Below are 110,987 nucleotides of genomic sequence, written 5' to 3'. Positions count from 1 at the left end.
AGCGGCTTAGTCCCCGCAGGTTTCAGGATCATGCCGCGAAACCAGCCAATGCCGACACGGCGTCCATCCGGCAAATGCCGGGTATTGTGCGGGCTGGCGGTAAAATCCGGCGACGGCGCCACCGCAACAAGCCGGCACCCACGCGGCATCTTCTGGATACATGTACGGAGATAATCCGCCCTCCTTCGGAAGCAGACGCGCGAAAGCAGTTTACCCCCGGAACGATGCACAAGGAGCGGCAATGGACTGGTATTCTCTCTTCAAATTCCTGCATGTCATGGCAGCGATCCTCTGGCTCGGCGGCGGTTTCGCAATGCTGCTGGTTTCGATACTCGCCGATCGCGACGGCGACGACGAGACGCTGATGGTCATGCTGAGAACGACGGACAAACTCGGCTTGCGTCTGTTCGTGCCGGCGTCTATCGCGACCCTGGCTTCTGGTCTGGTGCTGACTTCGCTATGGACCGGCTTCTCCGACCTTTGGGTCGTCATCGGCCTTTGCGGCTACGCCGCCGCGTTTCTGACCGGTATCCTCGTGCTGAAGCCTTCGTTCGAAAAGCTTGCCACAATGCTTGCCGCGGACCGCATGACCCCGGCTGCCATATCGTTTGGGCGCCGCATGATACGGATCGTCAAGTTCGATTTCGTCATCATGATCGTCGTCGTCGCCGACATGGTGCTGAAGCCGACCGCGCACGACATCGCCACTCTCGGCGCCATGGCGGTCGTGGTCGTTGGTGGTGCATCGCTGACCTTTGCGAGCGCCCCGCGAACCAAACCGGCAGCCGCCTGAGCGGGATTTAGAGCAGGCCGGCGATCCCGTCCCAAAGCAGCTTGACCGCGACCACGGCCACGGTCGCGTAGGTGAAGGGATAAAAAATCTCCGGCCGCATGCGCCGCACCAGCCAGGCGCCGGCGATGGTGGCCAGCGGCGCCAGCGGCATCAGCACGGCCGACGCCGTCAGGTTGGCGGTGTCGAACTGGCCAAGCGCGAAGTAGGGGATCAGCTTCAGCGCGTTGGTGGCGGCAAAGAAGATCGCCGATGTCCCCGACAGCACCTTCGGATCGAGCCGGATCGGCAGCGCATAGACCTGGAAGGGGGGCCCGCCGACATGGGCGACGAAGCTGGTGAAGCCGGCGACGGTGCCCCAGAAGGCGGCGGCGATGCGGTTGGGCGCCGCCGCATGGTCGGAACCGTGGCGGAACTGGAGATAGAGCCAGCGCAGCACGAAGATCAGCGCGACAGCGCCGACGATCAGCCGCACCATCTCTTCGGTTACGAGCGCTGCCGTCAGCCAGCCGAGCCCAATGCCGATCACCGCGCCCGGCATCATGTCGACCAGCATCTTTCTGTCGTAGACGCCCCACCACGTCCACACCGAAACGATGTCCATCAGGCACAGGATCGGCAGCAGGATGGCCGCCGCCTGCACCGGCGGCATGGCCAGCGCCATCAAAGGCACGCCAACGAAGCCGACAGCGCCGCCGAAGCCGCCTTTCGACAGCCCGACAAGTATTACCGCCGGAATGGCGGCGGCATAAAACCACGGATCGGCGAGCAGACCTGACATGAACTGGAAAAGCTGGAGGGAAGACGGTTGCCCTGCAATAGCCCAGAAACCCTTGCGCCGCGACCGGGAAAATGCCGGCCGTGTCGATCAACTGTGCGTAAAGCGACGGTTCCGGATTTACGGCAAGATCGCCGCCGATGCATAAGGGCGCCGTCCGATGCATCAGGTTTTGGCCCCAGGTTTTGACCCCAGGTTTTTGACAATGAGCGAACCCCACATCCGCCGCGCCGAAGCGGCCGACCTGCCTGCCATCGTAGCCATGCTCGCCGACGATCCGCTTGGCCTCAGCCGCGAGGATGCGACCGAGCCACTCGCCAAGGCCTATCGCGACGCCTTTGCCGCCATCGACGCCGACCCCAACCAGTTTCTTGCCGTGATGACGGATAGCGGCCGCGTCATCGGCACGTTGCAGATCAGCTATCTCGCCGGGCTGTCGCTGCAGGGCGCCTTGCGCGGCCAGATCGAGGCTGTGCGCGTCGTCGCAGACCGCCGCGGCGAACGGCTGGGACAGCGTCTGCTGGAATGGGCGATCGAACAGTGCCGTGAACGCGGCTGCAAGATTATCCAGCTGACCACCAACAAGAGCCGCCAGGACGCGCATCGCTTCTATGACCGGCTCGGCTTCAAGGCCAGCCACATCGGTTACAAATTGGAGCTTTAGTTCAGTGGCGGCGGACGGCGCCGGATCGGCTGCGCCTTGATGATGGCGGTGCTGGTCTCCGCCTTGTCGGCGATGCGGTCGAGAAGCTTGTCGAGCTCGCCGATGGAGCGCACGTAGAGCCGGGCCACGAAACAGTCGTCGCCGGTGACCTTGTCGCATTCGCCGAATTCCGGGATCTCCTCGATCAGCTTCTGCACGATGTGCAGCTTGCCCGGCAGTGGCCGCACCCGCACGATCGCCTGCAGCGGAAACCCCAGCGCCTCCGGCTCGATCTCGATGGTGAAGGCGCGGATGACGCCGCGTTCCTCGAGCCGCCGCAGCCGTTCCGAGACGCTCGGCGACGACAGCCCGACCTGCTGCGCCAGATCCTTCAACGAAGTCCGCGAATCCAGGATCAGGATGTCGAGAAGCTTTCTGTCCAACTCGTCCAGCATTTTCATCTCCTAGCAAAAGGGCAGCGCGCGCCTTATTAAATAAGGTGTTGTGCGCTTATCACCTTTCATAAGGCATATAAACCCTCAAGGCGGCATGAGATTATGGCCTCAACAGATAGAGGTATTGTCATGGACAACACGGTACGCGGCACGATCGAGATGACGGCGGCGATGACGATCGTCGGCACGATCGGCTGGTTTGTCGTCATGTCGGGCCAGCCCGTCATGGACGTGGTGTTCTGGCGCTGCGCTTTCGGAGCGGTGGCGCTGCTGATCACCTGCGCGGCACTCGGGCTGCTGCGCGGCAGGCTGACGCTGCGCATTGTTGCCATCGCCGCTCTTGGCGGCGCGGCCATTGTCATCAACTGGCTGTTGCTGTTCAGCGCCTTCTCCCGCGCCTCGATCTCGATTGCCACGGCGGTCTACAACACGCAGCCCTTCATGCTGGTCGGCTTCGGCGCGCTGTTCTTCGGCGAGCGGCTGACCCTGGCCAAGCTGACCTGGCTCGGCATCGCCTTCGCCGGCATGCTGCTGATCGTGCAGACAGGGCCCGATGCGGGTGTCGGTTCCGGCATAACCGGCACAGATTATGTCATCGGCATCGTCATGGCGCTCGGAGCGGCCTTCTTCTGGGCTGTCGCGGCAATCGTCGCCAAGAAGCTCAAGGGCACCCCGCCGCATCTGATCGCGCTGATCCAGGTCTGCGTCGGCGTCGTCATGCTGGCGCCCTTCGCCAACCTCTCGCATTTGCCCGCAGATGCCTGGAGCTGGGCCATGCTGGCCACGCTTGGCGTCGTTCACACGGGCCTGGTGTACATATTGATGTACGCCGCCATCCAGAAACTGCCGACGCATCTGCAGGGGTCGCTGTCCTTCATCTATCCTGTCGTGGCGATCCTGGTCGATGTCATGGCTTTCGGCCACCGGCTGCATCCGGCCCAGCTCGTCGGCGCCGCCGCGATCCTGGTCGCCGCCGCCGGCATGAACCTCGGCTGGACTTTGTGGAAAGCCAAACCAACGGTCGAAAGCCCGCAAGCCGTCAAATGAGCGGCAGAGCGTCTTCTTGCGGGCTATCGTAAACCAAAGCCATCTCATCGATCCCCGCCCGCCTGTTCAAGGCGGGCGCTTTGTTCTATGCCGCAATGCAACCATCTTCGCCCGGCATAGGCGAAACCCGGGATCGAAAGCCATGAACGACGCAACACCCCCCAACCGCTGCCGCATCGTGCTGATCGCACCCAAGGACGCTCCGGCGCAGCGCATTGCGGCTGCCTTCGACGGCGGTGATATCGCTTCCCTGATCCTGCCTGAGAACGGCATGGACGAGGCTGCCTTCCAGGCCTTCGCAGAACAGATCGTACCGGCCGCGCAAGCGGCCGGCATCGCCGTCGTCATCGCCGGCGATACCCGCATTGCCGGCCGTGTCCAGGCCGACGGCATTCATGTCGAGGTTTCCAAGGACGCGCTCGCCGAGACCATCGAACACTTCCAGGGCAAGATGATGGTCGGCGCCGGCGGCGCCAAGACGCGCGACGACGCGCTGGAACTCGGCGAAACCAGGCCCGACTACATCTTCTTCGGCCGCTTCGGCTACGACAACAAGCCGGAACCGCATCCGCGCAACCTGTCGCTCGGGCAATGGTGGGCGGACGTGATTGAGATCCCTTGCGTCGTCATGGCCGGTTCCGCCATCGCTTCGGTAGAAGCGGTGGCCGCCACTGGCGCCGAGTTCGTGGCGCTGTCCAGCGCCGTCTTGGCCGAAGGCGCCGATCCGAAGGCGGCGATTGCCGCCGCCAATGCGCTGCTCGACCAAACCGCGCCGCGCTTCGAGGGCTGACGTGCGCCGACCTGGACTTCCTCTCGCGGTTCTCGTTGCGGCCTTGATGAGCGGGGCAGCGATCGCGGCGGAAACCGTTCCGCTGCCGCAGCCGAGGCCGGACACCAGCGCGCCCGCCCTCAGCGTGCCGGATGCGGTCGCCCCCGATACGGGTGCCCCGAAAGCCGGTGCCACGGATTCCGGCGTCCATATCGAAAAGCCGATCGACACCCCGCTGCCGCAGCCCGCGACAACCGCGCCGCTGCCGTCGGCCGACGCGATCAACCCAGAGCGTTTCGGCGCCAAGCCGGCGGACCCCGCCTATGGCGCTTTCCAGCGCGGTCTTTACAAGACCGCCTACAATCTGGCGCTGGTGCGGGCCAAGAATGGCGACCCGGCGGCGCAAACGCTGGTGGCCGAGATCCTGTCGCGCGGGTTGGGCGTGCCGCTCAACCCAGCGGAAGCCGCCAAATGGTATGCGCAGGCCGCCGAGCAGGGGATTCCTGAATCGCAGTTCCAGTATGCGCTGATGCTGCTCGACGGCCGCTACGTCAAGAAGGACGAGAAGGGAGCTTATGCGTTGATGCAGGCCGCCGCCGAGGCCGGCAACCGGCTGGCGCAGTTCAACTTCGCGCAATTGCTCGTGCAGCAGGATCCGGGCGATGCCGGCATCGCCAGGGCTGTGCCTTATTATGAGCGTGCCGCGGCGACAGGGCTTGCCGACGCCCAGTATGCGATGGCGCAGGTTTATGCCAATGGCGTCGGCGGCAAAACCCGCGACGATGCAAAGGCCCGCAGCTTGCTGGCACAGGCTGCCAGGCAGAACTACGACACCGCGCAGATCGATCTTGCCGCCTGGATGATCGAGGGCCGGGGCGGTGTTCGCGACCTGAAATCCGGCTTCAACTGGATGAAGCAGGCAGCTGAAGGCGGCAATGTCGCTGCCCAGAACCGGTTGGCAAAGCTCTATATGGGCGGCATCGGAACCGACCCCGACCTGATCCTGGCCGGGGCCTGGTATGTGGTCGCCCGCCGCGCCGGCCTTATCGATCCGGAGATGGACGATTTCCTGCAAGGGCTGACCGACGATCAGACAAAGCAAGCCTTGCAGAAGGCCAACCGCCTGCCCTGACACGCAACGTCACTGTGTATGATCCAGCACGACCTTGCCGAAGGGAGAGCCGTGTTCGAGATGGCGAAAGGCCTGCGCTGCCTCTGCCCATGGGAAGACCCGGTCGATCACCGGCCGCAGCCGATTGACGGCGAGCGCCCGGTTCATCGCTTCGAAGGACTCGCGCGAGCCGACCGGTATGCCGCGTGCTTTCACCTGGCGTCGGAAGATGTCGAGCGGATTGATCACCCCTTCGCTGCCGCCGAGATAGCCGATGACGTTGATCTGGGCGCCGCGCGCCGACGCCTTGAGCGACTGCGCGAAACTCTGGGGACCACCGACTTCGATGATGTGGTCCGCGCCGCGGCCATCGGTCAGCGCCAGCACGGCCGACGACCAGTCCGGATTGTCGCGGTAGTTGATGCCGTGATGCGCGCCAAGCCCCTTCGCCCGGGCAAGCTTCTCATCGCTGCTCGACGTAACAATGACGCGCGCGCCGGCCGCCCTTGCCAACTGCACGGCAAACAGCGACACGCCGCCGGTGCCGAGGCTGAGCACGGTTTCGCCTGGCTTGAGCTTGCCCTCGGTGAACAACGCATGCCAGGCAGTGACCGCGGCGCAAGGCAACGTCGCCGCCTCGACATCGCTGAGCTGCGCCGGGGCGATGACCGCCGCCTGTTCGTCCAGCCGGGCGAATTCGCTTAGCAGCCCATCGATGGGGCCACCGCGCTGGTATGAGGGTTCGGCCATGGCGAAGCTGCCGCCGACCCATCGCTGCCAGAACGTGCCGCAGACCCGGTCGCCGACCTTGAAGCGGCTGACCTCGGAGCCAACCGCAACGACCTCGCCGACGCCGTCGGAAAGCGGCACCAGCGGCAAGGGGAATGTCGTGTGATAGCTGCCGCGCGCGATCTCGACATCGCGGTAGTTGAGCGCCGTCGCCTTGACGCGGACGATCATCTCCTGACGGCCGGGTTCCGGCGTTGGCCGTTCGACCATCATGAGATTGTCGATGCCGCCTGGGCTCTGCAGTTCGATTGCCTTCATTGTCATTGTCCTTCCGTTTGAAAGGAAAATCGCTTGCCAGGCGGTGGATTTCAAATTCATAATGTTCAGAATGATTATGCTTGCAAAACATCGTTCTGACTATGCTTGAGGAATTGCGCACGCTCGCCCTGTTTGCCGAGGAGGGCTCGATCCAGAAGGTCGCCCGGCGCCTGCCGCTGACGCAGCCGGCTGTGACCCGGCAAATCCAGCGGCTGGAGGACATGCTTGGCACGACGCTGCTCGACCGCCGGCAAAAGCCGCCGCGACTGACGCCGACGGGGCTGGGAGTGCTGGCGCGCGGACGCGATATCATCGCTTCCGTAGAAGCGCTGAAATCCTTCGCCGGAAAGACCGAGCCGGAAGGTCTGTTCCGCCTTGGCCTCGCTCATGGCCTCTCGGACCGCGACATCGCCGGGGCCATCGCCAACGCCGCGGCGGCGTTCCCGAAAGTGTCGCTACGGCTCAAGACCGGCTGGAGCGCCGAACTGATCGATCAATTCGAACGCGGCGAGCTCGATGTGACGATTGTTCTGCGATCGTCGGACAAGCCAGGTCCGGAAGCGCTTGGCACTGAACGTCTTGGCGTCATAGCTGCGTCCACCGTCGCCGATCCGGAAGACGGTGGCCGGACACCCATGCCGTGGGTGCTTAGTCCGGCACCTTGCGACGCGCGCCAGAAGCTCACGTCCGTTCTGGTCGGCGGAAGGCGTTATTTCGAGATCGCGGCGGAGATACAGGATCCGGCCTTGCAGATGGAATGGGTCCGTCGGGGGCACGGCCTTGGGCTAGTGCCGTTGCGTCTTGCAAGGCGCGGACTTCCCGACGGCCTCATGCTGGTCAACACGGAAGATGTCGACCTTTCCTTGCAGGTCGCCGCACTTCGTTCGCCTCATCTCAACCGGCAGACTGAGGCTGCGGACGCCATCGTCGAGGCCGTCGGCAAAGTCATTGCGGCCCAGGTTTGAGGCTACCAGCCCTTGTCGGGCGATCTGGCATCCCTTGCCTCTCCTGCCGATTTGTGGTCTTGGGAGCCCGAAATCGCTTATCCAGCGACCATCCTCATATCAACGGCCAAGCCGTTGCTAGCATCCCGGATCAATCTCATCATGGCCAAGATCAATGGCAACGAAATCCGTCCCGGCTATGTCATCGAGCACGATGGCGGCCTTTGGGTGGCGGTCAGGACCAACACCGTCAAGCCCGGCAAAGGCGGCGCCTACAACCAGGTCGAACTTAAGAACCTGATCAACGGCACCAAGCTCAACGAGCGCTTCCGCTCAGCGGAGACCGTCGAGCAGATCCGGCTCGATCTGAAGGATTTTTCCTTCCTCTACGCCCAGGACGACGCGCTGGTGTTCATGGACACGCAGAGCTACGAGCAGCTCGAGCTGGCGAAGGATTTCGTCGGCGACCGCGCCGCCTTCCTGCAGGACGGCATGATGGTGACGGTCCAGCTCTATGAGGACAGGCCGATCGGCATTTCGCTGCCCGACCAGGTGACGCTGACCATCACCGAGGCCGACCCGGTGGTGAAGGGCCAGACGGCCGCGTCCTCGTACAAGCCGGCGGTGCTGGAAAACGGCATCCGCGTGCTGGTGCCGCCATTCATCGGCGCCGGCGAACGCATCGTCGTCGACACCAACGAACTCACCTACATGCGCCGCGCAGACTGACGCGTAGGCAGGAACAGATACGATGGCACGCTCCGCACTTCTCAATGTCATGGTCCAGGCCGCCATGAAGGCCGGCCGCTCGCTGTCGCGCGACTTCGGCGAGGTGCAGAACCTGCAGGTGTCGATGAAGGGACCGGGCGACTATGTCAGCCAAGCCGACCGCAAGGCCGAGGACATCCTGTTTGCCGAACTGTCGAAGGCGCGGCCGGGCTATGCCTTCCTGATGGAAGAGCGCGGCATGATCGCAGGGGACGACGACCAGCACCGTTGGATCGTCGACCCGCTCGACGGCACCACCAATTTCCTGCACGGCATTCCGATCTTTTCCATCTCGATCGCGCTGGAGCGACAGGGCCAGTTGGTCGCCGCCGTCATCTACAATCCGGCAATGGATGAGCTCTACACCGCCGAGCGCGGCGGCGGCGCCTTCATGAACGATCGCCGGCTGCGCGTTGCCGGCCGCAGCAAGCTCACCGACTGCGTCATCGGCTGCGGCGTGCCGCATCTCGGCCGCGGCCAGCACGGCAATTTCCTCGTCGAGTTGCGCAATGTGATGGCCGAGGTCTCGGGCGTGCGCCGCCTGGGTTCCGCGGCGCTCGATCTCGCTTATGTCGCGGCCGGCCGCATGGACGGCTTTTGGGAAACCGGCCTGTCGGCCTGGGACATTGCCGCCGGCCTGCTGCTGATCCGCGAGGCCGGTGGCTTCGTCTCCGACATGGATGGAGGCCAGGATATGCTCGAGGCGGGTTCGCTCGTCGCCGGCAACGAGGTCATCCAGCGCGCGCTGCTCAAGGCGGTGAAGAAGCCGCTTTCGGCGCGCTGATCACTTGGCATGCCGGCGCGGCGTGCTGAAGCGCCGCGGTCGCAAAACCGCAATCAAAGCTTGAAATACTGCCCGGCGGCCGCCCAGATAAGGGTGACGCAGGATTTTTTATGACGAGCATACCTTCACTATCCTCGCGAGAAGCGCAGCCAGACCAGCCAGTTGAAATCCCTTATGTCGGGCGTTGGCACTACTCGCGTGCGGAGATGATCGCCGATGGCATCGTCCATGCGGTCGGCATCGTGCTGGCGATAGCAGCCGGCTCGGCCTTGCTGGCACTGGCCGCCTTCCATGCCGGTCCCGGCGAATACATCGCCGCCGCCTTCTTTGTGGTGTCGCTGCTGACTGTGCTGTCGATTTCGCTGACCTACAATCTGTGGCCGGTGACGTCGCCGGCGAAGTGGATCTTGCGGCGCTTCGATCATGCGGCGATCTACCTCCTGATCGCCGCGACCTACACGCCCTTTCTGGCCCAGCTCGACGGCTCGCCGCTGGCGCTGCCGATGATTGTCCTTGTCTGGACCGCTGCTTTGACCGGCATTGCCATGAAAGTGTTCCTGCCCGGCCGCTTCGACCGTCTGGCCATTGTCTTCTATCTCGCCATCGGCTGGAGCGGCGTCGTCCTGGTCAAGCCGCTGGTGGCGACGTTGCCGACGACTTCGATCGCGCTGATTGTCGCCGGCGGCATCGTGTACTCCTGCGGCGTCATCTTCTTCGCCTGGAAACGCCTGCGCTTTCACAATGCCCTCTGGCACGGCTTTGTCGTCACCGGCGCCGGGCTGCATCTTGCCGCCATGGTCGACTGCCTGGTCGTCAACCGCCTCTGAACGGCGTGGTGCGGCCCGACAGTCGGGCAATATTGCCAAGCGCCATTCAATTTGGTCACAATTCCGTTTAGAGTCGCGAATTACGTGATCGGCGGCAATGGAGCGGTTCCAGGGAAGTATGAGCGGCTTCCCGTTCGGAATTGCGTCAAGGCAAATAGAGCATCGGAAACGGGGCACGAATGGCTTTTCTCAGATCCTTCGGCGTGGGCAGGCGTTCTGATGTCCTGATGTACGATCCGCACAAACTGTCGAGCCCGCAGGTCTTCCTCCTGACCATGGTCATCTTCCTGGTCATCGTCGCCTTCATCGCCGCCATCCTCACCCGCCAGATCTCGACCGCTTTCGGGAGCAATCCCGGCCTCAATGGCCTCATCGTCGGCGTCCTTGTGGTCGGCATCCTGCTTGCCTTCGCCCAGGTCGGACGACTGTTTCGCGAAGTGCGCTGGGTCAATTCCTTCCGCGCCGGTTCCGAAACCACCGAGCCGGTGCTGCTGGCGCCGATGAAGGCGATGATCGGCCGCTCCTCGACGGTCGCCTTCTCGACGTCTTCGATGCGCACCATGCTGGATTCGATCGCCACCCGCCTCGACGAAAGCCGCGACACCTCGCGCTATCTCGTCGGGTTGCTGGTGTTCCTCGGTCTGCTCGGCACCTTCTGGGGCCTGCTCAACACCATCGGCTCGATCCGCGAAACCATCGAATCGCTCGATCCCGGCACCGGCGACGCCGCCGCGGTGCTCGATTCGCTGAAGCAGGGGCTGTCGGCGCCGCTGGCCGGCATGGGTACGGCCTTTTCGTCCTCGCTGTTCGGCCTTTCCGGGTCGCTGGTGCTAGGCTTCCTCGACCTGCAGGCCGGCCGCGCGCAGACCCGCTTCTATACCGAGCTTGAAAACTGGCTGTCCTCGGTCACCGATCTCTCCTCCGACATCGCCGTCGCCGACCCGGCCAAGACTGAATCCTCCGACGAGATCCGGGTCCTGTCGGAACGGCTGCGCAGCATGCAGGAAAGCGGCGGCGGCTCCAATCCGCGCGTCGCCACCGCCATGGCCAATCTCGCCGACGGCATTTCCGGACTGGTCAAGAACATGCGCTCCGAGCAGCAGATCATGCGCGACTGGGTCGAGGCCCAATCGGACGAGCAGAAGGCGATGCGCAACACGCTGGAAAAGATCGCCGACGCGCTGAAGAAACCCGGGGTCCACTAGCATGGCTCTCGCCAGGGGCCGGCGCACCGATCGCCGGATCGACTATTGGCCGGGCTTCGTCGACGCGCTGTCGACGCTGCTGCTCGCCATCATGTTCCTGCTCACCGTTTTCGTGCTGGCGCAGTTCCTGCTCGGACGCGAACTCTCCGGCAAAGATACGGCGCTCACGCGCCTCAACTCGCAGATCAACGAACTGACGCAGTTGCTGGCGCTGGAGCGCTCGAGCGCGCAGGACAAGGACGATTCGCTGGCCAATCTGCAGGCGTCGCTGTCGGCCGCCGAAGCTGAGAAGAGCCGGCTCGAGCAGCTGCTGGCACAAGGTGCCGGCGCCGGCGACGCCGCCACCCAGCGCGCCGCGGAACTCGGCGGCGAACTCGACAGCCAGCGCCAGATCAGCCAGCAGGCGCTGAGCCAGGTCGAGATCCTGAACCAGCAGATCGCGGCACTGCGCAAGCAGATCGGCGCGCTCGAGGACGCCCTCAACGTGTCCGAAACGCGCGACCGCGATTCCAACACCAAGATCGCCGATCTCGGCCGTCGGCTCAACGTCGCGCTGGCGCAGCGCGTGCAGGAACTGAACCGGTACCGCTCCGACTTCTTCGGCCGCCTGCGCGAAATCCTCGCCGATCGCGAGAACATCCGCATCGTCGGCGACCGCTTCGTCTTCCAGTCGGAAGTTCTGTTCCCGACCGGCTCCGAAGTGATCAACGATGCCGGCAAGGTCGAGATGAAGAAGCTCGCCGACGCCATCATCGAGTTGCAAAAGGAAATCCCGCCCGAGATCAACTGGGTGCTGCGCGTCGACGGCCACACCGACAACAAGCCGCTGTCCGGCGCCGGCCGCTATCGCGACAATTGGGAATTGTCGACGGCGCGTTCGACCTCGGTGGTCAAGTTCCTGATCGAGAACGGCGTGCCCGCCAACCGGCTGGTTGCGGCCGGCTTCGGCGAATTCCAGCCGCTCGACCCCGCCGACACCGAAGACGCCCGCAACAAGAACCGACGCATTGAACTGAAACTCACCGAACGGTGATTTTCAGTCACGCGAAATTGTTTGCCAGCTCAACTCTAGGGCGAAACGCCAGGCCGGCAAGGCCTGAAAACATTATCTTTCTTTAATTACACTTCGCGTTTCCGGGCTCCTACTTTGACGCGCAGGGCCGAGAACCGCCGGCGATGCCTCCCATCGCGACGCGACGGAACCGGACGGCCCGCTTCCGGAAGGCGGAGCGAAAGCGCTTGCCCCTTCCATAGCAGGAGGAGACGCACATCATGCGCTCTTTGAAGACTCTCAGGACCGCAACCCTCACGACACTTCTGATCACTGTTCCACTCGCCGGCGCCTATGCCGCCGGACATCACAAGGGCGCCCTCGACGCCAGCGACCCGACCGACATGACCGGTCCGCGTGTGACCGGCCTGATCGAGCAGGTGCGGGGCGTCGAACAGGGCATCGCGGATGCGCGCGAAACCAAGGGCATCTCGACCTCGGAAGCGCAGTGGCTGCATCTGCGTGCGGCGCATATCGGCCAGGCCGCCGAACGGGTCGCCGCTTCGGACCATGGCCGGATCCCGGCCGCGCAATATCACGATCTGCTGCGCCGCCTCGACAATGTCGATCAGAGGCTGATGTCCGACACCGGCAGCGGCTTCATGATCGGTGATGGCTCCGACGGCGGGAATTATCCGAACGGCTGAGATCCGCTCTGATATCTCCAGGAATGAGGAAGGGACTGTCTGACGCCCCCGGATCTGGCTCCGAGGGCGTCTTTTTTGTCACCAGCCCAGCCACAGCGCAGCGAGGGCCAGCACCGCCGGCACGGTCTGAATATAGAGGATCTTCCGGCTGGCAGTCGCCGCGCCATAGAGGCCGGCGACGGCGATGCAAAGCAGGAAGAACACCTTGATCTGGAATCCCGCCGCGCCGAGATAGAGGCCCCAGATCAGCCCGGCGGCAAGGAAGCCGTTGTAGAGCCCCTGATTGGCGGCGAGCACCTTCGATGCGCTGGCGAAGTCCGGCTTGAGGTTGAACGCCCTGTGCCCGCGCGGTGTGTCCCACGCCACCATCTCCAGATAGACGATAAAGAGGTGGATCAGGGCCACCAGCCCGACCAGGATATTGCCGATCATCTTAGTCTCCCCTCCATGGCGGTGTTCCACCGTCAGCCAGCATTCCACGCACCAGCTCACCGGCGCAAGCTGCATAGCCACCTTTGAGGGTTGCCAATCCTGGCGCGTTGGTATCTTTTCCCGCGGTCCAAAACGCGGAACCTGTCATGTCTTTTCAGAAGCTCGATGATCTCGGCCACAAGCTCGAAGCGCTGGAACATGCGCTCGCTATCCTCGGCGCCGACGAGGCGACCCACATGGCCGTCGGCGGCGGCGAGAAGCGCGCCGAAGCCATGTCGTCCCTGGCCGGGATGCTGCATATCAGGGCAACGGCGCCGGAGATCGCCGACTGGCTCGCCGCCGCCGAACAGGAGGCGCTGAACGAGGAGCAGCAGGCGGCGGTCCGCGAACTGCGTCGCCAATACACCAACCTGACCTGCCTGCCGGTCGAATTCGTCGAGCGCCAGACGGTGGCGCGTATGCGCTCCGAGCAGCTCTGGCGCGACCTGCGCGGCAAGAATGACTGGGCCGGATTCCTGCCGGCGCTCGAAGGTGTCATCGCGCTGGTGCGCGAGGAAGCCGCCCTGCGCGCCGACGCGCTCGGCCTCGATCCCTACGACGCACTGATGGAGCAATACGATCCTGGCAACCGCGCCGCCGACATCACGCCGGTCTTCACCGAGCTGAAGACATTCCTGAAGGGCTTCGTGCCGGAAGCGCTGGCCGTACAGGAAGCGCGACTGGCCAAGCGCCCGCTGAAGCCGCTCTCCGGCAGCTATGCGATCGACAAACAGCGCGAGCTTGGTCTCGCCATGATGGCTTCGGTCGGCTTCGACCTCACCCATGGTTCTCTGTCGGTATCGCACCATCCCTTCTGCGGCGGGGTGCCGAGCGACGTTCGCATCACCACCCGCTACAAAACGTCCGATTTCCTGTCGGCTTTGATGGGCGTGCTGCACGAGACCGGCCATGCGCTCTACGAGCAGAACCTACCGAAGGCCTGGGCGCACTGGCCGCTCGGCAAGGCGCGCGGCATGGCGGTGCATGAAAGCCAGAGCCTGTTCGTCGAAAAGCAGATCGGCCGCAACCCCGAATTCTGGCGCTGGGCGCTGCCGGTGGTGGAAAAGCATCTCGGCGAGGCCTGGTCGCTGGACGACATCCTGCCGCATGTGCACCGGGTCGAGCGCGGCCTGATCCGCGTCGACGCCGACGAGGTCACCTACCCGCTGCATGTCATCCTGCGCTACGAGTTGGAGCAGGAGCTGGTCTCGGGGCGGCTGCAGGCGGCCGACCTGCCCGAAGCCTGGGACGCCAAGATGCGGGAGTATCTTGGCCTTTCGACCATCGACAACCCAGCCGACGGACCGATGCAGGACGTGCATTGGCCGGGCGCCGCCTTCGGCTATTTCCCGTCCTATACGCTGGGCGCCATGATGGCGGCGCAGCAATGGGCTGCGCTGACGCGCGACCATCCTTCAGCCGACAGCGATCTCGCCAGGGGCAATTTCGCCGCCATCAATGACTGGCGCCGCGACAAGATCTGGTCGCAGGGATCGCGCTGGTCGACGCCCGAACTGCTTGAGCGCGCCACCGGCGAGAAACTGAATGCCGCGCATTTCACCGAGCATCTCCGCAAGCGGTATGGTCCCGCCTGATTGCGGGTTGCTACTCCGCGGCACCCCTGAAGGCGCTTGCTCCGGTTTCGAACTGCAGCTTGGCCAGCCTTGCATAGATTCCGCCCTTGGCGACCAGGCTCTGGTGCGTGCCTTCCTCGACGATGCGGCCGCCATCCATGACCAGGATGCGGTCGGCCTTCAGCACGGTCGCCAGCCGGTGGGCGATGACGATGGTGGTGCGGCCCTGCATCAGCCGTTCCAGCGCCGTCTGCACCAGCGTTTCGCTTTCGGCGTCGAGCGCCGACGTGGCCTCGTCGAGCAGCAGGATCGGCGCGTCGCGCAGGATGGCGCGGGCGATCGCCACGCGCTGGCGCTGGCCGCCGGACAAGGTGACGCCGCGCTCGCCGACCTGGCTGTCGTAGCCCTTGTCGAGCCTGAGGATGAACTCGTCGGCCAGCGCGTCCCTGGCGGCGGCCTCGATCTCGGCATTCGTCGCGCCCGGCCGGCCAAAGCCGATATTGTCGCGCGCGCTTGCCGCAAAGATGGTGACGTCCTGCGGCACGATCGCAATGCGCTCCCGCACTTCAGCCGGATCGGCTTCGCGCACGTCGACGCCGTCAATGGCGATGCGGCCGGTTTCTGGATCGTAGAAGCGCAGGATCAGCGAAAAGACGGTGCTCTTTCCGGCGCCCGACGGGCCGACGATCGCCACCGTCTCGCCGGGCTTGACCTGAAAACTCAAGCCGTGGACGGCGGCACGGTCCGGCCTTGCCGGGTAGGAGAAGGAGACGTCGTCGAAACTGATCGCGCCTGTCGCCTTGGCGGGCAGCGGCAGCGGATTGGCCGGCGGTTGAATCGCCGGCGTCTCGTCGAGTATCTCGGTCAGCCTTTCGGCCGCACCCGCCGCCTGGGCAAGCTCGCCCCAGACTTCCGACAGTGCGCCCAGCGCGCCTGCGGCAAACACGGAGTAAAGCAGGAACTGGCCGAGCGTGCCGGGCGACATCGTGCCGGCAAGCACGTCACGCGAGCCGAACCACAACACCGCCACGACCGAGGAAAAGATCATGAAGATGGCAAAGAAGGTGAGCAGCGAGCGGGAGAAGATCGACGAGCGCGCCGCCTGGAAGGCGGCTTCCACCGCGGCCGAGAACCGCCCGGTGACCAGCGTCTCGTTGGTGAACGCCTGCAGCGTGCGCACCGCGCCGATCTGCTCGCTGGCATAGGCGGTCGCTTGCGCCAGCGTGTCCTGCGCCTGCCGTGACCGGCGCCTCACCGAACGGCCGAACGCGACCAGCGGCAGCACGATGAGCGGAATGGCCGCGATCACCAGGCCCGACAGTTTCGGGCTGGTGACGACCATCATCGCCACCGCGCCAAGGCCGAGGATGACGTTGCGCAACGCCACGGAGGCGGTGGCGCCGACCGCGGATTTCACCTGCGTGGTGTCGGCGGCAAGCCGCGAGACGATCTCGCCCGATTGCGCGGTGTCGAAGAAGGACGGCGAAAGCGTCGTGACATGCGAAAACACGTCGCTGCGGATGTCGGCGACGACCCGCTCGCCGAGCGTGATGACGAAGTAGTAGCGTCCGGCCGACGCCGCCGCCAGAATGGCTGCCATCGCCACCAAAGCGGCGAAATATTCGGCGATGAAGACGGTGCCGGAAGCACTGAAACCGTGGTCGATCATGCGCCGCACGGCCAGCGGCAGCGCCAGCGTCGTCGCCGCGGCGATGGCGAGCGAAATGAGGGCGCCTATGACCAGTTTGCGGTAGCGGAATATATAGGGATACAGGCGCCTGAGCGGCCCGAGCGAGCGCCTGCGCCCGTCTTGCTCGCCGCTGATGTCCGCCATGACCGTTTCCTCTGGCCGCTTCCAGGTGGGCGCGTTCAATATGCGCCTGCCGTGGCCTTGTGATTCAATTCCGGCTGATGTATAGGCTCGCCGACCGTTTTAGAAGCCGTGGCTTTTCAATAGCTGCGGCTTCGAGTTTTAAAAAGGGGCGCATCGACGCAGGCCGCGGGCCAGTCTGTAGCGCCACAAGCCAGGAAGCACGACAATGAAGGCCGATATCCATCCCGACTACCACACCATCAAGGTCGTCATGACCGATGGCACCGAATACTCGACCCGTTCGACCTGGGGCAAGGAAGGCGATACGATGAACCTCGATATCGACCCGACCACGCACCCGGCCTGGACCGGCGGCCAGCAGACCCTGCTCGACCGCGGCGGCCGCCTGTCGAAGTTCAAGAAGCGCTTCGAAGGGTTCGGCCTTTAAAGTTTACCTGTATCGCTGAATCAAGAACCCGCCTTTGTGGCGGGTTTTTTGTTGCCGCCAAAGTCAGTCGCTTCAAGCTTACGCGCCGATACCGCCCGCTTGTGGGGAGGTCGGCCCAAGGGTCGGGTGCGGTCCGACGCCTCCACCCTGCTGCTTCGAAGCGACCCTTCCCAGAGTGGTGCGAGCCTACCCCTCCACCAATTCCCGCAGCGCCATGCGCTTGTAGGCGGCGACCAGCCTGTCGCCCTCCTGCCGGTCGACCGAGATCGCCAGCCGCACGGCAGCCTCGCCCATCTGCCAGACCAGAAACGCTGTGGTCTCCAGCGCCACCGGATCGGCGCCGGGATGCAGCCGCTTCAGCACCATGGTCAGGAATTCGGCATTTGCCCGGCTGTCGGCGAGTTCGAGCTGGCGCAGCGCCTTGTCGGCCTGCGTGCCCGACCAGATGTCGCGCATCACCGGCTCGGCCAGGAACAGCTGATAGTAGATATCCACCAGCTCCGAAAACGCCTGCCGCAGGCCCTCGGCGTCGACGACATCCTTGAGCGCCGAGGAGATGCAGGCCTGGCTTTCGGCGGTGTAGCGCTCGGCCAGCGCCCAGACGATCGCCCGCTTGTCGGGAAAGAACTGGTAGAGCGAGCCGATCGACACCGCGGCCCGTTCCGCCACCTCGCCCATGCGCATGGCGTCGCTGCCTTGCTCGGCAATCAGCGCCGAGGCTGCGGCCAGCATGCGCTCGACCCGCTCGCGGCTGCGCTGCTGGGTGGGCGCCCGTCGCGGCGATGCGACCTGCTCCTGGGCAGATGCGGGCGTTGCTGTGTCTTCCATGACGGCCTCCGGTCTCGACAAAATCTGCCAACAGACGGCTTGACTCCCAAAATACGAGGGTTTATCACGTTTTGCAAATGTGAGGATTACTCATATTTGTAAACAGAGGAAAACCACAATGACCGACACCAAACCAGTCCTGATCCTCGGTGGCACTGGCAAGACCGGCCGTCGCCTCGCCGGGCGGCTGACCTCACAGGGCATTCCCGTGCGCATCGGCTCGCGTTCCGGCAGCCCTCGCTTCGACTGGGAGGTTCCGGCGACCTGGGAGCCTGCCATGCAGGGCGTGGGCGCCGTCTACATCAGTTACTATCCCGACATCGCCGTGCCGGGCGCCGCCGAGACCGTCGGCGCCTTCGCCAGGCTTGCGGTGGCAAATGGCGTCACCCGCATGGTGCTGCTCTCCGGCCGCGGCGAGACCGAAGCCCAGCGCGCCGAAGAGATGGTCAAAGCCTCGGGCGCTGACTGGACCATCCTGCGTTGCGCTTGGTTTTCGCAGAATTTCAGTGAAGGTTTTCTCGTCGAGTCCTTGCGGCAAGGCGAAGTGGCTTTGCCTGTCGGCCCTGTTGGCGAGCCCTTCGTCGATGTCGACGACATCGCCGATGCTGCCTTCGTTGCGCTGACCGAACCGGGTCATGTCGGCCAGCTCTATGAGTTGACCGGGCCGCGGCTGCTAAGCTTCGCCGACGCGGTTGCCGAGATCGCCAAGGCGACCGGCCGCGACATCCGCTATATCAAGATCTCGCATGACGAATTCACCGCCGCGACGGCGGCATACGAACTGCCGCCCGAAATCGCCTGGCTGCTCAACGAGCTGTTCACCGAAGTGCTTGACGGCCGCAACGAGACGCTGACCGACGGCGTCCAGCGTGTGCTCGGCCGCGCGCCGAAAGACTTTTCCGCCTACGCAAATGAAACCGCTGCAACCGGCATCTGGAGCAACTGAGATGATCAAGCTTCTTCCCACCCTCACCATCATCGCCGCCATCGGCTCGGGCGTCGTCGGCGGCGTGTTCTTCGCCTTTTCCAACTTTATCATGGCGGCGCTTGCCCGGCTGCCGGTCCCCCAAGGCATCGCAGCGATGAATTCGATCAACATCACGGTGATCACGCCCACCTTCATGACGGCGCTGTTCGGCACCGGCCTGCTCTGTCTGGTGCTTATCGCCGCCGTTCTCATGGGGTGGCGCCAGTCCGGCTCATACTGGCTGCTTGCCGGCGCCGTGATCTATTTGATCGGCAACCCGATCGTGACCATGGTCTTCAATGTGCCGCTCAACGATGCGCTCGCCGCCGTCGACCCGGCCAGCGCCAATGGCGCAGCCGTGTGGGCGAACCATCTGAATCAATGGGTGATGTGGAACCACGTCCGCACCATCACCGCCATCGTGTCGATGGCCTGCTTCATGTTCGCATTGCTCTGAAAAATGACACTTCGCAAACGCAAGGACCTCGCCTCAAGCGGGGTCCTTTTGCGAGTGACCCTTGCGGTCGGAATGACCGAGATCGCGGCCCGGATCGATGACGTCGCGCACCAGCTGCTTGAGCTTGGCGGCATCGGGAAAGCCGCCGTCGCGCTTGCGGTCCCAGACCAGCACATCGTTGCAGGAAACGGTGAAGATGCCGCCTGTGCCCGGCACCAGCGTCACTTCACCAAGATCCGTGCCGAAGGTGGAGAGCAGTTCCTGCGCCATCCAGCCGGCCCGCAACAGCCACTGGCACTGCGTGCAATAGGTGATGACCACGCGGGGCCTCTCCGGCACACTCATGTCTGGGCCTCCTGTATGCGCACCGTGGTATTTGCGAATCGATCGTGTATCGGGTCGTCGCCCAGAGCTATGGATATCGCAATCCAGACCGGCCAGATCAGCACCAAAACGAGGGCAGCGGATGCAACCACTATTTCCAGGCTGGAGTAATCCTGCACGCCACCGGGAGCGGTGCCCCAAGCCTGAAAAGCATACCAGCTTCCCGTCAGGACGATCGGTAATGCGCCGAGAAACTTGATAAGTTGCCGCCGAACAGCCTTTCTCGCCGGCAGGCCGGCCCTATGTCTGTCGTCCTCATCATGTACAGTGAGCTCCGTGAGCCGCTTGCCGATTGATTGGCCGGACTTCAACTCCATAATGAGGAGATAAGACGCCAGAGCGATCAGCTCGAGGAAACCCAGGTCCAATGCTGCAGGCCTGAAATTCCCTTGCGAATCCAGATCGATCGAGATGGAGGAGGTTTCTCCAGGCTTTGAGCCCGGCGCCGTACCCACGCTCCATATGGCGACCGGCAAACCGAGTACTGATGTTCTACACACCTGCCAATCATAACGGGCAAGTGTCGGGGCACCGTGAACCGTACCCTCCTGGCATAGTTTCCAGTTCAGCCAAAAGCTGCCTTTTACGCCACCGTTGGTCAGCAGAAATAGAGCCCCTACGAGCAAATAGAGGGCGATCAGGATTACAAGGTAGTCGATGAGTGCAGCGAGAAACCGTCGCCATATGCCGGGCCGGCGAGGCCAGGCCACCGCATCGGCAAAACTTGCCTCTTTATAGTCGGTCATCGGCCCCCCCTGATAACTGACTAATCTATAGGCAGGCCGCCGTCATACAGCAATATTCGCATCCGACTGTATTGCACGGACCTACGCCGCGCTGAGCTTGGCCATGGTCTCGTCGTCGACCTCGAAATTGGCGTAGACGCTCTGCACGTCGTCATCGTCCTCGAGCGTTGCCACCAGTTTCATCAGCGATTGCGCCCGCTCTTCGTCGACCGGGACATTGTTCTGCGGCTGCCAGATCGGCTTCACCGATTCGGCCTCGCCAAGCGAGGCTTCCAGCGCCTTAGACACTTCGCCCATACTCTCGAACGCACAGTAGATGGTGTGGCCTTCCTCGTCGGACTCGACGTCATCGGCGCCGGCCTCGATCGCCGCGTCCATCACCTTGTCGGCGCTGCCGGCGGAGGCCGGATAGTAAATCTCGCCGGCGCGGTTCCACATGAACGACACCGAGCCGGTTTCACCAAGCGCACCGCCGGCTTTGGTGAAGGCGGCGCGCACATTCGAGGCCGAGCGGTTGCGGTTGTCGGTCAGCGCCTCGACGATCAGCGCCACGCCGCCCGGCCCATAGCCTTCATAGCGCACCGCTTCGTAATTCTCGGCATCGCCCATCGACGCCTTGTTAATGGCGCGCTGGATGTTGTCCTTCGGCATCGACACCGCCTTGGCGTTCTGAATGGCCAGGCGCAAACGCGGGTTCATCGACGGATCCGGTGTTCCGCTCTTGGCGGCGACGGTGATTTCGCGCGCCAGCTTGGAAAACATTTTCGACCGCACCGCATCCTGGCGGCCCTTGCGGTGCATGATGTTCTTGAACTGTGAATGGCCAGCCATGGCACCCCTGTCGTCTTAGGCTAAGAGCATCCCGAAACGAGGTGATCTCACCTCGTCTTCCGCGATACTCGAACTCAAATTTTCAGAGCCGTCCAAGGTGCAACGCGATGGATGCACGGCGTTCTCTGTCGGAATGGCCGGCTTATAGATAAATCGGCTCAATTCGTCCAGCCGCGCCGGTTCAGCCCTCCAGATCGGACTTCAGCCGGTCGATAATGCTGAGCGCATGGCCGGCATACTGGCTGATCCAGCGGTCGTGGATGTGCTTGATCGGCAGCGCGTTGAGATGGTTCCAGCGCTCGCGCCCTTGGCGCTTTGCCACCACCAGTTCGGCTTCTTCCAGCACCTTGAGATGCAGCATGACGGTGCAGCGATCGATGTCGGGAAACGCCTCGCACAACATGCCGGTCGTCTGCGGCGCATCCTTCAGCTGATCCAGCAATTCGCGACGGCGCGGATGCGCCAACGCCTTGAAAACGTGATCGTCCGCGGTTTGGCTTGACATGTTATGTTTATATAACATGTCGTCGAGCCAATCAAGGAAGGAGCTGTGGATATGTCTCTTGGATTCAGAGTTTCCGGACGCATCGGCAAACCGGTCGCAGAAGTCTTCGACGCAGTCGTCAATCCGGAGAAGCTCAGCGGCTATTTCACCACCATCGGCGGCGCCAGCGCGCCGCTGAAGGCCGGCACCGGGGTGGTCTGGTGGGGCAAGGTGCCCGTCGAAGTCGATGAGGTGATCAAGGACCGCCATATCGTGCTGCGCTGGGATGCCACCGATGCCGAAGGCAAGCCCGCCTACAAGACACGCATCGAGATGAACTTCGAGCCGCTGGACGATGGCGGCACCCTTGTGACCATTGCTGAATCCGGCTGGCCGGAAGGCGTGGTCGGCCTGCAGAAATCCTACCTCAATTGCGAGGGCTGGTCGCAGATGCTGGCCTGCATGAAGGCCTATGTCGAATACGGCATCAATCTGCGCGACGGCTACTACCGCGGCGAGATGAGGGGCGAGCCGGCCAACGAGACAAACAGATGAACCGCGCAACGGAGCCCGCAATGACCGCGAAGATCACCGGTGGCATCAACATCGCCATGAAGGTGCCGCCGCACCAGTACGAGGCGACGATCGCCTTCTATCGTGATGTCGTCGGCTTGAAGCCAGTCACCGCCAAGACGCCGGCCATCGGCTTCGAGCTTGGCCCAAACCGTCTGTGGATCGACGAGGCGCCGATGCTGAGCCAGGCCGAAGTCTGGCTTGAGCTTTTCACCGACGATTCTGCAGCCATTGCGGATCATCTCGCCAAGGCCGGCGTCGTCCGTTGCGACGCGGTCGAGCCCCTGGGCGAAGGCTTTCGCGGCTTCTGGATCGCCAACCCGGCCAGCATCGTTCACACGGTGCGCGAGCCTGACGCCTGGTGAGCGCAAACCGGACAAGAAGGAGCATCGATGGAAATTCACAAAACGCCGACTGCCGAAGCCGGCATGCTGATTAAGCGGCCGGTCGACGAGGTCTTCGAGGCGATCGTCAACCCGGCCATCACCACGAAATTCTGGTTTACCCACAGTAGCGGCCGGCTGGATAGCGGCAAAGAGGTTCGCTGGGAGTGGCGCATGTACGGCGCCTCGGCGATGGTCAATGTCAGCGAGATCGTCGAGAACAAGAAGATCGTCATGCAATGGAGCGATCCGCCGACCACTGTGGTGTGGACATTCACGGAGATGCCCGGCGCCGAAACGCCTGACGGTGCGACCTTTCTTGAGGTCAGCAATTTCGGCTTCGCCGGCACCGCCGACGAGCAGGTCAAGCAGGCGGTCGGCTCGACCGACGGCTTCGCACTGGTTCTTGCCGGCGCAAAGGCATGGCTGGAACAGGGCCTGTCGCTTGGCCTGATCGGCGACCGCTACCCAAACGGCATGCCGGGGCGCTAGGGCCGCCCCTGCGGCGCCAGCCTCAATGCCCGCCGCCGGATTTTTTGCGCCGCCGCGCCAGCATGTTCAGGCCCTCGACCAGGGCGGAAAAACCCATGGCGGCGTAGATGTAGCCCTTCGGCACATGATAGCTCATGCCGTCGGCGATCAGCGTCATGCCGATCATCAGCAGGAAGCCCAGCGCCAGCATGACGATGCTCGGGTTCTTGGCGATGAAGTTGGCCAGCGGCCCGGCCGCCAGCATCATCACGCTCACCGCCACGATCACGGCGATGTACATGATGGCAATCTCGTCGGTCATGCCGACGGCGGTGATGATCGAATCGATCGAAAAGACGAGATCGAGCAGCAGGATCTGGAAGATGGCGCCGGCAAGCGAGATCTGCAGCGTCTCGCCCATCATCGTATCCTTGTGGTCGTCGGGATCGACGGCGTGGTGGATTTCCTTGGTCGCCTTCCAGACCAGGAACAGGCCGCCGGCAATCAGGATCAGGTCGCGCCAGGAAAAGCCATGGCCGAACGCTGTGAACACCGGCGTCGTCAGCTGCACGATGATGGAGATGGTTGCGAGCAGCACCAGCCGCATGATCAGCGCCGCCGAGATGCCGAGACGGCGGGCGCGGGCGCGCTGCGCCTCAGGCAATTTGTTGGTCAGGATCGAGATGAAGATCAGATTGTCGATGCCGAGCACGACCTCGAGGACGATCAGCGTCAGCAACGCGACCCACGCGGTGGGGTCGGAAACAAATTGAAAATGCGGCGCCAGGAATTCAACGAGCTGCATGGAGGTCGTCCCCTCTACGATCTAGAGCAGTTTCGTCGCCAGTTAGGTACTATATTCCACCATATCAATGTCACGACCAGAAGGATGGCGCGGTTTCTTCAAGCCGCGGCCCGCGACGAAACGGCGCGATCTTTTCGGCCAGGCCCGTCCGGTCGGAAATGTCGACGCCGACGCCGCACAATGTCGCCGGTCCGGTGGCCGCCTCGAAGCGGCCTTTCGGAACTTTCGACAGGAAGCGGTTGAGCGGCTCTTCCTTGTCCATGCCGAGCGAGGAATCATAGTCTCCGCACATGCCGGCATCGGACATGTAGCCGGTGCCGCCATTGAGGATCTGGTGGTCCGCCGTCGGCTGGTGCGTATGGGTGCCGATGACGAGGCTGGCGCGGCCGTCGACGAAATGCGCGAAGCACATTTTCTCCGACGTCGCTTCGGCATGGAAGTCGATCACCACGGCATCGGCCTGCTCGCCCAGCGGACAGGCGGCAAGCTCGCGCTCGCCGGCCTGGAACGGATCGTCGAGCTCGGGATGCATGAACACCCGGCCCATGATGTTGGCGACCAGCACGCGCGCACCGTTTTTGGCGATATAGACGCCGGAACCGCGCCCCGGCGTGCCCTTGGGGAAGTTGGACGGGCGCAAGAAGCGCTCCTCGCGCGGCGCGAAGACCAGTGCGTCGCGCTGGTCCCAGACATGGTTGCCGGTGGTGACGACATCCGCACCGGCGGCGATGGTGTCGCGAAAAATGTCTTCGGTGATGCCGAAGCCGCCGGCGGCGTTCTCGCCATTGACGATGACGAAGTCGAGTTTGAAATCCGAGATCAGGCCGGGCAGTTGTTCCCACACCGCCGTACGTCCCGATTTGCCCACCATGTCGCCGAGGAAGAGAAGTCTCATGCCCACTTCTATCCAGAGGCACGGACGCTAGGCAAGCGCTACCCGGGCGATTGGCGCTAACGCCGGCCGAAAGTACCACGCTGCTGTTGAGGCGGCTTGGCGCTCGCGCCCGCAACGCGAACTGCCGAAGGCATCATCGGTGACGCCGGCGGTGCGGTGCGTCCGCGCAGCCAGAAGAACCACACGTAAAAAACAGTGAACCCACCAGTAGCGGCCAGGAGCAACAGCCCGCCGCGCCAGCCCTTCATCGCCGCGGTATCGAGGATCGATGGATTGGCAGGGTTGTAATACAACTTCACCGCGTCGCCTTTGGACGCCTTGTAGAGGCCGATGTCCTTTCCCTTGCCGGACCACGTCATCGGTGCATCGTTCGCGACATAGGTGACAGCGACGTTGATGCCTTTCGTGGTGAGGCCATTACCCTGGGCTTCGCTGTAGGAACTGACATCCGTCACTGTGGCAACCGTCTGATGCCAGGCGAACTGGTGGTGCAGGGCCGTTCCGGAAATGTGCAATGCCATCGCGAACAGCGTCACTGCTATGAGGACGAACGGCATCAGCAGGAAGCGTGCGAAGACAAACATGATGGCCGCCATCGGCTCGGACTGTGTTGCCGGAATACTATCCGGCACGTCTTGGAAACGCGTTAAGCGGGATCGCGGTCTTTTAAGCGATGTCGAAGCGGCGCAAACCGCTCTCGGTCAGTATTTCCGGGATGATGACGTCGTGCGCCTCATCCGGCACGAGACCCACCTCCTGGCAATCGAAAGCGATGCCGATCAGTCGTGGCGGCTGGCCCTTGTCGATCAGCCTGGCGATGGCGCGGTCGTAATAGCCGGCGCCATACCCGATGCGATGACCGCGGCTGTCGAAGGCCGCGAGCGGCACCAGCATCACCGCGGGATCGAGAACCTCGGCCTCCGCATGCGGACCGACCGTGCCAAAACCCATCTCGACCATCGGCGCGCCGCGCACCAGTTCGCGAAAGACGATGGTGGTCTTGTCGAGGATGGCCGGCAGGCAAAGCCTGGCCCCCTTCTCGCGCAAGGCGAACATCAGCGGCCTGATGTCGACTTCCGATCGCATCGGCCAGAAAGCTGAAACGATCTGACCCGGCTCGATGGCGAGGTGGTCGCGCGCCGTCTCGGCCATCTCAAGCGCGATCTCCACCCGCCACAGCGGATCGAGCGCATCGCGGCGGCCGAGTGCCTCGAGGCGCAGCTGCTTTTTCAGGGCTTTGGGAGATGTCATGCGCGGACGATAGAAAAGGTCGGATCTGGGTGACGTTTCATGAGCGACGTTTTCTACCACATCATCCGCCAAACTGGGCGGATACAGGTAAGTGACGATCCACACAACCGGTGGAGAGAGCGATCCCGGGAACCTACAAAGTAGGTGGGCGCCGTATGAGAAAACCCACGGGTCTTCCCAGGGACAGCTCCCTAAGGATCGTTAAGGCCCCGGGGAAAATGTTCTCCTGCCGGGAAGCGCAGACCGCCAAGCCCAATATAGGCGGCTGGTCGGTCAAGCGCTAGTGACATGAGCCGATGTTTCCATTTCGATCTCACACCCTTGCGTCGCAGCCGGCTCGCCCTTGCACAGGTCAAGCAGCGTCCTTATGGTCGCGCTCACCAACCGAGGAGCAAGTATGCGTTTCGAAGGCACGGCGGCCTATGTCGCCGACAAGGATCTGATGGTGGCGGTGAACGCCGCGATCGCGCTGGAGCGGCCATTGCTGGTCAAGGGCGAGCCGGGCACCGGCAAGACCGAGCTTGCCCGCCAGGTGGCATCGGCGCTCGGCCTCGACCTGATCGAATGGCACGTCAAGTCGACCACCCGTGCGCAGCAGGGACTGTATGAATATGATGCTGTCTCGCGGCTGCGCGACAGCCAGCTCGGCGATGCCAGGTTCAACGACATCAAAAACTACATCAAGCGCGGCAAGCTCTGGGACGCCTTCGCGGCCGGTAAGAAGGTCGTGCTGTTGATCGACGAGATCGACAAGGCCGATATCGAATTCCCCAACGACCTGCTGCAGGAACTCGATCGGATGGAGTTCTTCGTCTACGAAACCGGCGAAACGATCCGCGCCGCTGTGCGCCCCATCGTCATCATCACTTCCAACAATGAGAAGGAACTGCCCGACGCCTTCCTGCGCCGGTGCTTCTTCCACTACATCCGCTTTCCCGATGTCGACACGCTGCACAAAATCGTCGACGTGCACTATCCCGGCATAAAGCAGAATTTGGTGCGTGCTGCCCTGACCCAGTTCTACGAAATCCGCGACGTGCAGGGGTTGAAGAAGAAGCCGTCGACCTCCGAGGTGCTCGACTGGATCCGCCTGCTGGTCGCCGACGACATCGCACCCGAGGATCTGCGCGCCGACCCCAGGAACGCGCTGCCGAAACTGCACGGCGCGCTGCTGAAGAACGAGCAGGACGTGCATCTGTTTGAGCGCCTTGCTTTCATGGCCAGGCGGCAGGGATAAGGATCGGCGGGCGGGCTGAGCGCTATGAGCGGGCTTCGGCCGATCACTCGGCCGCCGCAAGCCCTGTCTCCTGCGGCGCGACGCGCTTCGGCCCGAAGATGACGAAGCCGATGACCGACAGGGCGAGAACGCCTACTCCCGCAATAGAGCATGACCCAGCCGAAACCGTTGACCAGGGCGGCATACACGATGGCGCCGGACGGGTCGAGGGCTGCGAGCTTCGGCGTCCCCTGCGCAAGGCCGTCCAGATTGCCGGTGGCGATCCTTTCCGCCAGCGCCCGCAACTCATCCGGCTCCAAAGCCGCGCCGAGTGTGGTCCGCAGGTAGGAAACGATACCTTGCGTCAGCAGCAGGCCGAGCACCGCGATGTTGATAGCGAGCGTGATCAGGCGTGCGCTGATGTCGATGCCGGACGCCATGCCGGCGCGATCCGGCGATACCGCGCCGGTCGTGGTGTTTGTGGTCGGCGAATTGGTGAGACCGATGCCGATGCCAGCAATCAGGGTGCCCGGCAGCATGGTCAGCCAGGTGGCGCCCTCGAGCCTGGAGCCGATCCACATGGCGATGAAACCGATCGCTAGCGTCAGCAGACCGAGCGGGATGGCAATTCGCGCCTGATAGCGCGCGCGAATGCGCTCGGCGATCGGCGGCATCACCATGAACGGCAGCGTGTAGACGAGCAACAGCAGGCCGGTCGTCGTGCTGTCGTAGCCGAGAACGCCGGAATAATAGATCGGCAGATAGATGATGAACGGCCAGTAGCTGAAATTCATGCCGATGGCGCCCATGATCGCGCCGGAAAACTGGCGGATGCGGAACACGGAGAAATCGAACATCGGATAGGGATTGACCCTCTCGGCGACAAGGAAAGCGATGAACGCAGCCACGGAGGCTGATATCACGCCGATGCGGGCGCTGGTCCCGAGATCCGCACCCTGCGTGATCAGATAGGAGAAGCCGAACACAGAAGCCGACAGCGTCAGCATGCCGGCCCAGTCGAGTTTCTGGGCATTGTGATCGCGCGATTGCGTGACGCCGGCGCCGATAAAGGCGAGCGCCAGGAGCGCCAGCGGCACGTGGATGAGGAACACCCACTGCCAGTTCGACAGCGCCACGATCAGGCCGCCAATGGCGGGACCGAAACCAAGCCCGATGCCTGAGACGACGCTCCAGGCAACAAAAGCCTTGCCGCGTTCGCGGCCATCCTGGAACTGATGCGACAGCACGGCGACGCTGCAGGTCAGCATCGCGCCGCCGGCGAGACCTTGCAGGAAGCGGGCGGCGATCAGCAGCGCCGCACTCGGCGCCAGACCGCACAGCAGCGAGGAGAGGCCGAAGGCGACGGTGGTGATCACCATCACGCTCTTGCGGCCGAAACGGTCGGCCAATGTCCCTGTCGCCATCAGCACCGTGGTGCAGGCAATGGTGTAGGCGTTCATGATCCATTGCAGGTCTTTGAAATCGGCGGCGAGCACGCTTTCCAGTTTCGGCAGGATCACCGGCACGCTGGAGATTTCGAGCCCGAACAAGAGCGACGCCAAGCACACGCCGGTGAGCGCGATGGTGTTTCGTTGAATTGGCATATCGATCTCTTTCCATCGGAACATGCGGCGCTCTTCAAACCGCGACCAGTTTGACATAGAGGAGACTTGACCATGAAAAAAGACTATGCTCGGCTATATCAGAAATGACAAAATCGAATGGTTGGCCAATGGAGTGCTGCGATGACCAGTCTTGATGTGGACGCCGTACGAACCTTTGTGATGGTGGCCGATCTGCAGAGCTTCACCCAGGCGGCCACGGCGCTGGGCAGCACGCAGGCGACGATCAGCGTCAAGCTGCGCCGCCTTGAGGAGAAGCTGGGCGCGCGATTGATTGAAAGAACGCCGCGCCGCGTCAGCCTGTCGGCACGAGGCGCCGTCTTCCTCCCCGCCGCGCGCGACTTCCTTGCCGCGCACGAGCGCGCCATGGCGGAGTTTGCGTCAGCACCGTGCCGGCTTGCGCTCGGCTTTGTCGATCATGCCGCCGGTCCGGCGCTGTCCATTCTGATTGCCCAGCTCCATGCGCACGATCCATCGCTGACGCTCAGTTTGAGGATCGATACCAGCACGGTGCTCAAGGAAGCTTTCGATCACGGCGAGCTCGACGCGGTTATCGTGCACCGCGAAGGCGACAGCCGTCCTGGCCGGACCTTGTCGCGCAACCACTATGGCTGGTTCGCCGCACCTTCCTTCGAGTGGCAGCGCGGAACGCCGTTGCGCCTCGCGCTCTTAAGCACCGTGTGCAACTGTCCGGATCGTGTGCGGGCGGTCGAGGCGCTGGACAAAGCAGGCATCGCCTGGGAGGAGGCCTTCGTCGGCGGCGGCGGCGCGGCCGTCAACATTGCGATATCGGCGGGCTTTGCCGTTTCGGCGCTGGCTCACTGCGTCGCTCCGCCCGGCCTGATCGAGGTTGGCCGCAAACTTGGTCTTCCATCGCTTGACCCTTCCGAAGTGGTGCTGCATTCGCACAATCTGGCGCCGCGCGCGCGTGACGCGCTGCAGATGCTGGCAACCGCATTTCGCGAGTACAATTCGCCGGTGGATTAGGCGATGGTGTTTCCGATCTGATTCCGCCGGAATCCGATAAGGCTTTGGAGGAACCGAAATGACCGAGATCACCGTCCGCCCGCTGGCGCTGGCCGACCATGCCGACTGGCGGCGGCTGTGGACTGCCTACCTCACCTTCTACGAGACCAAGCTGCCGGACGAGGTCTACGACATCACCTGGAAACGACTGTTCACGGAAGGTGAATTCGAACCGAAGGGGTTTATCGCCACGCTCGACGGCAAGGCGGTCGGCCTGACCCATTATCTCTATCACCGCTCCGGCTGGTCGGAGAAAAACAACTGCTACCTGCAGGACCTGTTCGCCGACCCTGATGTGCGCGGCAAGGGCATCGGTGCGGCCCTCATTGAAGCGGTCAAGCAGGAAGCCGACAAGATCGGCGTCAAGAACGTCTATTGGATGACCCACGAAACCAACGCCACAGCGCGCAAGCTCTACGACCATGTCGCGCGGCGGACAGGTTTTATCGAGTATGATCTGCTATGATGCGAGCGCGATCGAAATAACGCGGAAGGAGCCGAATGATCCGCTATGTCGGAATCCTGGATGGCAGTGACGGCGTTTGGGGAGTGCGGATGCCCGATCTCGCCGGCTGCCACGGGGCCGGCGCAAACCCGGCGGAAGCGATAGCCGATGCCGCCTCGGCTATGCGCGAATGGGCGGAAGCCCGCATCGCAAAGCACTTGCCCATGCCCAACCCACGTACTGTGGCAAATCTTCTGCAATCCGGCGAAATCGACAGTGCCCGTGGCGACTCAGCCGTGACCGTTCGGCATAGATAACGGCCAACCATGTTCCTCCCCTTCTTTCTCGAACTAAAGGCCGCGCGCGTTCCCGTTTCGCTCAGGGAATATCTGTCGCTGCTGGAAGGGCTGGAGGCCGGGCTGGTCGACTATGACGTCGAGGGTTTTTACTACCTCGCCCGCGCCGCGCTTGTGAAGGACGAACGCCATATCGACCGCTTCGACCAGGTGTTTGCGCATGTCTTCAAGGGGATCGAGGCGCTCACCGGCCCCGATGCCGTCGGTGTCGCCAACATCCCTGAGGAATGGCTGCGCCGGCTCGCCGAAAAGCACCTGACCGAGGAAGAGAAGAAACTGATCGAGGCGCTCGGCGGTTTCGACAAGCTGATGGAGACACTGAAGGAGCGGCTGGAGGAACAGAAAGGCCGCCACCAGGGCGGCTCGAAATGGATCGGCACCGGCGGCACTTCGCCTTTCGGCGCCTATGGCTACAATCCCGAAGGCGTGCGCATCGGCCAGCATGAAAGCCGCAATCGCCGTGCGGTGAAAGTCTGGGACAAGCGCGAGTTCAAAAATTTCGACGACGCCGTCGAGCTCGGCACCCGCAACATCAAGGTGGCGCTGAAGCGCCTGCGTCGCTGGGTGCGCGAGGGTGCGGAGGAAGAGTTCGACCTGCCCGGCACCATCCATGCCACCGCCGAGCACGGCTATCTCGATGTGCAGACGCGCCCCGAACGGCGCAACGCCGTGAAGCTCTTGATGTTCTTCGATGTCGGCGGCTCGATGGACGACCACATCAAAAGCGTCGAGGAGCTGTTTTCGGCCGCCCGCGCCGAATTCCGCCGGCTCGAATATTTTTACTTCCACAACTGCCTTTACGAGGGCGTCTGGAAGGCCAACCGGCGCAGGCATGCCGAGGCCATCCCGACCTTCGATCTGCTTCACAAATACGGCCCCGACTACAAGGTGATCGTCGTCGGCGATGCCTCGATGAGCCCTTACGAGATCGCGCATCCCGGCGGTTCGGTCGAGCATTGGAACCCGGAAGCCGGCAGTGTCTGGCTTGGCCGCCTCATCCAGCAATGGCCGAATGCGGTCTGGCTGAACCCCGAAAACCAGAAAAACTGGGGCTTCACCCATTCGATCGCGATGATCCGCGATCTCTTCGGCGGCCGCATGTTCCCACTGACGCTGGCCGGGTTGGAAGCCGCGACGAAGCAGCTCTCACGCAAGCATTGATATGAGAGGAAAACCGATGACCTGCTTTCTTTGCCCGCAATGCGGCGTCCAGTTCGCGGCAACGCAGACCCCTCCAGAAAATTGCCCGATCTGCGAGGACGAGCGGCAATATGTGCGCTGGGAAGGCCAGGCCTGGACCACTGGGGAAGAACTCTCTGCCGGGCATAGGCTTGTGATGAAGGACGATGCCGGCGTTCTCGCTTTCGGCATCGAGCCGCGCTTTGCTATCGGCCAGCGGGCGCTGCTGGCGCAGACGCCGCACGGCAATGTGCTGTGGGATTGCATCTCGATGGTGAGCGACGAGGCGGTAGCCGAAATCAACCGTCGCGGCGGCCTGGCCGCGATCGCCATTTCGCACTGCCACTATTATTCGGTGATGGTCGAGTGGTGCGAGGCGTTTGGCGGCGTGCCGATCTATCTCCATGCCGACGACCGCCAGTGGATCATGCGGCCGCACAACGCCATCGTCAGCTGGGCGGGCGAGACGCTGGCCATAAACCCGTCGCTGACACTCGTGCGTTGCGGTGGCCATTTTGCCGGCGGCCAGGTGCTGCATTGGAAACGCGATGGCGGTAACGCCCTGCTGTCCGGCGACATATTGCAGGTGACGCCGACGCGTCGCCATGTCAGCTTCATGTACAGCTATCCGAACTACATTCCGCTCAATGCGCCGGCCGTGCGACGCATCGCGGCGGCACTTGAGCCTTTCGAATTCGACGACATCTACGGCGCGTGGTGGCAGCAGAACATCATCGGCGGCGCAAGAACGGCATTTCATGCGTCGATCGCCCGCTATCTTCAGGCGATTGGGTAGGAGCTCGGCTGAAAATGCGAGCAAAACACGTAACAAACGCCTATCTCTAAGCGAATATAGCTTGCAACCAACAACAAGCCGCCAAGGCTGAGGAGATCAAATGGACACCCACACCTACCCTATCACCCGCACCGACGCCGAATGGCGCGCCCGCCTGACGCCCGAGCAATATGCGGTCATGCGCGGCCATGGCACCGAACGGCCCGGAAGCTGCGCGCTGCTCTACGAAAAGCGCGCCGGCACCTTTTCCTGCGTCGGCTGCGACCAGCCGCTGTTCGAATCCAAGCTCAAGTTCGAGAGCGGCACCGGCTGGCCGAGCTTCAATGATCCGGTGCCCGGTTCGGTCGAAAACACCGTCGACCGCAGCTACGGCATGGTCCGCACCGAATGCCACTGCGCCCGCTGCGGCAGCCATCTCGGCCATGTCTTCGAGGACGGCCCGCCGCCGACCGGCCTGCGCTATTGCATCAACGGCGTGGCGCTGAAATTCGAGCCGGCGGCTTAAGCCGCGGCTTGACCACCATCTTCAAAGGGCGGCTTCGGCCGCCCTTTTTCGTGTCAATCTTCTCAGACAACCACCACCAGGATCAGCCAAAGCGTAGCCCCGAGCGTCATCAACGAAGCCTTGGCGCCACTGGATTTTTCCGTGGTTCGCCAGACGGCAAAGGTCAGAAAGATGTTGTAGGGCACGGGCGCGAAATGCACCGCCAGGACGACGGCGAGCGGCAGCTTCAAGCCGAGCAGAATGAGCGCGGCCACCGACGAGGTGATGTTGATCGCCGTGCCGACAAGGACTAGATCGCGCCAGAACAACCGCTCGACCGGAACCGCGCCTTGCCAGCGCGAGCCGAAGAAGGATCCGATGCTTTGCACCAACACCTGATAGCTATCCCTCTCTCAGCACGTCGGTGACGGCGCGCTCGAAGCGCGAGCATTCCGTCACCAGCCAGTCGGCCATGGCCGGCCAGTTGTCCTCGGCATAGCAGTTCACCCGCCACATCGAATTGATGCCGAGGGCCTCGCAGCTCTGCTCCGGCCTGAGCTTCAGCCTGTCTTCGATTGCCGGTTGGAACGGCTTCAGCCGCGACCAGACCCCGGTCGCGCCGAACATCTCGTTACGGCCGAAAAAGACGCCAACTTGGCTTTGCGCCGGCGCGACATACATGGACAGGACCAGAGCGAAGTCAGGCAGCCCGCGCTGCCAGAACCAGGGTCCGCGCCGCGCCATGGAAGCGCGTTCCTCCGGATGCCGTTCGGCGAACAGCGCCCAGAAGCTGCGTTGGCGGAATTCAGAGGCGCGGCGGGCGCCGAAGTCGAATTCGCTCATGGTTCGATGCCCGTTCCAGCATCATTCCTTGGCCCGAGACTGTTTCGAAATTCGCTCCGGCGATATCAGCCGGAGTAGAATTTCCAGACAGCCTTACACCATGCCGAGCGCGGCCTTGTAGAGATCGAGGATGGTTTCCTCTTCCTGGCGCTCGGCCTGGTCCTTCTTGCGCAGCCGGATGATCGACCGCATCGCCTTGGTGTCGAAGCCGGTGCCCTTGGCCTCGGCGAACACTTCCTTGATGTCGTCGGCGATGGTCTTCTTTTCTTCCTCGAGCCGCTCGATGCGCTCGATGAAGGCGCGCAACTGGCCGGCGGCAACAGTCTGGCTGGTATCTGTGATGTCGTCGGCCATGTTTTTTCTCCGCTACTTTTTAAGCACCGCGATTCTGGCGCGGTAAATTGGGAGCGGGTTCGATGCCCGAGCAGGCGCGGCGGGTCAAGCCATTATCGGCGCTTCGTGAACGGCTGCTGCCAGCCGTCCCCAGTGTGATGGATCCGCGCGTCAGCCAAACGCGATCAACAGATCCTTCGCATCGATCTGATCGCCGGCCTTGACCAGCACTTCGGCCACGGTGCCGTCGCGCTCGGCATGCAGGGCCGTCTCCATCTTCATGGCTTCGATCGACAACAGCACGTCGCCGGCCTTGACCGCTTGGCCGGCGGCAACCGAAAGGGCGGAGACCACGCCCGGCATCGGCGCGCCGACATGCGCCTCGTTGCCGGGCTCGGCCTTGCGCCGAGCCTTGGCCGCCGAGGCACCATGCGCCCTGTCAGGCACCCGGACACGGCGCGGCTGGCCGTTGAGCTCGAAGAACACGGTGACCATGCCCTTCTCATCGACGTCGCCGATCGCAAGGCAGCGCACTACAAGCGTCTTGCCTTTTTCGATGTCCAGGAAGATCTCGTCTTCGGACTTCATGCCGTAGAAATAGGTCGGCGTCGGCAGCACACTGACCGGCCCGTAGGTTTCCTGCGCGGCGGCGAAGTCGGTGAACACCTTCGGATACATCAGCCAGGACGCGAATTCGTACTCCGAAAGCTTGCGCTCCAGCTTCGCCTCGATCTCCTTGCGGCTGGCCTTGAGGTCGGCCGGTTTGAGCAGCGAGCCCGGCCGCACGGTGATCGGCTTGTTTTCCTTCAGCGCCTTCTTCTGCAGCTTCTCAGGCCAGCCGCCGGGCGACTGGCCGAGATCGCCGCGCAGCATCGAGACGACCGAGTCCGGGAAGGCGATGTCCTTGGCCGGGTTTTCGACGTCGGCAACGGTCAGATCCTGGCTCACCATCATCAGCGCCATGTCGCCGACCACCTTGGACGACGGCGTCACCTTGACGATGTCACCGAACATCAAATTGACGTCGTGATAGGCTTGTGCCACCTCGTGCCAACGCGTTTCCAGCCCCAGCGAACGCGCCTGTTCCTTGAGGTTGGTGAACTGGCCGCCCGGCATTTCGTGCAGATAGACTTCCGAGGCTGGCCCCTTGAGGTCGCTTTCGAAGGCCGCATACTGGTTGCGCACCGCTTCCCAGTAGAAGGAGATGTTGCGGATCCATTGCGGATCGAGGCCGGGATCGCGCTCGGTTCCCTTCAGCGCCTCGACGATCGAGCCCAGGCAAGGCTGCGAGGTGTTGCCGGAGAAGGAATCCATCGCCGCGTCGATGGCGTCGACGCCACTTTCCACGCCCGCCAGCACCGTCGCCGCCGATAGGCCTGACGTGTCGTGGGTATGGAAATGGATCGGCAGGTCGGTGGCTTCGCGCAGCGCCTTGAACAGCACGCGGGCGGCGGCAGGCTTCAAAAGCCCGGCCATGTCCTTGACGGCGATGATATGGGCGCCGGCTGCCTGCAATTCTTTCGCCAACCCGACATAGTATTTGAGATCGTATTTGGCGCGCGCCGGATCGAGGATGTCGCCGGTGTAGCAGATCGCCGCTTCGACCAGCTTGCCCTCGGCGCCCACCGCGTCCATGGCGACGCGCATATTCTCGACCCAGTTCAGGCAGTCGAAGACGCGGAACAGGTCGACGCCGCCGGCCGCTGCCTGGCTGACGAAATGTTGCACGACATTGTCGGGATAGTTGGTGTAGCCGACGCCATTGGCGCCGCGCAGAAGCATCTGCAGCAAAAGGTTGGGGGCCGCTTCGCGCACTTTGCTCAGCCGCTCCCACGGATCCTCGGTGAGGAAGCGCATGGCGACATCGAAAGTGGCGCCGCCCCAGCATTCCAGCGACAGCAGCCGCGGCAGCGCCCGCGCATAGGTGCCGGCAATGCCGGCAATGTCATGCGTGCGCATGCGGGTGGCGAGCAGCGACTGGTGACCGTCGCGCATCGTCGTGTCGGTGACAAGCACCTCTTTTTGCTCACGCATCCAGGCAGCGAATTTCTCCGGCCCCAACGCGTCTAGCTTCTGCTTGCTGCCATCAGGCACATTGCCGTTGAGATAGGGCACGACAGGCGCTGCCGCATCGGTCTTGGGCATCGGTCGGCCGCGGGTTTCGGGATGGCCGTTGACGCTGACGTCGGCCAGATAGTTGAGCAGCTTGGTGGCGCGGTCCTGCCGCTTCACCTGCGCGAACAGCTCCGGCGTCGTGTCGATGAACCTGGTCGTGTAGGAATTGTCGGCGAAGCGCGGGTGGTTGATGATTGCCTCGAGGAAGGTGAGGTTGGTGGCCACGCCGCGGATGCGGAACTCGCGCAGGGCCCGATTCATGCGGGCGATCGCCTCGGCCGGTGTCGGGGCCCAGGCAGTCACCTTCTCCAGCAGCGGATCGTAGAAGCGGGTGATGACCGCGCCCGAATAGGCGGTGCCGCCGTCGAGGCGGATGCCGAAACCGGCGGCTTCGCGATAAGCGGTGATGCGGCCGTAGTCCGGAATGAAACTATGCTCCGGATCCTCGGTCGTGATGCGGCACTGCAGCGCGTGACCGTTCAGCCTGATGTCGGCCTGCGCCGGCACGCCCGACTCTTTCGTGCCGACGGCAAAGCCGTCCAGTATGTGGATCTGCGCCTTGACGATGTCGATGCCGGTCACCTGCTCGGTGACGGTGTGCTCGACCTGGATGCGCGGATTGACCTCGATGAAGTAGAATTTGCCGGTGTCGGCGTCCTGCAGGAATTCCACCGTACCGGCGCCGATATAGCTGGTCTCGCGCGCGATCTTGAGCGCATAGCCGCAAAGCTCCTGGCGCAATGCCTCGCTGAGATAGGGCGCCGGCGCCCGTTCGACGACCTTCTGGTTGCGGCGCTGGATCGAGCAGTCGCGCTCGAACAGATGTACAGCGTTGCCATGCGTGTCGCCGAGCACCTGGACCTCGACATGGCGAGCGCGCTCGATCAGCTTTTCGAGATAGACCTCGTCCTTGCCGAAGGCGGCCTTGGCCTCGCGCTTGCCTTCCATCACCTCGCGGGCGAGGTCGGCTTCCGCGCGGATGGCGCGCATGCCGCGCCCGCCGCCGCCCCATGATGCCTTGAGCATCACCGGATAGCCGACTGTCTTGGCGAGCTGCTTGACTGCTTCCATGTCGTCCGGCAGCGGTTTGGTTGCCGGCACCACCGGCACGCCGACCTCGATGGCCAGATTGCGCGCGGCGACCTTGTTGCCGAGCCGGCGCATCGTGTCGGGCTTCGGCCCTATGAAAGTGATGCCGGCCTCGGCGCAGGCATCTGCGAATTCAGGGCTTTCCGACAGGAGGCCATAGCCCGGGTGGATGGCGTCGGCGCCGGACAGTCTGGCGACCCGGATCACTTCCTCGATCGACAGATAGCTTTCGATCGGCCCCATGTCCCTGGCCAGATGCGGCCCGCGCCCGACCTGGTAGCTTTCATCGGCCTTGAACCGATGAAGCGAATATTTGTCCTCCTCGGCCCAGATCGCCACGGTTTTGAGGCCGAGCTCGTTGGCCGCGCGAAAGACGCGGATGGCAATTTCGGACCTGTTGGCGACGAGGATCTTCGTGATGGCCAAGGAAGGAGGCTCCGGACAGGGAGGGATGGGGGCAGAGGCATGATTAACGCGAAAATGCTGCAGTGCAACCGAAATCGGGGAGAGATTAAACCGATTTAAATGGGATTCTAGCACCTCTGCTCGAAAAGCTGCGTGCGATTGGCGTCGCGAGGTGACGCTAATTGTCGTGCCCGCACAAATTCGACCCCGGCTAGCGGCTTATCCAGCCACCCTCGCTGCGCCCTGTCACCAAAGAAAAATGCCCGGCGCGAGCGCCGGGCATTCCATAGAGCTGTGTCCCGAATTACGACTTCGGGAACCAGGAGATCTTGCCGTCCGGACCCTTCTTCCATTCGTACATGATGTAGCCCGGGAGCTTCGGATCGCCCTTCGCGTCATAGGCGAGATCGCCCAGAACGGTCTTGAACGGACCCTTCTCGTGCAGCGCCTTGGCCACTTCCACGGGGTCGTTCGACTTGGCCACGGCAGCGGCCTCGGCGATCACCTGCATGGCGGCGTAGGAGTAGAGAGTGTAGGCTTCCGGCTCGAAGCCCTGGGCGCGGAACTTCTCGACCAGTGCCTTGTTCTCGGGGATCAGACGCGGATCTGGACCGAACGTGTTGAGCGTACCGATAACCGCATCGCCGGCGATCGCAGCCAGCTCGTCGGTCACGATGCCGTCGCCCGACATCAAGGTAGCCTTGAGGCCCTGGTCAGCCGACTGGCGGATGATCAGGCCGGCTTCGGTGTGCAGGCCGCCCCAATAGATCAGGGTGACGCCGGCGTCCTTCATCTTGGCGATCAGCGCCGAGAAGTCCTTGTCGCCGACATTGACGCCTTCATACATGACTTCGGTCAGACCGGCTGCGTTCATCGCCTTCTTGGTCTCGTCGGCAAGGCCCTGACCATAGGGGGTCTTGTCGTGGATGACGGCAACCTTGGCGTCCTTGAAGTTGGTCGCGATATAGCCGCCGGCGATGCCGCCCTGCTGGTCATCGCGTCCGCAGGTGCGGAACACGTTCCACAGGCCGCGCTCGGTGAATTTCGGGTTGGTCGCCGCAGGCGTCACTTCGACGATGTTGTTGTCGACGTAGACTTCCTGCGAAACCGGGATCGAGACGCCCGAGTTGAAGTGGCCGATCACGAATTTCACGCCGTCGCCGACGAACTTGTTGCCGACCGAAATGCCCTGCTTCGGATCCGAGACGTCGTCGCCGACTTCGAGCTTGATCTGCTCGCCGTTCATGCCGCCTGCTGCGTTGATGTCGGCAACGGCCGCTTCCGCACCCTTCTGCAGCTGCGCACCGAAGGCCGCATTCGGACCGGTGATCGGACCTGCGACGCCGACGATAACGTCAGCCCATGCATTGCCACCGAACGCGACAAGCGCGGTCAGGGCAACGGCGGACAAAAGTGATTTCTTCATTTAAACGCTCCCATTTACGAGGTGGGCGTGGATGAAACTTTCATGCGATGCCCACCCTTATCGCAGAAAGCGTACTTTGCCGATTTTCAGGCCCTTGTCACGCCGATTCATCCCCGGAACGGCGTTAATGATGAACGTCAACCTTTCGGTTTCCAGCTTAAGATCGAAGCCCGTTCGTAAAGCCAATTATACTGCGTCACCATCTGGTTCGTACGCGTGTATTGATAGCCGACAAATCCCAATATCATGAGCACGATTGTGTCCACGACATAGTATTGCAGCGAAAACATCGTGCCGCCGAACAAGGCATGATGGATGAACCTGATGCCTATGCCGAGACCCAGCAGATAGGCGAACAGCGCCGGCAGGCTGCGCCATGTCTGGGCGCTGGCCTTGCCGGTCATCCATGCCGCCCAGCCGCCGAGCAGACAGGTGACGAAGAAGAACTGCCAGATGGAAGGTTCCTCGTGAAGAATGCCTTGCATGATGAAGACTCCCTAGCATGATCCCGAAAAGTTGCAGACTTTTCGGACAAAGGTCATGCGACAAACAAACAAGTTGGAGCGGAATACCGTATGCATACATTCCGCTCCAAAATCAGTGATGGCCGCCTTCGAGATAGGCCGCCCGCACTTCCGGATTGGCGAGCAATTCCTTGCCTGTGCCGCTCATGGTCACGTTGCCGTTGACCATGACATAGCCGCGCGTGGCGAGTTTGAGCGCGCCGAAGGCGTTCTGCTCGACCAGGAACACGGTCAGCCCTTGCGTGCGGTTCAGCTCGCGGATGGCATCGAAGATCTGCTTGACGATCAGCGGCGCCAGACCCAGCGACGGCTCGTCGAGCAACAGCAGCTTAGGCCGCGCCATCAGCGCACGTCCGATCGACAGCATCTGCTGCTCACCGCCCGACAGCGTGCCGCCGCGCTGGGCAATGCGCTCCTTGAGGCGCGGGAACAGCGCGAACACCTTCTCGGCATCTTCGTCATAGTGCTTGAGATTGTCGAGACCGGCGCCCATCTGCAGGTTTTCCATCACCGTCATGCGCGGGAAAATGCGCCTGCCTTCCGGCGACTGCGCAATGCGCATGCGGGCGATCTCGTGCGTCGGCATCTGGGTGATGTCGGTGCCGGCGAAAGTGATTGAGCCGGCACGAGCGCGCGGCGCACCGAAGATGGTCATCATCAGCGTCGACTTGCCGGCGCCGTTGGCGCCGATCAGCGCGACGATCTCGCCCTGGTTGACGTGGACATCGACGCCGTTCAGCGCCTTGATGTTGCCGTAGTAGGTCTCGACGCCCTTGATGTCGAGCAGCGTTGTCTCGGCCATCACTTACGCCCTCCGCGCGGCTTGCCTGTCGGGGATTTGGTGGCCGCCGGCTTGGACTTGGCCGTTAGACGCTCGGACGGTGCTCTTGGCGCGGAGTTGGCTCTTGTATCGTATTGGGTGGCCTTTGAAGCTCCCTTCGACACTGTGACCCGCTCGCCCTGGCTGTGGCCGATCGTGTCGCTTACCGGGCCGGCGAGATAGGAAGACGATGTGCCTGGTCCGTGAGCCGAATCCGGCCCGATGTCCAGCTGCTCGATGACGTCTTCATCGCCGACCTCGGTCAGCACCGTCTCGACCTCCTCGTCGTCGACGCCGAGATAGGCGGCGATGACGCGCGGGTCGGTACGCACCGATTGCGGGCTGCCGTCGGAAATCTTGCGGCCATATTCAAGCACCACGACATGGTCGGAAATCTGCATGACCACCGACATGTCATGTTCGATCAGCAGGATCGAGGTACTGCTCTTGATGTCCATCAGCAGCGAATTCAGCGCAGCCGACTCCTTCGGATTGAGACCGGCCGCAGGCTCGTCGAGGCACAGAAGTTCGGGCCCTGTGCACATGGCGCGCGCAATCTCGAGGCGCCGCTGCGCGCCATAGGGCAGGTCGCCGGCCGGATCGTCGGCGCGATCGACAAGATCGGCCTTCTCCAGCCAGTGCTTGGCAAGCTCCACCGATTCAGCCGAGGCCCTGCGGTAGCCGCCGATCCCGAACAGGCCCAGGATCGTATAGCCGGATGCCTTCATCAGCTTGTTGTGCTGGGCAACCAGCAGATTCTCCAGCAGCGTCATGCCCGAGAACAGGCGGATGTTCTGGAAGGTGCGCGCCACCTTGGCGCGCGCCGGGATCTCATGATTGGGCAGCCGTTCGAGCAGGAAGCTCGAGCCGTCGGCCCGGTTGAGCGTAATCATGCCTTCCGACGGCTTGTAGAAGCCGGTGATGCAATTGAAGACGGTGGTCTTGCCGGCGCCATTGGGTCCGATCAGAGCGGTGATCTCGCCGCGCTTGGCCTGGAACGACAGATCGCCGATGGCGATCAGGCCGCCGAACTTCATCGAAAGATGCTCGACCTGGAGGATGGCGTCTTTCATACCCGGATTGGTCTTCTGAATGGAGGTCGCGCTCATCAGCCGTGCCCTTCCTTGGTGAAGGAGGAGGAGACCGCTTTTCGTTCACTGAGGAAGGCCGTCGGTTCACGGCTGCCGACAAAGCCGCGCGGCTTCCACAGCATGACGATGACCATCGCCATGCCGAACAAAAGCATGCGGTAAAGCTCCGGCGTGAAATCTTTTCCGAAGACACTTTTCAGGAAATCGAGTTCGCGCAGTGCCTCGGTGCCGCCGATCATCACCAGCGCGGCGACCGCGATGCCGACCAGCGAGCCCATGCCGCCGAGCACCACGATGGCCAGGATGATCGCCGATTCCAGGAAGACGAAGGATTCAGGGCTGACGAAGCCTTGCCGTGCGGCGAAGAAGGCGCCGGCAAAACCGCCGAACATGGCGCCGGTGGCAAAGGCGGTGAGCTTGGTGGTGGTGGTGTTGATGCCAAGCGAGCGGCAGGCAATCTCGTCCTCGCGCAGCGCCTCCCAGGCGCGGCCGACAGGCATGCGCCTGAGCCTGATGGTGACGAAGGCGGTCAGCAGCGCCAGCCCGAGAATCAGATAGTAGAGGAAGATCTTGTAGTAGGCGCTCGACTGGGCAATGTGCAGCACCTTGCCGATGTAGTTCGGGTCGGTCGAATTGAACGTCATCAGGCCGAAGAAGGTGACCTTCGGGATGCCGGAGATGCCGGCCGAGCCGTTGGTGACTTCACGCCAGTTGATCAGCACCAGGCGGATGATCTCGCCGAAGGCCAGGGTCACGATCGCCAGGTAATCGCCACGAAGCCTGAGCACCGGAAAGCCGAGCATAACGCCCCAGAAGGCGGCCATGGCGCCGGCGGCCGGCAGCAGGATCCAGAACGACAGGCCGTATTGCGATCCCAGCAACGCATAGGCATAGGCGCCGACCGCGTAAAAGGCGACGTAGCCGAGATCGAGCAGGCCGGCGAGGCCGACGACGATGTTCAGCCCCCAGGCCAGCATCACATAGATCAGGATCTGGATGCCGAAATTGTCGACCCACTTCAACGAGCCCTGCAGGCCGCCGGTTATCGACCACGCGTAGATCGACAGCACAACGACGACGAGGATCGGGTATAGCACCAGCGCCGCAATGCCGAGCTTGGTGAAATTGGCGTGGATGAAGGAGCGGAAATAGAAGATCACGCAAGCGAGCGCGTAAATGACGGCCAATGCGCGCAGGAACTGAAGGTAGCCGGCCAGATCGGGCCCCACCAACGCCGGCAGGGCGCTGCCAGACGCAACCAGGACAACCGCCAACACGACGGCGACGATGAAGGCCGGAAGCAGGAAGAAGCGCGACGCGACGCTCGCCGGCAACAGGCCGGTGGCGACATTGGTGATCTTCTGATTGGCCATGAACGGCTGGCCATAGGCAATGTAGAAGAAGCGGCCAAGCATGGTCAGCACGACCACGGTGATGAGCAGCAACCAGCGCTGCACCAGGATCAACTGGTTGCTGATGTTCTGGTCGGTCTTCAGGCCGATGAAGAGAATGAACAACCCCAGCGAGATGGCGCCGGCATAGAACGCTTCGCGCAATGCACGCTGCACGGGGGACGCGACGGTGTCGCGCTCCGAGGATACGGAAACCGCCATTGTCTCAGACCTTTTCGACTTCTGGCCGGCCCAAAATGCCGGAAGGCAGGAAGATCAGCACGATCGCCAGGATCGAGAACGCCGCGACGTCCTTGTAGTCGATCGAGAAATACGCCGACCACATGCTCTCGATGAAGCCGATCAAAAGCCCGCCAAGCACCGCGCCCGGCAGAGACCCGATGCCGCCGAGAACGGCCGCGGTGAAGGCCTTGACCCCCGGCACAAAGCCGTCGGAAAAGGCGATGACGCCGTAATACATCAGGAACAACGTGCCCGCGACGGCCGCAAGCGCTGCACCCATGATGAAGGTGATCGAGATCGTACGGTCGACATCGACGCCGAGCAGCGCCGCCATCTTGCGGTCCTGCTCGCACGCCCTTTGCGCCCGGCCGAGGGAAGTCCTGTTGACCAGGTACCAGAACAGCGCCAGCAGCAGGGCGGTGACGACGACGATGATGATCTGCTTCAGCGACACGCTGATGCCGTTGATGTTGTAGACTTGGCTGACCATCGGCGGGATCGGCTTGTTGCGCGGGCCTTGCGTCACCTGGATGAAGTTCGACAGCGCGATCGACATGCCGATGGCGGTGATCAGCGGCGCCAGCCGGAACGAACCGCGCAGCGGCCGGTACGCCACCTTCTCGATCGTCCAGTTGTAGAGGCTGGTGAGCAGCATCGCCACGATCATCATGATCAGCAGCGCCAGGACGACCGGCACCGAATAGAACAAGGAGCCGAGGATGAGGAAGACGACGAGGGCGGCGAATGCCCCGACCATGAAAATGTCGCCGTGGGCGAAGTTGATCATGCCGATGATGCCGTAGACCATCGTGTAGCCGATTGCGATCAGCCCATAGATCGATCCCAGCGTCAGCCCATTGATAAGCTGCTGGACAAAGTACTGCATGTGTACATGGCTCCCCTGGAATGTCGCCCATGCAGACGCATTCCTTTTCGTATTTCCCCTAGTCGTAAAGTTTCGAGCCCGGATTGCAACGTGATTTTTCAAACGTCGAGCGTGTTTTGCCGGCACGCCTTCCGATTGCCCGTTTTTTTGCTCCCGACCCCTGGACTATCGCGGACCCTATCATTGGCATAACGCAATGTCTTTGACGATTCCGCCGGACCAGCGACCTCATTTCGAAGAAATCCCGGCCAAAATTAGGTGATGAGACGAATCTTTGCGTTGTTGGCGGGCTTCGTTTTTTAGCCACATTCCGTACTGACCAGCTGCAACATGGGTTACTTCCGACTATGGCGGTGGATGCCTCGCCCAACGCGCTAACCTTTCGCTGACTGGTTTCGCCAAGAGGTCCCGCCCTGGGTCCAAGTCCTGGTCTCGGTGGATGATCGGCAGCCTACCGTATCACTTAACCACAAAACCGTGCGCGAACGGATCGCGGTCGTCGATGAAGATGGTGTTCAGGCCAGTCATCCGGGCCCAGCCGCCGATCGAGGGAATGATGGCCGGCTTGCCGGCGACAGTGACGTCCTTCTCGACCTTGCCCTTGAACAGCGAGCCGATGATCGATTCGTGGACAAAACTGTCGCCGGCCTTGAGCTTGCCCTTGGCGTGGAGCTGCGCCATGCGCGCCGAGGTGCCGGTGCCGCAAGGTGAGCGGTCGATCGCCTTGTCGCCATAGAAGACCGCGTTGCGCGCATCCGCGCCCGCCATTGTCGGCTCGCCCGTCCACAGCATGTGGGACAGCCGGTTGATGCCGGGGTTTTCCGGATGCACGAACGAGTACTTCTCGTTAAGCCGCTGCCGCACCACAGGGCTCCAGGCGATGAAATCGCCGGCGGAATAATCAGCCATGTCGCGAAAATTCGCCTGCGGCTCGACGATTGCGTAGAAATTGCCGCCATAGGCGACATCGACAGTGATCTCGCCAAGCTGCGGGCAGTCGACCGTCAGTCCCTCGGCATAAAGGAAGGACGGTACATTGGTGATGCGCACCTCCTCGACATAGTCGCCGACTTGCTTGTATTCGGCGATAACCAGCCCGGCCGGTGTGTCGAGCCGGAGCACGCCGGGTGTCTTCGGCTTGATCAGCCCATGTTCAATGGCCATCGTCACCGTGCCGATCGTGCCGTGGCCGCACATCGGCAGGCAGCCCGACGTCTCGATGAACAGGATGGCTATGTCGCAATCCTCGCGCGTCGGCGGATAGAGGATCGAGCCCGACATGACATCGTGGCCGCGCGGCTCGAACATCAGCCCGGTGCGGATCCAGTCATACTCCGCCAGGAAATGCGCCCGCCGCTCCATCATCGTCGACCCCTGAAGCAAAGGGCCGCCGCCGGCGACCAGCCGCACCGGATTGCCGCAGGTATGGCCGTCGATGCAAAAGAAGGATTTTCTGGCCATGATTTCCTCGAACTCAAAACCGTTGCGGGCTGAAGGGAGCAAGATCGATCGGCGAAGTCTGCCCGAGAACAAGATCGCGGATCAAGCGGCCGGTGGCCGCCGCCTGGGTCAGGCCGAGATGGCCATTGCCGAAGGCGTAGACAACGTTGGGCGCGGTTCGCGCCGTGCCGATCACCGGCAGCGAATCCGGCAGCGACGGGCGATAGCCCATCCACTCGCGGCCGCCTGACGCGTCCAGCCCCGGAAGGAACTGTCTGGCTTTTTCCAGCATGGCCTTCGAGCGCGCAAAATTCGGCGGCCGGTCGAGACCGCCCAACTCGACGGCGCCGCCGACGCGCAAGCCCGTGTCGAGTGGCGTGATGACGAAGCCATGGCCGGAAAAGATCAGCATTCGCTGCACGTCGAAAGCGGTCTTCGGCAGTGTGGTGTTGTAGCCGCGCTCGGTTTCGAGCGGGATGGTGTCGCCGAGCGCCTTCGCCAGCCGATGCGACCATGCCCCGGCGGCCACGACAAGATGTCTTGCCTGCCTGGTCGTGCCGTCGGTCAGCGTCAGCGTCGCGCCATCAGGATTGGCGGCGACGTGCTCTATGCGCGCCTTTTCGAAACGCGCGCCCAGCCTTTCGGCATAGGCCCACACCGCCTTGCCGAGCAGTTTCGGATCGGCGACGGTCTTCCAGCCCGGCACGAAGGTGCCCTTGATGAAGCGCGGCGACAGTCCCGGCTGCAGTCGCGCCAGTTCGTCGCCTTCGACATGGCGAAAGTCGATGCCGAAGCGCTGGCGCGCCGCCCAGCCCGGCAGGCCGGCCTGAAATTCGCCTTGGCTTTCATAGAGCTCCAGCGAGCCGTCTTCGCGCAACATCGGCCGCGTGCCTGAACGGTCGAGCAGTCCCATCCATTCAGCCTCGGCGAGCTTCATCATGCCTGCCTGAGCAGCAAGGCCCGCCTCATATTTTTCTGGTGCTCCGGCGCGCCAGAAGCGCAACAGCCAAGGCAACAGCTTCGGCAGATAGGCTGGCGGGATGCTGAGTGGTCCGAGCGGATCGGCAAGCCATTTCGGCAAGTGCCGCATCATGCCCTTATGCGCCAGCGGCAGCACGTCGGAGAAGGCGAAGGCGGCGGCATTGCCGGAGCTCGTCTCCTCGCAGATGCCGGTGCGGTCGAAGACCGTGACGCTGCGCCCGGCCTCGGCCAGCATGGCCGCCGCGCAGATGCCGACAATGCCGCCACCGACAATGGCGATATCTACCCCTTCTCCCCGTTCACGGGGAGAAGGGGCCCGAAGGGCGGATGAGGGGCGGCGGCCCTCCTCTGTGTCCCTGGAATTTCCTTGCACGTCGGCGCTGCCCCTCATCTGGCTGCCGCCATCTTCTCCCCGTGCACGTGCACGGGGAGAAGAAAGCCTTCAGAACTGCGGCAGCTTCGGCCGTACCGCCAGCGCGTCCTTGACGATCTTCTCGACCGCTTTGCGGCGCTCGCCCGACAGCGGCTGGCGCGGCATGCGCACGCGGTCATTTGTGTCGATCGCGAGCACTTCGGCAAGCTTGATGTTTTGGACCAGATAGGTCGAGACATCGAGATCGAGCAGCGGCCGGAACCAGCGGTAGATCGAAAGCGCCTCCTCGCGGCGGCCCTGCATCATCAGTTGGTAGATGGCGACTGTCTCGCGCGGGAAGGCGACGACCAGACCCGCCACCCAGCCGATGGCGCCGACCGACAGCGCCTCGAAGGCGAGATTGTCGACGCCGGTGAACAGATCGTAGCGGTCCCCGAAGCGGTTGATGATCTCTGTCGAGCGGCGGATGTCGTCGGAGGACTCCTTGATGGCGACGAAGCGCTTGTCGGCGGCCAGCTCCTCCATCTGGTCGACGGTGACGTCGACGCGGTAGGCGAGGCGGTTGGAGTAGATCATCACCGGCAGGTCGCCGGCCTGAGCGACGGCGCGCAAGGCGGCGACCGTCTCTTCCGGGTTGGTGTGATAGATCGGGCTCGGTACCACCATCAGCCCGTTGGCGCCTTCCCGGCTCGCGCGCTTTGCGATGCTCGCCGCCTCGCGGGTGCCTGCCTCGTTGACCGTCAGCAGAACCGGCTTGCTGCCGGCAACTTTCTGGGCAGTCTTCAGCACTTCGATTTTCTCGTCATGCGACAGCATCGGGCCTTCGCCGAGCGAACCGCAGACGATGATGCCGTCGCAACCGGCCTCCATCTGCAAAGCAAAGCAGCGCTCCATCTCGGCATGGTCGAGGCGGTCGTCATCAGTAAACTTGGTCGTGACGGCGGGGAAAACTCCGGTCCACATGATCGTCTCTCCATCTGATATATCAGCCGTATATCTGTTGGAAAACCGGCTGTCAATGAGGAATCCGTTGTGATATATGGAAGATATATCAGGAGCCCACCTTTGATATCCAGTGAGACAGCATACCCCGAGCCGGCCGCCGCCAAGGCCTACCATGTACTCGAGCATATGATCGTGACGCTGGAACTGGCGCCGGCGAGCTTCGTGACGGAAGGCGCGCTCATCGAGAAGCTGGCGCTAGGACGCACGCCGGTGCGCGAAGCGATCCAGCGCCTCGCCTGGGAAGGACTGCTGGATGTCAGGCCACGCGCCGGCATCGCCATTGCCCCGCTTCATCCCGGCGACTGGCTGCGCGTGCTGGATGCCAGGCGCGGCGTCGAGGTGGTGCTGGCGCGCTCGGCCGCCCGCTTCGTCACCCGCGAGGCCGCCGACCTGTTTCATGAGGCAGCCCTTGCCATGCAGAAGGCCGTCATCTCGGGCAATGTGCTGGCCTTCATCCAGGCCGACAAGGCGCTCGACGAGGCCTTGGCGATGGCCGCCGACAACCCGTTTGCGGCCCGTCTGGCCGCGCCCCTGCAGACCCACAGCCGCCGCTTCTGGTTCCGCTACAAGGCCGACACAGGACTGGCCGAATCGGCTGAGCACCACGTCGCGCTAATCCGCTCGATCCTGGCTGGTGACGAAGAGGCTGCCGCCAAGGACGCCAAACGCCTTATGGCACTGCTGCGCGGCCATGCCGAAGTGGCCGCCACACGCTGAACTCCGTCTTTGCTCCAGACTTCCGACCGGTCTTTTATCAGGTGCCCGGCAAGACTGCTGCCATAGCCGCCCCGTCCCAGCCTTCGCCAGCCGTGATGATGCAGCTTTGGCCGCGTGTGTCGGTGGCCAGGATGGTCCAGGTGCCCTGGTCGGAGACGAAGATCTCAAGCACCACATTCGGGTTCACCAGGCCACGTGCGGCTTGGCTTTCGTGGAACTTCTCGCCGAGCGCCTTGACCAGGTCGGTCCGCGCGGCGCATTGATCGGCTTTGGCCTGGGCGATGCCGGACATCGCGAACACCGCAAAGAACATCGCCGCCACAAGACGTCGTGTCATCTGACACCTCCTTGCGCCAGACGAGAACCCCGGCTGCAACCGGCGCTATTTTGATGGCCTGCACCACGGCAGGAATGCAATTTAAGGCAGATGACAGGCTCTTGGTTCCATCGCTTTAACGTGATGGCCAATGTCGGTTTCGTACAAAGAAAGGCCCAGGACGTTGAACCCAGGCCTTCTTGCCGATCTTCGAAATCGTCCGGTCAGTTCATCGTCGGGATGACGAACTCGGCACCGTCCTTGACGCCGGAGGGCCAGCGCGAGGTCACCGTCTTGGTCTTGGTGTAGAAGCGGAACGCGTCCGGGCCGTGCTGGTTGAGGTCGCCGAAGGACGACGCCTTCCAGCCGCCGAACGTGTAGTAAGCGATCGGAACCGGGATCGGCACGTTGATGCCGACCATGCCGACCTGGACGCGCGAAGCAAAATCACGAGCAGCATCACCGTCACGGGTGAAGATGGCGACGCCATTGCCCATCTCATGATCGTTGGCGAGCTTGATGGCGCTCTCATAGGTCGGCGCACGCACCACCGACAGCACCGGGCCAAAAATCTCTTCCTTGTAGATGCGCATGTCGGCGGTCACATTGTCGAACAGGCAGCCGCCCATATAGTAGCCATCCTCGTAGCCCTGCATGGAGAAGCCGCGGCCATCGACGACCAGCTTGGCGCCTTCCTTGACGCCGGTGTCGACATAACCCTTGACGCGTTCCAATGCCTGCGCCGTGATCAGCGGGCCGAAATCGGCGGACGAATCCGTCGACGGGCCGACTTTGAGGCTTTCGACACGCGGGATCAGCTTTTCCAGCAGCCGGTTAGCGGTGTCGTTGCCGACGGGAACGGCAACCGAGATCGCCATGCAGCGCTCGCCGGCCGAGCCGTAGCCCGCGCCGATCAGCGCATCGACGGTCTGGTCCATGTCGGCATCGGGCATGATGATCATGTGGTTCTTGGCGCCGCCGAAGCACTGCACGCGTTTTCCCGCGGCCGTGCCGCGCGAATAGATGTAATGCGCGATCGGCGTCGAGCCGACAAAGCCGATAGCCTTGATATCAGGATCGTCGAGGATGGCGTCGACGACATCCTTGTCGCCATTGACGACGTTGAGAACGCCAGCCGGCAGGCCAGCCTCGAGGAACAGTTCGGCGATGCGCATCGGCACGCCAGGGTCACGCTCGGAAGGCTTCAGGATAAAGGCGTTGCCGCAGGCCAGCGCCGGGGCAATCTTCCACAGAGGGATCATCGCCGGGAAATTGAACGGGGTGATGCCGGCAACGACGCCAAGCGGCTGGCGCATCGAATAGACATCGATGCCGGGGCCGGCGCCGTCGGTGAACTCGCCCTTCATCATGTGCGGCGCACCGATGCAGACTTCGACCACTTCGAGGCCGCGCTGGATGTCGCCCTTGGCGTCGGCGATGGTCTTGCCGTGCTCGCGCGCCAGGAGATCGGCCAGTTCGTCATAGTCGCGGGCAACCAGTTCAAGAAACTTCATCAGCACGCGCACACGCCGCTGCGGGTTGGTCGCAGCCCATTTGATCTGTGCTTCCTTGGCATTCAGGACAGCCGCACGCAGTTCCGCCGGCGAAGCCAGCGCCACCGTGCCGCGCACCGAGCCGTCCATGGGCTGCATGACGTCCTGCTTGCGCCCGCTGGTCCCGGCGACATGCTTGCCGCCGATGAAATGACCGTATTCGATCATGGTTTCTCTCCCTGAGTTTGTGATGGCGCATTCAACCCCTTTGCAGGCGCGAAGGCAACGCGAGGGGAAACGCAACCGTTGTGCAAGAAATAGACAACGAAGGACGAGTGTGCATTAATTGCCGCAAATTACAGATTGCTGAAAGGCCCGAAGGTTGCGCTCCGTCACACCCCCCTCTGTCCTGCCGGACATCTCCCCCGCAAGGGGGGATATCAGATGTGGTTGTTGCCTTCGCAAATCTTCAACGCTGCAAAAAAGGTGCCGTCGGCGGAGCTGCCAATCTCCCTCCTTGCGGGGGAGATGGCCGGCAGGCCAGAGGGGGGTGGGCGGGAACGCCGCGTTCGCCGCTAGCCCGGACCACCCCAATGAACTGGGATGACGTCCGCATCTTCCTCGCCGTGGCCCGCGCCGGGCAGATCCTTGGCGCCGCCAAGCGGCTGGAACTCAATCACGCCACCGTCTCGCGCCGCATCGCAGCGCTTGAGGATGCGTTACGGACAAAACTGTTTCGCCGGCTTACCACCGGCAGCGAGCTGACGCCGGCCGGCCAGCGCTTTCTCGACATTGCCGAGCGCATGGAAGCCGACATGATCGCCGCGCGCTCCGCCGTGTCGGGCGAAGGCGACGATATCTCAGGCACGGTGCGCATCGGCGCGCCCGACGGGTTTGGCGTTGCATTCCTCGCCACGCGTCTTGGCGCGCTGACCGCGCTGCACCGCGAACTCACCATCCAGCTGGTGCCGGTGCCGCGTTCCTTCTCGCTGTCGCGGCGCGAGGCCGACATCGCCATCACCGTCGAGCGGCCGAGCGAAGGCAGGCTGGTGGCGGGAAAGCTGGTCGACTACACCCTCGGCCTGTTTGCCTCGCGGGACTATGCGCAGGCGCACGGCTTACCCGAGACCGCTGCCGAACTCGGCCAGCATACGCTGATCGGCTATGTCCCAGACCTGATCGTCAGCCCGTCGCTCGACTATGCGGCGGAGTTCAGCCCGGACTGGCGCACCAGCTTCGCCATCTCCTCAGCGCTGGGCCAGGCCGAAGCGGTGCGGTCGGGCGCCGGCATCGGCATCTTGCACACCTTTGTCGCCCGCTCGATGCCGGAGCTGATCCCCGTTAACATCGTGACGCCGATCCGCCGCGCCTACTGGCTGGTCTATCATGAATCGGTCCGGCCACTGCGCCGCGTGCAGATCGTCGCCAACTTCATCACCAAGGCAGTCGAGAGAGAGCGCGGGCTGTTTGTCTGATGGCCGCGCCGCCTTGCCCTCGCCACAAAATCGGCCAGTGTGGCAACAAGCGCGATGTCGCCTATCATTAAGGATTGGCTGCGCCGGGTGGGACACTTTTTTGCAAAGCTGGTGCGGATCAAAATGCGAGCGGTGCTCGCCATCTTGCCGCTTGTCGCGCTTTCCGCCTGCGCCAATCCATGGACCGTAGTTCCGGAAGCCGAACTGCCCAAGCCGGTCCGTATCGCAATGGCCCGCCCGTCGCCTTTCGTCTTCGGCAATTACTGCGGTCCCGGCACCCGCACCGGCGACCTCTCGGCTCGCCCTGTCAATCGCCTCGACAGCGCCTGCCAAATCCATGACGCCTGCTACATCGCGCGCCATAATCATTGCGACTGCGACGGCGCGCTCGTCGCCTCGGCAAAGGCGATCCGTGATGACAAGACAGCGCCGAAAAAGATGCGCGGCGAGGCCGAGTTTTTGATCGCCACTTTCGCGCTTCCCGTCTGCAAGGTGTTTCCGCAAGGCTTCCTGCCGCCGCGCGATCCGGCTGAACTGAAGACGATGAACGGTGCGACCGGATGAACCGCGCCATCTGCCTGGCCTTGGCCGGGCTGGGGCTGGCGGCCCTTGCCGGTTGCGCCGCCCCGATCCGGCACAGCTGCGATTTCTTTCCCGATGCGAAGGATTGCGGCCGGCCGTCGCTATCGGCCGACACGCCGGGACCGCAGACTGCAGCAGCAGCGTTTTTCGGCGATGCCGGTGCCAGCGACTATGAAAGGCAGTTTCTGGCGCTGCTCGCCCACAACCAGATCGGCGCCATCGACAGGGCGAACGGCACCGGTCCGTTCGGACATGACCGCCACGCCATCGCCAACCGCGATTTCCAGGCCACCTACCGGACGCTGGAACGGCTGGCGAAGCCGGTTACCGCCGAACAGATGCCGGCAGTGAGCGGCACAGCCGGCGAAGGCCATTTCGACGGCCGCTGGCGGGTGTCGCGGCAGACGCTCTATGTCGACGCCGCCGCGCGGCCCTCCGCGCCAAAGACGTTCAGCTTTTCCGGCCTGCAGGCGCGCTCGGTCGAGATCGTGATGCGCCAGGCGGGAAAGCAGCCGGTTGAGATATCGGGCGTCTGCGACGGTGCGCTGGCGATTCGCGCCGGCGGTAGCTCGCGTGGCGTAACGAGCGGCGCCGCCTTCGGGCTCCGCCTGTCGGCCGGGCAAACCGCCAGCCTGTTAACCAGCGATGGTTTGAACCGCTGCAGCCTCAAGCTCAGTTCCAGCCTCGCACCGGCAGGCGCCCCGCTCACCATCCTGCGCGAAGAGGTTGCCTATCCGGCGATAGCCGCGCTCGACAGCCGCTACGAGCGTTGTCCAGCGCCCGATCCATCCGGCATGGATAAGCTTGCCAGCGTCTTCTACGCCGGCCGCTGGCTGTCGCAGACCTGTTCGCTGCCGCTCGGGTCACCGCGCCTGTTGCGCAAGTCGCGCGACGGCTTCAACGCCAAGGTCGAAGCGCTGCTCGGCGCGCCTTTACCCGACAGCGCCTTCGACAAGGCCGACCCCGAACTGCCGCTAGATTTCGCGCGCGCGCCGAAACTCAAGCTGGTCTATCTGTCGTCGCTGGAGTTCAAGGCCGATTTTTCCGGCCGCGTCATCGAGCGGCTGATCCGCCATCACGCAGGCCTCGGTACCAAAGTGCGCATCATGGTCACAGACGTGCTGGAGCGCGACAAGGACGACGCGCTGCTGCACCGGCTGGCGGCCGATTATCCCAATGTCGAGTTGCAGGAATATCGTTGGCGGGCCGACCACGGCGCGCCGGTCGACGAGCAGCTGTCACAGCTGCACAAGACCCATCACGTCAAGATGCTGGCGACACTTGCCGAGGATCCCGCCCGCTCGCGCGTCATCATCGGCGGCCGCAACATTCATGACGGCTTCCTGTTCCACAGGCCGATCGACCTGTCGCGCTATCCGAACCTCGAGCAATACGGCAAGACCGACGGCCTCTCGCTCAACTACTATTCGAACTGGAGCGATTTCGACATCGAGTTTGCCGACCCGGCCACGGTCGAGACGCTGGCCGCGCATCTCTCGACATTGTGGCTGCGCGACGCCGACACCAACATCGCTAGACCCTTCTCCATTCCGGTGCGCTCCGACAGCCGGCGCCCGCCGGGCACGGTGCGCCATTTCATTTCCGTGCCCTACGAGGACAACCATGCGCTAGAGACCTATTTCGTCGAGCTGATCGACACTGCCCGGCACCATATCGAGATCGTCAATCCCTACCTTAATCTGACGCCGAAGCTCAGCCTGGCCATCGAGCGGGCGCTGGCGCGCGGCGTCAGGATCGACATTGTCGGCCGCATCGACCTCAAGGGCGATATTGGCGGCAAGCTGCTGACCGCGCTCAACAAGCTGTTCGTCGAGAGATATGGCGACCGCATCAACATCCGCGAATTCAAGGCGCCCGATGTCGTGCTGCACTCCAAGATCATGATGATCGACGAAAGGCTGGTGACGATCTCGTCGGTCAATCTCAACAACCGCAGTTTCTTCCACGATCTGGAGAACGGCATGACGGTGCTCGACCCTGCCTTCTACGCCAGGATGCAGCCGGTCTATGACGACTATGTCGCCCATTCGAACCCGGTATCGACCAAGGTGACGATACCGTGGGCCTACCGATGGCTGTTCTCGAAGGGTTGGGTGAAGGAGGCGTTTTGAGGGGCTGGCGAGGCTGAAGGAATGCCGTTCTGTAGCGATCCTTTACACCCCCTCTGTCCGGTAGGACAGAGGGGGTGCTGGCCCGCGAGCTTTAAAAAGCACCCCTACCTCAAATACCGCTCCGGCCCCAGCTCCCGCACATCGATATCAGGCACCTTGCTGGAGATGATGTCGGACAGCACCTTGGCCGAGCCGCAGGCCATGGTCCAGCCAAGCGTGCCGTGCCCGGTGTTGAGATAGAGGTTGGAGAACTCGGTGCGGCCGACCAACGGCGGCCCGTCCGGCGTCATCGGCCGCAGTCCGCACCAGAAGGACGCTGCCTTGAGGTCGCCGCCATCCGGGAACAGATCGCCGACCGAATGTTCGAGGGTGCGCCGGCGCGATTCGTGCAGCCTGAGATCGAAGCCGGAAATCTCCGCCGTGCCGCCGACGCGGATGCGGTCGCCGAGCCTGGTGATCGCCACCTTGTAGGTCTCGTCCATTACCGTCGACACCGGGGCGGCGACCGCGTCCTTGATAGGAACGGTGATCGAATAGCCCTTGACCGGATAGACCGGGATCGGGCGCCTGAGCAGGCGCATGAAGCGCGCCGAATAGCTGCCCAGCGCCAGCACATAAGCGTCAGCCGCGCGCGAGCGCTGGTCGGTGCCGACGCTGACGATGCGATTGCGGTTCTTGGAGAAGCGCCGGATCTGCGTGCCGTACTCGAACGTGACGCCGCGCGCCACGCAGAGTTCGGCCAGCCGATCGGTGAACATCTTGCAGTCGCCAGTTTCGTCGCCGGGCAATCTCAGCCCACCGACAAACTTTTCCCGCACGCCGGCCAGCGCCGGCTCGGCCCCAATGCAGCCTTCGGGATCGAGCAACTCGTAGGGAACGCCATATTTCTTCAGCACTTCGACATCGCCGCCGGTGCCGTCGAGCTGCTTTTGCGTGCGAAACAGCTGCAGCGTGCCCTTGGTCCGCTCATCATAAGCGATGCCGGTCGCCTCGCGCAGCGCCTTCAGCGTGTCGCGGCTGTATTCGGCGAGCGGCACCATGCGCGCCTTGTTGATGGCATAGCGATCCGCCGTGCAGTTGCGCAGCATCTTGATGAGCCATGTCCACATATACGGATCGAAGGCCGGCCGCACCACCAGCGGGCCATGCTTCATCAACAGCCACTTGATTGCCTTCAGCGGAATGCCGGGGCCGGCCCAGGGCGAGGCATACCCTGGCGAGATCTCGCCGGCATTGGCGAAGCTGGTTTCCAGCGCCGGCCCTTTCTGGCGGTCGAACACCGTCACCTCGTGGCCGGCCTCAGCGAGATAATAGGCAGTGGTGACCCCGATAACGCCGCCGCCCAACACGAAGATCTTCATCGCATCACTCTCCACGACGACTTCCGTCAGAGGGCCGCCGCCTCCTGTCTGCCGGATTCTGCGGCGTCCGCCAAGGGGCGGCGTGTCGCGGCTCTATTCGTTGATATAGCGGCGGTGGAAGCGGGGGCCGAGACTGGTCAGGATTTCATAACCGATCGTGCCGGCATGACCGGCGGCGTCATCGACGCTCTGCGAGGGGCCCAGGAGTTCGACAAGGTCGCCCTCGCGCAGCCGGCCGGCCGGCAGGGCCGAGATGTCGAGTATGATCGAATCCATCGACACCCGCCCGACAAAGGGCAGTCGCACGCCGTCGAGCCAGGCAGCCGAAGCCGCGCGCCGGTGCCAGCCATCGGCATAGCCGAGCGAGATCGTGGCCGCGCGCAAGGGACCGCTGGCCAGAAACGCATGTCCGTAGCCGACGCCCGCGCCCTTATCGATGCCGCGTGTCTGGATGATCTTTGCCTCGAGCCGCACCACCGGCAGCATCGGGTTCGCCTCATCAGGCGTCGGATTGATGCCGTAGAGCGCAGCGCCCGGACGCGCGAGGTCGTACTGATAGCGCGGCCCAAGAAAGATGCCGGAGGAATTGTCGAGCGACGCCGGCGCCTTGGGCAGCATTTTGCGCAGCCGTTCGAACTCCCTGAGTTGCGCGTCATTGGCCGCATTGGTCGGTTCGTCCGCACGGGCCAGATGGCTCATGACGAGGACGACATCGACGCCGGCGAAAGCATCGGCCGTAAGCGCCTCGACCTCTGCCGGCGCCATGCCCAGCCGCGACATGCCGCTGTCGACCTGGATGGCGGCCTTGAGCTTGCGGCCGGCCTTTTGGCCTGCCTCGCTCCACGCCTTCAGTTGCCCGGTGCTGTTGATGACGGGAACAAGGTCGGCGGCCACCGCTTCGGGTTCCGAGCCCGGCGGCAGGCCGTTCAGCACATGGATTTCCAGCTTCGGTCCGAGTGCGTCGCGCAGCGCGACACCCTCGGTGAGATGAGCGACAAAGAAGCTGTCGCAGCCTTCGGCAACCAGTGCCGCCGCCACTTGCCGCGCGCCGAGCCCGTAACCGTCGGCCTTGACGACGCCGGCGCAGCGCACGCCGCCGAGCTTTGCCTTGAGCCGCCGGTAATTCTCCCTGACCGCGCCGAGATCGATGGTGAGAATGGCGCCGGCCGCCGCTTCGCTGATCGTATCTTTGGCTTTATGCATCGCAGATCCGACGAAGTCGGCGCTGCCCCTCATTGTCCTGCCGGACATTTCTCCCCGTCCCAATACGGGGAGTTGAAGAGCGGTCCGCGTAAGGCGGACGAAAAGCCACCTGCTTGGCTTTTCGAGTGACGAAAGCCGGCAGGCAGGTGAGGGGCAGCCCATACGCTGCGCTAAGAGGCCATTGCCCGGCGTCGTTCATATGGGTCTCGTGGCTGCGGGTGTCCCGATCAATAAAGCACGAATCAGGTGCCGTGCGAACCGTCACATCCAGCTAGGCAAGATGACGGAACGTCGCCACCACATCCTCATAGACCTTGCGTTTGAACGGCACTATCAGATCGGGCAGGTCCTGCATCGGCCGCCATGCCCATTCATCGAATTCGGCGGTGTGGCCGCCCGGCGGCGGATTGATCTGGATCTCTCTGGTCTCGCCGTGAAAGCGGTAGGCGAACCATTTCTGCGTCTGGCCGCGATAGCGGCCCTTGAGGGCGATGCCGACCAGATCGGGCGGCAGGTCGTAGTTGATCCAGTGCGGCGCCTCGGCCAGCAGCGTGACCGAGCGCATGCCGGTCTCTTCATAGAGCTCGCGCCCGGCCGCCTGCAGCGGCTCCTCGCCCTCGTCGATGCCGCCTTGCGGCATCTGCCAGAGCTGCGTGGTCCCGGCAAATTCGCTGTCCGGTTCGGCGATGCGGTGCCCGACCCAGACCAGCCCGTCGCCATTGAGGATCATCAGTCCTACGCAAGGGCGGTAAGGCAGCGTCTCGGGGTCGACAGGTTTCTTCGTCATGATCAGCCTTTTTCCGGGTCGATGGCCACCGCCGAGATCGGCACGATCTCGATACCGCGCTTTTTCGCTTCGACCGCCCAGGACGCCACGGTATCGACGGTGAGGTCGAAGGCCGAGCCGATGCCGACGGCGGAGCCTTTGGCGCGCGCGGTCGCTTCCAGCGCGTCGAGCTTTTTCAGGATGGCGCCGCGGTCCTGCACGGCGTCGATTGCCGTATCGCCGGCGACGAACGGCACACCGTCCTTCAAGGCGAGATCGGACGCCAGGCTCCGTGCGGACGAGCCGTCATCGACATAGGCAAGGCCGCGCTTGCCGAGTTCGGCCATGAACGGCCCCATCGCCGTCGCGTCGGCCGAAAAGCGAGCCCCCATATAGTTCATGACGCCGGTATAGTTGGTGGTCCGCGACAGCGCCCAGCGCAGATTCTTCAGATTCTCGTCCGGGCTTGCCGCCACTGTCAGCGTATTGCGGCCAGGATTGACATTGGGATAGTCGAACGGTTCGAGCGGCACCTGCATGACCACTTCATGCCCGCTCTGCCGTGCCGCCTGCATCCACCGGCCAATGCTGTTGCCTTGCGGCGCAAAAGCCAGCGTCACTTCGGCCGGCAGCTTGGCGATCGCCGCCTGCGTGCCGGTCTGCGACACGGCAAGCCCGCCGATGACGATTGCCACTCGAGCGCCACGCGAACCCGACCACGGCCGCGCATAGACATCGAACGGCCGCCGGCCGTCAGCGGCGCGAACCGGCAGCGGGCCGGTGTCGCTGGCCTCGATCAGCGCCCTGTCGGGGATATGCGCGATCTTCAGGTTCTGGCCGATCGTCGACGGGTCATGGATGACAATGGCTGCATTGGGCGGGCCGTCACCCTCCTGGGTTTGCACATGGATGATCTGCGGGCCGCTGGCTTTGGGCGTTTCCGCCTTCGGCGCTGCCGCCGTGGCTTGAGCAGTGGGCGCTGCGGCCGCGGGTTCGGCCGCCGCCGTCACCTTCGGCGTCGAGACCGCGATTGCTTCCGGTTTGCGGAACGGCTTCTCGCGCAGCGCGATCGCGCCGGAGATGCCGACCGCGGCCAGCACGACCAGCGTCGCCGCGACGGCGCCAGCGCTGATCCCGCGCGACGCGGCACGCGGTCGGACGGTCTGTCCGAGCGGGCGTTCGATGTCCTTGCCGACGTCAGCCAAGCCGCATCCCCCGGCGCGTGATCAGCGAAATCTTTTCGCCATGCGCAGATCCAAAACTGACGGCGCGTCCCCTGCGCCTTTTGAGGCACAGCGCCCAGCTGCCCCCGAATCAAACTGCCGGAACCTCACGGTCCCGGCAGCATTGCATCGCTTCGATTGGGCAGCCAGAGCTACCAGTCGATTTTACTGGTTAAGCACTGCCTTCTCCGGATTCGGCGGGAATGCCGGATCGGTCTTCTGGCCGCGCAGCAGCTGTTCGGCATAGATCAGCTGCAGATCGTCCTTCGGATCCGGCGGCACATAGGCAGCCGAGCCCGAGCCGGTATCGCTCTCGTCGGCCCCCTTGATGTGGCCCTTGAGGTCAGATTCACCGCGCGTCAGGTCCCTGCCCTGCAGTTCGGGCGGCAGCGGCTGGTCGACCTTGATGTCGGGCGTGATGCCCTTGCCCTGGATCGACTTGCCGGACGGCGTGTAATAGAGCGCCGTCGTCAGGCGCAGCGCGCCGTTCTCGCCAAGCGGGATGATGGTCTGCACCGAGCCCTTGCCGAATGACTGCGTGCCGACCACTGTGGCGCGGCGCAGGTCCTGCAGCGCGCCGGCGACGATCTCGGAGGCGCTGGCCGAACCGCCATTGACGAGCACGATCAGCGGCTTGGCGCCGATGTCGTCGCCTGCCTTGGCGTCGAAGCGTGTGACGTCCTTCGGGTCGCGGCCGCGGGTCGAGACGATCTCGCCACGGTCGAGGAAGGCGTCGGACACGCTCACCGCCTGGTCGAGCAGGCCGCCCGGGTTGAGCCTGAGATCGAGCACATAGCCCTTGAGCTTGTCGTTCGGCACCTGCTTCTTGATGGTGTCGATGGCGTTCTCGAGGTCGTCATAGGTCTTTTCGGTGAAGGAGGTGATCTTCATGTAGCCGATGTCGTTCTCGACCCGGAACTTGACCGCCTTGACCTTGATGATGTCGCGCACCACCGTCAACTCGATCGGCTTGTCGGCGCCTTGGCGCAGGATGGTCAGCTTGATCGGCGTGTTGACCAGGCCGCGCATCTTTTCGACCGCATCGTTGAGCGTCAGGCCGCGAACCTCTTGGCCGTCGATCTTGGCGATATAGTCGCCGGCCAGCACGCCTGCCTTGGCAGCCGGGGTGTCGTCGATCGGCGTGATCACCTTGACCAGGTCGTTCTCCATGGTGACCTCGATGCCGAGGCCGCCGAACTCACCCTTGGTCTGCACGCGCATGTCCTGCGCCTGCTCGGCATTCATGTAGGAGGAGTGCGGATCGAGCGAGGTGAGCATGCCGTTGATGGCGTTTTCGACCAGCGACTTGTCGTCCGGCGGCGTCACATACTGCGCCCGCACGCGCTCGAAGATGTCGCCGAAGATCGCCAGTTGCTTGTAGGTCTCGGAGCCTGCAGCGTTCGCCGTCGAGCCGGGCGCGCCATAGACCAGGCTCATCGCTGACGCGCCCATCAGCGCACCGGCAATAAGAAGCGACAGTTTCCGCATCATTTCACGTCCTTCCAGAGAAGCGGTCCGCCCACCATGGGGTCGGATCGACGGGTTTTCCATCCTTGCGGAACTCGACATAGAGTTCCGGCGTGGCATTTCCATTCTTCGAGGCCGAGGTGCTTGCCACCCGGGCCTCTCCCATCGCGCCGACCGGCTCTCCTGCGAGCACCGACTGGCCAGACGCGACGCTGATTCTGCTCATCCCCGCCAGGACGACATGATAGCCGTCTCCCGCATTGAGGATCAAGAGTTGACCATAGGAGCGAAAAGGCCCCGCATAAAGCACATTTCCGTCCGCCGGTGCCGTGACGATGGCTCCCGATTGTGTCGCAACCATGTCGCCAAGCATCACCGCGCCGTTACCGTCATCGGCCCCGAAACGCAGCTTGATCTTGCCGGTGACCGGCAGCGAGACTTGTCCCTGAAGTGCCGAAAACGGCGCGGCGGCGGTGAGGCGGTTGCCTTCCGGCACGGGCAGCGAAGCCAGCTCCGTCGACGCGGTTGTGCCTGCATCGGCGTTATCGGCGTCCGGCTTATCGCTGTCGGCCGCTTTCTGTTCGCCTGCCTTGACGGCATCCGCCGCCTTGCGGCTCTTGTCGGCTTCAAGCGAAGCGATCAGCTCTTTCAGGCTGCCGGCCTTGGCCGCAAGCGCCTGGGACCGCTGCTTTTCAGCGGCCATCGCCGTCCAGGTGTCCGCCTCGAGCTTCTGCTTGGCTTCGAGCAGCATGGAGAGGCGTTTCTTTTCCGCCGTCTGCTCGCCGACCGCCGCCGTCAGCCGCGTCCGCTCGGCCTCGATCGAGGCCGTCACCCGGGTCTGTTCCCTGAGGTCGGCCAGCAATTTGTCGGTCTGCTGGCGCAGTTCCGGCACCACTGCGCCGAGCAGGATGGCGCTGCGCACCGACGACAGCGCGTCTTCCGGCTTGACCAGGATCGCCGGCGGCGGATTGAGCCCCATGCGCTGCAGCGCCCCCAGCACCTCGGCCAGCACGTCGCGCCGCGCCGCCAGCGAGACACGGATCTTCTGTTCCTCGCCCTTCAGTCCTTCGAGCCTGGCGCCGATATCCTCGATGTCCTGGCCGAGCTTCTGCTCGGTCATAGCCGACTGGATAAGCGCCGCGGTGATCGAGGCATGGTCCTTCTTGACCGAAGCAATGTCGGCGGCGAGCTTGGCCAGCCGTCCGGACGACAGCGTGATCTCGGCCGACACCTTCTCATATTCGGCACGGCTCAGATCGGGGTCGGGCGCCACGTCCAGCGTATTTTCGGCCCGTGCAAGCCCGAGCGACAGCAAAACCACCGCCGCAGCGATGCCGCAGCGCGCGTGCCGGAAGCCCGTTCGTGATTTCCCGTTGTCAGCCATGAAGCCCGACTCTATGCGTGGCTTCGTTAACGAACCATCAACCATGATCGAACCGAAGCCTAGCACAAAACAGCCGCGCATTGGGGCGGAAATCCGGACGATTGACCCTCGACCCACTGATTTACGAACGGTGGTAGGGATGTCCCGAAAGAATCGTTGCCGCCCGATAGAGCTGCTCGCCCAGCATGACACGCACCAGTTGGTGCGGCCAGGTCGCCGCGCCGAACGAGACCATCAGCTCAGCCTGATCGCGAACCGACTGGTCGTGCCCGTCGGCGCCGCCAATGGCGATGACCAACGCCTTGCGTCCGCCATCGCGCAGCTGGCCGATACGGCTGGCGAAATCGTCTGAGGACAGGTTTTTGCCGCGTTCGTCGAGCAGGAACAGCGCCGTGCCCGGCTGCAGCTGTGCCTGCAGCTTCTGGCCTTCCTCGCGGCGGCGCTCATTAGCGTTCTGGGCTCGTCCCTCGGCGATCTCGGCGACACCAGAGAATTCGAACCCGATCGCCGGGCCGCTCTTGGCGAAACGCTCGAAATAGCGGTCGGCGAGCTCTCTCTCGGGGCCGGCCTTCATCCGGCCCACGGCATGAACTGCTATCTTCATCCCTGCCTCGGCGAGCTTTCAATCCATGTCGCACCCAGGATGGTTACGACATGAGACGAAGCTCAGTGCAAGGTCTCTTCCTCGAGGTCCGGCGCCTGCCACATCTTTTCAAGATTGTAGAACTCGCGGACTTCTGGGCGGAAGACATGGACGATGATGTCGCCTGAATCGATCAGGACCCAGTCGGCGCCGGACAGCCCCTCGACGCGCGCCGTGCCGAGACCGGCATCCTTGAGCGCCTTGAGGAGGTGGTCGGCGACAGCCGAGACATGACGGTGCGACCGGCCCGACGCGATGACCATATAGTCGCCGAGGCTCGATTTCCGCTGAATGTCGATTGAGACAATATTTTCGGCCTTGGAGTCTTCCAGACTGGCAAGGACTGTCTTGATGGCACGGGACACGGCGTCATCTACGCTGATCCTGGCCGGCGAAGGCATGATGTCAGCCTTCTTCCGCAATGCTGTTCTCAGTGTATTTCCTTTCGCAGCAAGAACAACCAAATCACCCACGAAATCAGGTGACACCCTATAGATAGGCAGAGTTCCCTTGCAGTTTCAAGACGGGAGGCCCTGCCACCGCGAACGCAGTGCAAGACTTCCGGTTCCGGAGCCTTGAGAAAAATCGGAACCCATGGCCGCGGCAGGGGTTATCGACACACCCCCCAAACGGATTTTCCTGATGCCAATCGACCCCCAGAACACGCTGCTCACCGTGCAGGCTGGCCTTGCGCAACTCAGCACACTGATCGTTTCCTATTCCTTCTCCGCCATCGGCGCCATCATCCTGCTGGTCGTCGGCTATCTCGTCGCCGGGCTCGCAGAACGATCGATCTCAGCCGGCCTCGGCCATATCCATGGTTTCGACGCGACGCTGCGCCATTTCTTCTCGAAGATCGTGCGCTACGCCATCCTGATCCTGGTGGTCATCATGGTGCTCGGCCAGTTCGGCGTTCAGACGGCCTCGATCATCGCCGCCATCGGCGCCATCGGGCTGGCAATCGGCCTGGCGCTGCAAGGCACGCTGCAGAACATCGCCGCAGGCATCATGCTTCTGGCGCTCAGGCCATTCCGCATCGGCGAATATGTCGAGGTCGGCGCCATTTCCGGCACCGTCGAGGAAGTCGGCCTGTTCGCCACCAAGCTCCGCACGACAGACGGCGTCTATGTGCTGGCGCCCAATTCGACGCTATGGAACCAGCCGGTGCGCAATTTTACCCGCAACGGCGTGCGCCGCGGCGATATCACGCTGAGCATCGGCTCCTGGAACGACATCGACTTGGCGCAGAAAACCATGCTGGGCGTTGCCGGCAGCGAGCGCCGCGTCAAGCGAGAGCCGGCGCCGATCGCCTTCGTTGCCACCGTGGGCGATGCCAGCGTCGCCATCACCTTGCGCTATTGGACCACGGCGGCGGATTTCTTCGCCACCCAGATCGATCTCACCAAACGCGTCAAGCAGGCCTTCGACGCCGAAGCCATTTCGGTTCCCGCACCTCCGCCGGAGGCCCGACAGGAAACTGCCGCCACCAGGCAGTAGGAGCTGTGAAACCGTTCAGCGCTGATCTTCCGGGGCGTAGGCGAGCTCCACCGGCAATGGCGCCTGCGCCGACATCGGCGCGAAACTGCCGGTCGCCGTGGCGGGAACGGCCTGCGTCGTCGCCACTCGCCACAGCACGAACAGGCAGAACACGGTGGCGATGATGATCGCCACATAGATGAAGGCCTGCGTTCCATAGACGGCCGACAGGGCCGTCACGATACCTGGTACGATGAAACCCGACAGCGACCAGGCAAACAGGAGCGAACTCGACAGCGCCACCATGTCGTCCTTGCCGGCGCGATCGGCGGCGTGTGCGCTGGCGAGCGAATAGATCGATTCCGAGGCGCCGTCCCAGATCACATAGATCACCACCAGCACCGCCAGAGCGCCACCGTCAAAGCCGATAGCCAGAATACCGGCAACGATGGCCAGTGCCGCAGCGCCGGCCAGCACGTAACGGCGATCGGTACGGTCGGAAATCCAGCCGAGCGGGATCTGCAGGATCAGCGTGCCGACGGGCATGGCCGACAAAAGCAGCGCCACATCGGCCTGGCTGTAGCCTTTGGCCGTGGCGTGGATCGGCGCAAAGCCGGCGATCGCCATCGACAGACCGCCAACGGCGAGCATGCCGGCCACTCCGACCGGCGAAATCCGCCAGGCGCGACCGAGCGCCACGGAGGCTGCGCGAGGTGGCGGCGGTTGAGCCAACCGCGTCATGCCGACCGGCAGGATCGACACCGCGGTGAAGGCAATGCCGATCAGCGGCGCCTGCGCCGTCGCGATGTCGACCGCCGCCAGCAGGGCATAGCCGACGCCAAGTCCGGCGACATAGGCGACGTAAAACACCGCCATCACCCGGCCGCGAATGGCGTTTGCGACGGCATCGTTGAGCCAGCTCTGGGCGACGATGAACAGGCCGCATATTGCAAAACCGTAAAGCGCGCGCGCCGCGATCCACAGCAATGGATAGGTGCCGGCGCCGATGGCGGCATTGGACAGCGCTATCAGCGCCGACAGCACCATGAAGGCGCGGGCGTGCCCGACGCGGCGCACCAGCGGCCCGGTCAGGATACAGCCGGCAAGCCCGCCGGCCGACAGGCCGGTGATGATCAGCCCGGCCCAGGTCGGATCGAAGCGCTCGACGCCAAGCCGGACCGGGATATAGGCGAACATCAACCCGTTGCCGACCGCGATCAGCGCCATCGACATGATTACGCTGGCAATGGCGATCACGGGCGCCGGCGGGGCGCCATGATTGTGGTCGATGTCGGTCTGGTTCACTGAATTGGCCATATCCAGCGCAGCATCGCCCAGCGGATCGCGAAAGGCCGCCGTAAAAGCGACATCGGCGATCTGGCCTTACGAGTTACCCCTTGGCTTGCTTGCGAATAGCACTCGATGACAGCGACGAACGCGGGCCGTGAATAAAAGTCCAGGCCGGCGCCTTCATGCGGGCGAGCCGGGGCGCGTCACCCTCGTCGACGCGGGCATAGTCGAAGGTCTTGGCCACGACCGAGGACAGGAAGGACAGCGTCGCGCCCGGGCGGTCGATGACCGCGATGGGGAAGGTCATGACGATCTGGCGCCAGCGCTGCCAACGGTGGAAATCGCGGAGTGAGTCGGCGCCCATGATCCAGACGAAGTCGACGCCGGGATTGCGTGCCTTGACCAGCGCCAGCGTGTCGGCGGTGAAGCGAATATGATGCGCCGCCTCGAAGGCGGTGACCTTGATCTTCGGGTTCTTGGCGATCTGCTCCGACTGCAGCAGCCGGTCGCTCAGCGGCGCCAATTCCCTGGTGCTCTTCAGCGGATTGCCTGGCGTCACCATCCACCAGAGCTGGTCGAGCGCCAGCCGCCTGAGCGCGATTTCCGCCACCAGCGCATGGCCGGCATGCGGCGGGTTGAACGAGCCGCCGAACAGACCGACGGCAAGGCCTTTCTCGGCATGCGGCATGCGGAGGTAGTGCGAGGGGATGGCGGGCTGAAGGGACGGCAGCATGGTGCTAGGCACCCCCCTCTGCCCTACCGGGCATCTCCCCCGCAAGGGGGGAGATCAGCAGCTTCGGCAAAGGCACTTTTCTTGCAACGTTAGTGATTGGCGAAAGCGGAAGAAAAAGCTGATCTCCCCCCTTGCGGGGGAGATGTCCGGCAGGACAGAGGGGGGTGTCTGGGCTCAATGCCTCAAGCCCTGACGCGAATGATTCAAGGCCTCACCTGTCCCGACCCGCGCACGCGGTATTTGAACGAGGTCAGCTGTTCGACGCCAACCGGTCCGCGCGCATGCATCTTGCCGGTGGCGATGCCGATCTCGGCGCCCATGCCGAATTCGCCGCCATCGGCGAACTGCGTCGAGGCATTGTGCAAAAGGATCGCCGAGTCGATCTCGTTGAAGAACCGCTCGACCGCTTTGGTATCCTCGGCGATGATCGCCTCGGTGTGGTGTGAGGAGAACGTCTCGATATGGTCGATGGCACCGGCAATTCCGTCTACCAGCTTTACCGCGATGATGGCCTCGAGATATTCGGTCACCCAGTCGGCATCGGTCGCCGGCTTGGCGTCGAAGAACAGCTTCATCACTTCCTGATCGGCATGGATCTCGCAGCCGGCGGCGCGTAGCGCGTCGAGGATCGGCACCAGATGCGTGGAGGCCACCGCGCGGTCGACCAGCAAAGTCTCTGCAGCGCCACAGACACCGGTGCGCCGCATCTTGGCGTTGACGGCGATCCTGACCGCCATGTCGAGATCGGCCGAGCGGTCGATGTAGAGATGGCAGATGCCTTCAAGATGGGCAAAGACCGGCACCCGCGCCTCGCTCTGGACGCGCCCGACCAGGCTCTTGCCGCCCCGCGGAATGATGACGTCGAGATTGCCGGAAAGCCCTTTCAGCATCTCACCGACGGCGGCGCGGTCAGTGGTCGGCACCAACTGGATGGCGTCTTCGGGCAGGCCGGCGGCCTTCAACCCCTCGACCAGGCAGGCATGGATGGCGGCGGACGAATTGAGCGAGTCCGAGCCGCCGCGCAGGATCACCGGATTGCCGGCCTTGAGGCAGAGTGCGCCGGCATCCGCCGTCACATTCGGCCGGCTTTCATAAATGACGCCGACAACGCCGAGCGGCGTGCGCACGCGCTCGATCTGCAGGCCGTTGGGGCGATCCCAGGCCGCGATCACATCGCCGACCGGGTTCCTGAGCTCGGCGATTTCACGTATGCCATCCGCCATGGCACGGGTGCGCGCCGGATCGAGCTTCAACCGGTCCATGAAGGAGCCGGACAAGCCCGATTCGTGTCCGTTAGAGACATCGATGGCGTTGGCATCGAGAATCTGCTGCTGGCGCGCGATGATCGCGTCGGCCATGGCGAGAAGTGCGGCATCCTTGGCGGCGGCGGTCGCAATCGCCAACGCTCGGGCGGCCGCGCGGGCGCGGCGGCCGATATCAGCCATCAGCGCGACGGTGTCATCCCCGGATTGTTCATGCAACTTCAGCATGTCTCATCCTCCGCTTACCTCGCCCCCGGCCCATAGCTGGCCGGCAGGCCGTATCTGGTCACCCGGATCGCTCACCACCAGATCGTCCCTGTGAATCATCGCCGAGCGCGCCTCGTAGCCGAGCACGGTTTCGATCTCGGCGGTCTTCAGGCCTGCGATCCTTACGGCATCGGCGGCATCATAGGCAACCAGCCCGCGCGCGATCTCGCGCCCGTCGGGCGACAGGATCGCCACCGTGTCGCCACGCGAGAAATTGCCGCTGACCAGCCTGACGCCCGCCGGCAGCAGCGATTTGCCGGACAGCAGCGCACCGATGGCGCCGGCGTCGACGGTGAGCCGCCCGGCCGGTTCGAGCTGGCCGGCGATCCAGGTCTTGTAGCCTTTCACCGGATTGGCGCTCGGCCTGAAGAAGGTGGCGCGCTCGCCACGCTCAATCGCCATCAGTGGCGACAGCCTGGTGCCCGAGGTGATGATCATGGCGGTGCCGGCGGCGGTGGCGATCTTGCCGGCATCGAGCTTGGTGCGCATGCCGCCGCGCGACAGTTCGGAAGCGGCCGCCCCCGCCATTGCTTCGATATCGGGTGTAATGCGGTCGACCACCGGAATGAATTTCGCAGCGGGATCGCGCGCCGGCGGCGCCGTATAGAGCCCGTCAATGTCGGAGAGCAGCACCAGCAGGTCGGCGCCCATCATGGTCGCCACCCGGGCCGCCAGCCGGTCATTGTCGCCATAGCGGATTTCGGAGGTCGCCACCGTGTCGTTCTCATTGATGACCGGCACCGCCTTCATCTTGAGCAGCGTCGAGATCGTCGCGCGGGCATTCAGATAGCGACGGCGCTCCTCGGTGTCGCCGAGCGTCAGCAGGATCTGGCCCGATTTCAGCGAGCCCTTGCCCAGCGCATCCGACCACGCGCCGGCCAGCGCGATCTGGCCGACGGCCGCAGCCGCCTGGCTTTCTTCCAGCTTCAATGCCCGTTTGCCGAGACCGAGAATGGTCCGGCCGAGCGCAATGGCGCCGGAGGACACGACCAGGATCTCGGCGCCGCCCTTGGCCAGCACTGCAATATCCTCGGCAAGCGAAGCCAGCCAGTCGCGCTTCAGGCCGCTGGTGCGGTCGACCAGCAAGGCCGAACCGATCTTGACCGTGATGCGCCGGTATTTTGTCAGCGACTGCGCCGTCATCGCTATCGGTCCCAGCGGGTCTCGACGGGAGCGGCGGCCCTGTCGCGCGCTTCGCCGACAACCGCCATCAGCGCGCGCAGCACCGCTTCGACGCCCTCGCCGGTGGCCGCCGACAGCAGCATCGGCGCGCGGCCGGCAGCGCGTTTGAGCGACGCAACCTTCTTCTTGCGCTCATCGGCGTCAAGGATATCCACCTGGCTGAGCGCGACGATTTCGACCTTCTCGATCAGCCCATTGCCATAGGCGTCGAGCTCGGCGCGCACGGTCTTATAGGCTTTGCCCGGATTTTCCTCGTGCGCCGAAACCAGATGCAAAAGCACACGCGTGCGCTCGACATGGCCGAGGAACCGGTCGCCGATGCCGACACCCTCATGCGCGCCCTCGATGAGGCCCGGAATGTCGGCGATGACGAATTCGCGCGCATCGATCCGGGCAACGCCGAGACCTGGATGCAGCGTGGTGAAGGGGTAGTCGGCGATCTTTGGCTTGGCCGCAGTGACGGTTGCCAGAAAAGTCGACTTGCCGGCATTGGGCAGCCCGACCAGGCCGGCGTCGGCAATCAGCTTCAGCCGCAGCCAGACATTCATCTCTTCGCCGGGCTGGCCCGGATTGGCGCGGCGAGGCGCCTGGTTGGTCGAGGTTTTGAAATGCTGGTTGCCGAAACCGCCATTGCCGCCCTTGGCCAGCAGGAAGCGCTGGCCGACCACGGTCAGGTCGCAGATCAGCGTCTCATTGTCCTCGGCAAACACCTGGGTTCCGGCCGGCACCTTGAGCGTCACATCGGCGCCCTTGGCGCCGGTCATGTTGCGGCCCATGCCGTGGACGCCGGTCTTGGCCTTGAAATGCTGCTGATAGCGATAGTCGATCAGCGTGTTGAGGCCGTTGACCGCTTCCAGCCAGACATCGCCGCCGCGGCCGCCGTCGCCGCCATCCGGGCCGCCGAATTCGATGAATTTTTCGCGCCGGAACGACACAGAGCCGGCGCCACCGTCGCCCGAGCGGATATAAACCTTGGCTTGATCGAGAAATTTCATTGGACTACGCAGTTTCTGTTGGCCTTGCGGCTTTGCTATAGATCTTGCGCCTTGCTCTAAACCAAGGCGCGGCCAAGGGCGAGGCCGTTTTGCGACTAAAGCGCCGGATGCCCTTTTGTCGGGGACGCGGTAGCAGTGTTCGCGGACGGAGCTTGAAGGGCGCGGGAATGAAGGTTGTAAGCTACAACATCCAGCACGGTATCGGTCTGGATGGCCGCTACGATCTCGGCCGCATCACCGAGGCGGTTCGCGGCGCCGACGTGATCGCGCTGCAGGAAGTGACCCGCAACAATCCGAGGAACGGCAACCGCGACATGGTCGCCGAGATCGGCGACGCGCTGCCCGAATATTTTGCCGCCTACGGCAGCAATTTCGAGGTCAATGTCGGCTCGCGCCTGGAGGCCGGCCGCGCCATCACCACCACTTTCCAGCTCGGCAACATGGTGCTGTCGAAGACGCCGATCCATCTGTCGCGCAATCTGCTTTTGCCGCGCAGCCGCAGCCTTGAGGCGATGAACTTCCAGCGCGGCGCACTCGAGGCGTTGGTCGAGACCCCGCTCGGCTTCATCCGCTTCTATTCCACGCATCTCGACCATCGCAGTCCGGTTGAACGCGCCAGCCAGATCCGGTTCCTGCGCCAGCGCCTGTTGAACTATGCCTTCGAGGGCGGCGGCCTCTCCGGCATTCCCGAGATCGGCCTGCCGGACCTGCCCTATCCCGAAGCCTTCATCGTCATGGGCGACTTCAACATGCTGCCCGGCTCGGCCGAATATGTCGAACTCGTCGGCCGCCCGGATCATGAATTCGGCATGCCCTTGACCGCCGATCTCGCCGTCGACGTCGCCCAGCGCCTCAACACGCCGGACGTCGTCACCTGGGTCGATCCCACGCGACCCGAAGACACAAGCCGCCACAAGCGCATCGACTACATCTTTACCTCGGCCTCGCTCGCCGGATCGCTGAAGCGCCTGTGGGTCGACCCGCAAGCGGTCGGTTCGGACCATCTCCCGATTTGGGTCGAGATGGGCTGAGTTGAGCCCGATCCACAACCAACGTTGCCAAACCTGTCGTTTGGAGGCACGCGCCTAGGTGTGTTGAGATTCAGGTCAGGCCGAGCCGAAAACACTGGTTTTCGAGAACCGGAGCGGAGCGTACTTAAGTACGTGCACCGGAAGCGCATAAACCCGCGTTTGCAGGCCGGCCTCACCTGAATATCAAAACACCTAGAAATGCACCCAGTTGCGCAGGCTGATCCAGGTCTTTCTGTCCAGCCGGTACCGCTCGACCGGCACCTGGCCGGCGACGATCGAGTTCAGCATGCCCTGGCCGGCATACTGGAAGCCGCATTTGTGGATGACCCGGCGCGAGGCCGGATTGATCACCCGCGTCGAAGCCTGCAGCACCTGGATCGAGGTCCGTTGGAAGGCGAGGTCGACCAACGCGTGCGCGGCCTCCGTCGCATAGCCGCGCTTCCAGTAGGGCTCGCCGATCCAGTAGCCGAGCTCCAGCCCGCGATCGGTCATGTTGAGGCCGGCGCAGCCGACGAAAATGTCGGTACTGGCCAGCGTCAGCGCATAGGCGATGCCGGCCCGGCGCGATCTCGTCATAGCCAGGAAGGCGCGTGCCTCGGCCTCACCATAGGGGTGCGGCATGCGGGCCAGCATCTCGGCGACGTGACGGTTGTCGGCAAGCTCGACCAGTTGCGCGATATCGGCTTCGCAGGGAGCGCGCATCACCAGCCGCTCCGTGGCCAGCACCGGGCAATCTATCGCGTAACTTTCGTCTTCGGTGTCTTCCGCTTCGGCAACCATTCGACGTCCTCCAGGCAAGAAAAAAGGGGAGATGGAAAACCCATCTCCCCTGATCCTTTTCCTGGCTCCATTCACTGGTTTGGCCAGACACCGGTTCCCGAGATGGGCGCCGGTTTTATAGTGCGGAACCGGCTACTCCGCGGCTTTGGTAATCGGGTTGACCGATACGTAGGTTCGGCCGTTGGCTTTTTTGTTGAAGGTGACTGCGCCGGTCTCGAGCGCAAAAAGGGTGTGGTCCGTGCCCATGCCGACATTGACGCCGGGATGCCAGGTGGTGCCGCGTTGACGGATGATGATGTTGCCCGGGATGACGGCTTCGCCGCCGAACTTCTTCACGCCCAGACGCTTGGAATGCGAGTCGCGACCGTTGCGCGACGAGCCGCCAGCTTTCTTGTGTGCCATCTAACTAACTCCGATGCGCCCTGGGGCGCTTGAATGGTCTTATGAACGCGTTCGCGTTCCGTTTCAAGTCCGATCCGGCGACCTTGTCGCCGGTTCGTTTTACTTCTTCGCCAGTTCCTTGGCCTGCTCGCGCCAGTCGTTGATCTGGTCGGTGCTGAAGGGCATGTGCGCGTCGATCTTGGCCACGTCCTTGTCCGACAGCTTGGCAAGCTGGGCGAAGGTGGTGATGCCCTGCTCGTGCAGCTGGCCGGCGGCAACCGGGCCGATGCCCTTGATCACGGCCAAATCGTCCGGCTCGCCCTTCGGCGCCTTGAACAGCGGCGCGGCGACGGCGGTCTCCGTCTTGGCTTCATCCTTCGGAGCAGCCTCGGCTTTGGCTTCCTTCTTCGCCTTGGCTTCCTTCGGCGCGGCCTCGGCCTTCGCCTCGGGCGCTACGTCAGCCTTGACTTCCACCTTGGCTGAGGCCTTCTTGGAAGGCTTGGCGCCACCCAGCAGGATCTCGGCGATCCGCACGGTGGTCAGAAGCTGGCGGTGGCCGATCTTGCGGCGCGAATTCTGCCGGCGGCGCTTCTTGAAAGCGATGACGGTGCGGTTCTTGCCCTGCTCGACGACTTCCGCCGTGACCAGAGCGCCATCGACGAACGGGGCGCCGAAGGTGACATTTTCGCCTTCGCCATGGGCGAGGACGCTGCCGATTTCGACGATATCGCCGACATTGGCTTCGAGCTTCTCGATCTTCAGGAGATCGTTGGCGGCAACGCGATACTGCTTACCGCCCGTTTTAATGACTGCGAACATTTTTTGCCTTTCGCTGTTCGGTCGGCCTCGATGAGCCGCGTCACGCGGTTCGGCCGTCTTTTTGTCAGTCTGCGGGTTCGAAAAACAAGCGGCGTGGAAGAACCCTCCACGCCGATTGCGCGCTTCCCCTAACCGAAGGTTCGGTACGAGTCAAGGCAAACGGGCGGAATCCTTGGCCACGCCGCCTCCTTGCCGCCCCCGATCTCTCCGGTCGAGGACCGGTTGGCCCCATCTGCCGACGTGGCCGCAACGCAGCCCTCCAGACAGAGCCCGCACAGGAAGCTGAATTCCCCCGCGGATTTGGCCTTGTAACCTGCCCGCCCAGCCGTTATCTAGTGCGCCGCGCCGGCAACGGCCGACCATGACCGCGGAGAGGTGGCAGAGTGGTCGAATGCACCGCACTCGAAATGCGGCATGGGTGCAAGCCCATCGGGGGTTCGAATCCCTCCCTCTCCGCCACCCTACGCCGGTCCATTCCGGACACATAGGTTACGGTTTATATCGGAGACATGGGTAACACTTTTGGCCCGAAGGGGTTTTGGAGTGGTTCGAGCCTGCATGTCTCATCATCGAAGTAGCCCAAATCATAATCCATGAAGGAAGCCAGCCAGATATGGTCCTCGACCTGTTTGATGCCGACGGTCTGGCCGGCAAAGACGAGGCTGAGGTTGATCTTCTTGCGATTGTAGCAGATGCGGCCGCAGGTGGTGACGGTGACGGCCTTGTCGTGAAACGGATAATCGAGATCCGGCAGGCCGGCATAGATGCGCGGTGACGGCGTGTAGCGCTCGGCTGGACAGGCCATGTCGAGCGCCTGATGTGGGCGTTCTGAGTTGAACTCATTGATGAAGTCATCGAACCTGGCCTGCTGCTGCAGGAAATTGGCGCCAGCCGGTTTGGTGGTTTCCTTCTTGAGAGTCAGGTGCATGCGCTCATGGCGCCCGTTCTGCTGCGGACAGCCCGGCTGGATGCGCTCGATGTCGATGCCCAGGCGCAGCCACCAGACCGACAGTTTGCTGAGATTGAACAGCGCGTTTGGGCTGGCAAAGGGAACGCCGTTGTCGGTCCTGATGGCGCTGGGCAGGCCGAACTCTTTGAAAACGCTCTCGAACACCGTGAAGGCATAGGCTTCCTTGGTAGTCGACAACGCCTCGCAGGCGATGAGATAGCGGCTGGCGAAGTCGGTGATCGTCAGCGGGTAGCAATAGCGCCGATCGGCGAGCATGAACTCGCCTTTGTAGTCGGCACACCACAGATCGTTGGGCCGATAGCCGTTTGAAAGTGGTGTTCCCATCGCCCTGTTGCGCCTTCGCTTGCGGCGCTCGACCAGGCCATGGCGGTCGAGAACCGCATGCACCGTCGAGATCGCAGGCCGGTGAACGTCAGGATACAGCCGGGCCAACCGTTCGCGTATCTTTGGCGCACCCCAGGTCGGCTTGTCTTGCTTGAGGCGCACAATCAGCTTCTCGATTTGAAACGGAAGCTGATTGGCGTGGCGGTAGGGTCGGCGTGATCGATCCGTCAGCCCCTCAAGGCCACTGTCATTGTAGCGTGTGAGGATCTTGTAGCCGGTCTTGCGCGAGATATCGAACTCACGGCAAAGCACCGCCATCTTCTCGCCGTCCAGCAGCCGGGCAATGAACTTCAGCCGCTCTTCCATGACGTTACACTCCTTCCAAGGCACCTTGCTCTCCTTGCAAAGGGCCGAAAGTGTAACCCATGTCTCCGGAATGAACTGTCACCCATCTCTCGGGAAGGGCAGCCCTGCGGGCTTCGGGTGGCAGGCCACCCGGAACCGAATCTGGGCGTAGGAGTGTCGCCCGAAGCTACGAAGTAGCGTAGGGGGACCGGAACGAAGCAGGATGCCCTCCGAAGCTTCAGCGTAGAGGCTGCCGCTAGGCAACAAGGCCTTGCCTCATTTGGTTTACCTCTTCGATCGGGACTGGATGCCCGGTGAGGAAGCCCTGCATCAAATTTACCCCCAGGCGCTGCAGCAATATGTACTGCTCCTCCGTTTCGACGCCCTCGGCGAGCACGACATGGCCGAGATTGCGAAGCAGCCCGACCATGTCCCGCAACAGGCTCAAGCCACGAGACGTCTGGCAATCGTGGAGGAAGCTGCGATCGATCTTGACCACGTCGAATTTGAAGCGGCGGAGCCATGTCAAGCCGGCAAATCCCGTTCCGAAGTCGTCCAGCCAGATCCGAACGCCGAGTTTTCGCAGCCGCTCCACGTTTCTGACCGCTTGCGCCTCCAGAAAGATGTCACTGCCTTCGGTGATTTCGATGGCCAGTTTCTGGGGCGCAAGGCCGTGCCTGCCAAGGATTTCGGTGATCCGGAGTGAAAAGTTGGGAGCCTTGAGCTGAAGAACGGATACGTTCACCGTCACGACCGAGCCCAATCCGTATTCCGCCATGTCACCGCAGGCTCGATCGATCAGCCATGTACCCAGTTCCACGATCGCTCCGGTCTGCTCGGCAACGGGTATGAATACGGACGGACTGATCATGGTGCCGTCGAAGTCGCATACACGCATCAGACTCTCGTGCCCCAGCACGCGGCCCGACGCCAGCTCGCGAATTGGCTGGTAAGCGACAGAAACGAGCTGGTTGGAAACTGCCACCTTCAGCAGTTCTGAAAGATTTTCGCCGGAGCGATCCTGGCTGGTGGCGTGCGGGTCGTAAATCGTGAACGTAGCCCGACCGGCAAACTTGGACGCGTAGAGCGCGCGGTCAGCTTCCTGCAGCAGGATTCTAAGCTCTATGCTCTGATCGGCGCGCGTCAACGACGCCCCGGCACTGATCGTTACGATGTTGAGCTTGTCGCCCCGATCAGGGTGGTAGATATCCAAATCCTCTACAGCGCGACAGAATTTCTTCGTTATCTCATGAAGGTGAGCCCGCCCGGTGACCTTGCAGAGAATGACGAATTCTTCTCCGCCATAGCGGGCCGCGATGGCGTTGTTGGCAGCCGCCATCTCGGAAAGGACATGGGCGAGTTTGATCAGGCAATCGTCGCCGGCCTGATGACCAAGTCCGTCATTGAACCTTTTGAAGTAGTCGACGTCGATCAGAATGAGGCCTATCTCGTCGTCGTCCGCGGCCCAGTCTTCGCGCAGCTCCGAGAATTCTCGAATGATCGCCCTGCGGTTCTTCATTCCCGTGAGCGGATCGGTGTCGGCGATTTCAGTCAGCTTTTGCCCCTTCTTGATAGCAGCCTGCTCCTGGAATTGTGCCCGAAGCGCGTGCAGGAAAGTCTGGTACCGCTCCAGACTCAGCCGCCACGAAAGATAAAGCGACAAGACGAGGCAGTTCACGAAATAGGCCGACAACACGACCCGACCGGCGATGTCGGCCTGAAGGGAGAACATCGCGGCGTACACAAAGCTTGCGGCGACCGTCGCGGAGGCAAGGGCTGAAAGCCAAAAACGGAAGTTGAAGAACAGATTCGCACCCAGGATGAACACGGTGCCAAAAACCATGAAATGGGAGAGGGCATCCTGATGCTCTGTTCCAACAGCGGAGACGAGCCACCCAAGGGCACCGGAGACAATCGCCAGCGCTGCTACAAGGTGCAAGGTGGCAAGGGCAAAGCCCCGTCGGGCGACAAATTCGACAAGCGCCAGGGAAGTGATCCCTAGCGTAACGCGCGTCAAAACAAGCCGGCCGGCGACATCCGGAAAGAGAAACCAATCGAAAAGGCCATAGGCCACATAGCTGAATACAGCAGCCGCAATACCCCATCGCACAAGGCTGCGATTCTCATCGGCATCCTTCTGCAGGAACAGTGCCAGCAGTTCCGGATCGGCGGAATGCCACCGCGGACGTCCAATCGCTGCCGCCACCTTCTGGGCAACGTCCTCGCTCAGTTGCATCGCAACGCTCCTCCGCGATCTGCAGTAGCGAATGCAACAGCCGACGTCGCCTGCGGTTGGGGAATGAAGACGTCCCTGTCCGCAAGAAAAGTCAGATGTCGCTAACCGAGGGTAAACGGGCGGTTCGGATTTAGCCAGTTTGCAGGATTGATGGCCGTTCCGTTGATTAAAATTTTACTAAAATTTTATTAAAATTGTTAGCGTTGGTTAGCGGCGCACCTATGCTGCTGGCCGGGGACCGGGGCGGTAAACCGGAGAGTAAACGGCATGCCTATCAAGCCAAAACTGCAGCTCGACCAATACAGCCTGGTCACCACCAGGCTGATGACGAAACATGTTGCGACCTCCGAAGAGGCGGCTGACTCCGACGAGTTGAGGGACAGCACGGCCCAGCTCGCCCTGATACTGGACCTTGCTCATGAAGCCTTTGCGCGAAACAAACCGGCCGCCCCCGTCGTCCATCGTTTGGCGGGGCGACTCCACAAGCTCCGCCGGCAGGTTGCTCCCGCGGTCTGGCAGAAACTCGTTCCTTTGGCTCAGCAGCATCGGGTCGCGGAATATTTGCTCCAAGACCCGTTCACGCGGTGGTCGGTCGAAAAACCGCGCGGGTATTCGGGCGATGCAGGCCTGCTGGATATTTACTACAAGCATCCGATCGCCGACGAGATCGTGGCCTCGTCGACCTTACTTGGTCGGCAAATTTATGCGTACACCAGTGAAGCTGCCAGTTCGGTGGCGGGGCGCGAGCGGCGGGATATTCTGGCCAGGACCGTGGACGAGACGGCCAGCAGTGTGGAAAAGGCTGAGGTGCTGGCGATTGCCTGCGGCCACCTCAGGGAAGCCGAACGCTCCGATGCGTTGGCCAGGCATAAACTGCAACGTTGGATCGGCCTGGATCAGGACCCCGTCAGCGTAGCCACGGTGAACCACGACTTTGCCGGCACGGCAGTCGAGGCAGTCCAGGGTTCCGTACGCGGCATCCTGCGCCGCGCCTACGCCCTTGGCACATTCGATCTCGTCTACGCATCGGGGCTTTACGATTACCTGCCGCGTGCCATCGGCATCCGCCTGCTTCAAAGAGCCATGGAACTCGTCAAGCCCGGTGGCGAATTCCTGTTTGCCAATTTCAGCGACGAGATAACGACGGATGGTTACATGGAGACTTTCATGGATTGGCCGCTCATCCTACGTTCGGCCGACGATATGTGGGACATCATCAATGCCGCCCTCGGCGGGAGTCCTTTCGACGCGAAAGTCTACTATGGCTCGAACCGGAATATCGTTTACGGCAAGGTGAGGAAGGGCGATCTCTAACTAGGCGCGGGAATCGCGCGCGCATCCCCGTAACAAGGTAGGTCTGCCATGACGAGGCCATGCCTTCGCCGGCTTTCCGGCGACGGGCGAGCAGGTCGTCCGGGCTGCGGGCGGCCTACGCCGTGTTCGTTCTGCTTGCCGCCATACAGATGTGGCGGCGGTTCCAGCAGCACGACGGTGCTGCCCGCTCGGCGGGCTGCGTCTGGCCGTTTTGCTGGCACTGCCGCTGATCGCCAGGCTGTCGGTCGTGCAATGCAACGCGACTGGCCGGCCTGATCAGGCCTCGAAATAGCGGGCACGATCGAGATCGGCGATGAGCCCCGGCCCGGTCGGCTGCCATCCCAGCGCAGTGCGGGTCTGCTCACTTGACGCCGACAAGTCCCTGCCGATGAAATGGCCGAGAAAGCCGAAATGCGCAGCCGCGTCCTCGGGGCCTATGGAAACCACCGGCAGGCCGAGCCGGCGGCCGATGATCTCGGCGATCTCTTTGCTCGCCACGCCCTGTTCGGCAACCGCATGATAGCTGACGCCGCCCGCCCCCTTCTCCAGCGCCAGCCTGTACAGGGTGGCGGCGTCGAACCGGTGCACCGCCGCCCAGCAATTTGCGCCGTCGCCGACATAGGCCGAGACGCCCTTTTCACGCGCAATGGCAATCAGCATCGGCACGAAACCGTGATCGCCCTCGCCATGGACGGTCGGCGCCAGCCGCACCGTCGATGCGCGCACCCCGCGCGCTGCGAGCGCCACGGCCGTTGCTTCCGAAGCGCGCGGCATGGCGGCCGATGGAGGCGCGGGTTTGTCGTCTTCGGTTGCCGGCCTTCCCTGCGCAAAACCGGCGAGGCCGGAGGTGACAAGCAGCGGCCGCTCGGAACCCTCGAGCGCCGCGCCGAGCGTTTCGATGGCGCGCTGGTCAACTGCGCAACTGGCGGCGAATCTCGAAAAGTCGTGGTTGAAGGCCGTGTGGATGACGCCATCCGATTGGGTAGCGCCGCTGCGCAGGCTGTCGAAATCCTCGATATCGCCGCGATGCGCCTCGGCACCCGCGGCCACGATCGACTCCGCACCTGCTTCCGACCGCGCGAGGCCAAGCACCTGATGGCCCGCCCCGAGCAATTCCCGCACAACAGCCGAACCGACAAAACCGGTAGCCCCGGTAACGAACACACGCATGATGATTTCTCCTTGGTTTTTGTCGAACGCCGTACAGCCAGCCCGTTGCGAAGGAGATAGAAGTTTGAGATCATACGATCTATACTGTGAAATCCGAGATATCTTCGCAATCGTCCGAGAACGCTCATGGATCCGCTGTCAGACGTGCTGTCGCTACTGAAGCCGCGCAATTACCTGTCGGCTGGGCTGGAAACCGGTGGCGACTGGGCGATCCAGTTTCCTGACCAGCAGGCCGCCATCAAATGCGGCGCCGTGGTGTCCGGCCGATGCTGGCTGTCGGTCGAGGGCGTCCCTGACGCGGTGCGGCTGGACGTGGGCGACTGCTTCCTGTTGCCGCGCGGCCGGCCTTTCCGCCTTGCCAGCGATCTCGGCCTGCCGACGGTCGATGCGCGAACGATCTTTTCACCGGCGCGGACCGGCGGCATCACCGTCCATAATGGCGGCGGCGATTTCCTCCTGGTCAGCAGTCGCTTCACGCTGTCCGGCGACCATGCCGGCATCCTCTTGCGGATGCTGCCGCCCATCGTCCACATCCGCGGCGAGAGCGACCATTCGGCCCTTCGCTGGCCGGTGGAGCGGATGATGCAGGAATTGCGCCAGCGGCGTCCCGGCGGCTTTCTCATCGTCGAGCACCTCGCCCACATGATCCTGATCGAGGCCTTGCGCCTGCATATGACCGCGCAAGGCAATGTCGGCTGGCTGTTCGCACTCACCGACAGGCAGATCGGCGCGGCGATCGGCGCCATGCACGAGGACCCGGCGCATGGCTGGACATTGCAGCAACTGGCGGAGCGCGCCGGCATGTCGCGATCGACTTTTGCGCTCAGATTCAAGCAGACGGTCGGGGCCTCACCCCTGGATTATCTGACGCGCTGGCGCATGATGCTGGCCGGCGACAGGCTGATGCATTCCGGCGATCCGGTTTCCGTCATCGCGCTGGCGCTCGGCTACGAATCCGAAAGCGCCTTCAGCACGGCATTCAAGCGCGTCATGGGCTGTTCGCCGCGGCAGTACAGCCGCCGGGAGCCGGACCTGACTGCGCAGGCCGAACGCGAAGCCGCCTGAGGCGGCGATCCGAGCGCCTTGATTACCTTGCCCTTAGAGGCTGTAGCGCGAACGAAACTCGGTGAACGACATCGCCAGATTGTTCTCGTCCACATGGCCGGTGATTCCGTCCACACTGCGCGAGTCGAGTTGTAGCGGGCGAGCCAGAGCGGACAATTGCCGAAGCCGCTCGGATTTCCCAGCGCGCTTCGACCGCTGCGGCCCTTCTGCTCAAATCGATCCCTTGCTTGCTCCATGGCATGCGCTTGACAATCGACTGATTCGCAACCCTTCGGGGATATAAGTATTCCAGTTAACTTAGGGATAATCGGCAGGAGGAACTAGATTTCAGACGCTCAATTGGCACGAGCAAAATCGCGTTTTTCATGCTTTCAGAATGACTTGCTCGCGTGCTGGCGGTTAACCGGCACCAACTTCTCCGATTTCCTTGCCTCTACGGCTGGGTAGCGCAATAGGGTTAATTGCGCGATTGCTAATATGCCTATATCTTAGGCGGCGCGGGGGGCCTCATATCTTCCCGCAGTGGCCGGTGCGGTGAAGCCCCACAAGCATGCCCAACCTGCACCGGCCATTCCCTATGGCTGGGTATGGTGTTCCCGCTCGGCAATCTTTTCCAAGAGCTTCCGTGAAGCCTCTAGGACGCGTCGCGTTTCGGCGATGGTCGATTGCAGGGAGTCCAGTTGGCTCTCCGCTCGGAGCTGGCTACGGCGGGCGCTTTCAATGAACTGGTGGTCAGGTTCCCACCGGTCTTTCATCGGGCCTAGCCTCTCTACAGACGAACGAACTTGTCGAGATGCAGGCGTATCCGCTGGCCCTCAGCATAGGACAGCGCAAACGGTTCAATCACGAATGATCGGGTAATTTCCTGGTCTTCCTTGGCCACAGGAACGGACCATCCGCCGCCGGCTTCGACCACTTCCACGCAAGGCAATGCTTTGCGGATTGGACCCACGTTTCCACCACAGCCTCTATACGAAAAGCAATGGTAACCTCGAGTTTTATACTCCCGTCGAAAGCGGGTTTTCAACAACAAAGATGGTCTGAATCATACCATTCGGGTCAGCGGATAGCGGCTGCCGAGGTAGCGTCTCCAAGGCCGAGAAAACCGCCATCCGCGCGCAACAGCGGGTTTCCATAGTCACGGCTACATCCGAAGAATCGACCGCATAGATTCAGGAATGTGTGTTGTCGTCACGGTTCCATACAATTTAGAAGGCCATTCCCCTACGGCAGGGTAGCGCCAAAATGAAAGGATAAGCGGGCGGGCAAGTTGAAGGCGTACTGATGCCGGATCGGGCTTTGGTCCAGCAAAACCCTTTCAGCCTGGCGTCTCGGAAAGGTGCGCGGCAATGGCGCTCACAAAAGCCTTGCCGAACTCCTTGAGCTTGGCCGCACCGACGCCATTCACCCCGGCGAAATCGTCGAGGTCTTGCGGACGACGCTCGGCCATGTCGATCAGTGTACGATCCGAAAACACCACATAGGCCGGCACCTGGCGTTCCTGGGCCAGACGCAGCCGCAGTGTCTTCAGCGTCGCGAGCAGCGACGCATCGACATTTTCGCTCTGAGGGCTCTGCCCGGCACGAGCCGCGCGGCGCGCGGCGCGCGTGCGCATCTCGATCCGGTACTGGAACGGCACCTCGCCACGGCCGAGCGCATGACCTTTTTCTGCAATGGCCAAGCCGCCATGACCGGCCGGGTCCGGCATCAGGAAACCGTTCGCGACCAGCTGGCGAATCAGCGATTGCCAAAAATCCTTTCTGTGCGCGGCGCCATTGCCGAAGGCTGTCAGCCTGTGATGCCCCCTTGCCGTGATCTTTTCAGTCTCGTGGCCGATCAGGATGTCGATGACATGGCCGGCGCCGAAGCGCTCGCCGCTCTGCGCGACCGCCGCCAGGATGAGGCGCGCCTCGGCGGTGCCGTCGGTGCGCGGCGCCTGTTCCAGGCAATTGTCGCAATTGCCGCAAGGGACCGCCTCTTCACCGAAATAACCGAGCAGCACCTGGCGGCGGCACTCGGCCGTCTCGCAATAGCCGATCAGCGTATCGAGCCGGCCATGCGAGCGGCGCTTGTGCTCGACAGCGGCGTCCTCGTCGTCGATGAACATGCGGCGCATGCGGATATCGCCGAGGCCGTAAAGCATATGCGCCTCAGCCGCCCGCCCGTCACGACCGGCGCGGCCGATTTCCTGGTAATAGGCTTCGAGGCTGCCCGGCAGGTCGGTGTGGAAGACATAGGCGACGTCGGGTTTGTCGATGCCCATGCCGAAGGCGATGGTCGCCACCATGACGACGCCCGACAGCGTCATGAAGGCGTTTTGATTCGCATCGCGCGCCTCCTTGCTCATCCCGGCGTGATAGGCGAGCGCGGTCACGCCGTTCTTTTCGAGAAACGCCGCCATCTCTTCGGTCTTCTTGCGCGACAGGCAATAGACGATGCCGCTGCGTCCCTGATGGCGCCCGATGAAATTGAGCAACTGCCGCTTGCTGTCCTGCTTGGGCTCGATGGCGAGCTTGATGTTGGGACGGTCGAAGCCGAGCACCTGCGTTTCCACGCGGCCGCCAAACAGCCGCGTCTCGATGTCAGCCCGCGTCGTCTCGTCCGCCGTTGCCGTCACCGCAATGATCGGTACATCGGGAAAGATGCCACGCAACTGCGACAGGTCTTCATATTCGCGCCGGAACGCCGGCCCCCATTGCGAAATGCAATGCGCCTCGTCGATGGCGATCAGGCTGACATCGAGCCTGGCAAGCGCATCCAGCATCCGCTCGGTCATCAGCCGTTCCGGCGCGAGATAGAGCAGCCGCGTCTGGCCCGACGCGACGCGGCGCCATGCCGCGACATTGGCATCACGGTCGATCGAGGAATTGATCGTATCGGCGGCGACGCCGGCGAGGCGCAGTGCCGCGACCTGATCCTGCATCAGCGCCACCAGCGGCGAAACGACAATGGTCAGCCCGCCCTTGACCAGCGCCGGAACCTGGTAGCACAGCGATTTGCCGGCACCCGTCGGCATGACCGCCAGCACGTGGCGGCCGCCAAGCAGTGCCTCCATCACTGCGGCCTGTCCGGGACGGAAATCGTCGAAACCGAACACGTCCTTGAGGACACGTCGTTTGGGATCGTGCGTCGGTACGCTCGTCGTCGATATCTGCATCACTGATGTTTTCGATCGGCCGCCCGAAGCAGCGGCGTGGACAGAACGATTAGCGCAGCCCCTGCGTGACCACAACAAGCAGCAGCAACACCCCACCGGCGATCGACCTGGTTGGCATCGTTAAACCTATCTTCACCATGTTGCGGCACCGTCCAACCCTGCGGCGATGTTTCGAGTACCGCTGCGCCACGAGCGCACAGGCAACAGCCCGCGCCTCCCCAGGAGGCGCGGGTTTCCTGTTTCTGGAATTGCCGAAAAGGTTCAGGCCAGGAAATCGGCGCGGTGCGGGGTAAAGCTGTCGACCAGGCGCCCGGCCTCCAGCGCCTTGACGCCGTGCACCAGATTGGACGGCACGATGAAGCTGCCGCCGGTCTCGATGGTCGCGGTGCGGCCGTCGATGGTCACCTCGAAGCGACCTTCGGCGACATAGCTGGCCTGGACATGCGGGTGCGAATGCAGCGCGCCGACGCCGCCCTTGTCGAAGCCGAACTCGACCATCATCAGCTCATCCGTGTGCAGGAGAACGCGCCGCCTGTTGCCGTCCGGCGTCGGCGTCCACGCGCTCTCGCCGGGTTGGGCAAAAATCTTATGCTCGATCATGACTGTTTCCTCATCGCGCCAGCCAGCCGCCATCCACCGGGATCACGGCGCCGTGCATATAGTCGGAGGCGGGGGCCAGCAGGAAGACAGCGGCATCGCCTATGTCTTCCGGTCCGCCCCAGCGCCCGGCCGGGATGCGCGCCAATATAGCGGCGCTGCGGTCGGGATCGGCGCGCAACGCCTCGGTGTTGTTGGTTTCGATATAGCCGGGCGCAATGGCGTTGACGTTGATGCCTTTTGCCGCCCATTCGCAGGCCAGCAGCCGGGTTATGCCGAGCGCGCCATGTTTCGACGCGGTGTAGGACGCGACACGAATACCGCCCTGGAAACTCAGCACCGAGGCGATGTTGACGATCTTGCCGCGCTGGCCGGAATCGGCCAGCACGCGCCTGGCAAAACCCTGGCTGAGGAAGAACAGCGTCTTCAGATTGATGTCGATGACGTCGTCCCAATCGGCCTCGGAGAAATCGACCGCATCGGCGCGGCGGATGATGCCGGCGTTGTTGACCAGCCCGTCGATCGGGCCGGTCTTCTCCCACACCTGGTCGAGCATGGCCTTGGCGGCAACATGATCGGCGAGATCGCACCGCACAGTCTCGAACTGGCCGCCGGCTTCCGCGACTTGTCTTTCCGTGTCGTCCATCACAGAGCGGCCGACACCGATGACGATGCCGCCGGCGCGCGCGATCGAGACCGCGATGCCCTGGCCGATGCCGGTGTTTGCGCCGGTGACCAGGACGCGCTTGCCGGCCAGGCTGAAGGAGGAATGGCCGCTCAACGCAGTTCGCCCAGCGGCACCGGGTCGACATCGGTGTAGTCGACATTGTCGCCGGCCATCGCCCAGACGAAGGCGTAGTTCGAGGTGCCGACCCCGGAATGGATCGACCAACCCGGCGACAGCACTGCCTCCTCATTGGCCATGACGATGTGGCGGGTTTCGTCCGGCTCGCCCATGAAATGGAAGACGCGCGCCGTCTCCGGCAGGTCGAAATAGAGATAGGCCTCCATGCGCCGGTCATGCACATGGCAAGGCATGGTGTTCCACACCGAGCCCGGCGCCAGTAGGGTCATACCGGCCACCAGTTGGCAGGTCTTGACGCCATCGGCATGGATGAACTGGAAGATGGAGCGTTCGTTGCAGGTTTCCTTGCTGCCGAGATCGAGGCGCTTGGCATCGCCAATGCGGATCAGCCGGTTGGGATGGGTGTGATGCGCAGGCGCGCTGAGCAGATAGAACTTGGCCAGTGCGCCCTCATCGGCCGATGCGAACGAAACGTCGGTGCTGCCCATGCCGAGATAGAGCATGTCGCGCGCCTGCAACTGGTGGGTCTCGCCATTTGCCGTCACCGAGCCGGCGCCGCCGATATTGACGATGATCAGTTCGCGGCGGTCGAGAAAATTCTTGGTGCCCGTCGGCTTGATCGCTTCCAGCGGCAGCGGCGCTGCCGCCGGCACGGCGCCGCCGACGATCATGCGGTCATAGTGGGTGTAGGTCAGGCTGACGCGTCCCGGCTGGAACAGGTCGTCAATATGGAAGTTGTGACGCAGCTCGTCGGTTCCCATGGACGCCGCGGCGACCGGGCCGATGGCGAAACGCGAGGTGAATTCGGTATGCGGGTGACTTTGAGTCATTGCTGCTCCAGCTGAATGAATGGCTATTTGGTTGCCGACGCCTTGACCGAGTCGGCGTAGTAGACCTGGCGGGCGTGCAGCCGCTCGCGGTAGCGCTCTTGGCTGGCGGTGAGATGGGTGCGCATCGCCTCGCGCGCGGCTTCGGCGTCGCCTGACGTGATCGCATTCAGGATCACCAGATGCTCGCGCTGCAGCCCGCGCTGATAGCTGTCGGATTGCACAAGTTCCGTCGACCAGGGCGAGGTCACGTCGCAAGGAATGGCGCGGCGGCCCAGCACATCGAGCATCTCGACATAGAACGGGTTGTTGGTGGCGCTGGCGATCGCACGGTGGAACGCGAGATCGGCCGGGCCGGTCGGCTCGCTGTTGAGCAGCAGCCGTTCGAACTCGAAGAAGGCTTCCTGGATCGCCGCTTCCTGCGCGGCGTTGCGGCGAATGGCGGCGAGCCCGGCCGATTCGATTTCGACGGCCAGGCGCACTTCGAGCACATTGAGCGCGATGGAATCCTTGCTGCCCATGTCGGCGGCGAGCGCGCCGAACATCGTTGAGATGTGCTCGGTGACGAACACGCCGGCGCCCTGGCGCGCCTCGACCAGCCCGTCGGCGGCGAGCTTGGCCAGCGCTTCGCGGATGACTGTGCGGCTGACGCCGAAGGTCTCGGTCAGTTGTCCTTCGGTCGGCAATTTGTAGCCGGGCAGGATCTCGCCCGCCTGCAGCTGCTTGCGGATCGCAGCGACGACGGTCTCCGACAGTTTGGGTTTTCTCTCGACCCTGAGATCAACAGCCCTATCCGATGCCATATCGCACCCCTGTTTGAAGACGTCTATTTGAAGACGCCCTATTTGAACACGCTCGGCAACCAGAGCGAAATCGCCGGAATATAGGTGACCAGCCCCAGGACCACGATGCCCGCGCCATAGAACGGCCAGATCGAGCGCATCGCTTCCCAGACCGTAATCTTGCCGACGGCACAGGCGACGAACTGCACCGTGCCGACCGGTGGCGTGTTGAGCCCAATGCCGAGATTGAGGATGGTGATGACGCCGAAATGCACGGGGTCGACGCCGTAATGGGTGACCAGCGGCAGGAAGATCGGCGTGCAGATGATGATCATCGGCCCCATGTCCATGAAGGTGCCGAGCAGCAGCATCAAGACGTTGAGCAGAAGCAGCACCACCAGCGGATCGGTGGAGATGGCGTTCATGCCTGCTATCAGCAGCACCGGCACTTTTAGATAGGCCATCAGCCAGCTGAACGAGGCCGCCGTGCCGATGATCAGCAGCACCATCGAGGTCGTGCGCACCGCGCCCTTTGTGGCATGGACGAAATCGCCCCAGGCCATCGACCGGTAGACGAAGACGGTGACCAGCAAGGCGTAGATGATGGCGATGCAGGAGCTTTCAGTCGCCGTGAAAACGCCCGAGCGAACGCCGCCGAAGATGATACCGATAAGCAGAAGTCCGGGGATGGCGATGACCGCCAACTGGCCGACACGCGAGAAGCCGGGAAAGGCCTCGACCGGGTAGCCTCGGCTGCGGGCGACGAAATAGGCGGTGACCATCAGCGAAGCGGCGAACAGCAGACCGGGCAGGATGCCGGCGGTGAACAGGTCGGCGATCGAAATCTTGCCGCCGCCGGCGATCGAATAGATGATCATGTTCTGCGACGGCGGCAGAAGCAGCGCGATCAGCGCCGCCATCGAGGTCACGTTAACGGCGTAGTCGGCGCCGTAGCCGCGCGCTTTCATCTGCGGGATCATCAGCCCGCCGACGGCAGCGGCTTCCGCCACCGCCGAGCCGGAAATGCCGCCGAACAACGTCGCGGCGATGATGTTGACCTGACCGAGCCCACCGCGGACATGACCGACCAGCGAGCCGGCAAAGGAAACGATGCGCTGCGCGATGCCGCCGCGCACCATCAGATCGCCCGCAAAGATGAAGAACGGGATCGCCATCAGTGAGAACGCCGACATGCCCGACTTCAATTGCTGGAACACCACCAGGGGCGGCAGGCCGAGATAAAGCACGGTGGCGAAGGACGCCGCACCCAGGCAAAAGGCGATCGGCGTGCCGGCAAACATCAAAAGCGTGAAGACGCCAAACAGGATCCAGAGTTCCATCTAGGCCTCCTGCACGGCCGGCATTTCCGGCACTTCATCGAGATTGATATCCTTGTCGATGTCGGCGCCGGACCAGCGCAGCACAATGCGTTCGGCCGAGAACAGGCAGATCAGAAAGCCGCCGGCGACCAGCGGCAGATAGTCGAAACCGCCGGGAAGCTCGAGCGCCGGGATGATGGTCCGCCAGGTCAGCCCGACCAGCTTGCAGCCGTACCAGACCATGCCGAAGCCGAAGCCGAACGCGATCAGGTCGGACAGGGTGCGCAGCGCCCATTTGCTGCCCTTGGGCAGGATATAGAGCAGCACGTCGAAGCCCATATGGTAATTCTCGCGCACGCCGACGGCAGCGCCCAGGAAGATGAACCAGTTCATCAGCATGATGGCGGTGACTTCGGTCCAGCTCGGTGACGCGTTGAGCACGAAGCGGGAAAACACCTGGTAGGCAACAAGCGCGGTCATGGCGACCATCCCGATGCCCGCGAGATAGAGCGCACCGTCGCAAATCTTCGAAAGCACCGCGCTGAAGCGCGGTGGCGCTCCGCTCCTGGCCGTTCCCGCAGTCATCCGATCCTCCCGGTCTTTCCGTCCCCTAAAAGCGATTGGCGGGGCGGCGCCATGCCGCCCCGCCAGAAAAATCACTTGGTCGCCTGGATGCGCGTCGCGAGGTCCTTGAGCTCCGGCGTCTTCAGATACTTGTCGTAGACCGGCTTCATCGCATCGATCAGCGGCTGCTTGTCGATCTCGCTGACCTTGACGCCGGCCTTCTCGACGATCTCTCGCGACTTCTTCTCCTGCGCGTCCCACAATTCGCGCATCTTGACGACGCTATCCTTGGCCGCCTGCTTGACGATCGCCTGGTCTTCCGGCGTCAGTCTGTCCCAGCTCGATTTCGATATCACCAGCACTTCCGGCACGATCTGGTGCTGGTCGACGGTATAGTGCTTGGCGACTTCGTAGTGCTTGGCGGATTCGAAGCTGGGCCAGTTGTTCTCGGCGCCGTCGATGACACCGGTTTCGAGCGCCGAATAGACCTCGCCATACGCCATCGGCGTGGCATTTGCGCCAAGCGCGTTGACCATATCGACGAACACGTCGGACTGGATGACGCGGAACTTCATGCCTTTCAGATCGGCGATCGAGGTGATGTCCTTCTTGGTGTTGTAGAAGGAACGCGCGCCGGAATCGTAGAAGGCAAGGCCGACCAGATCATGCGTCTCGAAGGCCTTGAGGATCTCGTCGCCGATCGGCCCGTCCATGACATGGCGCATGTGCTCGACCGAACGGAACATATAGGGCAGCGACGGCACCGCGGTTTCCGGCACGATGCCGTTGAACGGACCCATCGAGACGCGGTTCAGATCGATGACACCGGTCTGCGTCTGCTCGATCGTGTCCTTTTCCTCGCCGAGCTGCGCCGAATGATAGACCTCGACCGAATAGCGGCCGGCGGTGCGCTCCTTGATGAGCTCGCCGAGATATTTGACCGCCTCGACAGTCGGATACCCGTCCGGATGGGTGTCGGCCGAGCGCAGTACGGTCTGGGCGCCGGCAACGCCGATCATCAGCGAGCCGAAGGCGAATGTGGCTGCCACCAGTTTTGAAAAATGCAACATGACTGTCTTCCTCCCTTTTAAAATTCCACGCGCCCGGCTCACAGCCGGTACGCTTTCTTGGCAAGCGTGTAGGCAAGCTCCCGCGCCAGCTCATGCGCCTCGTCCTCACGCAGCCGGTGCTCGGCGACGAGACGGGCGAGAAAGGCGCAGTCAACCCGGCGCGCCACATCGTGGCGGGCGGGTATGGATGGAAAGGCGCGGGTGTCGTCGTTGAAACCGACAGTGTTGTAGAAGCCGGCGGTCTCGGTGGTCATCTCGCGGAACCGGCGCATGCCTTCCGGGCTGTCATGGAACCACCAGGCAGGCCCGAGCTTCAGCGCCGGATAGACGCCGGCAAGCGGCGCCAGTTCACGCGCGTAGCTGGTCTCGTCGAGCGTGAACAGGATGATGGAGAGGTCGCGCTCCAGCCCGACGCAGTCGAGCAAGGGTTTGAGCGCCGCGGCATAGTCGGTGCGGGTCGGAATATCGAAGCCTTTGTCGCGGCCGAATTTTTGGAAAACACCAGGCGAGTGATTGCGCCAGGAGCCGGGATGGATCTGCATGACCAGCCCGTCGTCGCGGCTCATCTTGGCCATTTCGGTCAGCATCTGGGCGCGAAACAGTTTGCGCTCGCGCTCGTCGTCCGAGCCGCGGCGGATGCGGTTGAACAGCTCTTCCGCCGCCGCATCGGAAAGATTGGCGGCCTCGGCCGTCGGATGGCCGTGATCCGACGAGGTTGCGCCGAAACTTTTGAAGAAGGCGCGGCGCTGGCGATGCGCGTCGAGATAGCCGACCCATGTGCCGGTGTCGCAGCCGGCGATCTCGCCCAGGCGATCGAGATTGGCAGAAAATCCTTCGAAGTCGGGATCGACGACGGCATCCGGCCTGTAGGCAGTGACGACGCGGCCCTGCCAGCCGCTGTCGCGGATCGTCTTGTGCCATTGGAGATCGTCGAGTGCGCCCTCGGTCGTCGCGATGACCTCGATGTTGAAGCGTTCGAACAGCGCGCGTGGACGATAATCGTCGCGCTGCAGCAGGGCGGCGATGGTGTCGTAGTGGCGGTCGGCGGTGTCGGCGTTGAGCGGCTCTTCGATGCCGAACAGATGCTCGAGCACATGGTCGAGCCACAACCGCGTCGGCGTGCCGCGGAAGAGGTAATAGTGCTCGGCGAAGCGCCGCCAGATCGCCCTGGGATCGGTCTCGACCGGCGAGCCGTCGAGGGTCGGGACGCCGAGATCTTCCAGCCGCACGCCCTGGCTGAACAGCATACGGAAAATGTAGTGGTCGGGCACCACCAGCAATTGCGCGGGATCGGGGAATGGCTCGTTGAGCGCATACCAACGCGGATCGGTGTGGCCGTGCGGGCTGATGATCGGCAGGTCCTTGATGCCGGCATGGAGATCGCGCGCGATCGACAGCGCGCGCCCTTCGGCGGCAAAAAGCAGATCCGGATCGGTCAGTCCCGCCACGTCGTTCCTCCCAGGGGCGATATCGGTAGGACTGGAAAGAAATAATGTCAACATACAAAAACTGGGTTGTTGTATGATGACTTTTAACCGGCGTCAGGTCATTGTGCGGCGGAAGAGCGGATGTTACGCCGCTAGCAGATCCCGCCCCGCACACCATCCAGCGACAAGCCGCGCCATGACCAGCAGACGCCTTTCCAACGCAACAGTGCAATCCTTGCCGGCCTCGGTCGCGGTCCCCCCCTATGATCGCGCCAGTGTCGCCCCAGGCATCGTCCATCTCGGCGTTGGAGCCTTCCACCGTGCCCATCAGGCCGCCTATGTCGATGACTGCCTAGCGGCCGGCGAGACCGGCTGGGGCATTGTCGGCGTCTCGCTGCGCAGCCCCGACACGCGCGATGCGCTGACGCCACAGGACGGGCTCTACACGCTGGCGGTGCGCGGCAGCGATGGCGAAGCGCTGCACATTATCGGCTCGATCCAGTCGATGCTGGTCGCGCCGGAAGACCCCGGCGCGGTGCTGGCCGCGCTGACCGACCCGCGCACCCGCATCGTCACCCTGACCATCACCGAAAAGGCCTATCTCAGGGCCGCCGACGGCAGCCTCGACGAAAACCATCCCGATATCGTCCACGATCTGGGCAATCCCGGATCTCCCAGGACAGCGCATGGATTCCTGGCGGAAGCGCTGGTGCGACGCCGGGCCGCCGGCACGCCGCCCTTCACCGTGCTTTGCTGCGACAACCTGCCGGCCAATGGCGCCACGCTGCACCGGCTGCTGGTCGGGTTTGCAAAACTGCGCGATGCCGGCGCTGCTGCTTCAGGCGACGCTGCCCTCGCCGGTCATATAGCCGATGACGTTGCATTCCCATCGAGCATGGTCGACCGCATCGTGCCGGCAACCACCGATGCCGACCGGGCGCGCATCGCGGTCGAACTCGGCCTCGAGGACGCTTGGCCGGTGATGACCGAACCGTTCCGGCAATGGGTGATCGAAAACAGGTTTCCAGCCGGCCGCCCGGCCTGGGAGAAATTCGGCGTCACCATGGTCGAGGATGTCCGGCCGTTCGAGGACATGAAGCTTCGGCTGCTCAACGGCGCCCATTCGGGCATCGCCTATATCGGCCTGCTCAGCGGCCACGTCACCGTCGACCGCGCCTTCGCGGATCCCGCGATCCGCGCGTTCGTCGACCGGCTCTGGGCCGAGGCCATCCCGACATTGCCTGGGGATGCCGGGCTCGACACGTCAGCCTATACGGCCGAACTTGCCGAACGTTTCTCCAACACCGCGCTGGCCCACCGCACCGCGCAGATCGCCAATGACGGCAGCCAGAAATTGCCGCAGCGCATTGTCGCTACCGCCATCGAGTGCATCCAGGCCGGCCTGGTCCCGGAGCATCTGACGCTGGTGATCGCCGCCTGGATCGCCGCCTGCGAGGCGCGCGGCAAGGACCTGCCGGAAGCCCACTTTACCGATCCGCTCGACGCGGCACTGGCGGCGCTCGGAGCGCAGCCGACGCTGGAACGGGTGGTGACGGTGTTTGACCTCGCCGGCTTCGCCAGCGGCAGCCCCGACCGCCAGACGCTGATCGAACTGGTTGCCGCTCATCGCGAGCATATCCTGCAAGGCGGGGTGGCGCTCGCGCTCGCGGCACTGGGTATACCGGGAAAGACCAGGTGACCTGATGTCGCCCGGATACAAAAAGCCGGGCTTAAGCCCGGCCTGTTTCATACCTTTGCCCGACCATGACCCCTCGGATCACGTCCAGTCATTCTGCGGCTTACGCCGGCAGCAGCGCGCCTTCGAGCGTGGTAAGCTGGCTAAGGAACTGCTCCGCCTTGCTGCGGCTCTGGTCGTCCTTGGCGTCGGCGGCGTCTTCCTTGGCTTCCTGGATGCGGCGGGCGAGATCGGCGCGGTCGATATCGCCGACGGCGACCGCCGATTCGGCGAGCAGCGTGCAGCCGGCAGGGACGATGTCGGCAAAGCCGCCGAACACCACATAGCGCTCTTCCTTGCCGCCGGCGGTCTTCAGCGTGACGACTCCCGGCTTGATCGTGGTCATGACTGGCGCATGGTGCGCCATGACTGTCATTTCACCTTCGGCGCCTGGAATGACGACGGACTCGACCTGCTCGGAAACCAGGAGGCGCTCCGGCGAGACCAGTTCGAACTTGAAAGCTTCAGCCATGTCAATTTAGTGAGTAGGGAATAGTGAGTAGGGAGTAGGGAGAGGACAGCTGTCCTGATCACCCGGCTGCTATTCACTACTGACTACTGACTACTCCCTATTGCCTTGATTACGCTGCTTCAGCCGCCAGGCGCTGAGCCTTCTCGACCGCTTCGTCGATGCCGCCGACCATGTAGAAGGCGGCTTCCGGCAGGTGATCGTAGTCGCCGTTGCAGAGGCCCTTGAAGCCCTTGATTGTGTCGGCGAGGTCGACCAGCTTGCCCGGCGCACCCGTAAACACTTCGGCGACGAAGAACGGCTGCGACAGGAAGCGCTCGATCTTGCGGGCGCGGGCCACCGTCTGCTTGTCCTCTTCCGACAGCTCATCCATGCCAAGGATGGCGATAATGTCCTGCAGCGACTTATAGCGCTGGAGGATCGACTGCACCTGGCGGGCGACGGCATAGTGCTCCTCGCCGACGACCAGTGGATCGAGCATGCGCGAGGTCGAGTCGAGCGGATCGACGGCGGGGTAGATGCCCTTTTCCGAGATCGCGCGGTTGAGCACGGTCGTCGCGTCCAGGTGGGCGAACGAGGTCGCAGGCGCCGGGTCGGTCAAATCGTCGGCCGGCACGTAGATCGCCTGCACCGAAGTGATCGAACCCTTGGTCGTTGTGGTGATGCGTTCCTGCAGCGCACCCATGTCGGTGGCCAGCGTTGGCTGGTAACCCACGGCCGAAGGAATACGGCCGAGCAGCGCCGACACTTCAGAACCGGCCTGCGTGAAGCGGAAGATGTTGTCGACGAAGAACAGTACGTCCTGGCCCTGGTCGCGGAAATATTCGGCGACCGTCAGGCCGGTCAGGCCGACGCGGGCACGCGCGCCCGGCGGCTCGTTCATCTGGCCATAGACCAGTGCCGCCTTGGAGCCTTCGCCGCCGCCCTTCTTGTTGACGCCGGACTCGATGAACTCGTGATAAAGATCGTTGCCCTCGCGGGTGCGCTCGCCGACGCCGGCGAAGACCGAGAAGCCGCCATGCGCCTTGGCGACGTTGTTGATCAGCTCCTGGATCAGAACCGTCTTGCCGACGCCGGCGCCGCCGAACAGGCCGATCTTGCCTCCGCGGGCGTAGGGCGCCAGAAGGTCGAGCACCTTGATGCCGGTGATCAGGATCTGCGCTTCCGTCGACTGTTCGACATAGGTAGGCGCCGGCTGGTGGATGGCGCGCATCTCGATGCCGTCGACCGGGCCTTCTTCGTCGACCGGCTCGCCGATGACGTTGATGATGCGGCCGAGCATGCCCGGGCCGACCGGAACGGTGATCGGCGCGCCGGTGTCATAGACGTCCTGGCCGCGAACCAGGCCTTCGGTGGAATCCATGGCGATACAGCGCACGGTGTTTTCGCCCAGATGCTGGGCAACTTCGAGCACCAGGCGGTTGCCGACATTGGAGGTTTCGATGGCGTTCAAAATGGCCGGCAGATGATCGCCGAACTGCACGTCGACGACGGCGCCGATGACCTGGCGAACCTTGCCGATGGCGCCGGTCTTCTTGACGGCAACGCTCGTCGTCTTCACTGCCGGGGCCGCGGCCTTGGCGGGCGCGGCCGCCTTCTTGGCCGGAGCGGCCTTCGCCGCTGCTGCCGGAGCCTTTGCGGCCGCCTTGGGGGCCGTCTTCGCGGGGGTCGCTGCTTTCGCCATCGTCTTTACCCTTCTCGTCCTTTGTTTCTCACGCTCCATCAGAAGGTCGATGACCTCCTGGCGGTCGCGCCTAGAGCGCTTCGGCGCCCGAAATGATTTCGATCAGTTCCTTGGTGATCTGCGCCTGCCGCTGGCGGTTATAGGTGATCGACAGTTTGTTGATCATGTCGCCGGCATTGCGCGTTGCATTGTCCATGGCGCTCATTTTGGCGCCCATCTCGCCGGCTGCGTTTTCGAGCAGCGCGCGGAAGACCTGGACCGAGATGTTGCGCGGAATGAGGTCGGTGAGGATCTCGCCCGGCTCCGGCTCGTATTCGTAGACGGCATTGCCACCGGCGGTCGCTTCGGCGGGAGCGGAAGCCACGCCGGCAGGAATGATCTGCTGCGCGGTCGGAATCTGGCTGATCACCGACTTGAACTGCGAATAAAACAGCGTGCAGATATCGAAGCCGCCTTCGCCGAACAGATGGATGATCTTACGGGCGATCGCATCGGCATTGACGAAGCCGAGCTTCTTGACATCGCGCAGGTCGACGCGGTCGATAATCAGCGAGGCATAGTCTCGGCGCAGAATGTCGAAACCCTTCTTGCCGACGCAGATGATCTTGACCTGCTTGCCGTCGGCCAGAAGCCGGCGGATATGGTCGCGGGCCAGACGTGCGATCTGCGAGTTGAAGCCGCCGCACAGGCCGCGCTCGGCGGTGCAGACGACGAGCAGATGCACATCGTCCTTGCCGGTGCCGGTCATCAGCGCCGGGGCATCGCCGCCGCCGCCGATCGCCTGCGTGATATTGGCCAGCACCGCACCCATCCGCTCGGAATAGGGACGCGCCGCCTCCGCTGCTTCCTGCGCGCGGCGCAGCTTCGCCGCGGCGACCATCTGCATCGCCTTGGTGATCTTCTGCGTCGCCTTGACCGAGGCGATACGGTTACGAAGGTCTTTTAATGAAGGCATGCTTCAAACCTGATCCCGAGCGTCCGGCTTCTTCTCAAGCGAAGGTCTTGGCGAAGGCGTCGATCTCGGCCTTCAGCTTGGCGCGCAGATCGTCCGACAGCGCCTTTTCCTTGCGGATGCCGTCCAGCACGTCCTTGCCGGCCGAGCGCATATGGCTGAGCAGGCCGTGCTCGAACTTGCCGACCTGGTTCAGCGCCAGCTTGTCGAGATAGCCGTTGACGCCGGCGAAGATCACCGTGACCTGCTCCTCGACCTTGAGGGGCGAGAACTGCGGCTGCTTCAACAGTTCGGTCAGGCGCGAGCCGCGGTTGAGCAGGCGCTGCGTGGCGGCGTCGAGATCGGAGCCGAACTGCGCGAACGCAGCCATTTCGCGGTACTGCGCGAGCTCGCCCTTGATCGAGCCGGCGACCTGCTTCATCGCCTTGATTTGCGCCGACGAACCGACGCGCGACACCGACAGGCCGACGTTGACCGCCGGACGGATGCCCTGGAAGAACAGGTTGGTTTCGAGGAAGATCTGGCCGTCGGTGATCGAGATCACGTTGGTCGGGATGTAGGCCGACACGTCGTTGGCCTGCGTCTCGATGATCGGCAGCGCGGTCAGCGAACCGCCACCCAGATCGTCGTTGAGCTTGGCGGCGCGCTCGAGCAGGCGCGAATGCAGGTAGAACACGTCGCCCGGATAGGCTTCGCGACCCGGCGGGCGGCGCAGCAAGAGCGACATCTGGCGATAGGCGACGGCCTGCTTCGACAGATCGTCATAGCTGATCAGCGCATGCATGCCGTTGTCGCGGAAATATTCGCCCATGGTGGCGCCGGTGAACGGCGCCAGGAACTGCATCGGCGCCGGATCGGAAGCGGTGGCGGCGACGATGATCGAATATTCAAGCGCGCCGCGCTCTTCGAGAACCTTCACGAACTGCGCGACCGTCGAGCGCTTCTGCCCGATGGCGACGTAGACGCAGTAGAGCTTTTCCTTTTCTGGCCCGTTGTCGTGCACGGCCTTCTGGTTGAGCATCGTGTCGAGGATGATCGCGGTCTTGCCGGTCTGGCGATCGCCGATGACCAGCTCGCGCTGGCCGCGGCCAACCGGGATCAGCGCATCGATGGCCTTGAGGCCGGTCGACATCGGCTCGTTGACCGACTTGCGCGGGATGATGCCTGGCGCCTTGACGTCGACGCGTTTGCGTTCGGTCGCCTTGATCGGGCCCTTGCCGTCGATCGGATTCCCGAGCGCGTCGACGACGCGGCCGAGCAGGCCCATGCCGACAGGCGTATCGACGATGGCGCCGGTGCGTTTGACGATGTCGCCTTCCTTGATGTCGCGGTCGGCGCCGAAGATGACGACGCCGACATTGTCGGCTTCGAGGTTGAGCGCCATGCCGCGGATGCCGCCGGGGAATTCGACCATTTCGCCGGCCTGGACATTGTCGAGGCCGTAGACGCGAGCGATACCGTCACCGACGGACAGCACCTGGCCGACTTCGGAGACCTCGGCCTCCTTGCCGAAATTCTTGATCTGGTCTTTGAGAATTGCGGAAATTTCCGCGGCGCGGATGTCCATCAGCCGACCTCTTTCAGTGCAAGCTTGAGCGAATTGAGTTTGGTTTTGAGCGACGTATCGATCTGGCGCGAGCCCATCTTGACCACCAGCCCGCCGAGCAGCGACGGATCGACGGTAACAGTGATGGCCACGTCCTTGCCGGCGACGCCTTTCAGCGCGGCCTTGAGTTCGGTCTGCTGGGCAGCCGTCAGTTCATGCGCCGAAGTGACCTCGGCTGATGTCTCACCGCGCTGTTCGGCGGCGATCTTGCGAAAAGCCTTGATCATGCCGGGCACCGCGAAGAGCCGGCGGTTGCGGGAGACGACGCGCAGGAAATTGCCGGTCAGGCCGGTGATGCCGGCTTTGTCGGCGATCGACGCGATTGCCTTGGCCTGGTCCTCGCTGGAGAACACCGGGCTGTTGATGAGGCGCGTCAGGTCGGCGCTGTCATCCAGCATCCTGGCGAAACTGTTGAGGTCGGCCTCGACCTTGGCCACCGAATTCGACTGCCGCGCAAGTTCGAACAGCGAACCCGCGTAGCGTTCTGCGACACCCGAGATTGGCGATGACGATTGAGCCACGGACCGTCTTTTCTCTTGTCTGAGGGGCCGCAGATTGTTGGCGCGAGCAAAAACTCTGGCTAAATCTTTGACCTTACTAAGTTTTTCCAAGCACGGAGGCGCGGCTTCCGCTATCCCCGGCCGAAAGTCGATTGCCGTCTAGCACAGGCATTTTAAGACCGCAATGCGTCGTTCCGCATGCTTTTCGGGCACTATTGTCGCATCCGGCCGTAGAGTTCAACCGAAGCCTTTGGATTGGCTGCCGATTCAGGGCAGAAAGCCGAAGACGAAGGCGAGCGGCAACGCGGCCAGGACGAGTTCGACGACGATCGACGCCCAGTTGAAAGGCGTGTTGGCGCCGTCCGACATCATCGACAGCAAACGGCCAAAAGCGGTGAACAGCCAGGAAAAGCCGAGTGCCATATAGAGCCACGGCTGCGCCAACAGAATGCAGCACAGGCTGACGCCGAGATAGAAGCCCGACATCCGGCCGCGCCCTTCCGCGATTGCCGCTGCCCTTTCGGGCCGGACCTGCAGCCGCAGAATCCGAAATGCCAGCCCTGGCGCGAGGAAAAACAGCAGACCGAGCGCCAAGGTGACGACGGCGCTGGACCAAGCCAGCCATTCGCCCTGGCTGGTCGGCCACGGAAACGCAAATTCCATCTTGCTTTCATCCCCTCACAGCAATGCCGGATGTATTGAATGTCGCTGCAAAAAGAAGTCAAGCGCGCGGCAGTTTTGGCACGCAATTCGTGAAGGAGCGGAAGGCTGTTTAGGCCGCGCGCGCGTCCGGCCAGCATCGTGGCCAACCTGTATTATCAGGCGACGCCTCCCTCCTATCTGCAGGACCGGTTTTGCACAGCCAAAGGCCCCGACACCGATCGCCCTTATTTCCTGACCAGGCACCTCAATCTGGCCGGCACGGAAGCAGATCGATGGAAGCTGAAAGTCGTCGGCAACGGCAATGTCGCCGTGGCCGCCCAGCCCTGATCCTTGTTTTGACCCTTCAGGGCAGCATGAATGCGACCGCCGCCTCGGCATGGATGCGCGTGGTGTCGAACACCGGAATGTCGAAATCGCGCTCGCCAATCAACATGGTGATCTCGGTGCAGCCCATGATGACGCCATCGATCTTCTCATCGCGCCGCAGACGGGCGACCTCGTCGATATAGGCCGCCTTCGATGCCGCGTTGACGATGCCCCGGCAGAGCTCGTCGTAGATTACCTGGTGCACCATGTCGCGCCCGGCCTGGTTCGGCACCACGGGCTGCAGCCCGTATTTCTCCGTCAGCCGGCCCTTGTAGAAATCCTGCTCCATAGTGAAGCGGGTCGCCAGCAGCGCCGGCCGCTTGACGCCGGCGCCCTTGACCGCGACTGCCGTGGCGTCGGCAATGTGGATAAGCGGGATCGACACCGCCGCCTGCACCCGGTCGGCGAGCTTGTGCATGGTGTTGGTGCAGATCAAAAGCCCCTCTGCGCCGCCCGCCTCCAGCTTGCGCGCCGCATCCGCCAGCAGCACGCCCGCACTGTCCCAGTCGCCATGATGCTGCCGGTCGGCGATTTCGGCGAAGTCGAAGGAATAGAGCAACAGCTTTGCCGAATGCAGCCCGCTCAGCCGCTCGCGCACGATCTCGTTGAGCAGGCGATAATAGATCGCCGTCGATTCCCAGCTCATGCCGCCGATAAGGCCAAGGGTTTTCATGCGCTGAGCCTCCAGCAGGACCGAACGATCTCTCTCACAGAAAAGCTTTACGGGTCGATGTCAATCTTAACGCGCGCCGTACCACGCTCTTCGGCCCGCCTCCACAAACATCACCGCGCGCCCGATTCGGTCATCCTCGCATTGGCGCCGAGATGATGCAGGCTTTGTGTCGTGTGCCTTGAACTCCAGGCAACCGGCGGATCGGGCAGATCGAGATCGAACTGTGCCCGCCCGAGCAGCGAATTGACGATCTTGGCGCTGCGCCAAGCCATCAGGCTGAGCTGCGGCTCGGCTATGCCATGGCTGAGCCGGCCGGCATTGAGTGCGTAGATCCGGCGGTCGTCGGGCCCGTCCCATTCGACCTCGAAGCTGGCGTTGAGCCTGTAATGACCGCGCTCGTCCAGCGCGATCCTGTTCATGAGCGGCGCCATGCAATCAGGAATGGCAAAGGCATAGCCGGTGGCCAGAACCACCGCTTCGACGGTGCGCGTCTCGATGGCGCCGTCGAAGCCGTTGCGCATGATCAGCCGGTATTCGCTGCCTTCCCGCGTCACGTTCAGCACTTCGCGGTGCGGCGTCATGTTGACCGCCGTCGTTTCCTCCGAGAGGTGCCGCAGCGTGTAAAGCTGGCGATAGATCGCCTTCAGCGTGCTCGTCGATGCGCCGTCACCGGCAAGCAGTTGCTGTTCCAGGATCGTCTCGCGCCGCCCTTGCGGCAACCGATGGAAGTTTTCGACATAGCCCGGCGTGAAGAGTTCGTCGGTGAAAGGCGAGTCGTCCAGTGGCAGGAAATTCGGCCGCATCGAGATCCACTCGATTTCGCGGCCGGCGAAGCGGTCGGAGGAGACCAGATGCAGAAGCACTTCGGCGCCGCTCTGGCCACCGCCGATCACGGCGACACGCTGTCCGCTCAGGCGATCGAGGCGGTTGGCGGCCTGGGCGTTGTGGAAGCATTGATCGGAGGCCGCCGCCCGCGCCCAGGCGGGGATGTTGGGCACCAGCCCGACGGCAATGGCGAGATTGCGCGCGTTCACCTGCTCGCGGCCGATACGCAGCCTGAAATTCGTTCCGTCGAAGTCGATCCGGTCGACGGCGCTGGCGAAGCGCAGCGAAGACAAGTTCTCGCCGACCCATCCAAGATAGCGGGCGAATTCCGGCCGCGGGATGGCTGAGAAATCCGCGTTGAGGAATTCATAGAACCGCTTCTGCGCGACCAGATAGGACATGAACGACCATGGGCTGGTCGGATGCGTCGCGGTGACGAGATCCTTGAGGAAGGATGTCTGCAGTTCGACGCCCGGCAGCATCATACCCGGGTGCCATTCGAGCCGCGTCGCCCGATCGAAGAAGCGCGCTTCGACGCCGTCCACCGCATCGAGATGGGCGGCGAGGCTGAGATTGAACGGCCCGATGCCGATGCCTGCGAGGTCAAGCGTATGGGTCATGGCGAACTCCTTATGGAGCTGGCTGGGCTGATGGGAGATCGCCGGGCTGACTCGGGGTTAAGCGGATTGTCGAGCGGTGTGCCGAGGTCCGGCAGAGGGCGTTCGCCGCTGTCACCGTACCCGATCGCGAAGCGCACCTTGTTGATGGCGATGCGCGGAATCTTCGGCGCAAACAGATCGAACAGCACGAACCGTTCCGCCAGCTCGGTGTTCTGCGCCTGGTAGCGCCGGATGGCGCCGGCGAGGATGGCGTAGAAAGTCCTCTCATCGAAGCGGTCGTATGAGGCCAGCGCCTCGGACAGGAAGCGCAGGACGCTGACGATATGGCCGGTCTGCAAATGCTGCAGAAGATGCGCCGGCGGCCGGCGCTTCAACGTCGAGAGGATTTTTGGGTCGAGGCCGGCCAGTTCGGGAAATGGCTGGTCGACGAGGTCGAGGTCGCCCTGAAAGTCCTTGACCGCCACGCCGAGAGGCGTCGCTCCGTCGAGGATGATGGTGACGTTCTGGCCATGGGCGATGAAGCCGACGCCGTAACGGCACATGAAGTGGTAGAGCGGCACGAAGGCCGTGGAGAACAGGCGATCGAGCCATGCCTCCGGACCAAGGCCGGACTGCTCCATCAGGGCGCTGGCGATCGGCCTGCCATGCGCGTCGCGCTGCGGCAGGGCGCCCATCATCATCGGCCGCTGGCCCGCTGTCAGATCCTTTTCGGAGCTTTCGCGCCATATGGCGCCCAGCATCTCGCAAAACTGATAGGGCGCGCCTTCAACCCCGGTATAGTGCGGATGCGGATAGAAGGCGCCGGCGACTTCCTGCAAGACCTTGACGTCCTTGAGCACCGGGTCCGCGGCCGCCACCGTGGCCAGCCAGCGCGACAGATCGGCGCCGATCGCCATGTATTTGCCCGGCACGCCGCGCCACGCTGAGGTGTTGAGGACGGTCAGCGGCAGCTTGACGTGCAGCGCCTCGGGCCGTGCCACATTGGCAAGCGTGCGCAGCGACTGCAAGGGCAGGAACGGATCGCCGAACTGGCCAAGCGGCACCAGCCGGCCGGCGGCGATCTCGCTACCATATTGCGAGGCGATCATCGCCTGCCACTGCCAGGGGTGGACCGGCAGCAGCCTATGCGTCGATCGCGAGATCCCGGCGGCGCTGAAAGCCGCTTCGAGCCTTGCGCGCTCGTAGTCGCCGAGTGCGGCCTGCAGCAGCGCCTCTTCGTCGAGCCCGCAGTCAAGCGCCAGCAGGCAGCGATCGCTGGCGGCGGCAAGCCAGAAGAGCTGGAATGCGGTGGCCGATTCTGGCGCGTAGCGCTCGAAGTCGTCCCGTCCCCAGCCAAGCCGTCCCTTGTTGGCAGGGGCCTTCGGATGGCCGTCGAGCAATGCCTGCAACTCGGTATCCGGCAGCGCGGCTAGATCGGCGGCCGGTCGATTGCCGCGTGCCTTGGCGATCCGCATGTCGGCCATCAGCGTGTTGTAAAGCTCCTTCGCATAGGTGCAGAATGTTGCCGGCGACATGCCGAGCGTCTCGCGCGCGTCGGCGAAGAAGGCGACCGCATCGTCGACCGGCAGCTCGATGCCTGCGTCGCGAGTCAGCGTCTCCGGACGGACGGCGATCTGGCCCCACAGGCGCCGCGTCGCGGCAAAGCGATAGGTCACGCCGGGGCCGGGCGTCAGCTCCCATCGGCCGGGCGAAAGCTCGCGCGGCGACAGGCACTCCTCGAAGGTCAGTTCGGAAATGGCCTTGGCGACGGCGTCGCGGTTGATCGCGGCCCAGCGTGTCGCCTCCCCCGCTTTGGCAATCGGTTGCTGCACCGTCACAGCGGCACCTCGCGGAAGAAGCGCTCGCGTTCGCAGCAGACCAGCGCCGCGCGCTTGTGCGGGAAGTCGAACTCCTTGACTTTGTCGTAGGCGGCGCCGGCGCAATAGCTCAGCATCTTCTGGTGCGCGGCGCGTGGCTCGCCGACGACGCGCTGCGTGCGCGGCTCGTCGAGGAACAGATAGTGGGTGACGGAGCGGAACAGTGACAGCGTCTTCGGCCGGCCGAGATGGCGCATATTGCCGATCAGTCCATGCCAGCCGCGGTCCCAGTCGAGCGGCTCATAATAGGGCCCGAGCCGGTCCTCCTTGGCCCAGTAGAACTCGAAATAGCCGGTCGGCTCGCCGTCGAAGCTGGCGATGACGCCGAAAATATGCGGATCGCTTTCCTGCTCGGCGAGATATTTGTCGAGATCCTCATGGCTCTGGGCAAGTTCCCAGAAGAAGGCGACGCGGCCATCGTTCATCCAGCGATGGAAGAGGTCGAGATCGGTCCTGCGGTCGATCGGCCGCAGCGACACGGTGAGGCCGATTTCCGGAATCCAGCGTTCGTACATCGGGCCGCAGGGGCGCGGTTGGCGCAATGGCGGCAGCCGGTCTTCCGGGCCGATAGCGGTCGTCAATGCCGGATAGGTGACATGCGAGGCCTGGCTGCGCCACAGCAGCGGCAGCTGGCGCAGGACCGAGCGATGGATGACGGCGCATTCCGGTTCACCCGGAACCGTCTCGGTGGCCAGCGCCGAAACCGGCCACAGCGTCTTGGCCGCCGGCAGGAAGGCGCAGTCGAAGGAAGGATGCAGGCGCAGCGCGGCGTCGACGAGACCTGCCAGGATTTGCGGTTGGTCGAGGCGGCCGCCAATGAACGCGACATCGTCGATGAGCAGGCGGCCATCCGCGTCGGAGATGCGGGCCTGTCCCACCGCTGTTCCCTCAGCGTTGACCAGGCTGACATGGCCATCGCCGGCACGGATGGCGAGCGGCTCCGCGGCCGAGGCCAGATGCTGCCATCCTTCGTTGCCGGCGACGGTGGCGGGTGACCAGTTTTTCGCAGCCTCGATGTTCATGCGTATTCTCTCACATGCAGGGGGTTCGGAAGCTCGACGTAACCTGCCAGCGGGTCGGTCACTTCGGTGTTCTCATTGATGTCGCGCAGCGCGATCAGGAAATTGCCCTTGGCGGCGAGCGTCGGCGCGTTGAGCAAATAGTCGACGCAGGACCGGTCAGCCATCGGCGTGGCGGCCAGCCGCTCGAGCGAGCGGCGGAATATCGCCAGCAGATCGTCTTCGTTGGTGAGGCCAGCGGCCGCAAGGGCTGCGACGGCGGCGAAAGCGCCATTGACGACCAGATAGTAGCCGAACAGCTTCGCGGCCGCTTCCGCTGGGAAGACATGATCGCCCGCCTGACCAGCCCCGGGCACGAATTCGCGCAGCCTGGGCAGGAATTCCTCGACATAACCGGTGCCCTGGCAGTCGCGAAAATAGAGCGCATTCGGCCAGCCGCCGGCGAGGCCGACGACGAGGTTCTGCTGATGGGCGCCGAACAGCAGGCCGAATTCCGAGAAGGCAACGATAAACGGCTCGATGGCGGCATGAAGGAAACGCTCGAACCACAAACGCGCCGTTTCCTCGACAGGTCGCTTCTCGTCGCGGGCGATACGGTGGACCAGGTCGGACAGATGGCTTTCGGTACGGCCGGGATGGCGCTCGCAAAGCGCGCCGAGAACGGCAGCCGGCGGATTGCCCGTGCCGCGAAACGGATTTTCGCGAAGCGAGACGATGGTATCCGTCATCAGCCGGCCGTCTTCGTCACGCAGGCCGAACCAGGCGGGCTCACCCAGCACCGTCATGGTCGGGCAGCGCCGCTGCAAGGCATAGCCGAGCTTGCCCTTGACCAGCCGGTGCACCGAAAGGCCGCGCCGGCACTCATGCTCCTCGACGATGCGCCTGGAATTGGTCAGGCGCAGGCTGAGCGAGAATTTCAGCATCCACTCGGCTTCAGACGAATGAACCGTGCGCAGCGAGGTCGTGGCCCGCCACGCTGGTCCGCCGAGCCCAACATCGACGATACGACCGGCGCGAAACAGGCGCTCGACGCGGTCTTCCAGCATGAGCCGTACGGCCTGCCACGGATGCATCGGAACGAGAACCTTGCCCTGTTGCTTGCCAGCCCGAGCAAGCAGCTGCGGATCGCTGGCGGCAAGCCCGCGGACCATCTCGGTGACATCTAGCGGCTCGACGCTGCCTCCAGTGAGGATGGTCGGGTCGACGGCCCACCAGCGCAGTTTGAACGCATTGCAGTATTCATGCCCGAAGCGCGCGGAATCCGTGTGCGTGAACTCTTCGCGACTCATCGGCGCCGGATGCACGGCATGGCCGAAGCGCAGGGCGCTTTCGGCATCGATGAAGTCAGGATCGCCTTCGGAGAAGGGCCGCGACGATCCACGCGCCGCAGTCGCGTCAGCGATTGCGGCGATGCTGGCCAGGCTGCGGCGCAGGAAGGTCAGTCGGCTTTTCGCTGTCGCCCGGCCGGCAATGTCGGGATCCGCCAGGATCAGCGCCAAAAGGCTGAAAAGGTCGATCTCGGTCGCTTCGCCATCGGCCCCCTCGTTGCTAATATCGAGGCGCCAGAGCGGCATCGCTAAATCGTGGTAACCAACCTTCGAGCGATGCCGCGCCTCGACGAGCACCGCCGCGCGCGAGGCAGGGAAATTCAGACGCAGCACGGCTGCCTGCGGCCGAAACAGCCCGGTTTGCCTGGCGTCGACGAATTCCCAGCTATCCCATTCCCGCAGCAACGCATTGAGTAACGGGCTTAATGCAGAGGAAGATTCTGGTTTTACTTGTTCCATGTGCATCCCCATAAATCCCAATAACTGCATGCATTGCATTTATACGTTGTCGTCTTTAAACATTTCTGTTGATTATCTATTCTGAACAAGAAATAAGCTTGGTCTTGTGACGACCCGTATGAAAAATCGATCTTCGCTTCTGCGCCGCCTGGCAACCGCGGTCTCGGCAATCGGCTTCGGCCAGTCGGCCTTCGTATCGCTCGTTCCCCTGGTGATGGAGCGGCTGAGGCTCGACACGTTTGCCATCGGGGCGGCAACTGCTGTCGGCGCCGCGGCCTTTCTGGTCGGCTCGCCGCTGTGGGGTCGCATGGGCGAGCGGCTCGGCCACGCCAGGCTGCTGCGCCTGCTTGGCCTCGCCATGCTGGCCGGCCAGGCGGTGTTCGCCATTCTGCTGATGGCCGGCACGGGAGCCGCGCTGGGCATCGCTTTGCTGATGCTTTCGCGAACCGTGTACGGTTTTGCCGCGTCCGGCGTCATGCCGACGGCGCAGGTCTGGGCCAGCCGCTCGGCTGCCGATGACAGGCGACAGGCCGCGCTGGGACTGCTTGGCGCCGGCGTCAGCATGGGGCGGCTGGCCGGCGCGCTGGCGGCAACGGCTGCCGTCCTGTCGCCGCTGCTGCCGCCCATCCTGTTCCTGTTCAGCCCGCTGTTGCTGTGGCTCGCGCGGGGCAAAGGGGAAGCCGGCGGACGGACCGACGGCAGGGCGGCCGACGTCGGCCGTGGAATATCGCCCTTCGATCGCCGCGCTCTGCCTTGCCTGGCGATGGGCTTGTGCCTGACGCTCGGCTTCGGACAGGTGCAGATGATGCTCGGCCCGATGACCCAGCAGCGTTTTGGCCTTGGTGCGACGCAGGCCACGACGTTGACCGGCCTGGCCCTGATGCTGGTTGCGGTCGTCATGGTCCTGGTTCAGGGGCTGGTCGTGGCGCGCCTGCGGCTGGCCGAGCGCATCAGCGTCGTCGTCGGCTGTCTCATGGTTTGCGTCGGCATGACGGCGCTGGCCGTCACGGCCAGCCATGCTGCCTCGGCAGCGTCTCTGGTGGTGGCAGCGGCCGGCATTGCCCTGGCTACACCCGGCTACACCGCCTGGCTGATGAAGCGCCTGGAGCCCGGCGAGCAGGGCGCGGCGGCCGGCTGGCTCACCAGCACCCATGTGCTCGGCCAGAGCATCGGCGCATTGGCCGGCGGCTTCGCCTTCACGCTCTGGCCCTTTGCGCCGCTGGCCGGCTGCGCGGCGCTGGCTCTGGCCGCCGCCGGTCTTGCAGCCATGGTTCATAAGCACTAGCGAACCCGCGCTCATTCGGCGACCTCCGGCAGCGGCATCGGCGTTCCTGGCTGGGTCTTTGCGGCATCGGCGAAATGGGCATTCAGCATGCGATAGGTCGCCACCACGGCGATGCCCGACAGCACTGTCGCCAGGGTGAACAACGCGGAGTAGCCGAGCATGTCGGCAAGGCGGCCGGCAAGCATGGAGCCGACGAGGTAGACGATGAGCTGGGCGCAGGACAGGATGGTGAAATCGGTGCCGGGTTGGTCCGACGACGTGACGGACATGAACAGGCTGTAGAGCGCCACGATCTCCATGTAGCGCACCAGCGTCTGCAGGAACGAGGCGCCGAAGATCGGCCAGAAGCCGGCGATAGCGCCGAAAGCGTGCAGCGCGAAGATCAGGAAGCAGATGGTTCGCAGCGCGCCGAGCAGGCCGAGCACCGAGGCGGCGCCCCTGTTGTGCAGCAGCCACGCCGCCAGCGCCGAGCCGCCGAGCCCGACGGTGAGCGCGGCACCGCCCGAGAGATAACCGATGATATCGAGCGGCACGCCGGCATCGACGAGATAGGAGCCTTCCATCGACTTCACCAGCCCCTCGCTGGCGCGGTAGATGAGCGCGATCCACAGGATCTGGCGTGCCTCCGGCCGGCGCAGAAAGCGCAGGATCGAGGGGCGGTCGATGGCCGCCTGCGGCGCGCTGGCGACGGGATCGGTCTCGCGCATGGCGAAGGCGGCGACCAGCGGGATGATGGACAACGCGGCCACCATGGCCACCATGGTTTGCCAGCCGGCATGATGATAAGCCAACAGGCCGAGCGTGCCGCCGAGAACGACGCCGAGCGCGACGGCGCCGCCCTGGATCGCATTGCCGATCGGCCTGTCCTTCGGGTCGAGATATTTGGCCGCGTAGCCGTCGGTGGCGATGTCCTGGGTCGACATCAACAGGCTCACGACAAGGCCGACGGCAAAGATACCGGCGACATCGGTCGGCTCGATCCAAAGCATGGCCGCGATGCCGGCGATGACGCCGATCTGGGTGATGATGACCCAGCCGGCGCGATGGGCGCGGACCACTGGCCGAAAGCGATCGACCAGCGGCGCCCACAGGAATTTCAGCACCAGCGGCAGCATCAGCAGCGCCATCATGCCGATGGCGGTGCGCGACACGCCTTGCTCACGCAGGATCGGCGGGATCGCCGCGGCAAACAGATAGCTCGGGACGGCCTGCGCCAGATAGAGACAGGCCAGGACGACGAAAAGCCGCAAGCGCGAAAGCCCAGCAGGCGCCAGCCTGTCTGCGTCGGCGCTCATTCGTCATAGTCCTTCGGTGCGTAACCGTTCAGGAAGGCGCCGGCCTCCGCCCGGCCGCGGGTGACGAGCACTGGAAAGCCGAACAGGCTTTGCCAGACGCGCTGCATGTTCTCGTCGGCGGCGGGGCGCACCAGCGCACAGGCGCGGCAGGCTTTTTCGAGCTGCTCGCGTTCCGCCTTGTACCAGAGGTTTTGCGCCTTGCGCTGGGCGTCGCTCAGCGCGATCTCGATGCGGATATCGACCAGGAGCACGAACGGCTCCCGTTCCTGCGAAAGGCGGCCGAGCGCCTCGATATAGCGCGCGCCATCCGCCGGATCGGCTGGCGCTTCTGCCAGCAGCGAGACTAATGCACCGTTTCGTTGGAGAGACACCGCCACCGCCGCCCCTCAGAATGTGATCTGGTAGGACAACGCAACCGAACGTCCCAGACCCGGAACGTCGGCGCCGCGGGTCGCCGATGCGGAAGGGTTGATGTAGTAGGTGTCGAACACATTGCGCACGGCAAGGTTCAGCACGCTTTCATTGCCGAACGTCTTCGAGACGGCGAGATTGACCAGTGCTGCACCGTCCAGTTCCTGGGTGGCGATGCGGTCGCGTCCGGAAAACAGCTCCAACTCGCTGCGCAGGGTCAGCTCGTTCTCGAAACGGGTGGTGAGATAGACCAGGCCCCTGTAGGTCGAGGGGACACGGTTGTTCGGCAGATACTCGTTCGCTTCGATGTGGCCGTCGCGATCCGCGTCGTATTTGCCTTCGACATAGCCGACCGATCCGCCCAGCGTGAACATGCCGCTGAGGTCTGCCTCGAGATTGGCTTCGACGCCCCAGATACGTTCCTTCTGCTGCGATACCCGGTTGTTGACGATGTCGTAGCTGACGCCGTTGTCCGAGGTCGACAGATAGGTGCTGACGCCGCCGCGATAGTCGCCCCAATCGCCGCGCAGACCGGCTTCCCAGGTGTTCACCAGCTGGGGTTCAGGCGCGATATCGGCATAGCTGATCGCGTAATCCGGCGCGTTGGTGCACGGCAGCAGCGGCCGGATGGCGGTGCCATAGGCGTCGCAGGTTTCGGCGTTGGAGTTCAACCCGGCCCGGCGGGTGAAGCCGCCAATGTCGGTCAGGCTGTAGCCTTGCGAGAAATTGCCGAAAAGCTGCATCCTTTCGGTCAGATCGTAGACGGCGCCGGCGTTGAAGGTGACGGCGTCGTAGTCGAACGAGCCGCCGGTCACCTGGATCGCCGGCAGGCCGATAATGTTCCGGCCTAGCAGAACGGCAGCGGCAGGCCGGGTGAAGTCTTCAACGTTGAGATAAAACTGGTCGTAGCGCGCGCCGCCGCTGATGCGAAAGCGATCCGTCACCGGAATTTTGCCCTGCGCAAACAAGGCAACCGAGTTCTGGGTCGTGGGCGAGATGGCGTCCTGGCCGTTGGTCAGCTGCTGATCGGTGGCATCGAAAACGTAGTCGGCGCCCCAGGTCAGTGTGCTGCCCTGAGTGATAAAGTCCATCGGCGTGTTGACGGTCAGGTTGACGCCGCTGCGCCGCGATTGCAGCGCCGTCTGGTTGAAGTCGGCGGTCGGGTCCGTACCCGGCGGCAGGATCACCGGCCGCGTCGGGTTCGTCGGTAAATACACCTGGCTGTTGACGGCCGAGAATTTGGTAAAGGGCGACTGCTTGAAGATGTCGTTGTAGAACGCCTTGACCTCGAGGTTTCCGAGCGCGAAGTCGCTGTCGGTGTATTTGGCGGTCAGATATTTCGAATCTTCCTTCAGCGGCTTGCCTTCATAGGGATCGCCGAAATCCGGGGAGACGGGATTGGTCGTGTAATCGGTGAACCAGTCCGGCTTCTGGTTGGCATAGGTCCAGTCGACGCTGGCCTCGAAGCGCCTGGAATCGAACTGGTAGCCGGCCACGCCGAAGAGATTGCCCGTGCCGGTGCGGTCGCCGCCGCCTTGCCCAAGCATGGCGTCGGAAGCCACCTCGTTGCCGTGGCCGTCATAGGTGCGGCGCGACAGATCACCGGACGCCGAGAAGAAATAGTCGAAATCGCCTTTCTTGCCCTCGACTGAGACACTGGTGCTTGGCCCGGCCGACTTGCCGGGGTTTTCGGTGAAGGCGGTGACGCCGGTGCGCACCGTCACCTTCGGCTTGTCGCTGTCGCCGCGCTTGGTGATGAAGTTGATCGTGCCGCCGGTGGCGCCGGCGCCATAAAGGCTGGACGCGCCATTGATGACTTCGATGCGCTCGACCGAATTCAGGTCGATCATCGACAGGATGCGTGAGACGTCCCGCAGCGGTGTGTTGCGCGGCACACCGTCGACCATGATGAGAACGCTGCGCCCGCGGAAGGTTTCCGAAGCGCCGGAAATGGT

Annotated in this window: 109 protein-coding genes, 1 tRNA gene, 1 other RNA gene and 2 pseudogenes (1 of these 113 only partly in view); 39 read left to right on the top strand and 74 right to left on the bottom strand. The window is 63.3% G+C overall.

Translation table 11 applies throughout. The features are described from left to right. The first annotated feature begins 241 nt into the window (after positions 1-241). On the top strand, positions 242-793 hold the full coding sequence (locus NKI46_RS19300) for a DUF2269 family protein (RefSeq protein WP_352747436.1): 552 nt from the start codon (positions 242-244) through the stop codon (positions 791-793). A gap of 7 nt (positions 794-800) precedes the next feature. Here NKI46_RS19300 and NKI46_RS19295 read toward each other — a convergent pair whose 3' ends face one another. Beyond that, positions 801-1,571 carry a sulfite exporter TauE/SafE family protein gene (locus NKI46_RS19295; protein ID WP_023668765.1) on the bottom strand — a complete coding sequence of 257 codons (771 nt, stop codon included), beginning with the start codon at positions 1,569-1,571 and terminating at the stop codon, positions 801-803. Here NKI46_RS19295 and NKI46_RS19290 point away from each other — a divergent pair. Together NKI46_RS19290 and NKI46_RS19285 are read left to right on the top strand one after the other, a co-directional pair. Further along, positions 1,570-1,716, top strand: a complete 147-nt coding sequence (locus NKI46_RS19290; RefSeq protein ID WP_352512211.1) for a hypothetical protein — start codon at positions 1,570-1,572, stop codon at positions 1,714-1,716. The genes NKI46_RS19295 and NKI46_RS19290 overlap by 2 nt on opposite strands. Positions 1,717-1,773: 57 nt before the next feature. Beyond that, entirely contained in the window at positions 1,774-2,232 is a 459-nt protein-coding gene (locus tag NKI46_RS19285; protein WP_352514820.1) for a GNAT family N-acetyltransferase, read from the top strand. Here the strand turns inward: NKI46_RS19285 and NKI46_RS19280 are convergent. After that, a complete protein-coding gene (locus tag NKI46_RS19280) occupies positions 2,229-2,666 on the bottom strand; it encodes an Lrp/AsnC family transcriptional regulator (protein ID WP_023747291.1) in 438 nt (145 codons plus the stop codon). The genes NKI46_RS19285 and NKI46_RS19280 overlap by 4 nt on opposite strands. A gap of 129 nt (positions 2,667-2,795) precedes the next feature. Between NKI46_RS19280 and NKI46_RS19275 the strand changes: the two genes are divergently transcribed. From NKI46_RS19275 to NKI46_RS19265, 3 genes are all read left to right on the top strand, one after another. Then, positions 2,796-3,713 carry a DMT family transporter gene (locus tag NKI46_RS19275; RefSeq protein WP_023684172.1) on the top strand — a complete coding sequence of 306 codons (918 nt, stop codon included), beginning with the start codon at positions 2,796-2,798 and terminating at the stop codon, positions 3,711-3,713. A gap of 142 nt (positions 3,714-3,855) precedes the next feature. Then, positions 3,856-4,503, top strand: a complete 648-nt coding sequence (locus NKI46_RS19270; RefSeq protein WP_023747292.1) for a thiamine phosphate synthase — start codon at positions 3,856-3,858, stop codon at positions 4,501-4,503. A gap of 46 nt (positions 4,504-4,549) precedes the next feature. Beyond that, positions 4,550-5,614, top strand: coding sequence for a tetratricopeptide repeat protein (locus NKI46_RS19265; protein WP_196814895.1), 1,065 nt, complete (start codon positions 4,550-4,552; stop codon positions 5,612-5,614). Positions 5,615-5,623: 9 nt separating this feature from the next. Here the strand turns inward: NKI46_RS19265 and NKI46_RS19260 are convergent, their stop codons facing one another. Continuing rightward, entirely contained in the window at positions 5,624-6,640 is a 1,017-nt protein-coding gene (locus NKI46_RS19260; protein WP_023742241.1) for a zinc-dependent alcohol dehydrogenase family protein, read from the bottom strand. A gap of 80 nt (positions 6,641-6,720) precedes the next feature. Between NKI46_RS19260 and NKI46_RS19255 the strand changes: the two genes are divergently transcribed. The 7 genes from NKI46_RS19255 to NKI46_RS19225 all read left to right on the top strand — a co-directional run bounded on the left by NKI46_RS19255 (position 6,721) and on the right by NKI46_RS19225 (position 12,866). Continuing rightward, complete coding sequence (locus NKI46_RS19255) at positions 6,721-7,605, top strand: LysR family transcriptional regulator (protein WP_023747294.1); 885 nt, start codon at positions 6,721-6,723, stop codon at positions 7,603-7,605. Positions 7,606-7,746: 141 nt separating this feature from the next. Further along, positions 7,747-8,313, top strand: coding sequence for an elongation factor P (gene efp / locus NKI46_RS19250; protein WP_023668757.1), 567 nt, complete (start codon positions 7,747-7,749; stop codon positions 8,311-8,313). Positions 8,314-8,335: 22 nt separating this feature from the next. Next, positions 8,336-9,136 (top strand): inositol monophosphatase family protein, encoded by an 801-nt coding sequence (locus tag NKI46_RS19245; protein WP_023684166.1) that lies wholly within the window; start codon positions 8,336-8,338, stop codon positions 9,134-9,136. 110 nt (positions 9,137-9,246) lie between these two features. Continuing rightward, positions 9,247-9,963, top strand: a complete 717-nt coding sequence (trhA, locus tag NKI46_RS19240) for a PAQR family membrane homeostasis protein TrhA (protein ID WP_023688947.1) — start codon at positions 9,247-9,249, stop codon at positions 9,961-9,963. Between the two features lie 179 nt (positions 9,964-10,142). Beyond that, positions 10,143-11,168 (top strand): MotA/TolQ/ExbB proton channel family protein, encoded by a 1,026-nt coding sequence (locus NKI46_RS19235; protein ID WP_023668754.1) that lies wholly within the window; start codon positions 10,143-10,145, stop codon positions 11,166-11,168. Position 11,169: 1 nt separating this feature from the next. Continuing rightward, on the top strand, positions 11,170-12,201 hold the full coding sequence (locus NKI46_RS19230) for a peptidoglycan -binding protein (protein ID WP_023684164.1): 1,032 nt from the start codon (positions 11,170-11,172) through the stop codon (positions 12,199-12,201). 239 nt (positions 12,202-12,440) lie between these two features. Next, positions 12,441-12,866, top strand: coding sequence for a hypothetical protein (locus NKI46_RS19225; protein ID WP_023737876.1), 426 nt, complete (start codon positions 12,441-12,443; stop codon positions 12,864-12,866). A 78-nt stretch (positions 12,867-12,944) separates the two neighbouring features. On the opposite strand, the gene NKI46_RS19220 is transcribed toward NKI46_RS19225, so the two are convergent. Beyond that, positions 12,945-13,298, bottom strand: a complete 354-nt coding sequence (locus NKI46_RS19220; protein WP_023668751.1) for a DUF1304 domain-containing protein — start codon at positions 13,296-13,298, stop codon at positions 12,945-12,947. 146 nt (positions 13,299-13,444) lie between these two features. On the opposite strand from NKI46_RS19220, the gene NKI46_RS19215 reads away from it, so the two are divergent. Beyond that, on the top strand, positions 13,445-14,932 hold the full coding sequence (locus tag NKI46_RS19215) for a carboxypeptidase M32 (RefSeq protein WP_352747430.1): 1,488 nt from the start codon (positions 13,445-13,447) through the stop codon (positions 14,930-14,932). 10 nt (positions 14,933-14,942) lie between these two features. Here the strand turns inward: NKI46_RS19215 and NKI46_RS19210 are convergent, their stop codons facing one another. Then, positions 14,943-16,745 carry an ABC transporter transmembrane domain-containing protein gene (locus tag NKI46_RS19210; protein ID WP_023668749.1) on the bottom strand — a complete coding sequence of 601 codons (1,803 nt, stop codon included), beginning with the start codon at positions 16,743-16,745 and terminating at the stop codon, positions 14,943-14,945. Positions 16,746-16,950: 205 nt separating this feature from the next. Between NKI46_RS19210 and rpmE the strand changes: the two genes are divergently transcribed. Beyond that, entirely contained in the window at positions 16,951-17,172 is a 222-nt protein-coding gene (gene rpmE / locus NKI46_RS19205; RefSeq protein WP_023668748.1) for a 50S ribosomal protein L31, read from the top strand. Positions 17,173-17,358: 186 nt separating this feature from the next. On the opposite strand, the gene NKI46_RS19200 is transcribed toward rpmE, so the two are convergent. Next, positions 17,359-18,000 (bottom strand): TetR/AcrR family transcriptional regulator, encoded by a 642-nt coding sequence (locus NKI46_RS19200; RefSeq protein WP_352459887.1) that lies wholly within the window; start codon positions 17,998-18,000, stop codon positions 17,359-17,361. A 118-nt stretch (positions 18,001-18,118) separates the two neighbouring features. Here NKI46_RS19200 and NKI46_RS19195 point away from each other — a divergent pair, with 118 nt between their 5' ends. Both NKI46_RS19195 and NKI46_RS19190 read left to right on the top strand, forming a co-directional pair. Next, entirely contained in the window at positions 18,119-18,946 is an 828-nt protein-coding gene (locus NKI46_RS19195) for an NAD(P)H-binding protein (protein ID WP_023668744.1), read from the top strand. A gap of 1 nt (position 18,947) precedes the next feature. Beyond that, a complete protein-coding gene (locus NKI46_RS19190; protein ID WP_352459888.1) occupies positions 18,948-19,424 on the top strand; it encodes an anthrone oxygenase family protein in 477 nt (158 codons plus the stop codon). 33 nt (positions 19,425-19,457) lie between these two features. On the opposite strand, the gene NKI46_RS19185 is transcribed toward NKI46_RS19190, so the two are convergent. The 4 genes from NKI46_RS19185 to NKI46_RS19170 form a co-directional block, all read right to left on the bottom strand. Continuing rightward, positions 19,458-19,769: an Rdx family protein gene (locus tag NKI46_RS19185; RefSeq protein ID WP_023700268.1), complete on the bottom strand. Its 312-nt coding sequence runs from the start codon at positions 19,767-19,769 to the stop codon at positions 19,458-19,460. After that, entirely contained in the window at positions 19,766-20,554 is a 789-nt protein-coding gene (locus NKI46_RS19180; protein ID WP_023829287.1) for an RDD family protein, read from the bottom strand. Before NKI46_RS19180 ends, NKI46_RS19185 begins: the two co-directional genes overlap by 4 nt. 81 nt (positions 20,555-20,635) lie before the next feature. After that, on the bottom strand, positions 20,636-21,385 hold the full coding sequence (locus tag NKI46_RS19175) for a YebC/PmpR family DNA-binding transcriptional regulator (RefSeq protein ID WP_023668740.1): 750 nt from the start codon (positions 21,383-21,385) through the stop codon (positions 20,636-20,638). A gap of 181 nt (positions 21,386-21,566) precedes the next feature. Continuing rightward, positions 21,567-21,890, bottom strand: a complete 324-nt coding sequence (locus NKI46_RS19170) for an ArsR/SmtB family transcription factor (protein WP_023684155.1) — start codon at positions 21,888-21,890, stop codon at positions 21,567-21,569. A gap of 51 nt (positions 21,891-21,941) precedes the next feature. Between NKI46_RS19170 and NKI46_RS19165 the strand changes: the two genes are divergently transcribed. The 3 genes from NKI46_RS19165 to NKI46_RS19155 are packed head-to-tail and all read left to right on the top strand — an operon-like array spanning position 21,942 to position 23,317. Beyond that, a complete protein-coding gene (locus NKI46_RS19165) occupies positions 21,942-22,424 on the top strand; it encodes an SRPBCC domain-containing protein (protein WP_352459890.1) in 483 nt (160 codons plus the stop codon). Between the two features lie 20 nt (positions 22,425-22,444). Continuing rightward, entirely contained in the window at positions 22,445-22,807 is a 363-nt protein-coding gene (locus tag NKI46_RS19160; RefSeq protein ID WP_352459891.1) for a VOC family protein, read from the top strand. A 27-nt stretch (positions 22,808-22,834) separates the two neighbouring features. Then, positions 22,835-23,317: an SRPBCC family protein gene (locus NKI46_RS19155; RefSeq protein WP_023684152.1), complete on the top strand. Its 483-nt coding sequence runs from the start codon at positions 22,835-22,837 to the stop codon at positions 23,315-23,317. 22 nt (positions 23,318-23,339) lie between these two features. Here the strand turns inward: NKI46_RS19155 and NKI46_RS19150 are convergent, their stop codons facing one another. The 5 genes from NKI46_RS19150 to ssrS form a co-directional block, all read right to left on the bottom strand. Then, positions 23,340-24,101, bottom strand: coding sequence for a TerC family protein (locus NKI46_RS19150; RefSeq protein ID WP_352747424.1), 762 nt, complete (start codon positions 24,099-24,101; stop codon positions 23,340-23,342). Positions 24,102-24,171: 70 nt separating this feature from the next. Continuing rightward, positions 24,172-24,996 carry a TIGR00282 family metallophosphoesterase gene (locus NKI46_RS19145; protein ID WP_023726164.1) on the bottom strand — a complete coding sequence of 275 codons (825 nt, stop codon included), beginning with the start codon at positions 24,994-24,996 and terminating at the stop codon, positions 24,172-24,174. Between the two features lie 56 nt (positions 24,997-25,052). Next, the gene (locus tag NKI46_RS19140) at positions 25,053-25,580 is read right to left on the bottom strand and encodes a DUF3592 domain-containing protein (protein WP_352459893.1); all 528 of its coding nucleotides are present in this window, start codon (positions 25,578-25,580) and stop codon (positions 25,053-25,055) included. 82 nt (positions 25,581-25,662) lie between these two features. Further along, positions 25,663-26,247 carry a 5-formyltetrahydrofolate cyclo-ligase gene (locus tag NKI46_RS19135; RefSeq protein ID WP_023832606.1) on the bottom strand — a complete coding sequence of 195 codons (585 nt, stop codon included), beginning with the start codon at positions 26,245-26,247 and terminating at the stop codon, positions 25,663-25,665. Between the two features lie 92 nt (positions 26,248-26,339). Further along, positions 26,340-26,495: non-coding RNA, 6S RNA (gene ssrS, locus NKI46_RS19130), on the bottom strand. 149 nt (positions 26,496-26,644) lie between these two features. On the opposite strand from ssrS, the gene NKI46_RS19125 reads away from it, so the two are divergent. Further along, positions 26,645-27,484 carry an AAA family ATPase gene (locus NKI46_RS19125; RefSeq protein WP_352459894.1) on the top strand — a complete coding sequence of 280 codons (840 nt, stop codon included), beginning with the start codon at positions 26,645-26,647 and terminating at the stop codon, positions 27,482-27,484. Between the two features lie 464 nt (positions 27,485-27,948). Here the strand turns inward: NKI46_RS19125 and NKI46_RS19120 are convergent. Beyond that, a pseudogene (locus tag NKI46_RS19120) lies at positions 27,949-29,067 on the bottom strand (MFS transporter); the annotation flags it as partial. Positions 29,068-29,208: 141 nt separating this feature from the next. Between NKI46_RS19120 and NKI46_RS19115 the strand changes: the two are divergent. The 6 genes from NKI46_RS19115 (at position 29,209) to msrB (ending at position 33,392) form a co-directional block, all read left to right on the top strand. After that, complete coding sequence (locus NKI46_RS19115; RefSeq protein ID WP_023737887.1) at positions 29,209-30,072, top strand: LysR family transcriptional regulator; 864 nt, start codon at positions 29,209-29,211, stop codon at positions 30,070-30,072. Between the two features lie 58 nt (positions 30,073-30,130). Further along, positions 30,131-30,577 carry a GNAT family N-acetyltransferase gene (locus NKI46_RS19110; protein ID WP_023684144.1) on the top strand — a complete coding sequence of 149 codons (447 nt, stop codon included), beginning with the start codon at positions 30,131-30,133 and terminating at the stop codon, positions 30,575-30,577. Between the two features lie 35 nt (positions 30,578-30,612). Further along, positions 30,613-30,873 carry a type II toxin-antitoxin system HicB family antitoxin gene (locus NKI46_RS19105; protein ID WP_050485875.1) on the top strand — a complete coding sequence of 87 codons (261 nt, stop codon included), beginning with the start codon at positions 30,613-30,615 and terminating at the stop codon, positions 30,871-30,873. A 9-nt stretch (positions 30,874-30,882) separates the two neighbouring features. Beyond that, the gene (locus tag NKI46_RS19100; protein ID WP_352747419.1) at positions 30,883-32,073 is read left to right on the top strand and encodes a vWA domain-containing protein; all 1,191 of its coding nucleotides are present in this window, start codon (positions 30,883-30,885) and stop codon (positions 32,071-32,073) included. Positions 32,074-32,089: 16 nt separating this feature from the next. Continuing rightward, positions 32,090-32,887, top strand: a complete 798-nt coding sequence (locus NKI46_RS19095; RefSeq protein ID WP_023737889.1) for an MBL fold metallo-hydrolase — start codon at positions 32,090-32,092, stop codon at positions 32,885-32,887. Positions 32,888-32,987: 100 nt separating this feature from the next. Continuing rightward, positions 32,988-33,392, top strand: a complete 405-nt coding sequence (msrB, locus tag NKI46_RS19090) for a peptide-methionine (R)-S-oxide reductase MsrB (protein ID WP_023698422.1) — start codon at positions 32,988-32,990, stop codon at positions 33,390-33,392. A gap of 62 nt (positions 33,393-33,454) precedes the next feature. Here the strand turns inward: msrB and NKI46_RS19085 are convergent, their stop codons facing one another. The 13 genes and pseudogenes from NKI46_RS19085 to NKI46_RS19025 form a co-directional block, all read right to left on the bottom strand. Further along, positions 33,455-33,766, bottom strand: a complete 312-nt coding sequence (locus NKI46_RS19085) for a hypothetical protein (protein ID WP_031196451.1) — start codon at positions 33,764-33,766, stop codon at positions 33,455-33,457. A gap of 7 nt (positions 33,767-33,773) precedes the next feature. Further along, a complete protein-coding gene (locus NKI46_RS19080) occupies positions 33,774-34,214 on the bottom strand; it encodes a hypothetical protein (RefSeq protein WP_023737890.1) in 441 nt (146 codons plus the stop codon). A 93-nt stretch (positions 34,215-34,307) separates the two neighbouring features. Beyond that, positions 34,308-34,568 carry a DUF2312 domain-containing protein gene (locus NKI46_RS19075; protein WP_023668722.1) on the bottom strand — a complete coding sequence of 87 codons (261 nt, stop codon included), beginning with the start codon at positions 34,566-34,568 and terminating at the stop codon, positions 34,308-34,310. 150 nt (positions 34,569-34,718) lie between these two features. After that, positions 34,719-38,177 (bottom strand): pyruvate carboxylase, encoded by a 3,459-nt coding sequence (pyc, locus tag NKI46_RS19070; RefSeq protein ID WP_352747415.1) that lies wholly within the window; start codon positions 38,175-38,177, stop codon positions 34,719-34,721. 283 nt (positions 38,178-38,460) lie between these two features. Further along, positions 38,461-39,582, bottom strand: coding sequence for a branched-chain amino acid ABC transporter substrate-binding protein (locus NKI46_RS19065; protein WP_023668720.1), 1,122 nt, complete (start codon positions 39,580-39,582; stop codon positions 38,461-38,463). Positions 39,583-39,719: 137 nt separating this feature from the next. Further along, positions 39,720-40,067 carry a DUF6867 family protein gene (locus NKI46_RS19060; RefSeq protein ID WP_023668719.1) on the bottom strand — a complete coding sequence of 116 codons (348 nt, stop codon included), beginning with the start codon at positions 40,065-40,067 and terminating at the stop codon, positions 39,720-39,722. 112 nt (positions 40,068-40,179) lie between these two features. After that, the gene (locus NKI46_RS19055) at positions 40,180-40,908 is read right to left on the bottom strand and encodes an ABC transporter ATP-binding protein (RefSeq protein WP_023668718.1); all 729 of its coding nucleotides are present in this window, start codon (positions 40,906-40,908) and stop codon (positions 40,180-40,182) included. 20 nt (positions 40,909-40,928) lie between these two features. Beyond that, positions 40,929-42,035 (bottom strand): annotated as a pseudogene (locus NKI46_RS19050) (ABC transporter ATP-binding protein); the annotation flags it as partial. After that, positions 42,035-43,630 (bottom strand): high-affinity branched-chain amino acid ABC transporter permease LivM, encoded by a 1,596-nt coding sequence (gene livM, locus NKI46_RS19045; RefSeq protein WP_023688923.1) that lies wholly within the window; start codon positions 43,628-43,630, stop codon positions 42,035-42,037. The pseudogene NKI46_RS19050 and the gene livM, both read right to left, overlap by 1 nt. Before the next feature lie 4 nt (positions 43,631-43,634). Further along, positions 43,635-44,537 carry a branched-chain amino acid ABC transporter permease gene (locus NKI46_RS19040; protein ID WP_023668715.1) on the bottom strand — a complete coding sequence of 301 codons (903 nt, stop codon included), beginning with the start codon at positions 44,535-44,537 and terminating at the stop codon, positions 43,635-43,637. Between the two features lie 459 nt (positions 44,538-44,996). Further along, positions 44,997-45,998, bottom strand: coding sequence for a 4-hydroxyproline epimerase (locus NKI46_RS19035; RefSeq protein ID WP_352747412.1), 1,002 nt, complete (start codon positions 45,996-45,998; stop codon positions 44,997-44,999). A gap of 13 nt (positions 45,999-46,011) precedes the next feature. After that, on the bottom strand, positions 46,012-47,349 hold the full coding sequence (locus NKI46_RS19030) for an NAD(P)/FAD-dependent oxidoreductase (RefSeq protein WP_352747410.1): 1,338 nt from the start codon (positions 47,347-47,349) through the stop codon (positions 46,012-46,014). A 51-nt stretch (positions 47,350-47,400) separates the two neighbouring features. Next, on the bottom strand, positions 47,401-48,294 hold the full coding sequence (locus NKI46_RS19025) for a dihydrodipicolinate synthase family protein (protein WP_352747407.1): 894 nt from the start codon (positions 48,292-48,294) through the stop codon (positions 47,401-47,403). 69 nt (positions 48,295-48,363) lie between these two features. On the opposite strand from NKI46_RS19025, the gene NKI46_RS19020 reads away from it, so the two are divergent. Then, positions 48,364-49,053, top strand: a complete 690-nt coding sequence (locus tag NKI46_RS19020; RefSeq protein WP_373420159.1) for a GntR family transcriptional regulator — start codon at positions 48,364-48,366, stop codon at positions 49,051-49,053. Between the two features lie 37 nt (positions 49,054-49,090). Here the strand turns inward: NKI46_RS19020 and NKI46_RS19015 are convergent, their stop codons facing one another. Both NKI46_RS19015 and NKI46_RS19010 read right to left on the bottom strand, forming a co-directional pair. Continuing rightward, entirely contained in the window at positions 49,091-49,390 is a 300-nt protein-coding gene (locus NKI46_RS19015; protein ID WP_023728657.1) for a hypothetical protein, read from the bottom strand. Between the two features lie 203 nt (positions 49,391-49,593). Then, on the bottom strand, positions 49,594-51,090 hold the full coding sequence (locus tag NKI46_RS19010; protein WP_352674341.1) for a CoA-acylating methylmalonate-semialdehyde dehydrogenase: 1,497 nt from the start codon (positions 51,088-51,090) through the stop codon (positions 49,594-49,596). A 365-nt stretch (positions 51,091-51,455) separates the two neighbouring features. Here NKI46_RS19010 and NKI46_RS19005 point away from each other — a divergent pair, with 365 nt between their 5' ends. The 3 genes from NKI46_RS19005 to NKI46_RS18995 all read left to right on the top strand — a co-directional run bounded on the left by NKI46_RS19005 (position 51,456) and on the right by NKI46_RS18995 (position 55,051). Beyond that, a complete protein-coding gene (locus NKI46_RS19005) occupies positions 51,456-52,337 on the top strand; it encodes a LysR family transcriptional regulator (protein WP_023668708.1) in 882 nt (293 codons plus the stop codon). 123 nt (positions 52,338-52,460) lie between these two features. After that, positions 52,461-52,901, top strand: a complete 441-nt coding sequence (locus NKI46_RS19000; RefSeq protein WP_352747402.1) for a phospholipase A2 family protein — start codon at positions 52,461-52,463, stop codon at positions 52,899-52,901. Beyond that, complete coding sequence (locus NKI46_RS18995; RefSeq protein WP_352747399.1) at positions 52,898-55,051, top strand: phospholipase D-like domain-containing protein; 2,154 nt, start codon at positions 52,898-52,900, stop codon at positions 55,049-55,051. Before NKI46_RS19000 ends, NKI46_RS18995 begins: the two co-directional genes overlap by 4 nt. A gap of 104 nt (positions 55,052-55,155) precedes the next feature. Here NKI46_RS18995 and NKI46_RS18990 read toward each other — a convergent pair whose 3' ends face one another. From NKI46_RS18990 to rsfS, 8 genes are all read right to left on the bottom strand, one after another. Then, positions 55,156-56,412 (bottom strand): D-amino acid dehydrogenase, encoded by a 1,257-nt coding sequence (locus tag NKI46_RS18990; protein WP_023668705.1) that lies wholly within the window; start codon positions 56,410-56,412, stop codon positions 55,156-55,158. 93 nt (positions 56,413-56,505) lie between these two features. Then, entirely contained in the window at positions 56,506-57,615 is a 1,110-nt protein-coding gene (gene alr / locus NKI46_RS18985; RefSeq protein ID WP_352459903.1) for an alanine racemase, read from the bottom strand. Between the two features lie 271 nt (positions 57,616-57,886). Next, a complete protein-coding gene (locus tag NKI46_RS18980; protein WP_352459904.1) occupies positions 57,887-58,402 on the bottom strand; it encodes an RNA pyrophosphohydrolase in 516 nt (171 codons plus the stop codon). A 2-nt stretch (positions 58,403-58,404) separates the two neighbouring features. Beyond that, positions 58,405-59,586 (bottom strand): divergent polysaccharide deacetylase family protein, encoded by a 1,182-nt coding sequence (locus tag NKI46_RS18975; protein WP_352459905.1) that lies wholly within the window; start codon positions 59,584-59,586, stop codon positions 58,405-58,407. Positions 59,587-59,769: 183 nt separating this feature from the next. Then, positions 59,770-61,095: a S41 family peptidase gene (locus NKI46_RS18970; protein WP_023668701.1), complete on the bottom strand. Its 1,326-nt coding sequence runs from the start codon at positions 61,093-61,095 to the stop codon at positions 59,770-59,772. 1 nt (position 61,096) lies between these two features. Continuing rightward, on the bottom strand, positions 61,097-62,455 hold the full coding sequence (locus tag NKI46_RS18965) for a murein hydrolase activator EnvC family protein (RefSeq protein ID WP_352747394.1): 1,359 nt from the start codon (positions 62,453-62,455) through the stop codon (positions 61,097-61,099). A gap of 121 nt (positions 62,456-62,576) precedes the next feature. After that, positions 62,577-63,059, bottom strand: coding sequence for a 23S rRNA (pseudouridine(1915)-N(3))-methyltransferase RlmH (rlmH, locus tag NKI46_RS18960; protein ID WP_023815253.1), 483 nt, complete (start codon positions 63,057-63,059; stop codon positions 62,577-62,579). Between the two features lie 62 nt (positions 63,060-63,121). After that, positions 63,122-63,499 carry a ribosome silencing factor gene (gene rsfS, locus NKI46_RS18955; RefSeq protein ID WP_023668698.1) on the bottom strand — a complete coding sequence of 126 codons (378 nt, stop codon included), beginning with the start codon at positions 63,497-63,499 and terminating at the stop codon, positions 63,122-63,124. 241 nt (positions 63,500-63,740) lie between these two features. Between rsfS and NKI46_RS18950 the strand changes: the two genes are divergently transcribed. After that, on the top strand, positions 63,741-64,595 hold the full coding sequence (locus tag NKI46_RS18950) for a mechanosensitive ion channel family protein (RefSeq protein WP_352459906.1): 855 nt from the start codon (positions 63,741-63,743) through the stop codon (positions 64,593-64,595). 15 nt (positions 64,596-64,610) lie between these two features. On the opposite strand, the gene NKI46_RS18945 is transcribed toward NKI46_RS18950, so the two are convergent. The 5 genes from NKI46_RS18945 to obgE form a co-directional block, all read right to left on the bottom strand. Further along, positions 64,611-65,879: an MFS transporter gene (locus tag NKI46_RS18945; protein ID WP_502896822.1), complete on the bottom strand. Its 1,269-nt coding sequence runs from the start codon at positions 65,877-65,879 to the stop codon at positions 64,611-64,613. A gap of 85 nt (positions 65,880-65,964) precedes the next feature. Beyond that, positions 65,965-66,597, bottom strand: a complete 633-nt coding sequence (locus NKI46_RS18940) for a nicotinate-nucleotide adenylyltransferase (RefSeq protein WP_352747388.1) — start codon at positions 66,595-66,597, stop codon at positions 65,965-65,967. Positions 66,598-66,800: 203 nt separating this feature from the next. Further along, positions 66,801-68,087 (bottom strand): glutamate-5-semialdehyde dehydrogenase, encoded by a 1,287-nt coding sequence (locus tag NKI46_RS18935; protein WP_352747384.1) that lies wholly within the window; start codon positions 68,085-68,087, stop codon positions 66,801-66,803. Between the two features lie 3 nt (positions 68,088-68,090). Then, entirely contained in the window at positions 68,091-69,269 is a 1,179-nt protein-coding gene (proB, locus tag NKI46_RS18930) for a glutamate 5-kinase (RefSeq protein ID WP_023737905.1), read from the bottom strand. Positions 69,270-69,271: 2 nt separating this feature from the next. Continuing rightward, positions 69,272-70,303 (bottom strand): GTPase ObgE, encoded by a 1,032-nt coding sequence (gene obgE, locus NKI46_RS18925; protein WP_023737906.1) that lies wholly within the window; start codon positions 70,301-70,303, stop codon positions 69,272-69,274. A 167-nt stretch (positions 70,304-70,470) separates the two neighbouring features. Here obgE and NKI46_RS18920 point away from each other — a divergent pair, with 167 nt between their 5' ends. Beyond that, the gene (locus tag NKI46_RS18920) at positions 70,471-71,334 is read left to right on the top strand and encodes an endonuclease/exonuclease/phosphatase family protein (protein WP_352459908.1); all 864 of its coding nucleotides are present in this window, start codon (positions 70,471-70,473) and stop codon (positions 71,332-71,334) included. Between the two features lie 192 nt (positions 71,335-71,526). Here NKI46_RS18920 and NKI46_RS18915 read toward each other — a convergent pair whose 3' ends face one another. From NKI46_RS18915 to NKI46_RS18905, 3 genes are all read right to left on the bottom strand, one after another. Next, positions 71,527-72,114, bottom strand: a complete 588-nt coding sequence (locus NKI46_RS18915; protein ID WP_023700237.1) for a GNAT family N-acetyltransferase — start codon at positions 72,112-72,114, stop codon at positions 71,527-71,529. A 132-nt stretch (positions 72,115-72,246) separates the two neighbouring features. Further along, positions 72,247-72,516: a 50S ribosomal protein L27 gene (gene rpmA / locus NKI46_RS18910; protein ID WP_015315190.1), complete on the bottom strand. Its 270-nt coding sequence runs from the start codon at positions 72,514-72,516 to the stop codon at positions 72,247-72,249. 99 nt (positions 72,517-72,615) lie between these two features. Beyond that, positions 72,616-73,314, bottom strand: coding sequence for a 50S ribosomal protein L21 (locus NKI46_RS18905; protein WP_023668688.1), 699 nt, complete (start codon positions 73,312-73,314; stop codon positions 72,616-72,618). Between the two features lie 369 nt (positions 73,315-73,683). Between NKI46_RS18905 and NKI46_RS18900 the strand changes: the two genes are divergently transcribed. Continuing rightward, a tRNA-Ser gene (locus NKI46_RS18900) sits at positions 73,684-73,773 on the top strand. 37 nt (positions 73,774-73,810) lie between these two features. On the opposite strand, the gene NKI46_RS18895 is transcribed toward NKI46_RS18900, so the two are convergent. Then, on the bottom strand, positions 73,811-74,998 hold the full coding sequence (locus tag NKI46_RS18895) for a helix-turn-helix domain-containing protein (RefSeq protein WP_023727784.1): 1,188 nt from the start codon (positions 74,996-74,998) through the stop codon (positions 73,811-73,813). A gap of 211 nt (positions 74,999-75,209) precedes the next feature. After that, positions 75,210-77,189, bottom strand: a complete 1,980-nt coding sequence (locus NKI46_RS18890) for a putative bifunctional diguanylate cyclase/phosphodiesterase (protein ID WP_352747378.1) — start codon at positions 77,187-77,189, stop codon at positions 75,210-75,212. Between the two features lie 267 nt (positions 77,190-77,456). Here NKI46_RS18890 and NKI46_RS18885 point away from each other — a divergent pair, with 267 nt between their 5' ends. Continuing rightward, positions 77,457-78,503 carry a class I SAM-dependent methyltransferase gene (locus NKI46_RS18885; protein WP_023835233.1) on the top strand — a complete coding sequence of 349 codons (1,047 nt, stop codon included), beginning with the start codon at positions 77,457-77,459 and terminating at the stop codon, positions 78,501-78,503. A gap of 276 nt (positions 78,504-78,779) precedes the next feature. On the opposite strand, the gene NKI46_RS18880 is transcribed toward NKI46_RS18885, so the two are convergent. Continuing rightward, positions 78,780-79,673 (bottom strand): SDR family oxidoreductase, encoded by an 894-nt coding sequence (locus NKI46_RS18880; RefSeq protein ID WP_023693169.1) that lies wholly within the window; start codon positions 79,671-79,673, stop codon positions 78,780-78,782. Positions 79,674-79,799: 126 nt separating this feature from the next. Here NKI46_RS18880 and NKI46_RS18875 point away from each other — a divergent pair, with 126 nt between their 5' ends. After that, entirely contained in the window at positions 79,800-80,738 is a 939-nt protein-coding gene (locus NKI46_RS18875; RefSeq protein WP_023693170.1) for an AraC family transcriptional regulator, read from the top strand. Positions 80,739-81,507: 769 nt separating this feature from the next. Here NKI46_RS18875 and NKI46_RS18870 read toward each other — a convergent pair. The 10 genes from NKI46_RS18870 to uxaC form a co-directional block, all read right to left on the bottom strand. Continuing rightward, on the bottom strand, positions 81,508-81,660 hold the full coding sequence (locus tag NKI46_RS18870) for a hypothetical protein (protein WP_023668683.1): 153 nt from the start codon (positions 81,658-81,660) through the stop codon (positions 81,508-81,510). A gap of 396 nt (positions 81,661-82,056) precedes the next feature. Continuing rightward, positions 82,057-83,895, bottom strand: coding sequence for a DNA helicase RecQ (recQ, locus tag NKI46_RS18865; protein WP_352747564.1), 1,839 nt, complete (start codon positions 83,893-83,895; stop codon positions 82,057-82,059). A 261-nt stretch (positions 83,896-84,156) separates the two neighbouring features. After that, positions 84,157-84,495, bottom strand: coding sequence for a cupin domain-containing protein (locus NKI46_RS18860; protein WP_031204750.1), 339 nt, complete (start codon positions 84,493-84,495; stop codon positions 84,157-84,159). A 10-nt stretch (positions 84,496-84,505) separates the two neighbouring features. Beyond that, a complete protein-coding gene (gene kduD / locus NKI46_RS18855) occupies positions 84,506-85,273 on the bottom strand; it encodes a 2-dehydro-3-deoxy-D-gluconate 5-dehydrogenase KduD (RefSeq protein WP_352747373.1) in 768 nt (255 codons plus the stop codon). Further along, the gene (kduI, locus tag NKI46_RS18850) at positions 85,270-86,127 is read right to left on the bottom strand and encodes a 5-dehydro-4-deoxy-D-glucuronate isomerase (RefSeq protein ID WP_352747370.1); all 858 of its coding nucleotides are present in this window, start codon (positions 86,125-86,127) and stop codon (positions 85,270-85,272) included. Before kduI ends, kduD begins: the two co-directional genes overlap by 4 nt. A 23-nt stretch (positions 86,128-86,150) precedes the next feature. Then, positions 86,151-86,927 carry a FadR/GntR family transcriptional regulator gene (locus NKI46_RS18845; RefSeq protein WP_352741750.1) on the bottom strand — a complete coding sequence of 259 codons (777 nt, stop codon included), beginning with the start codon at positions 86,925-86,927 and terminating at the stop codon, positions 86,151-86,153. Positions 86,928-86,965: 38 nt separating this feature from the next. Next, positions 86,966-88,246, bottom strand: a complete 1,281-nt coding sequence (locus NKI46_RS18840) for a TRAP transporter large permease (RefSeq protein WP_023668679.1) — start codon at positions 88,244-88,246, stop codon at positions 86,966-86,968. Further along, positions 88,247-88,810 (bottom strand): TRAP transporter small permease, encoded by a 564-nt coding sequence (locus NKI46_RS18835; protein WP_502896821.1) that lies wholly within the window; start codon positions 88,808-88,810, stop codon positions 88,247-88,249. A 71-nt stretch (positions 88,811-88,881) separates the two neighbouring features. Beyond that, entirely contained in the window at positions 88,882-89,859 is a 978-nt protein-coding gene (locus NKI46_RS18830; RefSeq protein WP_352747367.1) for a TRAP transporter substrate-binding protein, read from the bottom strand. Positions 89,860-89,897: 38 nt separating this feature from the next. Next, positions 89,898-91,307 carry a glucuronate isomerase gene (uxaC, locus tag NKI46_RS18825; protein WP_352747364.1) on the bottom strand — a complete coding sequence of 470 codons (1,410 nt, stop codon included), beginning with the start codon at positions 91,305-91,307 and terminating at the stop codon, positions 89,898-89,900. A gap of 175 nt (positions 91,308-91,482) precedes the next feature. Between uxaC and NKI46_RS18820 the strand changes: the two genes are divergently transcribed. Then, positions 91,483-92,985, top strand: coding sequence for a mannitol dehydrogenase family protein (locus tag NKI46_RS18820; protein WP_352747361.1), 1,503 nt, complete (start codon positions 91,483-91,485; stop codon positions 92,983-92,985). A 100-nt stretch (positions 92,986-93,085) separates the two neighbouring features. On the opposite strand, the gene NKI46_RS18815 is transcribed toward NKI46_RS18820, so the two are convergent. The 6 genes from NKI46_RS18815 to NKI46_RS18790 form a co-directional block, all read right to left on the bottom strand. Continuing rightward, on the bottom strand, positions 93,086-93,493 hold the full coding sequence (locus NKI46_RS18815; protein ID WP_023668674.1) for a F0F1 ATP synthase subunit epsilon: 408 nt from the start codon (positions 93,491-93,493) through the stop codon (positions 93,086-93,088). 109 nt (positions 93,494-93,602) lie between these two features. Beyond that, positions 93,603-95,174: a F0F1 ATP synthase subunit beta gene (gene atpD / locus NKI46_RS18810; RefSeq protein WP_023698224.1), complete on the bottom strand. Its 1,572-nt coding sequence runs from the start codon at positions 95,172-95,174 to the stop codon at positions 93,603-93,605. Positions 95,175-95,244: 70 nt separating this feature from the next. After that, positions 95,245-96,129: a F0F1 ATP synthase subunit gamma gene (locus NKI46_RS18805; RefSeq protein ID WP_023668672.1), complete on the bottom strand. Its 885-nt coding sequence runs from the start codon at positions 96,127-96,129 to the stop codon at positions 95,245-95,247. Positions 96,130-96,163: 34 nt separating this feature from the next. After that, positions 96,164-97,693 (bottom strand): F0F1 ATP synthase subunit alpha, encoded by a 1,530-nt coding sequence (gene atpA / locus NKI46_RS18800; RefSeq protein ID WP_023684101.1) that lies wholly within the window; start codon positions 97,691-97,693, stop codon positions 96,164-96,166. Continuing rightward, positions 97,693-98,253: a F0F1 ATP synthase subunit delta gene (locus NKI46_RS18795; protein WP_352747358.1), complete on the bottom strand. Its 561-nt coding sequence runs from the start codon at positions 98,251-98,253 to the stop codon at positions 97,693-97,695. The genes atpA and NKI46_RS18795 overlap by 1 nt, the downstream gene beginning before the upstream one ends. Positions 98,254-98,499: 246 nt before the next feature. Further along, positions 98,500-98,895, bottom strand: a complete 396-nt coding sequence (locus NKI46_RS18790) for an AGROH133_08824 family phage infection protein (protein ID WP_023684099.1) — start codon at positions 98,893-98,895, stop codon at positions 98,500-98,502. 138 nt (positions 98,896-99,033) lie between these two features. Between NKI46_RS18790 and NKI46_RS18785 the strand changes: the two genes are divergently transcribed. Then, entirely contained in the window at positions 99,034-99,222 is a 189-nt protein-coding gene (locus tag NKI46_RS18785; RefSeq protein ID WP_352459921.1) for a hypothetical protein, read from the top strand. 16 nt (positions 99,223-99,238) lie between these two features. Here NKI46_RS18785 and NKI46_RS18780 read toward each other — a convergent pair whose 3' ends face one another. The 5 genes from NKI46_RS18780 to NKI46_RS18760 form a co-directional block, all read right to left on the bottom strand. Then, on the bottom strand, positions 99,239-99,934 hold the full coding sequence (locus NKI46_RS18780) for an aspartate/glutamate racemase family protein (protein ID WP_352747355.1): 696 nt from the start codon (positions 99,932-99,934) through the stop codon (positions 99,239-99,241). Positions 99,935-100,044: 110 nt separating this feature from the next. Continuing rightward, positions 100,045-101,379 carry a lysine N(6)-hydroxylase/L-ornithine N(5)-oxygenase family protein gene (locus NKI46_RS18775; protein WP_352747352.1) on the bottom strand — a complete coding sequence of 445 codons (1,335 nt, stop codon included), beginning with the start codon at positions 101,377-101,379 and terminating at the stop codon, positions 100,045-100,047. After that, positions 101,376-103,190 (bottom strand): IucA/IucC family protein, encoded by a 1,815-nt coding sequence (locus NKI46_RS18770; protein ID WP_352747349.1) that lies wholly within the window; start codon positions 103,188-103,190, stop codon positions 101,376-101,378. The genes NKI46_RS18775 and NKI46_RS18770 overlap by 4 nt, the downstream gene beginning before the upstream one ends. A gap of 2 nt (positions 103,191-103,192) precedes the next feature. Further along, complete coding sequence (locus NKI46_RS18765; protein ID WP_023684094.1) at positions 103,193-104,257, bottom strand: GNAT family N-acetyltransferase; 1,065 nt, start codon at positions 104,255-104,257, stop codon at positions 103,193-103,195. Then, on the bottom strand, positions 104,254-106,041 hold the full coding sequence (locus NKI46_RS18760; RefSeq protein WP_031253456.1) for an IucA/IucC family protein: 1,788 nt from the start codon (positions 106,039-106,041) through the stop codon (positions 104,254-104,256). Before NKI46_RS18760 ends, NKI46_RS18765 begins: the two co-directional genes overlap by 4 nt. Positions 106,042-106,159: 118 nt before the next feature. On the opposite strand from NKI46_RS18760, the gene NKI46_RS18755 reads away from it, so the two are divergent. Continuing rightward, the gene (locus NKI46_RS18755) at positions 106,160-107,326 is read left to right on the top strand and encodes an MFS transporter (protein WP_023737914.1); all 1,167 of its coding nucleotides are present in this window, start codon (positions 106,160-106,162) and stop codon (positions 107,324-107,326) included. Between the two features lie 11 nt (positions 107,327-107,337). Here the strand turns inward: NKI46_RS18755 and NKI46_RS18750 are convergent, their stop codons facing one another. The 3 genes in view from NKI46_RS18750 to NKI46_RS18740 are tightly spaced (at most 15 nt apart) and all read right to left on the bottom strand, a layout consistent with a single transcriptional unit that may run on beyond the window. After that, positions 107,338-108,621, bottom strand: a complete 1,284-nt coding sequence (locus NKI46_RS18750; RefSeq protein ID WP_023737915.1) for a RhtX/FptX family siderophore transporter — start codon at positions 108,619-108,621, stop codon at positions 107,338-107,340. Beyond that, positions 108,618-108,992, bottom strand: a complete 375-nt coding sequence (locus tag NKI46_RS18745) for a hypothetical protein (RefSeq protein WP_156929802.1) — start codon at positions 108,990-108,992, stop codon at positions 108,618-108,620. Before NKI46_RS18745 ends, NKI46_RS18750 begins: the two co-directional genes overlap by 4 nt. A gap of 15 nt (positions 108,993-109,007) precedes the next feature. After that, positions 109,008-110,987, bottom strand: partial view of a TonB-dependent receptor gene (locus NKI46_RS18740; protein WP_352747344.1) — the 3' portion only. 225 nt of this gene lie beyond the right edge of the window; 1,980 of the gene's 2,205 nt are visible here — the last part of the coding sequence; the start codon falls outside the window, past its right edge; the stop codon is at positions 109,008-109,010.

It is taken from the genome of Mesorhizobium sp. M0615, assembly GCF_040320805.1.
GTDB lineage: Bacteria > Pseudomonadota > Alphaproteobacteria > Rhizobiales > Rhizobiaceae > Mesorhizobium.
Note: the sequence above shows the minus strand (reverse complement) of the source record. Positions and strands in the feature narration are given on the sequence as shown.

What these genes read in the sequence shown, in the direction of transcription:
- NKI46_RS19155 (WP_023684152.1), top strand. Translation starts at nt 22,835, where the DNA reads ATGGAAATTCACAAAACGCCGACTGCCGAAGCCGGCATGCTGATTAAG.
- NKI46_RS19000 (WP_352747402.1), top strand. Translation starts at nt 52,461, where the DNA reads ATGCGAGCGGTGCTCGCCATCTTGCCGCTTGTCGCGCTTTCCGCCTGC.
- NKI46_RS19165 (WP_352459890.1), top strand. Translation starts at nt 21,942, where the DNA reads ATGTCTCTTGGATTCAGAGTTTCCGGACGCATCGGCAAACCGGTCGCA.
- NKI46_RS19260 (WP_023742241.1), bottom strand. Translation starts at nt 6,640, where the DNA reads ATGAAGGCAATCGAACTGCAGAGCCCAGGCGGCATCGACAATCTCATG.
- NKI46_RS18765 (WP_023684094.1), bottom strand. Translation starts at nt 104,257, where the DNA reads ATGAACATCGAGGCTGCGAAAAACTGGTCACCCGCCACCGTCGCCGGC.
- alr (WP_352459903.1), bottom strand. Translation starts at nt 57,615, where the DNA reads ATGCATAAAGCCAAAGATACGATCAGCGAAGCGGCGGCCGGCGCCATT.
- NKI46_RS19030 (WP_352747410.1), bottom strand. Translation starts at nt 47,349, where the DNA reads ATGAGGGGCAGCGCCGACGTGCAAGGAAATTCCAGGGACACAGAGGAG.
- NKI46_RS18970 (WP_023668701.1), bottom strand. Translation starts at nt 61,095, where the DNA reads ATGATGCGGAAACTGTCGCTTCTTATTGCCGGTGCGCTGATGGGCGCG.
- NKI46_RS19080 (WP_023737890.1), bottom strand. Translation starts at nt 34,214, where the DNA reads ATGAGCGAATTCGACTTCGGCGCCCGCCGCGCCTCTGAATTCCGCCAA.
- rlmH (WP_023815253.1), bottom strand. Translation starts at nt 63,059, where the DNA reads ATGAAGATAGCAGTTCATGCCGTGGGCCGGATGAAGGCCGGCCCCGAG.
- NKI46_RS18980 (WP_352459904.1), bottom strand. Translation starts at nt 58,402, where the DNA reads ATGACGAAGAAACCTGTCGACCCCGAGACGCTGCCTTACCGCCCTTGC.
- NKI46_RS19005 (WP_023668708.1), top strand. Translation starts at nt 51,456, where the DNA reads ATGAACTGGGATGACGTCCGCATCTTCCTCGCCGTGGCCCGCGCCGGG.
- efp (WP_023668757.1), top strand. Translation starts at nt 7,747, where the DNA reads ATGGCCAAGATCAATGGCAACGAAATCCGTCCCGGCTATGTCATCGAG.
- msrB (WP_023698422.1), top strand. Translation starts at nt 32,988, where the DNA reads ATGGACACCCACACCTACCCTATCACCCGCACCGACGCCGAATGGCGC.
- NKI46_RS18750 (WP_023737915.1), bottom strand. Translation starts at nt 108,621, where the DNA reads ATGAGCGCCGACGCAGACAGGCTGGCGCCTGCTGGGCTTTCGCGCTTG.
- NKI46_RS19220 (WP_023668751.1), bottom strand. Translation starts at nt 13,298, where the DNA reads ATGATCGGCAATATCCTGGTCGGGCTGGTGGCCCTGATCCACCTCTTT.
- NKI46_RS18820 (WP_352747361.1), top strand. Translation starts at nt 91,483, where the DNA reads ATGACCAGCAGACGCCTTTCCAACGCAACAGTGCAATCCTTGCCGGCC.
- NKI46_RS18840 (WP_023668679.1), bottom strand. Translation starts at nt 88,246, where the DNA reads ATGGAACTCTGGATCCTGTTTGGCGTCTTCACGCTTTTGATGTTTGCC.
- obgE (WP_023737906.1), bottom strand. Translation starts at nt 70,303, where the DNA reads ATGAAATTTCTCGATCAAGCCAAGGTTTATATCCGCTCGGGCGACGGT.
- NKI46_RS18990 (WP_023668705.1), bottom strand. Translation starts at nt 56,412, where the DNA reads ATGAAGATCTTCGTGTTGGGCGGCGGCGTTATCGGGGTCACCACTGCC.
- NKI46_RS18830 (WP_352747367.1), bottom strand. Translation starts at nt 89,859, where the DNA reads ATGTTGCATTTTTCAAAACTGGTGGCAGCCACATTCGCCTTCGGCTCG.
- NKI46_RS19105 (WP_050485875.1), top strand. Translation starts at nt 30,613, where the DNA reads ATGATCCGCTATGTCGGAATCCTGGATGGCAGTGACGGCGTTTGGGGA.
- NKI46_RS19295 (WP_023668765.1), bottom strand. Translation starts at nt 1,571, where the DNA reads ATGTCAGGTCTGCTCGCCGATCCGTGGTTTTATGCCGCCGCCATTCCG.
- rpmE (WP_023668748.1), top strand. Translation starts at nt 16,951, where the DNA reads ATGAAGGCCGATATCCATCCCGACTACCACACCATCAAGGTCGTCATG.
- NKI46_RS18845 (WP_352741750.1), bottom strand. Translation starts at nt 86,927, where the DNA reads ATGGCATCGGATAGGGCTGTTGATCTCAGGGTCGAGAGAAAACCCAAA.
- NKI46_RS19150 (WP_352747424.1), bottom strand. Translation starts at nt 24,101, where the DNA reads ATGCAGCTCGTTGAATTCCTGGCGCCGCATTTTCAATTTGTTTCCGAC.
- NKI46_RS19010 (WP_352674341.1), bottom strand. Translation starts at nt 51,090, where the DNA reads ATGATCGAATACGGTCATTTCATCGGCGGCAAGCATGTCGCCGGGACC.
- NKI46_RS19040 (WP_023668715.1), bottom strand. Translation starts at nt 44,537, where the DNA reads ATGCAGTACTTTGTCCAGCAGCTTATCAATGGGCTGACGCTGGGATCG.
- NKI46_RS19115 (WP_023737887.1), top strand. Translation starts at nt 29,209, where the DNA reads ATGACCAGTCTTGATGTGGACGCCGTACGAACCTTTGTGATGGTGGCC.
- NKI46_RS19185 (WP_023700268.1), bottom strand. Translation starts at nt 19,769, where the DNA reads ATGAGTGTGCCGGAGAGGCCCCGCGTGGTCATCACCTATTGCACGCAG.
- NKI46_RS19075 (WP_023668722.1), bottom strand. Translation starts at nt 34,568, where the DNA reads ATGGCCGACGACATCACAGATACCAGCCAGACTGTTGCCGCCGGCCAG.
- NKI46_RS19300 (WP_352747436.1), top strand. Translation starts at nt 242, where the DNA reads ATGGACTGGTATTCTCTCTTCAAATTCCTGCATGTCATGGCAGCGATC.
- NKI46_RS18920 (WP_352459908.1), top strand. Translation starts at nt 70,471, where the DNA reads ATGAAGGTTGTAAGCTACAACATCCAGCACGGTATCGGTCTGGATGGC.
- NKI46_RS19225 (WP_023737876.1), top strand. Translation starts at nt 12,441, where the DNA reads ATGCGCTCTTTGAAGACTCTCAGGACCGCAACCCTCACGACACTTCTG.
- NKI46_RS19290 (WP_352512211.1), top strand. Translation starts at nt 1,570, where the DNA reads ATGAACTGGAAAAGCTGGAGGGAAGACGGTTGCCCTGCAATAGCCCAG.
- NKI46_RS18790 (WP_023684099.1), bottom strand. Translation starts at nt 98,895, where the DNA reads ATGGAATTTGCGTTTCCGTGGCCGACCAGCCAGGGCGAATGGCTGGCT.
- NKI46_RS19170 (WP_023684155.1), bottom strand. Translation starts at nt 21,890, where the DNA reads ATGTCAAGCCAAACCGCGGACGATCACGTTTTCAAGGCGTTGGCGCAT.
- NKI46_RS18940 (WP_352747388.1), bottom strand. Translation starts at nt 66,597, where the DNA reads ATGCTGCCGTCCCTTCAGCCCGCCATCCCCTCGCACTACCTCCGCATG.
- trhA (WP_023688947.1), top strand. Translation starts at nt 9,247, where the DNA reads ATGACGAGCATACCTTCACTATCCTCGCGAGAAGCGCAGCCAGACCAG.
- rpmA (WP_015315190.1), bottom strand. Translation starts at nt 72,516, where the DNA reads ATGGCACACAAGAAAGCTGGCGGCTCGTCGCGCAACGGTCGCGACTCG.
- NKI46_RS18835 (WP_502896821.1), bottom strand. Translation starts at nt 88,810, where the DNA reads ATGACTGCGGGAACGGCCAGGAGCGGAGCGCCACCGCGCTTCAGCGCG.
- NKI46_RS19060 (WP_023668719.1), bottom strand. Translation starts at nt 40,067, where the DNA reads ATGCAAGGCATTCTTCACGAGGAACCTTCCATCTGGCAGTTCTTCTTC.
- NKI46_RS18890 (WP_352747378.1), bottom strand. Translation starts at nt 77,189, where the DNA reads ATGCAACTGAGCGAGGACGTTGCCCAGAAGGTGGCGGCAGCGATTGGA.
- NKI46_RS19180 (WP_023829287.1), bottom strand. Translation starts at nt 20,554, where the DNA reads ATGACCGACTATAAAGAGGCAAGTTTTGCCGATGCGGTGGCCTGGCCT.
- NKI46_RS19285 (WP_352514820.1), top strand. Translation starts at nt 1,774, where the DNA reads ATGAGCGAACCCCACATCCGCCGCGCCGAAGCGGCCGACCTGCCTGCC.
- NKI46_RS18950 (WP_352459906.1), top strand. Translation starts at nt 63,741, where the DNA reads ATGCCAATCGACCCCCAGAACACGCTGCTCACCGTGCAGGCTGGCCTT.
- NKI46_RS18760 (WP_031253456.1), bottom strand. Translation starts at nt 106,041, where the DNA reads ATGGAACAAGTAAAACCAGAATCTTCCTCTGCATTAAGCCCGTTACTC.
- NKI46_RS19025 (WP_352747407.1), bottom strand. Translation starts at nt 48,294, where the DNA reads ATGTGGACCGGAGTTTTCCCCGCCGTCACGACCAAGTTTACTGATGAC.
- NKI46_RS19110 (WP_023684144.1), top strand. Translation starts at nt 30,131, where the DNA reads ATGACCGAGATCACCGTCCGCCCGCTGGCGCTGGCCGACCATGCCGAC.
- NKI46_RS18875 (WP_023693170.1), top strand. Translation starts at nt 79,800, where the DNA reads ATGGATCCGCTGTCAGACGTGCTGTCGCTACTGAAGCCGCGCAATTAC.
- NKI46_RS19055 (WP_023668718.1), bottom strand. Translation starts at nt 40,908, where the DNA reads ATGGCCGAGACAACGCTGCTCGACATCAAGGGCGTCGAGACCTACTAC.
- NKI46_RS19135 (WP_023832606.1), bottom strand. Translation starts at nt 26,247, where the DNA reads ATGACATCTCCCAAAGCCCTGAAAAAGCAGCTGCGCCTCGAGGCACTC.
- NKI46_RS18905 (WP_023668688.1), bottom strand. Translation starts at nt 73,314, where the DNA reads ATGTTCGCAGTCATTAAAACGGGCGGTAAGCAGTATCGCGTTGCCGCC.
- recQ (WP_352747564.1), bottom strand. Translation starts at nt 83,895, where the DNA reads ATGCAGATATCGACGACGAGCGTACCGACGCACGATCCCAAACGACGT.
- NKI46_RS19160 (WP_352459891.1), top strand. Translation starts at nt 22,445, where the DNA reads ATGACCGCGAAGATCACCGGTGGCATCAACATCGCCATGAAGGTGCCG.
- kduI (WP_352747370.1), bottom strand. Translation starts at nt 86,127, where the DNA reads ATGACTCAAAGTCACCCGCATACCGAATTCACCTCGCGTTTCGCCATC.
- NKI46_RS19210 (WP_023668749.1), bottom strand. Translation starts at nt 16,745, where the DNA reads ATGGCGGACATCAGCGGCGAGCAAGACGGGCGCAGGCGCTCGCTCGGG.
- NKI46_RS19125 (WP_352459894.1), top strand. Translation starts at nt 26,645, where the DNA reads ATGCGTTTCGAAGGCACGGCGGCCTATGTCGCCGACAAGGATCTGATG.
- NKI46_RS19230 (WP_023684164.1), top strand. Translation starts at nt 11,170, where the DNA reads ATGGCTCTCGCCAGGGGCCGGCGCACCGATCGCCGGATCGACTATTGG.
- NKI46_RS19280 (WP_023747291.1), bottom strand. Translation starts at nt 2,666, where the DNA reads ATGCTGGACGAGTTGGACAGAAAGCTTCTCGACATCCTGATCCTGGAT.
- livM (WP_023688923.1), bottom strand. Translation starts at nt 43,630, where the DNA reads ATGGCGGTTTCCGTATCCTCGGAGCGCGACACCGTCGCGTCCCCCGTG.
- atpA (WP_023684101.1), bottom strand. Translation starts at nt 97,693, where the DNA reads ATGGACATCCGCGCCGCGGAAATTTCCGCAATTCTCAAAGACCAGATC.
- NKI46_RS19200 (WP_352459887.1), bottom strand. Translation starts at nt 18,000, where the DNA reads ATGGAAGACACAGCAACGCCCGCATCTGCCCAGGAGCAGGTCGCATCG.
- NKI46_RS18885 (WP_023835233.1), top strand. Translation starts at nt 77,457, where the DNA reads ATGCCTATCAAGCCAAAACTGCAGCTCGACCAATACAGCCTGGTCACC.
- NKI46_RS18755 (WP_023737914.1), top strand. Translation starts at nt 106,160, where the DNA reads ATGAAAAATCGATCTTCGCTTCTGCGCCGCCTGGCAACCGCGGTCTCG.
- NKI46_RS19065 (WP_023668720.1), bottom strand. Translation starts at nt 39,582, where the DNA reads ATGAAGAAATCACTTTTGTCCGCCGTTGCCCTGACCGCGCTTGTCGCG.
- NKI46_RS18915 (WP_023700237.1), bottom strand. Translation starts at nt 72,114, where the DNA reads ATGGTTGCCGAAGCGGAAGACACCGAAGACGAAAGTTACGCGATAGAT.
- atpD (WP_023698224.1), bottom strand. Translation starts at nt 95,174, where the DNA reads ATGGCGAAAGCAGCGACCCCCGCGAAGACGGCCCCCAAGGCGGCCGCA.
- NKI46_RS19215 (WP_352747430.1), top strand. Translation starts at nt 13,445, where the DNA reads ATGTCTTTTCAGAAGCTCGATGATCTCGGCCACAAGCTCGAAGCGCTG.
- NKI46_RS18780 (WP_352747355.1), bottom strand. Translation starts at nt 99,934, where the DNA reads ATGAAAACCCTTGGCCTTATCGGCGGCATGAGCTGGGAATCGACGGCG.
- rsfS (WP_023668698.1), bottom strand. Translation starts at nt 63,499, where the DNA reads ATGCCTTCGCCGGCCAGGATCAGCGTAGATGACGCCGTGTCCCGTGCC.
- NKI46_RS18805 (WP_023668672.1), bottom strand. Translation starts at nt 96,129, where the DNA reads ATGCCTTCATTAAAAGACCTTCGTAACCGTATCGCCTCGGTCAAGGCG.
- NKI46_RS18935 (WP_352747384.1), bottom strand. Translation starts at nt 68,087, where the DNA reads ATGCTGAAGTTGCATGAACAATCCGGGGATGACACCGTCGCGCTGATG.
- NKI46_RS19145 (WP_023726164.1), bottom strand. Translation starts at nt 24,996, where the DNA reads ATGAGACTTCTCTTCCTCGGCGACATGGTGGGCAAATCGGGACGTACG.
- NKI46_RS19175 (WP_023668740.1), bottom strand. Translation starts at nt 21,385, where the DNA reads ATGGCTGGCCATTCACAGTTCAAGAACATCATGCACCGCAAGGGCCGC.
- NKI46_RS19190 (WP_352459888.1), top strand. Translation starts at nt 18,948, where the DNA reads ATGATCAAGCTTCTTCCCACCCTCACCATCATCGCCGCCATCGGCTCG.
- NKI46_RS19275 (WP_023684172.1), top strand. Translation starts at nt 2,796, where the DNA reads ATGGACAACACGGTACGCGGCACGATCGAGATGACGGCGGCGATGACG.
- NKI46_RS18815 (WP_023668674.1), bottom strand. Translation starts at nt 93,493, where the DNA reads ATGGCTGAAGCTTTCAAGTTCGAACTGGTCTCGCCGGAGCGCCTCCTG.
- NKI46_RS19265 (WP_196814895.1), top strand. Translation starts at nt 4,550, where the DNA reads ATGAGCGGGGCAGCGATCGCGGCGGAAACCGTTCCGCTGCCGCAGCCG.
- NKI46_RS18965 (WP_352747394.1), bottom strand. Translation starts at nt 62,455, where the DNA reads ATGGCTGACAACGGGAAATCACGAACGGGCTTCCGGCACGCGCGCTGC.
- NKI46_RS19140 (WP_352459893.1), bottom strand. Translation starts at nt 25,580, where the DNA reads ATGTTTGTCTTCGCACGCTTCCTGCTGATGCCGTTCGTCCTCATAGCA.
- NKI46_RS18775 (WP_352747352.1), bottom strand. Translation starts at nt 101,379, where the DNA reads ATGACCCATACGCTTGACCTCGCAGGCATCGGCATCGGGCCGTTCAAT.
- NKI46_RS19015 (WP_023728657.1), bottom strand. Translation starts at nt 49,390, where the DNA reads ATGACACGACGTCTTGTGGCGGCGATGTTCTTTGCGGTGTTCGCGATG.
- NKI46_RS19195 (WP_023668744.1), top strand. Translation starts at nt 18,119, where the DNA reads ATGACCGACACCAAACCAGTCCTGATCCTCGGTGGCACTGGCAAGACC.
- NKI46_RS18995 (WP_352747399.1), top strand. Translation starts at nt 52,898, where the DNA reads ATGAACCGCGCCATCTGCCTGGCCTTGGCCGGGCTGGGGCTGGCGGCC.
- NKI46_RS18860 (WP_031204750.1), bottom strand. Translation starts at nt 84,495, where the DNA reads ATGATCGAGCATAAGATTTTTGCCCAACCCGGCGAGAGCGCGTGGACG.
- proB (WP_023737905.1), bottom strand. Translation starts at nt 69,269, where the DNA reads ATGACGGCGCAGTCGCTGACAAAATACCGGCGCATCACGGTCAAGATC.
- NKI46_RS19270 (WP_023747292.1), top strand. Translation starts at nt 3,856, where the DNA reads ATGAACGACGCAACACCCCCCAACCGCTGCCGCATCGTGCTGATCGCA.
- NKI46_RS19095 (WP_023737889.1), top strand. Translation starts at nt 32,090, where the DNA reads ATGACCTGCTTTCTTTGCCCGCAATGCGGCGTCCAGTTCGCGGCAACG.
- NKI46_RS19035 (WP_352747412.1), bottom strand. Translation starts at nt 45,998, where the DNA reads ATGGCCAGAAAATCCTTCTTTTGCATCGACGGCCATACCTGCGGCAAT.
- NKI46_RS19245 (WP_023684166.1), top strand. Translation starts at nt 8,336, where the DNA reads ATGGCACGCTCCGCACTTCTCAATGTCATGGTCCAGGCCGCCATGAAG.
- NKI46_RS19100 (WP_352747419.1), top strand. Translation starts at nt 30,883, where the DNA reads ATGTTCCTCCCCTTCTTTCTCGAACTAAAGGCCGCGCGCGTTCCCGTT.
- NKI46_RS18880 (WP_023693169.1), bottom strand. Translation starts at nt 79,673, where the DNA reads ATGCGTGTGTTCGTTACCGGGGCTACCGGTTTTGTCGGTTCGGCTGTT.
- NKI46_RS19235 (WP_023668754.1), top strand. Translation starts at nt 10,143, where the DNA reads ATGGCTTTTCTCAGATCCTTCGGCGTGGGCAGGCGTTCTGATGTCCTG.